We start from the raw sequence: 107,157 nt of genomic DNA on the forward strand, positions 1-107,157 counted from the left end.
GCATCAGGAATGGTTTTCTGATAAATCCACGGGTAGCACCGACTAATTGCATGGATCGTATCAAAAATCGCTGAGAAAAGAGGGCTAACCTTATCGTGTTGTTGATCAGCATGACCACAGTGATAATTAGAATTAAAATGAATCCCCCCATTACCAAACTGACTTTTAGGAGATTTTTATTGATTGACTCGACTAAGTCGGTCATGTAGGAAACTTCAAAAACCCCGGGAATCGCTTCCAAATCTTTAGCTATTGTTTCAAGTTGTTCGGAAGTTTGAAATTCTTCCGCCACAGCTATCACATAGCTGTCTCTGAGTGGATTGTCTTCCAGGAATTTAGTAAAATCCTCCCCTGTGCTTTCGACAAATGTCGCTGCTGCTTCTTCATCGGAGACGAATCTCAGACCAATAGTGTCAGTAGTGGTAAGGATAAAAGGTCTGGCAGATATGTTTTTTTGAATCTCTTTCAGTTGTTCTTCAGAAAGACCTTTGTCCAGAAACACCTGGATTTCGATGTTTTCCCGGATCATTTTGGTCAAAGTCCTAGCTTGGATCAATATCACCCCAAAAAGTCCTACTATGAACAGGGACAGGGTAGTACTGAAAAGGACACTGCCAAATTTGAAATGACCGAGTGTTTTTTTCTTGCGTGAAGGGTTAGCCATAGTTGGTTAATTCAGGTCAAAAATAGGAAAGCCAAGTGGATTTAACCAATCGATATGCCAGAAAGGACTGGGATGATTTTTTCACTCGTAATTGCCCAAACTTTGTCGGTTCCTTTTGGCCTGACTAAAGCCAGGCCAGTAAAGTTTCCAAACGCAGGAAGAAGAAGGCGGGAATCTGAAAGAAGAAAACAAGGAATTCTTACCGATTGCCGAGCCTTGCCCAACAGTCGGATCCCGGGATGAATATGACCACAGATATTTAGCGATCCATCTGGTACCACTTCCATAGGTTCATGGGAAAGCGCAAAACTTCCAAGTATCAAGGGTTCCTTGTGAACCCTTAAAACAGACTGCTCATAGGCCTTTGGAGTAAGCACATCGTGATTTCCTTTTACCAAGTGAAATTCAGTCGTCTTAAATTGCACCAAAAATTGATTTAAATATTCCCATGAATCATTCCATTCTGAGTGAAAAAGGTCTCCCAGAAAATAAGTGTGACTGGGTTGAAATTTTTCATGGAGATATTTCAATTGGAGTAAATCAGCATTATGGATGGGTTCGGGAATCGGAATTCCGGACTTTCTGAAATGTGCCGCTTTTCCAAAATGTAAATCTGCGACCAAAAGGGTATTTAATTGCTTGATCCAAAGTGCCTTTTCTTTCAATAACAGGACAGAAATCCCATCAAATTCAATGGAAACATCTTTGTTCCGATCTGTTAAATTTCCTGCCTCTTCCATAACAATTCCAAATCTATTCGTATTTATGGACATCGAAACTTAAAATTTATGAAAATAGGACAGTTTGCTTCGGTATTCATCTTGGTATTCTTGGGACTAGTATGGAATGCCAAAGCCCAAGGTGAAAATGCGATTCTTGGGTTATGGTACAACACTGAAAAAACCGCTCAAGTTGAAATCATGAAAAGCGGTTCCCAGTTTATCGGCAAAATCACTTGGTTAAAAGATCCAAATCCAGAGGGTAAGCAGGCTTTGGATAAAGAAAATTCCGATCCGAAATTAAGAAGCAGACCACTGATGGGTTTGGCGATTTTGGATGGTTTAAAATATTCGGGAGGTATGTGGAAAGGTGGTGAAATCTACGATCCCAAAAATGGTAAAACCTATTCCTGTGAAGTGAAGCTTAAATCAGATAAAATTCTCGAAGTCAAAGGGTATATCGGATTTTCCTTTGTCGGAAGGACTGTAGAATGGACGAGAATAAAATAATCAAGGCGGGTTTTGCCCGCCCTGAATATTTATTGTTCTAGATAAAAGGATTTGAGAAAGTAGGTTAGCTGCTCAAATTCGATCAAAAAGGCATCATGTCCAGCTGTCGAATTGATTTCTTTATAGGTGCCTCTTTTTACTTTTTGACTTATAAATTGGGCTTCTCCGGGAAGGAAAAGCAAATCAGAATCCACACCTATCGTCAATACTTTGGCTTCTATCGAGGCGAGTACTGACTCTAGACTTCCTCTGCCTCTACCTAAATCATGGCTGTCCATTGCCTTGGAAAGTGTCCAATAGGATAGCGCATTAAAACGTTTGGCAAGTTTTTGACCTTGATACCGCAAATAGGATGCAGCCCTAAACCCATCCAGTTTTTCTTCTTTTTCACTTTGCTTGATTTGAAGATCAGCCGGATGTCGATAAGTAAGCATCGCGATGGCACGGGCTGTTTCCAGCCCTTTTGAACCAGCCTGCTCGTGACATTCACCCCAAGTGCAATCTGATTCAATAGCCATTCGTTGAGTTTCATTAAATCCAATTACCCAAGGTGATGTTTTCGCAGTGGAAGCCAAAATCACTGCGTTTTCCAATTTTTGACCCAAAGTCACAGCCCACTCCAAGGCTACCTGTCCCCCTAGTGATCCTCCAATCAAAGTTTGGATTTTTTCGATTCCCAGATGAATTCTGAGTTTTTCCAAACTTGCCCCTAAATCCCGAGTGGTTACTTGTGGGAAATCATAGAAATAGGGAGTATTGGTATTCGGATTTTCACTGAATGGATTGGTAGATCCATAGCAGCTTCCCAGGAGATTTGCACATATAATGAAGTGGTCAGCCGGATCGAAAAATTTATCCTCTCCGATTAATCCATTCCACCATTCTGCTGCTTTAGAATCTCCAGTTAGGGCATGAATTACCCAGATTACATTGGATTTTTTTTCATTCAACTGACCATAAGTCGTGTAGGTTAGGTCGAAGTTCGGCAGGACTTCGCCTGATTCCAGAAGCAATGGTTCGATCGAATGGAAAACTTCTTGGGTCATGGTAAAATCAGCGTATTGACTTGTCAAATTCATTGGGTATTCATTCAGATTTTATCGAATGCTTGCTGCAAATCAGCTTTAATGTCCTCGATATGTTCAATGCCTAAACTGATCCTGAGTAGGGTAGGAGTCACTCCGGCAGCTTTTTGCTCCTCATCGGATAATTGCTGATGCGTAGTGGCAGCAGGTTGAATGATCAAGGTCTTCGCATCGCCAACGTTTGCGAGGTGTGATATCAGTTGCAGCGAATTGATGAATGCTGAGGTTTGTTCCTTGCTACCTTTGATCTCAAAACTCAATACTCCACCAAAACCATTTTTGAGATATTTTTTTCCTAAAGCATGGTATGGGGAAGAGGCCAATCCCGGATAATTTACTTTCGAGACCTGAGGATGTGCTTCCAGCCATTTGGCGATTTCCAGCGCATTTTCGACGGTTCGTTGTACTCTCAGCGAGAGCGTTTCAATTCCTTGGAGCAAAAGAAAAGAATTGAAGGGGCTGATTGCCGGACCAAAGTCACGTAAGCCTTCCACTCTTGCCCGGATAGCAAATGCGATATTAGGAAGTCCGAGTGGATTATTATCACCAAATACTTGCCAGAAATTCAGTCCGTGGTAGCCTTCAGAAGGTTCGGAAAACTGCGGATATTTGCCATTTCCCCAATTGAAATTACCTGCATCCACGATAATACCCCCAATGGAAGTGCCATGTCCTCCAATCCACTTTGTCGCAGAAGAGGTCACAATATTGGCCCCATGATCGATTGGTCTGCACAAGTATCCACCTGCACCAAACGTGTTGTCGACGACGAGTGGGATATCATGCTTTTTTGCCAAAGCAGCTATTGCTTCAAAATCAGGGATGTTGAACTCTGGATTCCCGATCGTTTCGAGGTAAATAGCTTTGGTCTTAGAGTCGATTAGCTTTTCGAAAGCTTCAGGTGAATCGCCTTTAGCGAAGCGAGCGTCTATTCCAATTCGCTTAAAAGCAACTTTGAATTGGTTGTAGGTTCCCCCATAAAGGAAAGAAGTAGACACAAAATTATCTCCTGCTTCCATGATGTTGTTTAAAGCCAAAAACTGAGCAGCCTGGCCTGAAGAAGTAGCCACAGCAGCGACACCACCTTCCAAAGCGGCTAATCGTTTTTCAAAAACATCCGTAGTCGGATTCATAATCCGGGTATAGATGTTTCCAAATTCTTTTAGCCCAAACAGATTAGCACCATGTTCTGCACTGTTGAAAACATAGGAGGTAGTTTGGTAAATGGGAACTGCTCGAGAATTGGTGGCAGAATCAGGTGCCTGTCCTGCATGGAGCTGAAGTGTTTCGAATCGATAGTTAGCTGACATTGAATTGATAGGTTAAAGGGTTAAAAAAAAGGATTTGAATTATGTTTAAGCACAAGGTTAACGAGACCAAGCATGGATTTGCCTGAATAGCTTACAAAGTCCTAGGCTATAAAGTTGGAAGTTTGACTTAGAGTCAGAGCAAAAGGAAAAAGGAAGTACTTGATTCATATTGCGAAGAATTTATAGTTCCGAAAGAGAATAGCTCAGTCGGCAGGAATTGGCACCTTTCCGCCATGGGGGGATGGTTGCCAGAGGGTCACAGAGCCTGTCTCTCGCCTCTTCTGTATAAATCCTCACACTGGAAAAAGTGAAAGGATGTGCAAATAAAAACCCGGAAACTGAGAAATCAAAATGGAATCAGTTTCCGGGGGAAATATTAATTAAAGTTCAGAATCTTCATAACGGAAAAGCGGATGAATTGCATTGAAATCAGGTTTGATTGTAATCAGTTCATTGACCAAGCCATTGGATAGTCCATAAACCCATCCATGAATCTCTGGAGCATTTCTTTGCTTCCATGCTTTCTGAATGATTGAGGTTTTGATCAAATCCTGACACTGCTCCAACACATTGAATTCGACCAATTTATTCACTTTCGCAACATGAGTGGTCTCTTTATCCACTTCATCTTGATGAGTCTTATAGACCTCCTTGATATTTCGAAGCCATTTATTTATCAAACCATAGCTTTTACTACTGACTGCTGCATCTACTCCTCCACAGCCATAATGTCCACAGACAATCACATGTTCAACTTTTAGGTATTCAACGGCGTATTGAAGCACAGAAAGCATATTCAGATCAGTATGCACCACCATGTTTGCAATATTTCGATGGACAAAGATTTCTCCTGGATCGGTACCGGTTATTTCATTGGCGGGTACTCGGCTGTCAGAGCATCCTATCCAAAGAAATTTAGGCTTTTGCTGATGGGCTAAGCGATCGAAGTACTTTTTGTCAAATGAAAATTTTTCCTCTGACCAAGCCTTATTCTGAAGTAAAAGTCGTTCGTAATCGTTCATGCGTTTTCCTTTAGATTATAATCAAATCCCTCTATTTTTATTTTGATGTTTTTATCATGAGCCGATTCAATGAATGCGTTGAGTACATCTCTGATATCCTGATCAATAAATTTAGCCTTTATTCCATTGATGATAACAAAACTATTTTCGGGTATCATCGCCAAATTATTTTTTAAAGGAGCCTTGTTTAGGAAGGAAACATCCTTGTTGAGTTTGACTAAATAATTACCGTTTCTTTCCGTTACAGTAATTGCTTGTTTGAAGTTAGTTTTAATTACAAAAAACATCCCGACCACCATTCCTATTCCTATTCCAGTCAATAAGTCAGTGAATAAAATCGCGATAATAGTCGCGACAAAAGGCAGAAATTGATTCAATCCCTTTTCCCATTCATGGACGAAAATGGAAGGTTTGGCAAGTTTATATCCTACAATGAACAACACAGCTGCCAAGCAGCTTAATGGAATTTTATTTAACAACACAGGGATTGCCACTACCAAAACTGCCAGTAGGATACCATGAAAAATAGCGGATAATTTTGTTTTGGCGCCTGAAGTAATATTCGCCGAGGTCCTGACAATAACGGCCGTCACCGGAAGTCCACCAATTAATCCGGACACCGTATTTCCTATACCCTGAGCCACTAATTCCCTGCTGGGGGGGCTGATTCGCTTTTGCGGGTCCATCTTGTCACCGGCTTCCAAACTCAGCAAGCTTTCGATACTTCCAATAATGGCGATAGTTGCTGCCACAACCCAAAAACTACTTGTGCCTATTAATCCAAAATCAGGTAGCGTGAACAGAGAACCCAATTCACCGACACCATTTAAAACAGGTATTGTGACAAGATGCTCATCATCCAAAATCCACTCAGGTTTGAAAGCGAAATAAAGTTCATTGATCAAAATCCCGGAGACAACCGCCCAAAGTGCCGGAGGAACAGCGCTGAGAACCTTGTTTTTCTTGATTTTGTGATGTTCAAAGCCAATGAGAATAATCATGGCAATAAGTATAATCGGAATTGCGCCCGGACTGAAATATTGAAGAGCAAGCCATATCTCTGAAAAAGTGTTCTGATTATCAGTTTGTTGAAAGGCCATTGCGCCCATTAGGTCTTTGTCGTACCCAATAGCATGGGGAATTTGCTTCAGAATCAAGATTAATCCGATAGCTGAGAGCATTCCTTTGATTACAGAATGGGGGAAATAATAGCCCAAAACTCCAGCTTTTAAAAATCCCAATCCAACCTGAAATAAGCCCGCTACAACCACAGCGGCTAGAAAAAGTGGAAATGTACCGAGTGAGCTAATAGAATCTAAAACAATCACTGTAAGACCCGCAGCCGGCCCACTCACACTGACATGCGATCCTGAAAGTGCGCCAACAATAATTCCACCAACGATTCCGGCAATTAATCCGGACATAGGAGGGGCTCCACTGGCTATCGCAATACCAAGACAAAGCGGTAAGGCCACAAAAAAGACAACCAAACTTGATTTCAGATCATATTTTAAATTTTTGCCAAAAAGTTCGTTCATATTTTTTTATTCGGGTGAATTCCGTTCAAGAAAAGACATTCTTTTCAAATGTAAAATTAATGCAACGAATCTTTGGAAAAATTCAATGAACGGAAAAAATATATTAACTCAACAAACTTAAAAATCTTTGGTCAATCAATTGGAAATCATAGCTTTCCAGAGTAGCATCCATTTTAGATTTAATTTCATCTAAACAAAGATTTCCAATACTTCCCTCATGGGTGTGGTTTAGCTGGTTCTGGTTTGGCGCAAAATGATCCGCTTCGATTTCCAGTCCAACCTGCTTATAGGCATCACGAAATGGGACCCCTTTTAGTACTAAATCATTGACCACTTCTACAGAAAACACATGCTTGTAAAAAGGGTCTTGGAGGATATTCTGACGTACTTTGATCGATTTTAGCATGAAAGTAGTCATAGCAAGGCAGGACTTCAATTTTTCGATTCCCGGGAAAATTTCCTCTTTGAGCAATTGCAGATCACGATGGTATCCTGTGCTCATATTGGTCAGCAGATAGCTGACTGTTGTAGATAGACCCTGAATCTGATTTGTTTTTGAGCGGATCAATTCAAATACATCCGGATTTTTTTTGTGTGGCATAATGCTACTGCCGGTAGTCAAATCATCCGGAAATGAAACAAACGCGAAATGTTGATTCATAAAGAGGCATACATCAGTCGCCAATCTATTCAGTGTCGCCGCAATTCCTGACATTGCAAAAGCCAATGTACGTTCGGTTTTACCTCGGCTGTTTTGTGCATTGATGACATTGTGATGCATATCTGCAAACCCCAACAATTCTGTGGTCATTGTTCTGTCCAAAGGAAAACTGGAGCCGTACCCGGCAGCGGATCCCAAGGGGTTTTTGTTACTCAAATCAAAGGCAACTTTCAGCAAGCCTAGATCTTCTGTCAATCCTTCGGCAAAAGATCCGAACCACAAGCCAAAGGAGGACGGCATCGCCAATTGGGTGTGCGTGTAGCCTGGCATGAGGTCATTTTTATGTTTGGCTGAAAGCTCCACAAGCAAGTCAAAAAGGGTCTGGGATTCTTCCACAATTTCACGGATTGCAGCACGATAGTACAATTTCAGATCGACCAATACCTGGTCATTTCGACTTCTACCACTGTGAAGTTTTTTTCCGACTTCCCCATAACGCGCTGTAAGCAAAAATTCAACTTGAGAATGTACATCCTCAACACCGGGAGAAATACTGAATTTACCCTGCTCGATTTCGAAGTAGATTTCCTTCAATCCTTTTTGCAATATTTCGTTTTCCTCAACCGTCAAAAGTCCGATTTTTGTCAGCATGTGCGCATGAGCCATAGAACCCAAGACATCAAAAGGAGCTAAAATGATGTCAAATTCCGGATCTCTGCCGATGGTGAATTGTTCTACTTCCTGTTTGCTGCCGGTGGCTTTTTGCCAGAGTTTCATGGGATGGTTCTTTAGCTGAGTTCAGCGTATTTATTGATAATTGAGATGTAGCCTTGAATTCCTTTTCTGATTTCTTCAATAAAAATGAATTCGTCGGCAGAATGAGAGCGTGCCGAATCACCCGGACCAATCTTGACAGAAGGCCAGGGAATTAAGGCCTGATCAGATAGGGTAGGACTACCAAAATTTTCAAGTTCCAGTTTATCCGAAACTCGATACATCAGGTGTCCTTCAGGGAGATGCGAAGACTGCAATCGCATAGACCGAGGGGTAAGTTCGGCTTTTAACTTGGATTTTAACTCTTCGAAAGCTTCCTCAAGGGTATATGCGTCCGTTACACGTACATCTAAGGTGAATTCACAAAGGTCAGGAATTACATTATGTTGCTGTCCTGCTTTGATCACGGTGGCGGTTACTTTGGTCCTGCCCAAAAATGAGCTGGATTTGAAGAATTGAAAGTTTCGGATTTCGTCCAAATCCTCCATTGCCAGATAGATCGCATTGATGCCTTCTTCTCTAGCCGCATGACCCGCTTTGCCCTGAATTTTCGCATCGATTACCAACAGTCCTTTTTCCGCGACAGCTAGTCGCATTTGGGTAGGCTCACCGACGATGGCCAATTCCGCCTCAGGAAGTATGGAGATCAGAGAAGAAATTCCATTTGAGCCCGAAATCTCCTCCTCTGCAGAAGCGATGATCAGCAGGTTAAATGGTAAGGACTTGCCTATAAAATGACAAAAGCAAGCAATCAAACTTACTAATGGACCTCCCGCATCATTACTCCCCAAGCCGAACAGTTTTCCTTCTTCAACAATCGCCTTGAATGGGTCTTTGGTATAACCCGAATTCGGCTTTACAGTATCGTGGTGTGAGTTTAGCCAAATCGTAGGCAAAACGGGATTGTAATCATTCGCAAAAGCCCAAATGTTATTTCCTTGCCGATTGACTTCAATTCCTTTTTGATTCAAAAAAGTCTCAATACGATCCGCTGTTTTATTTTCTTCTTTTGAAAAAGAAGGAGTCTCGATCAAGTCCTTGAGTAATTGGATAGCATCCTCAAAAAGTACAGCAATGTTTTCCATCAGTAAAGATCGTAACGATTTCGCTCTATGGTTGTACCGGATAATTTTCCTTTTGCCGCGAGAAGTAAGTTTTCCGCTTTCCCTATCCAGACATTATTTACCCCTTTTTCCAGTGCGGCAAAGGCATTGTCCAGTTTGGGAATCATACCCGAATGAATCACATTTTCCTTGCGAAGCTCCGCATAAATATCTTCGTTGATCAATGGAATAATGGACATGTCGTTTTTTTCATCTACCAAAACCCCATTTTTGTTAAAACAGAAATACAGATTGACCTGATGCTCTTCCGCTAAGCTAGTTGCTAAAGCAGAAGCGATAGAATCTGCGTTAGTATTGAGTAATTGACCCTTTTTGTCATGTGTGATCGCATTGACCACAGGATGTAAACCAGCGGAAAGCAGGGTTTTGATCAACTCGGTATTTACTTCCTGGATGTCACCGACAAATCCATAGTCAATTCCCTTTACAGGTCGCTTGATAGATCTGATTAAGTTTCCGTCAGCGCCGGTCATACCGATGGCATTGACTTTCAGGGCCTGAAGCTTAGCCACCATATTTTTATTGATCAATCCCGCATAGACCATGGTCACAATGTCAAGTGTGTCCTTATCTGTAATCCGACGACCATCAACCATCTCGGGCATGACTCCCATAGATTCTCCAAAGCGGGAGGCCATGATTCCACCTCCATGAATGAGAATTTTATGTCCCGGAAATTTTGCGAAAAGTGCTAAAAACTCATCCAACTTCTCAGGGAAGTCGATGACGTTTCCGCCGATTTTGATGATTGATATCTTCATAGGTTTGGATGCTTAAACAGGATTATCCAAGGAGTTTCCCGATTACAGCTTGAGCTGCATAAATTCTGTTTTCTGCCTGCTTCTGCACCAAAGAACGTGCCCCATCGAGGATTTCATCAGAAAGTTCCAGGTTTCTTCTGACCGGCAGGCAGTGCATTACTTTGGCTTCTTTTGCTTTTTTTAAATGCTTTTCGGTAAGCATCCACGAATGATCCGTTGAAAGAATTTTACCATAATCATTGAAGGATGACCAGTTTTTAACATACACAAAATCAGCATCTTCAAGAGCTTTACTTTGATTATATTCTAGGCTTGCACCTTTTGTAAAAGCTTCATCCAATTCATATCCTTCCGGATGAGTAATCGTCAAGTCATGGCCCATTCCCAATGTCCATTCTGAAAAACTGTTTGCAACCGCGTGAGGGATAGCTTTGATATGGGGTGCCCAAGTTAACACCACCTTTGGCTTTCTTTTTCCTTCGGCAAATTCCTGAATAGTGATCTGATCGGCCAAACTTTGAAGCGGATGACGAACAGCAGACTCTAAGCTGACAACAGGTTTTCCACTATATTTTACGAATTGACCAAACACAAAATCATTCACATCTTCTTCTCGATTTGTCAAAGATGGAAATGCACGAATCGCCAAAATATCGAAGTATGAACCCAATACACCAGCAGCATCCTTGATGTGCTCAACAGTTCCTTTGTTCATGATGGCGCCTTCTTTCATCTCTAAGGCCCAACCTTCTTTGTCCATATTCAGGACGATCGCTTCCATTCCCAGATTTTGCGCTGCGATTTGAGTGGAAACTCGCGTCCGAAGGGAGGGATTTAAAAAAATACAACCGACACGCTTCCCCTGACCTTTTGCGAGATCCAATCTCGGATTGGCTTTGTAGACCAGCGCAAGATCAATCAATTCCTGACCCAATTCCTTGGACTCAAACTTTATAAAATGCTTCATTTAATGCGGAGCTAGGGTATTAAAAAACTCAGTTACTCAATATTTCTTTCAAAGCGACTAAGAACGAATTTAATTGATTCCAATCTACAGACAAAGGAGGGAGTAATCGAATCGTTTGCTTTTTGGCTGCAGAACCAGTGAAAATGTGATATTTCTTCACCAATTCAGTGCGGACAGGGCCAGCGTCTCTGTCCAAATCTATTCCGATCATCAGACCTTTTCCTCTGACATCGGTGATGCCAGGAATTTGCTTTAATTCTTCGATTAACTTTTCGCCAAGGTCTAAAGCTTTGGACTGAAGTTTTTCAGCTTCCAAAACCTCCAATACAGCCAATCCAGCTGCACAAGCTAGATGATTTCCTCCAAAAGTGGTTCCGAGTAAACCATAGCTTGCCTTAAACTCCGGAGAAATCAAAAGTCCACCAATAGGAAAGCCATTTCCCATTCCCTTAGCCATAGTGATCAGATCCGGCATGACGCCCTCTACCCACTGATGGGCAAAAAAGCGACCTGTTCTTCCATAACCGGATTGAACTTCATCCAAGATCAGCTTGGCTGTATACTTTTTTGCCAATGCCGAAATTCCCAGGAGAAATTCAACGGAAGGAACTTGGATACCACCGACTCCCTGAATTCCTTCGATAAGTATACCTGCAATAGTGTTGGTCTTCAAAGTTTCTTCCACAGCATCCAAATCTCCCCAAGGCAAGATGTGGAAATCTTCACGTGCATTGCAGGGAGCAATGATTTTGGGATTGTCGGTCAAAGCAACTGCTCCGGAAGTTCTTCCATGAAATGAACCTGTAAATGCAATGAATCCTGATTTTCCGGTTTCAAAAGATGCCATTTTGATGGCATTTTCATTGGCTTCGGCGCCAGAATTACAAAGAAATAGCTGATAGGAGTGCAGGCAAGATAGGTGGCCCAGCTTATCGGCAAATTCTTTTTGAATAGGAATCTGAATGGAATTGGAATAGAAGGCGATTTGATCCAATTGATCTTTGATGCGCTTCACATAGTGGGGATGGGTATGACCGATAGAAATCACTGCGTGACCTCCATACAAATCCAAATATTCCTGTCCCTGATCATCCCAAAGTTTAGATCCTTCAGCTTTCACCAAAGTAACTGGAATCAGGGGGTATACGTCGAATAAATTCATTTTTAAAGTACGATTTACGAAATACGATTTACGAGGTCTAAATGCTCCTCGATCCTCAATTTCAAATGTTGAACTTCGAATTGCAAAAATCGAAGTTGAATGTTTTATCTAAAGTCTTGTGTCTAATGTCAAGTGTCTTGCATTTAAAATGCAATAGACTTCAAATTCAATCCTGTCCTTTCATCCAGCCCAAAAGCCAAATTCAAATTCTGAACAGCCTGTCCTGATGCACCTTTCAGCAGATTATCAATTGCAGAATAGATGACCAATTGTCCGGCTTCTTTTTGGATATGGAGGATGCATTTATTCGTGTTCACTGCTTGCTTCAAATCAATATCCGGTGTGGACACATGAGTAAATGCCGCATTTTTATAGAACTCATGATAGGCTTTTACAGCTTCCTCTTCAGTTCCTTCAAAAGGAAAATAGGCTGTGACCCAGATTCCACGGGAGAAATTGCCTCTGTAGGGGACAAACAGTAAATCTGAACTGAAGTCAGGATTAATTTGCCTGAATGTCTGCTTAATTTCATTGAGGTGCTGATGCGTAAAAAGCTTGTACACGGACATGTTACCACTTCGGTAGCTGAAGTGTGATGTTTCGCCAAGCTTTTTCCCGGCACCGGTGCTACCCGTGATTCCTGTGATCTGAACAACATCCTTCACCCAGCCTTTTGCAATTGCTGGTGCTAAGGCCAATTGAATTCCAGTGGCAAAGCAACCCGGATTAGCGATACGTTTTGCAGATTTGATTTTTACAGCATTCACTTCAGGAAGGCCATAGACAAAACCCTCAGATTCATTTCTGAAGTCTGTCGAAAGATCAATAATGACAGTATCAGGACTAAAAGCATGAGCTTCCAAAAATCCTTTGGTTTCGCCATGTGGCAAACCCAAAAAAACTGCATCTATTCCTTCATTTGGAACTTGATCTGAGAAAACCAGATCACAATCTCCGATCAAATCGGGATGAACTTCCGCTACTTTTTTGCCTTTTTGGCTATTGGAATGCACACAGACAAGCTCACAGGCAGGATGGTGGACCAGAATCCGGAGTAATTCTCCTCCGGTGTATCCCGCTGCACCGATGACTGCTGTTCTGATTTTAGTCATGGCTGTTTACTTTGTGGAAGATGGAAGTTTGGTTTCCCAAAATACGGGTAAAGCCTTTTACATCTTCACCGGTGTACCCCTTGTTCATTTCACCATAGCTTCCAAACTTCGACGACATCAAATCGTGATCTGATTTGATTCCCAGTAAGGTAAATCGGTAAGGCTGAAGCAAAACACGAACATCTCCGGTAACATATTTTTGGGTGTCTTCGAGGAAAGCTTCCAGATTTCGCATCACCGGATCCAAATAATGTCCTTCATGCAGGTGATTACCATAGAATTCAGACAACTGGTTCTTCCAGAACATCTGCCATTTGGTGAGCGTATGCTTTTCCAGAAGTTGATGTCCCTTGATGATGATAATTGGTGCAGCAGCTTCAAAACCCACACGACCTTTGATTCCAATGATCGTATCGCCGACATGAATGTCACGTCCAATCCCATAAGGTGCCGCCATAGCCTGCACTTTTTGAATTGCATCTACAGGGTTTTCGAAGACCACTCCGTCGACTCCTTTCAATTCTCCTTTAACAAAAGTCAATTTTATTTCTTTTGGGGAGGTTTCAGTGACTTGTGTAGGCCAAGCCTCTTCCGGAAGAAACTCAGAAGAAGTCAAGGTTTCCTTACCACCGACTGATGTTCCCCAAATTCCTTTATTAATGGAATATGCAGCCTTTTCAAAATTCATGGAAACACCATGTTTTTTCAGGTATTCGATTTCTTCCTGACGGGAAAGTTTCAGATCACGAATGGGGGTGATGATTTCGATATCCGGAACAATCGTCTGGAAAATCATATCAAATCTCACCTGATCATTTCCGGCACCGGTAGAACCATGCGCCACTGCTTTTGCACCGATAGACTTGGCATATTCTGCCAAGGATTTTGCCTGAAGAATTCGCTCTGCGGAAACAGAAAGTGGATAGGTTGCATTTTTTAAGACATTACCGAAAACCAAAAACTTGATCACTTCCTGATAATAGGTATCCAATACTTCCAGAATATGGAAAGATGCTACACCTAGCGTTTTTGCCCTTGCCTCGATGGTTGCTAACTCTTCTTTGGAAAAGCCACCTGTATTTACAATGACGGCATGAACTTCATAGCCCAAATCCTTGGTGAGGTGAAGTGCGCAAAATGTGGTATCCAAGCCTCCACTGTAGGCTAAAACAACTTTCTTCATTTTAATATTAAATAGGTTTGTTCACTTAGGAAATGAATTAAAGGAAAATGCTTAGTGCCGAATCTTTGGTCTTATTCAGTTTGAGCATGACATATTTTTTGAGTCTGACCCAACGGTCAAATAGTTTGAGTTCTTTTTTGAAATCATCTCGCAATGCCAAGTCTTCAGTGTGATTTCGTTTGGCATTTGGATCATACAGCATGGCTGTGCAAAGGCAGTTTTGACGATTTTTGGACATCAAAATTTCATAATTCACACAGCTTCTGCACCCTTTCCAGAATTCCTCGTCATCCGTTAGATCAGAATAAGATACAGGAATATAGCCTAATTCGGAATTGATTTTCATCACAGCTGCACCGGTTGTTAAACCGAAAATTTTAGATTCCGGGTATTTTTTACGACTGAGCTTGAATATTTCCCGCTTAATCTTTCTTGCTAATCCATACTTTCTAAACTCGGGAGATACAATCAAACCGGAGTTGGCCACGAATTTACCATGCCCCCAAGCTTCGATGTAACAGAATCCCGCCCAAGTTCCGTCAGCTGTCAAGGCAATCACTGCCTTACCTTCTTCCATTTTTGTTTCGAGGTAAGCAGGGCTTCTTTTAGCGATTCCTGTTCCACGGGCTTTGGCGGAATTTTCCATCTCGTCTGCTATGGTGACGGAATAAGCCTTGTGGGAAGAATCGGCTACGATGATTTTGAAAGAAATTTCTTCCATAATGGACTGCATGAGTTAACTCCATCAAACGATGAAGTGTGAAGATTAAGATGAGAAGTCAAGGATTATTCGGAGTATGTTTTCCACGTAGGAAAACAGAAAATATTACAGGGTCAAACCCTATAGGTAAACCTATTCCTCCTTGATGGAGCAAAAAATGGCATAGCAATAGTCAATACTTCCACTTTGGTGGGAGTAGTGAAAACAGGCGCTATGTAAGATTGGTTAATCATGCTCTTGAAGCTGCAAATGTTATACCTCAAATAATAGATTACAAGAAAATCATATAAAAATTTGATTTAATTGAGATAATATCTTGCATTCAATACTTCTACATGTTTTAAAACTCTCCAAAACCCTTAACCCAAATAAAATTCGGCGGAAATACTAAAGTGTTTTAAAGGAGGGGATCAGAATATATTAGACTTCCAACTATCGCTTTTTAAGTTCTAATGCTATACTGCCAATTCTTACCAATAACTCCCAAATGCTATCCTGCCATTTCTTTCAATGCCCTAACCAATTGATCCAGTTCAACTGTGGAAGTGTAAATATTTGGGGAAACCCGAACACCCCTGACACCGGATCCATCTATCGGCGCAGTGAAGATTTTGTACTTTTCCATCAGGATTTTCCCCATTTCAGCAGGAGTAATTTTTTCTACCCATACATTACCTATTCCGCAGGATCGCTCGGGATTTATTGGTGTATTGACTTGGATTCCGGGATGATTTCTGACTTGGTCTGACCAATATTTTTGCAAAAACCGCAGTCGATCCTCTTTTCTCTTTAAACCAATTTTATTCTGAAATTCTATAGCGTTGATCACGGAGAGGTCAGTGGCGGCTGGATGGGTTCCGATATGGTTGAGATATCCAATAGTTTTGAGATTCAAATCAAATGGAGCCAAAAGTGGCTGGATCTTGCTGATTTTGTCTTTTTTCACATATAGCATCCCTGCTCCGAGTGGCACGCTCAGCCATTTGTGAAGACTGCTGCCGTAGTAGTCGCAATCCAAGTCATGCATATTAAATGCGAAATGCCCCACTGCATGGGCCCCATCCAGCATGATTTCGACGCCTCGTTCATGCGCCATATCGGCAATTTTTCTGACTGGCAAAATTTGTCCTGTGATATTCACAATATGCGGAACCATGATCAATCTGGTTTTTGAACTTATGGCCCTGCGGTAGACATCAACTATTTCCTCATCATTTTCAGGATGTATGGGAATATCTACTTTGACAGTTTTGATTCCCCATCTTTTGGAAGCCATCTCAAACATGGTCTGCATGCTCCCATAATCCTGATTTGCAAAAACCGCTTCATCACCAGCTTTCCAGGGATATCCTGAGATGATCAAGTCTAATGATTCTGTCGTATTTCTTGTCAATACCACTTCCTCAGAGAATGCCCCAACGAGTTCGGCAAGCATGGCTGCAGACTTGGCTTTGTTTTCAAACTGGACCCCACGCATGTAAAAGGATGCCTGATAGTTGATCTCCCGAATGTGCTCAATGTATTTCTCCAGCGTTTCCTGAGGTAAAAAGCAGTAATACCCATTCTCCAAATTGATGTAATCCGGTTTGATTCGGTAGCCGGCACGGATTTGATCCCAGATATCAGCTGAAGAGAAGTCTAGCTCGCCCAGAGAAAAAGGAGCCGCCTTTACCGACAATATTGAACTGCTGCCAATACCTAGAGCAGCCAAGGATTTGATGAAGGAACGCTTGTTCATGGTAAGGGGAGGTGGTTAGAAAACATAGGAAAGTAAAAACAGAAGTACCAAAAAAATAGCCATCCATGTAATCCATGGAGCTCGTTTTGGAAATTCAAATTGGCAGATGGGACAGACAGTTGATTTGGAATCAACTTCCATCGCGCAGGAGGGACATTCTTTGGTTTTCACGGATAGGACTTGAACTCTTTGGTACAAAATCAGATTTGTCATTTAAGTAAATAAAAAAAGCTATGAAAATCGAGATTTGGTCTGATGTTGTTTGTCCTTTTTGTTACATCGGTAAAAGAAAGTTGGAAAAGGCAATTGAAAAACTCTCCTTTAAAGACAAGGTTGAGGTCGAGTGGAAAAGTTTTCAGCTCAATCCCGATCAAAAAACAAATCCTTCGATCAATACCTTGGAGCATTTATCGGAATCCAAAGGTTGGTCAATGAAGCAAACCCTTGAGATCACTTCCAATGTGGTCAATATGGCAGCTGCCCAGGGATTGGTGTTTGATTTTGAAAAAGCAGTAGTTGCGAATACCCGAAATGCTCATCGTCTGATTCATTTGGCAAAAGAGTCCGGAAAAGGTGATGCAATGAAGGAGCGTTTGCTGAGCGCTTATTTTTCCGAAGGTAAAAATGTGGATGACTTCGCAACTTTGATTTCTTTGGGTAAGGAAGTTGGCTTGAAGGAAGAAAATATTAAAGCAATGCTTGAGACAGATCAGTTTGATGAAGCTGTAGATCAAGATATTTATGAATCAAGACAAATCGGAGTAAAAGGTGTTCCATTTTTTGTTCTTGACGGAAAATTCGGAATCTCAGGTGCTCAGCCTGACGAAGTATTTGATCAGACTTTGGAAAAAGCCTGGGCGGAATTTGCCAAAAGCAATCCCATCTTTGATATGGCTGGCAATTCCGAAGGGGAAAGCTGTGATGTGGATGGAGAAAATTGTCTCTGAAGTATAACGCTCACAGATTTCTCGGATTTTCACAGATGAACTCATTTAATCATCTGTGTTTATCAGTGTCATCTGTGAGCTAAATTCTTTCACCAAACTCCTCGTGTTTTCATTTTTAGGGTATAGACCGCATCCATAGCGGTTATGAAGAGTGTTTTGCGATCCAAAGCACCAAAAGCCACATTAGCAGTCCAATTGGCAGGAACGGGAATATGCGCTACCTGGGTACCATTTCGGTCAAAAACAGTGACCCCTTTACCGGTGAGATAGACATTTCCTTTTTCATCTATGGTCATTCCATCAGAACCCATTTCGCAGAAAAGTGTCTTGTTGGTCAAATAGCCATCTTCCATCACATCGTATTTCCAGGTCTTTTTTGCACCGATATCTGCTATGTACAGATGCTTGCCATCGGGAGTTCCTACGATGCCATTTGGCTGGGTAAGATCCTCTGTTACTCTGAAAAGTTCTGATCTATCGGCAGAAAGAAAATACACATGCTGGCCATCCTGATCCATTTCTTTGGATCTGATCCCTTCCCAATAGGGTCTTGCATAAAGGGGGTCTGTGAAATACAATCCACCTTTGGGACGTACCCAAACATCGTTGGGTCCATTCAGTTTTTTTCCCTTAAAGGAAGGGACGATCACTGTTTCCTCCCCGGTATTTTGGTCAATGGCCCATAATTCATTTTTAAGATCCGCGGCCGCGATGAGTGTTCCGTCAAGTTGAAAATATAGACCATTTGCTCGCCCGGTTCCTTCTTTGAAAAGCGTCACTTTATTGCTTCCCGCAGACCATTTGTAAATTTTGTCATTGGGTTGGTCTGTGAAAAAGATATCCCCCATTCGGTTGACTGCAGGACCCTCTGTAAAGCTAAATCCATCTTTGACTTTGACCAATTCCGCTCCTTTTGCGACAATTCCACGTTTATCCTCTATTTGGGCAAAAACTGAGAGAGAACCTACAAGAAAGGCCGATAAGACTATTGCATTTTTAAAATTCATACGCATTGATTATTGGAGTTAATTACGTTGCATGACTACTACTAGCTTTTTCAATTCTGGACTGTAGGCCATTCGGGATATATTTTGATGAGTTGAAGATTCTACTTTTCCCAGAAATTCCCACTCAGAATGATTTGATTTCTTTCGATAAATATTATTTCCACTAGCCATCAGAAGGTAATTACTGTCTAGCCAAATGAAATCCAACGAACCTGCTAAGCCAAATCCCAAAACATCAGATTTACCGCTTTCGATATCATAAGTCCGAATGGGTAGTGCAAGACCCTGGTCAGTTTCCTTAGGGGATTTCATTGATAAATATCCGATTTGGGAGGTTTTAGGTCTCCGTTTCACAGCACGCCCGATATGATTGTCAATTTCCAAAAGATCACCTTTTCCTCTGGCATAGGAAAGCTTGTTTGGTTCGCCAAGGATAAACATTGCCGCCTTGTTATCATACCAGTCGTAATATCCGACGGGAGCAATATCATCATATAATAATTCTGGCTCACCAAAGTTGGTTGGGTATAACCACAGCCTTTGCTTACCATCCGGCTCCACGACTACTGCTGAAACATACAACCCGCAGTCTGTTAAAGTGGGCGAGAATTCACTTCGATCGGAAGTCTTGCTCAGATTGGTAAATTTTTCTGAGGTAAAATTGTAAACTATGATATCATGATTTCCATTTTCATCGGCAGCCGAAAAAACCAATTGGTACTCGTTGATAAAATTGGGCTGATTGTCATACTCAGGTCGGTTGGTAAGTGGCTTTGCTGTTTCGGTCAGGACGTTAAACTTTCGTCCCTTTCCCTTTGTGTCCATTACCCAAATGTCAAAACCTCCCTGAGCCTGAGTGATTTGAGTTTGAAAAACAAGCAAAAGTGAAAGTGTGATGAGAAATTTAATCATGAATGTGAGTTCTAAGCCAACCAAATTACAAAATGCAGGTTAGATTGACGTGAGTAAATTACATCTATATACCAATTCTTTGTTTGACGATCTTCGTCAGCAGCAGGATGAACTTGCTGACCGAGCAATCTCCGCCTTGATCCAAAACCCGGATTGGGTCAAAACCATCAACTCGTGGGAAAGAATTCCTGATAAATTATCACAGGATTTTTCAAAAGAGGTCACTGATTTTTTTGAGTTTTACAGAAGAACAGACTCATCTGCGGTAAAGGCTATTCTAGAACGAGGCCAACAATTTTTTGAAAAAAACGGAGATTTGTACACAGCCATGCTTGGTTTTTATTCCTTGCCTTATTGTTATGCTTTCGCCGATGGGGCAGAGGTTTTGGTTAGATCCAAGCGAATCATTGATGCTATTGGAGAGCGACTTGGGGAGACCGGATACTTTGTGATGGAAATTTTTCGACCCGGAGCATTTATATCGGACGACAGGGCCTATTTGGTTTGCGCCAAGGTTCGGCTGATTCATGCTTTTAGCAGGTATTTTATCAAGCATTATGCAAAAGATTGGCAGTCCACTTACGGCATGCCAGTTAATCAGGAGGATATGATCGGGACGAATATTGCTTTTAGCCAAATCGTGCTCAGAGGACTCTTTAAGTTGGGAATATCGATAGATGAGGCTGAGCATCAAGCAGTGTTAGCTTATTGGAAATGGATCGGGGAGTTGATCGGAATTGAGGTAAACTATTGGCCTGAAACCTCCAAAGAGGCTTTTGAGCTGGATAAATTGATTCGATCAAGAAATATCCGAGCCTCAGCGGCTGGTCAAAAATTAATCGGTGCCTTGCTCAGTTATTACCGGAAAGCAGTTCCTGATGCTGCCTTGGCATCACAAGTTGAAGGAATTGTTTCCTTTTTCTTAGGTAAAGAAGCCTCAAAAGCACTTAATCTTAAATCAGAAATATCTATTCAAGGTGATCTACTCGGATTGTTCTTCAAATTGAATGGATTAAAGAATTTCGGAGCGAAAAAAAGCTATACTACCCTCAAAAGAGCACTCGATCAACAGCAAATCCAGCAGTTTGGAAAACTGATGACCATCCAACTTCCTGTCATTTCCCGTTCGTAATCGGACACAATTTTGTACGCTAATCAGGCAGTCATTTTAAACTAGGGCGGTAGCTGGCGCTTTTGAGCCACATTTGCATGCTGGCACCTTTTTCGTACTTTGAGAGCCATGAAGCAATTCATCCCATATCTTAATCGATTCCCGCTGGAGTTGGTCTTTTGGATCGGAAGCATAATCGCCATTCTGATGCTCGACCCTCACTCCGGAAGTCACCTGAGTCTTTGTCCGCTCAGTCAGCTCGGAATCGATTGGTGTCCGGGTTGTGGATTAGGAAGGTCCATGAGTCTCTTGGCGCATGGAGAATTTGAGGCCTCCTTGTCTATGCATCCGCTCGGTATACTTGCCTACGGGGTGATCTTTCACCGAATTTGGAATCTTGTAAAAAACCTTAAAACAACACACAATTATGGCAAATGTATTGAGACACCTTCCTGAACTGGAAGGAATGGAACTGGGGTACATCCAGGGTTTGATGAAAAACATGGATGAGGACCAAGCGTCCCTCTTCGCCCAAGTCTACCGGGCACGAAGAAAAGACGCGCAGATGATTTTAATTCTGACCTTGATCGGTTTCTTTGGATTTGCCGGTTTGCATCGGTTTATCCTTGGTCAAATTGGGCTTGGTATACTGTACATCCTGACACTTGGCTTGTGTTTTATCGGTACAATTGTCGACTTGGTCAACTATAAAAGTTTAGCCTATGAATACAATGTGAAAATGGCTCATGAAACTTTGGCCATGATTTCCAATCACTTCCCAACCATGGGTAATTCATCTGTCTAATCTCCTTCAACTCTTAACTTTATTAGCCTCGGGTATCCGGGGCTTTTTTATTTGCAGGTATTGAGCCGATTTACCAATCCTCAGATTTGGCTGAGGGGATAATCCTTGTTTCAAATTCCTCAAATTCAGCTTTACCTTTTTCCGACAGAATCAAATGATATTTTTGGAGCAATTCACCTGCGCTTTTCAACTCCTCAAAAGAAGCTTGGGAAATATGAAACGAAAGTTCGATCAGATTTTCAGCTTTGGGTGAAAATGGTGGAGCTATTGCTGAAGAAAAATAAAATGGCCACATGGTTTTTGCGCAGCTAATTCCCCAAAAGTCAATGGGGTATAGGGATGAATAACTAGTTAAGCGCTCATTTATTTCTTCAAAAAACCGCTCGGTTTCAGCTAATCTGATACGTGAGCCTGCACGCGATTTACCTTTGGTTTTGAGATGTTTAATCTGGGATTTTCCCTGTTTTTGTCTGACCATATAAGCTCTGAAAACCTTGTGGTCAATGAGCTGACCTTGATGAAAATATCCTGTGACGGCCTGTCCTGCCCGGATCAAAACCAATGAAAAATGTGTGTCCGGATTTTCGGCTATTTCAGCATCTTGAGAACATTCAACTGTCCAAGGCAGATAGATTTTTGCCAACCAATCCTGTCCTTCTTCAATCAAGATTTGGTGCTTTTCTTTAAGGTATGAAAAAATGAATTTCCGGTTTGAAGATTCAGCGATCAGCGCTTCAACAATTTTTTGGCTGATGATCCGAGCTTGTGGAATATTCATTTCTGTGGAAAAACTATTGGCTATATTTGCACAAATAAAGAGAAAATCATGCAGGAAAATATTCAAAAAGTTTTTGACCGGATGTGTGATCCCAAAGAATCCGAAGCTTATTTTTTTGCTGACAAGCTTGGGGGTTTGGCAGATGAAGAGGCAAAAGATAAACTTTTAGAATTGGTAAAAGGGGATAATTGGGAACTCGCCTACCTGTCTTGTAGAGCGCTATCCAAGACCAAGTTTCAGGAGGAAGCCTTAGATGTGATTTTCGAAACAATTTTTGACAAAAAGAACAAATCCGTGCAAGGAGCTTTTGTTCAGATTTTAGAGGATTTTGATCTGAGTGACCGATTTGTAGACGTCTTTAAAGTTTTCCTTTTTGGAAACTACAAAGCCTCAACACTTGCAAAAGTTTACCTCGATGAGGTTGAATTCGATATTACTCCCCGGACTATCCGCAAAGCTGAAAAGCATTGGAATCACTACCTGCACAATCCTGAGGATGAGGGAAGTGTCGAGGTGAAAAAGTCAGAAGTCGAGCCTATGTTACAGGAAATGAGGGAATTATTTTCCTGATCAATACAACAAATCCATTTTTCCTCAGTTTAATAAAGCATGAGGAAGCTGGAAGTAATTGAGTTACATCATCAGTTTTTTAACGATTTTGGATTTGAATTTCACTCAAGTAATTTGTTGTACCTTAAAAACTTTCCCCAAGGTCAGCAAGTAGTCTTTGTCCACTTTACAGAATACCCTGATGTCAGCTACCTGGAATATAACCTTGGCATTAGGATTCATGCTGTTGAGGAAATTATCCATCGATTTTTACCTACTCTCAGCGATTACTCGGATCGATCTATTACGCTGATTCAAACTCCCGACAAAATCGGAAAAACAATACCAAAGCGATTTGTCATTGAAAACGACAGTCAATTGGCAGAAGCGATCATGGCTGCGGAAAAGTTTTTCGTCATGCATGGATTTTATTGGCTGGACGAGATGATTCAGCCTGAAAATCTGGAAATAGCTTTTGCGGAGCGAAAAGAAAAGGCTTTCAAGACTCAAAACTTTGTTTACAATTCCTTTAGAGGAGTAACCCTAGCCAAAATCTACAATCCGGAAAACTATCCGGTTTTAAGGCAAATTTATCTTGAGAATATCAAGCAAAAAGAAATGACGCCGTTTACCATTGCTTCTTTTCTTCAGCTTTTGGATTACTTGGATAAGCTTGAGGTCTGATTTGAATGGAAAACCTAGAAAATCCGAGTCCTTAGCTTTTCCAATATTCGTTCCTTGCTTCTTATTTTTAAATAGAATTACCCGGATATTTCAATTCTATCACTTCTTTTTGACTCCTCTCACTGCCTCAGCACTGATCGGGTCTTCAGGCCATTCATGCTTTGGATACCTTCTTTTGAGTTCTTTTTTTACTTCGAAATATCCATTTACCCAAAAACTCTTTAGATCCTGAGTCACCTGAACAGGTTTATATCCTGGGGATAGTAACTCTATCAAAACAGAGATTTTTCCGGCATTTACCTTTGGCGTTTCCAATAACCCAAATAATTCCTGAAGCCGAACCGAAAGAAGGGGAGTTTCTCCTTCGGACTTATATTCTATGGAAATTTGACTTCCTGAAGGCACATTTAATCGGCTTGGCGCCAATTGATTTAAAAGTTGTTGCTGTTCAAAAGTAAGACTGTGAAGTAGGATATGACCGATATTCAGTTTCTTTAGATCCTCGTTTTTAGTCACATGATCCAAGTACGGATCTAGCCAATCTTTGGCATTGATGCACAGGTATTCTGAGGTCCAAGAAGGCCATTCCTGTTCCGGATTCCAGCTTTTTAATGATTGTATTCGAAAAATCAATTGCTCTACTTCTTCATTAAAATCTAATAGCATTTCTCCGTCTCCTGCGATAGCTTCCAAAATTGCTGCCTTCGCCAATGACTTTTCAATTTTCTGCAGGGGACGGGTACCTAAAATAATTGCGCCGATCCGAACCTCCAAGTGAGCGATCAGGCCTCCTTTTTTCCGGTCCCAAGTCAACACTTCTTTTGTTTTAAGCATCGGTGCCAAATCCTTGGGATTTAAGGGTGCCGCAAGCCATATTTTCCCCATTCCTTCACGTGCGTCGACATGGGCAACTGCCAGCCAAGATTCATGCGCCAAATCATCCCGGTGCCCTATTTGAGCAATTTTCCCGTTGGAAAGCTGAAATTGAGCATTGTTGCCAGGGCGTGCAGCAGCAATTCGCTCCGGATATGCGTAAGCCAAAAGCAAACCTGTCTGCCAAGGATCTACGGGACTATTTTCAGGTTGAATACCAAACATTCTTCGATATTGTCCGGCTACTTTTTCGATTTTCTTGATTCGAGCCATATTTACCCCACGGCTTCTAAATCTCCGAAGTGCTTCAATTCTCAAATTCAAATCCACCCCCGAATCCTGTGGAAGCGGATCTCGTTCTTCCAAAACTGCTGCGATATCAGTAGCCAATCCAAGTTGATTTAAGCGCTTCGCAAAAATCAGCATGTGTGCAATCCGTGGATGACAGGGCACTTGATGGATTTCCTTTCCATGCTCGGTGAGGTTTCCATCCAAAATTGCATCCAAAGCCTCCAGGGTTTTTTCAGCCAAAGCCAATGTTCCGGCAGGAGGTGGTGTAAGCCAAGTCATGGATCGGATTTCCTGTTTTCCCCATGCCTTCATATCCATCACTAAAGCTGTCAAATCTGCTTCCATCAATTCCGGAACCCGATATTCGGGCAGTTGTGACTGGGTGCTTTTTGTCCAAAGCCGGTAAGAATGACCGGCAGTCAAACGCCCTGCACGACCACTTCGCTGGTCAGCCGAATCCTTGGAGATACGGTGTAAAACCAACCTGGAAAGTCCCGAGCGTGCATCAAATCGATTGGATTTTGCAAAACCTGAATCCACCACAACTTTGATCCCTTCGATCGTCAGTGAGGTTTCGGCGATGTCAGTGGAAAGAACAATTTTTCGCTTTCCCGAAGGGTGTGGGAGAATAGCCTGATTTTGCTCTGAAGGAGAAAGTTGACCGTAAAGCGGTAAAACCACTGCATTAGGGATCGCTCGACGGAGAATTTCTTCCGCTTTTTTGATTTCTCCCTGACCGGGAAGGAATACCAGAAAATCACCTTCATGCTTTTTGGTCAAAGGGATAATTTGTCGGGCAGCATCTTCTCCGATAGCATATTCATCCACTTCAGAAAGGTAATTAACTTCCACCGGGTACTGCCGGCCTTGACTTTGAATCACTTTTGCCCCCAACAAGCCGGAAAGCTGCTCGGCATCGATCGTCGCCGACATGAGCAAAATCCGAAGATCAGGCCTGAGAACCTGCTGGATCTCACGACACAATGCCAAAGCAACTTCTGAATGGAGATTTCGCTCATGAAACTCATCAAATATTACCAATCCTACATTTTCCAAAGCATTGTCGCTGTGCATCATTCGGGTCAAAATCCCCTCGGTGATGACTTCAAGCCGTGTTTGCTCCGAGATGGCGGATTCAAATCTAATCCGATAGCCGACTGTTTTTCCCAAATCCTCTCCCAACATGCCTGACATCCGCTGCGCGATGCTTTTGGTCGCCAAGCGGCGGGGCTCAAGCATGATAATCTTTTTGCCTTTCAACCAAGGTTCATCCAAGAGTATCAAAGGCAAAAGAGTACTCTTTCCTGCTCCCGGAGGTGCTTGGATGATTAAGGAATTTTGTGTGGAAAGGTGATTTTTGACCTGAGGTATGATTTCTGCAACAGGAAGGTCAAAGGAAAAAGGGTTGAACTCGGACATAGGATGCGAATTTAAGCCATCCTAGATTAGTTTTTGGTTGACTTTTAAAAAGACAACAAAAAAACCAATCTAATTTTATTTTTTTCTTTTCATTATTCTCTAATGATCATCTTCCAGATTCAGGATTATTTTTTATTGACAATATGTGTCAAATAGACTGGATACTTTTTCCTTCTGCTTACATTTAGTGATTATTCCAAAGTAACTATGGCTAAATCAGAACAAATCGAACAGCAAAAAATCCTACGGGTTTTCAAATTGATCAATCTGCTACAAGGAAACATAGGAAAGCCGGTTCATCGCTTGGCGGAGCTATTGGAAACCAACGAGCGAACCATTTATCGATATTTCAAATTGCTGGAGGCCTTGGGATTCGTTGTAATCAAAGAATTCAACAAATATAAAATCAACGAAAGACCGGAATATTTACCGGCAACCTCGACTTTTGGAAGTTTTTCCCAGGAAGAAAATCTTTGGCTCAAGGGTTTGATCGAAAGTCAGGGTAAGGCAAACCTTCTACGTGATTCGCTTCTGCAAAAGCTTCAGCTAAAGTCGGAAGTAAAGCAGGGGACAGAGCAACTTTTTAAGGCAAACCTCGGCCGGTTTGTGGATCTCATTGGGGAGGGGATTTCGGGCAAAAAGCAAATTTGGTTGAAGGATTATTATTCTCTGAGCAGTGATACCGTATCAGACAGGCTGGTCGAACCTGTGGGCTTTTCTACCGATTATGAAAATATTCATGCGTATGAAATTGAAAGCAAGAGCATGAAAGTGTTTAAAATTGAACGGATTGGAGAGGTTGTTCTTAGTTTGGATAGTTCGAAAAATGAAAATAAGCATGAACTTCCCGGTCAGGCACTTTTTGGCTACACCGGAAAAAGTAAGTTTAGGGTAAAATTGAGGCTTAGTAAGAAGGCGTATCAATTAATGCTCGAGGAATATCCCAATGCGCTTCCCTTTATGTCCATCAAAAACCGAAACCAATATTTTTTTGAAGGGGTAATTCCTCAACTTCCCGGTTTGGCGCGATTTATTTTGGGACTGCCGGGAGAAGTCAAGCTGGAAGAAGGAGAGGAGATGAAGACGTATTTGAAGGAGCAGATAGGCAAGGGAGTGTTTTGACAGGCAACAGTCCGATATCCAAAATCTCAAGAGATCAAGAATATTAATTCATAGAGGTTGTCTCATAACTGCTGTTTGTTACAATGAGTCTTAAATTATCAATAAACATACAAAAAGGAAATGACAGGATTTTTGAAGCCCAAGGCCATAAAAATCTTGATCTACGATTGAATTTTAGCGGCCTAGACAAAACATTGATCGGAAGGGCGCGGAGGGAGGATTTGCCAGCGAGCCAGCGTTCGGCCTCGTGCGGTGGGAGCTTTGGCAAATCTTGACCTTTTGGTTCTTTTGGGTTAAGCCAAAAGAACGAAGAAAAAGAATAACCTAACCTAAACTTAGAACCAGAATTAACTGGTTAATGGCGACAAATCACACTTCATGAAATTGGAATATAATTTTGAATAATTAGTAAAAATAAAATTTAACACAATTTGTCATCGGTAGCGAAGTCGATATGTGGCTTTATTCGCTGGAAATGGCCTTCGGATACTGTCACACTGACCCTTTGATTCCGCTCAAGGTGAATGGAGTCGAAGGGTCAGGCTGACACTTTCAGTCCTTTTGAGACAACCTCATTTCTTTCTTAAATCCAATGTCTTTTGTCTTGAATCTTATGACTTGTTTCCTGCATCAAAAGTCTAAATACTATTTATCCCCATAGAGTTCTTTGCTGACTTCTTCATATTTGTCACCGACTGCCCATTTGGGTCGCTGGTTCCAATTGGCTACTTTTTGTGCAGAGAGAATATAGGATTTCCAATAGATCTTTGCATAATCCATGTCAAAGCTGTCTACTTCATCTGCGGCTTTGTGATAATATTGTTGAATTTCATCATCAAATGCAGTGAATCCTAATGTGAAGCTTGGCGCAGGAATACCTTTTCTGGCAAAATTCACATTGTCTGAACGGTCATATAGGCCCTGTTCCGGAGAAGGATCTGCCTTTGCCGTCAAGCCAAACTCAGCAACAGCTTCCTCAATCATAAAATCTGCGCTAGTTCTACCCAAACCAATCACTGTGATGATGGACGTATCGTTATAACCGGCATTGTCAATATTCAAATTGTAAACGATTTGGTTCAACGGAATCAATGGATTGTTGGCAAAGTAGCCACTACCCAAAAGTCCTTTTTCCTCAGCCGTCCAAAGTGCAAATATGACAGATCGTTTTGGAGGATTCTGTACGAAGTATTTGGCGGCATTAATCACTGCAACAGTGCCAACAGCATTGTCTCTTGCGCCATTATAAATCGAATCTCCTTTGGCATCAGGAGCGCCTACGCCCACGTGATCGTAATGCGCTGAGAGCATGATGAATTCATTTTTCAAAACCGGATCAGTACCTTCAATCCAAGCCAGGACATTTTTACCGTCTATGTCTACGTTAACTTTACCTTGAATCGCAAAAACAGCATTTTTCAGTTTATCACCTGTCATTTGGTTTTTTGCATCCTCAATCCAAACGTAGGGCAAATCACTTGCGGAACCTTGATCGACGCTCATTTGGGGCCGGTTAAGGAATCCGGAAACCAATTGCCATGGAACTGAGGGTACATTGAACCGCTCGATTAGGGCAACAGCTCCGGCTTCTTTTGCACGTAGGGTTTTGGATCTTCCTTCGGAAAAAAGTTGGTTTGGACTCAGCTTATTTGGGGCACCGGCATTGGTGATTGCGATTTTTCCTTTCAAATCCTTCCCTGCAAAATCCTCATCCATCCCAAATCCCACATCTACCAGTTCGTAAGTGCCTGAGAAGGATTTTCCATCTAAAACCAGCATGTTTTGGCCTTGAGTGAATTCCTTATCTCCGATTTTCAGGGATCCTGATTTTGGAGGGGAGGAAAGCCGAAAGGGGATGTTTTGGTAAAATCCATCCGCACCTGGAAGGGGAGTAGCTCCTGCTTTTTTGAGCAGATCTGCAATAAAGGTATAAGCCAACTTCATCTCAGGTCTGGCAGGGTCTCTTCCCATCAGTTCATCTGAAGCCAAGTAAGTGAACTCTTCGATGGCTGCCTTTGAATCAAATTTCTTTTCGATGTCTTGCTTTTGGGCAAAAGAAAATGAGCCAATGGCAAGCAGTAAGCTCATGGTAATGGTTAATCTCTTCATAGGGTAATTAAATAATGGGGGAAAATAGCGCAAATTCTCGATTTCAATTCGAAGCCTGTAGAATTTCATTCGGTTTCCACGCCAATTCTTGCATGATTGTTCGGAAATGTACAGGAATAGGGCAGGAGACTGAAATTTTTTCACCTGTCATGGGATTGTTTACAGACAACTTCCATGCATGAAGCAAAAGATTAGTAAGTCCGAATTGCTTTTCAAAAAAAATATTCTGCTTGTTATCGCCATGCTTTTTGTCACCAACAATGTAATGACGAATATGGGCCAAATGCCTTCGAATCTGATGGGTGCGTCCTGTCATTAGATCCACCTCGAGAAGACTGTATCTGCTTGTAGGATAGCGACCGGTGGAATTGAATGGAATTTCCGATTCAGCGATGACCTTGTATTTAGTTTGGGCCTCCTGAAGTTTTCCGGATCGCTCACTCGTCAGTGGATGATCGATCAGATTTTCTTTTTCTACAGGAATGCCGCGGACTATTGCGAGGTAAGTTTTTTCCACTTTTCGATCGCTGAATTGTGCTTTCATTAAAGGAAGAATTGCCTCATTTTTTGCAAAAAGTAAGGTTCCACTCGTCGCCCGATCCAACCGATGTACAGGAGCTACCCAAGAACCGATCTGATCCCGAAGTTGAATTAAGGCGTTTTCATCCTCTCCAAAAGCCTGACGTGTCCGGTGAACCAGCAATCCGGCAGGTTTGTCAATGATGATTAAGTGTTCGTCTTCGAAGAGGATGTCTAGCATAAGGATTTTTAACCACGGAGTACGCGGAGGAAAATTGAGCGGGCGCAAAGAAAGTTTGATTTACAGTTTAAAACCAACAAAAGCTTTAGCTTTCTCTGTGACCTCAAAAAGGCTCATTTCGGTTTTTAGGATTGAAGTTCAATTTAAGGTTTGCCAACGAACTCTTTTTTTCTCCGTGCTCTCCGTGGTAAATTTTTTAAAATATCGTTCCGCTTCCGATACATTCTTCTCTTTGGTACCAAGCCACAAACTGTCCGGAAGCAATTCCTTTTTGGGCATTTTCAAAGATCACATACAATCCATTTTCCCGCATAATCAGAGTCGCTTTGGAAAGCGGCTGACGATATCGGATGCGTGCCAAATATTCGGCTGATTCTCCTGGCTGTAGTGCCAAATCTTCTCTGATCCAATGGATCTCCTCATTTTTCACAAAGAGTCCAAATCGGTTTAACCCGGGATGATCCTCACCTAAACCTGTGAAAATGACATTCTCTTTGGTATCGGTAGAAATTACAAAAAGTGGCTTACCTGTGCCGCCTACTTGGAGTCCTTTGCGCTGACCCACGGTGAAATAATGTGCGCCATTGTGCTCACCCAAGATTTTTCCCTGATCAGCTGTGAAATGTATCGGTAAGGAAATCGCTTTCAAAATGTCATCATCCCAATCTTCAGGAGCAATTCCCACAGGCATTTGCAGCTTTTGAAAGACCTCCAGATTTTCTGGAATCTGAATGATTTTACCTTTTTTAGGTTTGAGTTGCTGCTGAAGGAATTCAGGCAGGCGTACTTTACCGATGAAGCAAAGTCCTTGTGAATCTTTCTTTTCAGCAGTGATTAAATCTGCTTCTTTGGCGATTTTTCGTACATCGGGTTTTTGCAAATGGCCGATGGGGAAAAGCGCCTTGGAAAGTTGCTCTTGGGAAAGTTGGCAAAGAAAATAGCTTTGATCTTTGTTTGGATCGGCTCCGGCCAAAAGCTGGTAAACGGGCTTTCCATCCACTTCAATTTCGCCTTTTTGGCAATAATGTCCCGTAGCCACAAAGTCCGCTTTGAGCTTTTGGGCAGCTTTTAAGAAAATATCGAATTTGATTTCCCGGTTGCAGAGGATGTCCGGATTTGGTGTGCGTCCGGCTTCGTATTCCGCAAACATGTAATCCACAATCCGCTCCCGGTATTCTTCACTGAGATCGATGGCTTGGAAGGGGATTCCGAGTTTTTCGGCCACTAGCATCGCATCGGTGGAGTCTTCCATCCATGGGCACTCGTTGGAGATGGTGACGGATTCATCGTGCCAGTTTTTCATAAACATGCCGATGACTTCGTAGCCCTGATCGAGTAATAATTTGGCAGCCACGCTGCTGTCGACACCGCCCGAAAGGCCTACGACGACTCTAGGTTTTGTTTTCATAGGTAAGAATTAATGGATTCAAGGTCCATTAGGTTACGGAGATGAAACGTCGATTTGATTTCAATAAGTTCGTGAAGATAAATTAAAAGAGTTGTAAGGTTGCAAAGTGCTAAAGTTGTAAAGTTGGATCCTAACTTTGCCACCTTGCAACTTTCAAACTTTACAACCAAATGTCCCTCGAAAAACGAATAGCTAACGGAGACTTTGTCCCCGAACTTCAATTCCAAACTGCCCGAAGTGGTGGACCTGGAGGACAAAACGTCAATAAGGTTGAGACGAAAGTTCAGTTGAGTTTCGATGTCAACAAGTCATTGGTCCTGAGCGAGGAAGAAAAATTGACTTTGCTTCAAAAAGCGAAAAACAAGATCGATCAGGAAGGGAATTTGAACCTTTCCTGTCAGGAAAAGCGCTCTCAAATTCAGAACAAAGAGCTGGTGATCAAGAAATTTTATGATCTGCTAAAAACAGCTTTTCACAAAAAGAAAATCCGAAAAGCAACGAGACCAAGCAAAGGTGCTATTGAAGATCGCTTAAAATCAAAGAAGGTTCAGGCGGAAAAGAAGGCAAATCGGAAGTGGAAAGAGTAAATCAAAGTAGCAAGTATCTGGTAGCAGGTATCAAGATATTGGAAGTAAGATGCTTGCGACAAGAGTTTTGGAGCTAAGAAGTATAAAGTCAAAAAGTTTAACTGCCGGAGGTAGGCTTAAAAATTAAGATCTAAAAACTTTTCCAAAGTTTGAAACTTTGGAAAAGTTAAAGTCAGAAGTCCAAGATTATTTTTTTGAGGATTTAGATTTTTTCCAAGTCATAAAGAACAGTGTAAAGCCAGAAGCAATCGTGGCCAATCCAAACAGGGAAAATGCCCTCAACAGGAGGTTGTTGAAATTGTCCCGACCAGCGTAATCCATCGTGTGAAACATCCAAAGCGTGTCAAACCAACGCCAGTTTCTATGCCTGACGCGTTCAAAATTTCCGCTTTTGGCATCAATGTAAGCTGTAAGATTCTCGGGATGCTCAAAGTTAACCGCCCAAGCCGGTAGGGGACGACCCCGATATTCGTGGTGCGAACCAGTCTCCGTCAGGTATTCAGCTGATTTGATTCCAAAGTCACCTTTGATATAGATTTTGGCGATCTCCTTGGCTTCTTCTTCGGTGATTTCACCTTTGGAAGCCCCAGTTTGTGCATGAAACAGTTGCTCGCCATTTACCCAATAGTAGGGTTGGTGTTTGACAAAACGGAGCTCCAGGCTGGCAATCTCTAAGGTAGAATCCAAACTTGCGGGATCGACCAAATTGGCAGCAGTCATATGCATCATGTGATCCTGGTGAAAATGATCCCCGTGAATCTCGTCGATGTCTGTCCAAGAAAAATAAAGTCCTGAGATCGTCCAGAACAGAAATTGTATCCCGATGAAAACACCTAAAAAGCGGTGGATTCTTCGGGCGTAGAATTGGTTGTTCTTTCGCATCTTACTTGTTGATTACTTCAAAACTCACTTTTGTCTTATCCCAAGCCATGCTTATTTCTGCTGTATTCGCAGATTTTTCGGTGACAGTGTAAGTAAGTGATTCAACTGTTTCTGTAAGGATCTCCGGCGTTACCGTCATGCGGATGATATCTTCGGCTGGATTGTAATCGTCTGCAAGGTGCATGTCCCAAACTTTATTAAGAATGAGTGTCCATTCGGTTTCCCCGGGAATGGTGAAGAAGCCGTATTTCCCTGCCGGGATTTCTTTTCCTCCGATCAATACATTTTTATCAAACTTTATACTTGTGGCTTTATGCGCTCCGGTGGACCAAACTTCTCCAAACCCAACCAGTCCACCGAAAATTTGCCTTCCCCGGACACTTGGAGAGGAATAGTCGATGTGGATGTGATTACCTCCCACCATCGCCATGGCTTCAGTTTTTGGGCTTTTGGAGGCAGTGGGTGCAGTTGCTGTTTGGTGCTGACTGTGATCTTCTGCTGTTAGGGTTTCAGATTCCGTTTTGGGAGAACAAGAAATTGCAACTAAAAGGAAAATGGCTGAGATAATGGGTGAATACTTCATAGTGCTGTGTGATGGTGGGTGATAGGTTATTTGTTATTGGGTTATTTGTAAAGGTTATTTTAACCTTCCTACTTTGTACCTGGTACTTAGTACTTCGTACATTCAATCTGTTTCAAAATACAAATGGTAATGCTTGCTGCATCCGGGGTTAAAGCCCGATTTACAACTTGGACAGGTATTGTTTGAGGCCATGTAATCTTTAATACTTAATTCGGTACCGCAAACGCCACAAAGAATTGCTTTTTGGTCAAATTCTGCCTTTGGCCAGACTTTATGCTCATGGTCTGCTTCCTCTTCATGGCAAGAAAAGCAGGGGTAATATTTGTCGCAACATTTGAATTTGATGGCTATGATGTCCAATTCGGAATGCCAATGCACACAGCGGGTTTGATTGTCCACAGGTTTTCCGAAAACATTTACTCCGCGGATTTGTGAGACTTTCAGTGGTTCCAATACTTTCTCTTGAGCAAAAGAACCTGCTGTGAAAAGCAGAATAAGTCCAAGTGTAAATAGTACATTTTTTCTCATTGGATTGATTGGTATATGTTCATCCGCAATAATTCAGCTAAATTCTAATCAATGGATTTGAGGATCAAAGCGGCGCAATTCCCCCTTTTTAAGAGGGGTAGGGGGATTTAATTCTACAAAAATATGGATTTGTGCAGCATTCCGAATTTTCAAATAATTCAGAAGACGGGTCCTAAATAAGGCCCGCCTCCCAAATTGATTTAATTCAAAGCCAAAGTTTCCTCTACTCGACCGCAAGTCAACATCGAACTTCCAAACAATGGATTTTTGATGTTTTCATTAGCGCTCAGCCACATGCCTCCTTTGTTTCCCTTGTACATCGGGCAATACTGATGGTAAAGTGTACGGTCAACTCCGGCGATTTTCAGAAACTCCTTCATGGTAACACTAAGTGACTGAAAACTTTCACGCTGGGCAGCAATGTCTCCAGCTGCCAATTTTTCGGCAAATCCGATAGCTTCTACCTGTAGTCTTTCTAATTCTTCGGGGTCATTTGCCTGAGATGACGCGATATCATATGCTTTAAGATCGGAAACTAAAGCAACACTTTTGATTGAAGCAGTTGCTTGATCATCGGCGACCAAAGCATCTTTTACGGCTAAATACCCTTCAATAATTGCTGTTGTGGACTTTGAACTTTTCACTGCCATAGCTTTGGCGGTAGTCGCGTCACTCGAAGCGTGGGCTTCTGCATGAGTTTCTTTTGAGGTGGATTTTTCTCCGCAGGAAAACACTGCGAATGAAATCAGAGATGCGAATAAGAGGGTCTTTTTCATGTGTTTATAATTTGTTTTTAAGTGGCCACATGGAATCTCGCATGGTGAATAATCATCCCAGTGTGTGACACCGAAGGTTCATGCCTGCCTGTAGCAGACAGGCTTGATTTCATTTGAAATTAATTTGATTTGTGATAAGTGTTTGATTTTTATTCTTTCAAGATTCGGTCTGTAGGGAAATAGACCTGCCAGGTTTTTGAAAACCTGGCAGGTCTGGTAAAATCTCAATGATTATGTGAAACGGGAGGAGAAGTTGGATTCCCAGCTAGATTCATCACCGGCTGACCTTTGAGGTAGGTTTGTTTTACTTCTCCGCAGCTCAGCATGGATGCGCCGAAATAGGGATTGGTGATTTCCTTTTGCTCTGAAAGCCAATAGGCGCCCTGATCTCCAAATGCCATCGGGCAATAATCCTTGTACACCACAGCTTTGTTCAACCCGAATGTTTCTGTCACCTCCAGCATGTGAAAGGAAAGCATTGAGAAATGCTTTCGGGCTTCCTCTAGGTCTTTGGTATTAGCCATCTTCGTTTTGGCATCTTTTAATCCTGAAAGCATCCCCATCCAAAGGTCATGGGCCTCGCCCTTTACTAGATTCATATTTACTTTACCCAAATTTTGATCTAAAGTGCTCAGGGATTTTTGGGCTTCTGAAAGGTTGTCTTTAACCAGATTATTTTTCACCAGAAAGTAGGCATCTGCTACCGATGTAATTTGATCCCTGAACTCCTGCGAGACCTCCAAAGATTTGGTCTTTGGTCTGTTCATCATGCTGAATTGTCCTGAAAGCTGAGCGGCAGCATCGATGGCAAAAACACCGTTAGTTACGATTTCCTCCCCAGCCTGCAAGCCTGCTTCAATGATGTAATTATCACCCATTCTAGGGCCTAAGGTTACTTCACGCATTTCAAAGGAAGGCATCTCCGCATCCGGTACTTTGACATAGATTACCGATCGTTTTCCCGACCACAAAACCGCTGTTCTCGGAACGGATATTCCGGAAGCTGCTGACTTTGCGTTGGTCCTGATTCGTGCAGTGACAAACATTTCAGGCTTCAGTTTCTGGCCTGAATTTGTGATTTCAGCCCGTACAGATGCTGCTCGAGTATTCGGATTGATTAATCGGTCGATGAACGTGATTTTAGCCTTAAACTCATCTCCGGGAAAACCTGCGACAGAAAAATTGATTTCGTTACCAAAATTCAGAAATTGTAAATCCGATTCGTAAGCGTCCAATAGCACCCAAAGCTTATTCAGATTGACCACATTAAATAGCACGGTTCCTGTGCTGACATAATCCCCCACAGCTACATTGCGCTGTACAACCACACCGGATTGATCTGCAAGAATGTCAATTTGTTCGGTGACTTTTCCGGATTGCTCAATCGCATTGATTTGACTTTCGGTCAGCTTCCAGAATTTGAGTTTTTCTTTGGCCGCCTGATAAAGTTCGGGAAAATCGTTTTTGCTTTTAACAGCTTCAAGAAGTTCACGTTGCGCAGAAAGCAATTCGGGGGAATAGAGTGTCGCCAAGCGTTGACCGGCTTTGACTTCCTCTCCGGTAAAGCTTACAAACAAGCGTTCGATTCTTCCGGGATATTTTGCAGTTACTGATGCATTTTCCCGCTCGTCCGGTTGGATTTTCCCCGTGAGAAAGAGTTCACCGGAAGCATTCACCCCAGCAATTTTTGTGGTGTGGATTTGGGCCATAGCCACAGCCTCCGGAGTCATTTCGTAGGCCATTGGATTGGAAGATGAACTGGAAGAGGTGGAAACAGGGATAAGATCCATCCCGCAAAGCGGGCAGTCTCCCGGTTCGCTCAACTTAACCTGCGGATGCATGGAACAAGTCCAAAGTTGATTGCTTAAACTTTCCAACCCATGGTCATGTCCATCGGTTGCTTCCAATTGGGAAGGACTTGGCTTGATCAACCAGCCGAATAGTACCCCTATCACCAAAGTGAGGGTAATTAGCGCGAATTTATTTTCGAATATCTTTTTCATTTTAAAGTCTTATTGAAGTTCAACATCAGATGAAGCAAGCATTTCAAGCATAGCTAGGCTTTGGTATTGCTGATTGATTGCATTGACGCGTTTCAGTTGGTAATCCAGCAGAAGCTGCTGGGCACGAAGTACTTCTGTAAAATCCCTTCCGCTATTGCTGTAGGCTGTCAGCAGGAGATTGATAGTTTGGTCGACAAGTTTCACCTGTTCCGTGTATAGTCGGATTTTTCGTTCGGCATCTTCCCAATCCCGAAAAGCATTGGCCCACTCCATGGTGAGCAGATTTTCTGTTTTTTGGCGGGTCAGGGAAGTCGCTTCTTTGAGGTATTCGGCTTCTTTGATTTTGGCGTTTGTTTTCTTCCGGTAGATAGGCAAGGTTATAGTCACCATCGGCATGACCATATTATCTCCACCCATCATCATTCCGTCCTCCAACCTTGGTTTGAATGGCATGTAATTGACTCCTGCACCAAGCATGGGCCGTCCGTCCAATTTTGCCATTCGCGCCTGTTGATCATATGCAGCCATTTCCGAGTCGTACATTGCTAGCATCGGGTTACTGGCTTTTATATTTTCCAGAACTTCAAGCTTTCCGTTATCCAAATTAGCAGGTGAAAGGGTGGTTGACACAAGGATTTCTTCCCGGTTTTCCCGGTTGAGAAGCTGATTAAACTTGATCTGCAAAGGCTCCATATTGGCTTCCAACTGGGATAGATTGCTTTCCAACTCTTTCATTTCAATGCGAATCTGCAAGACATCACTCATACCCGAACCTGTGCCTGAAGAACCCATTCCACTGCTCATGGAACTTGCGGAGGTGGGCATTTGAGAAGTGGTTGCGTCCATTGAATTCATGGAAGAAGCTCCGGCAGAGCTGCTGCTTGAAGTGCTGGCGGTTTGATTGCTAGAAGTTGGTGCTGCACCTCCGGTAGTCGGTGCCGCAGCTTGATACTTAATCAATGCAAGACGTTCGTATTTCTTCAGGTATTCCAGATTCTCTTTGCTGATCCGAATTTCCTCATTAAGTCGGTGAAGCTCGTACCAGGTGGATTTGATTTGGAAAAACAACTGATTCTTTTCCTCTAAAAAGAGCTGATATTGAGCGAGTGCCATGTAATTGGCCTCTTCTTTTTGTGCGGAAAGCATTCCAAACCAGGGGAACATCTGCATCAGCTGAATGTCTGCCTGCTGATTTCCCATAAATCGCTCCATAGGACGTAGGAAAAACCCTACCCGCAATTCGGGATCAGGCAGGGCAACTTGTCCGCTTCGCTCCATAGATGCCATATACCGTGAATAAGAGGCTTTTAATCCTGGGTTATTCTGGGCAGCTTGGATGAGATAGTCATCGAGGGATTGAGCCTTTGCCTGATAGGTAAACAGTGAGAAGCAAAGAGGAAGTACTAAATAGAATATTTGAAATTTGAGATTTGAGATTTGAAATTTCAAGTCAGAAAGCTGAAGTGAGAAGGTTGAATTTTTTAATTTTTCCCACAGATTTTCACGGATGCTCACAGATTTTTCCCTCGCCGTGGTTTGGGCCTGCCTGTCCCGTAGGTAGGTCTTCGCAAACCACCCTTTTAAAAGAGTTATTGAAGATATTAACTGCGGCATGATCAATAACCAAACTCCGAAATCTGAAATCCGAAATCCGAAATCTTTTAATTTTTTCATAACCTTATGCGTTTGATTCCTCAGTGAAGACTTCGGAATTGTGTTTTAATTTCCGTTCTGCCCACCAGCAATAGAGGGTAGGCACGATAAATACTGTGGTAATCTCCAATACCATTCCTCCCAAAGAAGGAATCGCCATCGGAATCATAATATCCGATCCTCTTCCGGTGGAAGTGAAGATCGGAACCAAGGCAAGCATAGTGGTAGCAGTAGTCATCATACAGGGCAAAACTCTCCGTTTTCCTGCTTCCAATACCGAGTCACGGATTTCCTGAACAGTGCTCGGCTTGTTCTCTTTAAAGCTTTGATCCAAATAGGAAGCCACTACAACTCCATCATCGGTGGCAATTCCAAACAAGGCGATGAATCCCACCCAAACTGCTACGCTGAGATTGTAGACTTTCATCTGGAAAAGATCCCGAAGATTGGCCCCGAAAAAGGAGAAATTCATAAACCAATCCTGTCCATAGAACCAGATCATCAGAAATCCTCCTGAGAAGGCCATTGCGATTCCAGTGAATACAAACAATGTGGTAGATACCGCTCTGAACTGGAAATAAAGTATCAGAAATATCAGGATCAAACTCAGTGGAACGACTAAAGAAAGTCTTGCCTCTGCGCGGATTTGATTTTCGTAGGAACCTGAAAAGGCAAAGCGAACGCCACTTGGGATTTTGAGCTCTCCGGAGTCAATTTTTTCCTGTAAGTATCGTTGGGCGTCTTCCACCACAGTCACTTCAGCAAAGCCCGGCATTTTGTCCAAAAGCACATAACCAACCAGGAAGCTGTTTTCACCGCGAATCATATCAGGTCCGGGACGATAACTCACTTTGACCAATTGCCCCAATGGAATGTAACTTCCGACAGGAGTTGGGATCTGAAGGTTTTCAATGGCATAAGGATCGTCTCTAAACTCCCGTGCGTAGCGAACACGAATCGGGAAGCGCTCCCGGCCTTCGACAGTGGTACTGAGTTTCATTCCTCCAATAGCAGTCTCGATAAAGTCCTGAACATCTTTTACATTGAGTCCGTAGCGAGAAATTTGCTCCCGGTCAATGTCCAATTCGAGGTAGGGTTTACCAACAATTCGATCGGCGAAAACTGCTTCTTTTTTGACCGAAGGAACTTCTTTGAGGTACTTTTCTAGCTGTAAACCAAAGCTTTCAATGGTCTGTAGATCAGGGCCATATACTTTGATTCCCATCGGTGCACGCATACCTGTTTGAAGCATGACGAGACGCGTTTCAATCGGTTGGAGTTTGGGAGAGGAGGTGACACCAGGCAAATTGATCACGCTGACGATCTCATTCCAGATATCATCCGGAGTTTTGATATGGGACCGCCATTGACGGAAATATTCCCCATCCGGATCTTCCACCAAGTCTTTAACCCGAATCTGATTGGGAGTCATGGTTTCGGGATCAAACAAGGAACCGTCCTTCAATTCGTATTTTCCATCCTTGTTGACTTTGAATCGAATTCGACTTCCATTGATGTCGGTGGCGTATTCGGTTTTGTAATTGATGGTATTTTCAAACATGGAAATCGGTGCAGGATCGATGGCAGTTTCTGCGCGACCCGCTTTCCCCACAACCATATCCACTTCAGGAATTGCTGTCACCATCATATCCAGTTTTTGCAAAACCTCCTTGTTTTCCTGAATGCCGGAATGCGGCATTGTAGTCGGCATCAGGAGGAATGAGCCTTCATTGAGCGAAGGCATAAACTCCTTACCTAAACCCGGAAAGGTATGGGTCATTCCTGACCATAATCCAGTGGTTCGGATATTGACTCCAATCAGATCGAAGCTTTTTGGAATTATCCCAAAAACTCGGTTAAAACCTAACCAGACGCTAATTCCTAGTAGGATTACGACTATGGGGAAAAGCATGAACTTCATTTTATTGGCCAGACACCAGTTGAGAATTCGGGGATAAATCCGGATAAATCCGGCAAATCCCCCCAAAACCAAGGTCAAGAGCAAAGCAATAAAAATGAAATTGGTCAAGGTGCTTACCGACACACCTAAAGGCATCCATTCCTTTGTCAAAAGCAGGGTAACTGCCAACAGCGTAACGGCAATGATCAGAAAGCTTTTTCGCTTTTCTACTTTTTCAGGAAAATGAAATGCTGCAGTATGCACCAAGCCATATCCAAATAGCAACCATCCAGCCCAAGACCATACGGTCAAGGCGATGATTGGGCCGATAATCAGCAGACCATAATTCAGGTAGCGACCAATTTGTCCTTTTTGCTTTTTGATGGAAAAAATCCAGTGTGAAAAAGCAGGCATGATCAGCAAGGTGAAAATCACCGCTGAGATCAATGCAAATGTCTTGGTATAAGCCAAGGGACCAAAAAGTTTTCCTTCCGCTGCCTGGAGAGTGAAAACCGGCAAGAAACTGACAATGGTCGTACTGACAGCAGTGATGATCGCACCGGAAACTTCCGATGTGGCCTGATAGACCGTTTTGAGTTTGGTTTGACCCGAAGGAGCTGTTTCCAGATGGCGGAGAATATTTTCATTCAAAATAATCCCCAAATCCACCATGGTTCCGATGGCAATCGCGATGCCCGATAGTGCAACGATATTGGCATCTACACCGAAGTATTTCATAAAAATGAAACACATCAGCACCGCCATGGGAAGCAAAGCCGAAATCAATAAGGAGGCCCTCAGATTGTATACCATGACGATGATCACCAGAATTGTAATCAAAATCTGAAGGCTGATCGCTTCATACAGTGTACCTAAAGTCTCATAAATCAGGCCTGTGCGATCGTAGAAGGGTACGATCGTAACCTTTGAAACTGTCCCGTCTGCCAGGGTTTTGGTAGGGAGTCCTTGGGAAATTTTCTCGATTTCTGCTTTTACGCCTTCGATCACTTTCAAGGGATTGTCTCCGTAACGTGCGATGACCACTCCGCCCACGGCCTCAGCACCGGACTTGTCCAAAATACCGGACATATTTCGGGTCTGTGGGCCAATGTTAACCCGGGCAACATCCTGAATTCGGATCGGGACGTTGTCAGTCACTTTGACTACGGCTTTATCCAAATCTGAGAGTTCTTCGACATAGCCCAACCCGCGGATGAAATAATCGACTTTGTTGACCTCGATGGTGTTGGCAGAGACGTCCAAGTTGGACTTACGGACGGCTTCCATTACATCCATCAGCGTGACGCCATTGGCTTTTAGGGCCCCCGGATCCACGTCAACTTGGTATTCTTTGACATATCCGCCTACGGAAGCGACTTCGGAAACTCCCTCCACAGCTGTGAGGGAATAGCGAACATAGTAGTCTTGGATCGTTCGAAGCTCATGAAGATCCCATCCGCCCACGGGATTTCCATCCGGATCACGGCCTTCGAGGGTGTACCAATAGACCTGCCCTAAAGCTGTGGCATCAGGCCCAAGTTTGGGTTGAACTCCTTCCGGAAGTAGTCCAGCCGATAGTGAATTCAGCTTTTCGAGTACCCGGGATCTGCTCCAGTAAAACTCAATGTCTTCTTCGAAAATGATGTAGATACTGGAAAATCCAAAGGCGGAACTGGATCGGACACTTTTTACTCCGGGAAGTCCCAATAGGGAAGTGGTGAGTGGATAGGTGATTTGGTCTTCCACATCCTGAGGAGATCGCCCCATCCATTCGGTGAAGACGATTTGTTGGTTTTCCCCGATATCCGGGATGGCGTCCACAGGAACAGGATCCCGCGGAAGAAAACTGACAGACCAATTGAAAGGTGCGGTAACGATTCCCCAGCCGATAATAAGCAGGAGGAAAAGTACTGTAACCAGTTTATTTTCAAGGAAATACTTGACGATTTTGTTTAGCATAAATCACAAAGGTTAAATGCAGAAAATGAATCTAAAGCCGATTTGGCTTAAGTCAAACGCATGCAGGAAAACAGCCCTGCCAACCTTGGATTTAAATCAGAAATTGCTCAAAAAGGACGTGGAAGTCCTGAATAAGTGGGGGGGAGGTATATAGTGCAAAAGTAGGTTGCTCAGTCTCAACAGAATCCAAACCAAAAATAAAAACCTGGGCCAAGGCCACGGCAAAGACCACATTGAAAGAATAATGATTCTTTTCTAGCTGAACATCCTCGTCCACCTGAAGGTGTTCGGTGATATTCTCGCAGCAGGACTGGGTCGATTTTTCTGACTTGGAATCACTTTCCTCATGATCCATATCCATGGCCATTCCGCAATCCAGATGCTTCGGCGAAAAACCAAAGTCACTTTTCATCGCATGGCCCATGCAAAAATGGGTCGTCTTCGCCATCCCAATGGAGGAGAATAGAACCAAAAAGGCTAAGGATATGGAGAAAATGGTTTTCACAGAATCAAAAGTAAGTAAAATTAATTTAAGTGTTCCGTATTAAGGCAAATCATATTATGACTTAATGATCAAGATCTTACCAGTAAGAAACAAGAACTGGAAAGCAAATATGGGTTAAGCTTTGATGAAATTGATCCGCAGTAATCAGTGCCAAAATTAAGAAATTGATAACTTTTATGAATAGACGTAAAGATTTCAATTCAGTTTTCAAATTTATGTGAAAAAAGGGAGGCAAAGTGAGTGGCGAGACCCAAAAAGAGATACTAGATGTAAGATTCAAGACAAAAACCACAACTAAGACAAAGGAGAACCTATTTTAAATCAACGGAAATATGGCTTTCTCAAAAGTCAAAGCTTAAAAAAATTGATTAGCCACAATTAGCCACCATTCTAATGATGAATTTGTAGAGTAGCTGATAATTGTCGAAAGACCAAGTCCCAGCCCCCAGCTTGATTCATCGGACCTCAAAACTCATTTTCTATGGATTTTCGGGTGTAAAAAGCAGATTTACAGATTAAAAATTAGTAAAAAAATACCTATGCCAGGTAAGCAATAACTTATACACTTTTAATACTTTAAACCTTTACAATTCAACCCTAAATCCCAACCACCATGTTTAACAGAAGAGATTTTATCAAAGGACTAGGCCTCACCTCAGTAGGATGGATAGGCTTCGGAGATTCGGTTTTTGCCAACATTCAAAAAGAAGTAAAGCTTCAGAATTTACCTTCAGTGTTTTCCCCAATTCGAATCAGGGGACGGGTATTGACAAATGGTCAGGGTCTTCGCGGCGTTGCGGTTTCTGACGGAAGGATGGTAGCCCAAACCAATTCTTCCGGGGAATTCGAATTGATCTCAGGAACTGATCGTGAGTTTGTATTTGTATCGCTTCCTTCAGGCTATGAAATCCAAAAACAGGCAAATGGATCAGCTTCCTTCTTTCAAAGGATCGATCACAGCAAGTCTGAACAAAATCTCAGTTTTGAATTGAAGAAATCTGTCAATTCGGATGAAAATCATCACTTTTTGGTGCTGGCAGATACACAAATTCAAAATGAGTACGAAGCAAATCAACTGCTCACCGTGGCTGCTCCCGATGTGCAGAAAACCATTGCTTCGCTTGATGACCCCAATATATTCGGAATTGGCTGTGGAGATTTGGTTTTTGACAAGCTGGAACTTTTCAAAGAATACAATCAGTCGATTCAAATGTATAATATCCCATTTTTTCAGGTGGTGGGTAATCATGACATGGACTTTGGCGGTCGGTCCGATACGACCACCACAGGCACATTTAAAGGTCATTTTGGACCGACTTATTATTCCTGGAATCGGGGAGAGGTTCATTATGTTGTCTTGGATGATGTGTTTTATCTGGGCACAGGTACCAAATACATCGGACACATTCCGGAGGAGCAGTTGGCCTGGCTGGAGCAAGACTTGAAACTGGTGGAAAAAGGAAAAACCGTCGTCGTATCACTGCATATTCCAAGTTACACGGGTGCGGTAACGCGCTACCCTGATCGGGATACGCTTGGTGGGACGGTTAGCAACAGGGAGCATCTGTATCGCATGCTGGAAGGCTACAATGCTCACTTGATGTCAGGACATACCCATTTTAATGACAACATGATCAGCCGCCATGTCTATGAGCATTGTCATGGGACGGTTTGCGGTGCCTGGTGGTCTGGTCCGATCTGCTTTGACGGCACGCCAAGCGGCTATGCGATCTATGAAGCCAATGGCTCCGAATTGCAGTGGAAATACAAAGGAACCGGCTTGGATATCAACGAGCAATTCCGGGTTTATCAGACAGGATATCACAAAGACTTCCAAGAGGAAATGTCACTCAATTGTTGGAATTACGATTCTGCATGGGAGATTAGCTGGTTTGAGAATGGAATTAAAAAAGGTGCACCTGAGAAGCGACTGGCACTTGACCCATGGAGTGTGGAACTGCACACCGGCCCAACTCTTCCCACCCGTCGCACTTGGGTGGAACCACAGCTGAACGATCACATGTTCTTTTTTAAACCTGAGTCAAAAGAGAATTTGGTGGTTGAGGCCAAGGATCGATTTGGGAATGTGTATTCGAAGAGGGTGTAAAATACCTGGGTCAAATTAATAATCTTTTGTCCCTAAATTGTAACTGAATCAAATGCAATGATAATGAGCTCTCTCTTGCGGTGTCTCGGAGGAGAGCGTTTTATTATTTTAAAGATCTCTCAAAATTATACTGGTTAATTCAATCAAAGGACAGGGATTTTTTTTTAACTCTTCGGATTGAAACCTCTGGGAATGATCTCAAAATTTCCAGTTTAAGGAGTATTCTGTGAAGGAGAAAAGGTCCATCTTACCACTTAGTCTATCCAAATAACTTCTTTTATTCGCCTTTTCTGGTAGAAATAAGGCAAATCCCCCTCCGTTATTTCTCCAAAAACTTAAAATCCTTCTCCAAACTGGCTTGAGAACTTCCTCCAACGAATACTTTGAAATCCCCATGCTCTACAATCCATTTGCCATCGTTATTATAGAAACCGATGGATTTCTCAGTGATTTGAAAGCTGAGTGTTTTACTTTCTCCGGCTTTTAATTCCACCTGCTGAAAGTCCTTTAATTCCCTGACAGGTCTTACCACACTTGCAAACAGATCCCGGATATAAAGTTGAACGGTCTCTTTGCCGGTCACACTTCCTGTATTTTTCAAATCAATGGATACCGTGATGCTTCCGTCTTTCGCAAATCCATCCGAACTCAATTTCAGATTTGAATAGTCAAAACTGGCATAGCTTAAGCCATATCCAAAAGGATACATGGGCTCATTTGGCGAATCCATATAGTGTGACCAAAACACCAAATCTGAGCCGGGATTGGTCGGTCTGCCGGTTGCCTTGTAATTGTAATAAACAGGAATCTGTCCTACATTTTTCGGGAAACTCATCGGTAGTTTGCCGCTTGGGTTGTAATCTCCATAAAGAACCTGAGCCAGCGCATTTCCGCTTTGAGTTCCCAAATGCCAGCCTACCAAAATGCCAGGAATTTTTTCAACAGCCCAATCGATGATCAGTGGTCGACCATTCATCAGTACGAGTACGATATTTGGATTCACCTTGTATACTTCCTCAAGCAGTTCCTGTTGCAAGCCGGGAAGACCCAATTCGGTTCGACTTCTGCCCTCACCGGATTGGAAGCCATGTTCTCCAAGAACCATCACTACCACATCCGCATTTCTTGCAGCATTTTTAGCCGCTTCAAAACCGGATCTGTCAGTGGTGTTAATTTTGGTTTCAAAGGCAAATCCCGGAGTGCCTTCAGTGAATTTTACCCCTTCCACATATTCGAGCGAATTTCCCGGAAATGCATTCATTCCCTCCAGAACAGACACCGCAGAATTAGGTTCTCCTAAAGCCCTCCAACTTCCAAGCGGGCTATCTTTGTCTCCTGCCAATTGCCCGATCAGTGCGATTTTCATCCCCGATTTTCTGAGTGGAAGGAGCTGTTTTTCATTTTTCAACAGCACCACGGATTTTTTGGCCATGTCAAGTACAGCATCCTGAAAATCTTGTCTACCCGTTACTGTTTTTTCACGATCCTCATCGCAGTATTTATAGGGATCATCAAATAATCCCAATTCGTATTTCACGGTCAAAATCCTTCTAACCGCATCGTCGATTACGGATTCTTTCACCTTGCCGGATTGGACCAGCGCTGTGAGATGCTCCACATACAAGCGGGATTCCATGTCCATATCCGAACCAGCGTTGGCCGCCAACTCGGCCGCTTGCATCCCGTCTTTTGCGAAACCATGTGGAATCATTTCCCCGATAGAACCCCAGTCAGAAACCATAAAACCCTTGAAGCCCCATTTTTCTTTCAGTATTTCACGCTGTAGGAAAGAACTTCCTGTGGCAGGAATTCCATTTAAAAGGTTAAATGAGTTCATGAAGGTCTTGACATCAGCCTCCAAGGCCGCTTCGAAGGGAGGGAGGATATCATTGTAAAGTGTGGATGTGCCTACATCGACCGAATTGTAATCCCTGCCTGATTCGGAAAAACCGTATCCGGCAAAGTGTTTGGCTGTAGCGGCAATGGTATTTACAGCTTTCAGATCATCCCCCTGAAAACCTTTCACTCGGGCGTAAGCAATCCTACTCCCTAAAAAAGGATCCTCACCGGCACCCTCCATCACACGTCCCCAGCGGGCATCCCTTGAAATATCCACCATGGGGGCGAAAGTCCAATTAATCCCCGCAGCGGCCGCCTCTTCCGCCGCTACTTCTGCTGATTTGCGGATTGCTTCCAAATCCCAGCTCGCTGCCTCTGCCAATGGAATTGGACTGATTGTTTTGTATCCATGGACTACGTCATATCCAATGATTAACGGGATTCCAAGGCGGGTGTCTTCGACCGCTATTTTCTGGACAGCCCGGACGTTTTCGACTCCCGTTACATTCAGCATGGAGCCAACTAATCCCTTCCGAAGTTGCGCATACTTGACAGCAGCATCGCCTTCTTGGGGTACAGGTCCAGTCACTTCCCAAAAGCCATTGTATTGATTCATTTGGCCAACTTTTTCATCCAAGGTCATCAGACGAAGAATAGAATCGACTTTTGAATCAAAGGTTGGATTGAGGGAGGATTTGATGGATTGGGAATGTGCGGACCCTATAAATAGGATTACCAAAAGAATTGCTGGACCGAAATTTTTCATGCGTTTCTTGTTTTTTGTAAAGGATTAATCTGCCTGCCAAAGGGAAATGAAGGAAAATCATTCCTTTGTTTTCGGGCTTCTTTGAAATCTTTTATACATCACTAAAGAACTGATTTTAATCAAATTAAACCGACTTGAGGATCGATTTTACCTGTTCAAGTTAAGCTAAATAAGAGTACAAACAACAGGGATAACTTAGCCTGGCGTTTGATATAAATCATGTTTTGAATCTTTTTTTGTTTTGGGAAGTTGGCTTTGAAATCCCACCGTAGGTTCGTCGCGGTCAACAGATCAAAATCTTCGGGCATTGCTGAGCCTCAAAGGTTGTCGACCAAAAGCTTTAGCTTTTCTCTGTGCTCTCAAAAAGTATTGAAAGGGAATGGGGGTTTGAAGATTAAAAGGAGCTCAAAACTTGAACTCCTTTGTCTTTTTTTCTTTGTGGTGAAAACCTTTCAGGTAGAGGAAAAAAGCAGTCTGAAGACTGCATTATAGAGGGTCCAAGTCGAAAGACTTGAACCATCTGCGCTTTAGCTTTTCTCTGCGTTCTCAAAAATGATTGATGGGGAATAGAGGTTTAAAAATTAAAAGGAGCCCAAATCCTGAACTCCTTTCTCTCCTTTTTCTCTGTGGTGAAAAAAAGAAAAAAAGCAGTCTGAAGACTGCATCATGGAAGGTCCAAGTCGAAAGACTTGAACCATTCGCCTCGCTGTCACCAAGCTATCCCGTAATCATCTCCGTAATTACTGGCGGCGCCCCACAATGTGCCGTGCTTCCAATCCATCCAAATGGCGGTAATTGGGCCTGAGGTTTTGGTCCAGAAGTCCATCACATAGCCGCGCTTCAGCAGATCTTTGCGAACCCAGTCGGGGGTATCATTGCGCAAAGTAATCGCTCCCGGCTTGATCTCATGATCTCCGAAGCTGCTCTGCATCTGATAGGAATTGAAGTTTGGGGCTTCGGCTGCTTCCTGCACATTCATATCAAATTCGACTACATTGAGGAAAAACTGAAGGAGGTTTTGGTCTTGAGAATCTCCGCCCTGCACGGCAAAAGCTAACATCGGTTTGCCATCTTTCATGGCTAAACTAGGTGTCAGGGTTACCCTTGGTCGTTTTCCGGGTTCGGGAAGGTTGTAAGGATTCAGATTTTCATCCAGAACAAAACTTTGCATCCGTTGCGAAAGTCCCACACCGGAATTTCCGGCGATCACCGCAGGAATCCATCCCCCGCTTGGAGTTACTGAAACCACCCAACCTTCTGCATCTGCAGCCTCTACTGAGGTAGTTCCACTTTGGAAGTCTGCAAGGAATTTTTCATCCACCAGCGAATTGATTTCGGATGGGTCCAGCAGGGCCATTGCCTTTTGATTCTTTTTCAATAAATCCATATAAGGGTTCGTACCTCCCTGAAAAGGGTAGGGATCTCCGGGGCCAAGCTTCGGATCATTGACTTGTCCGATCAGCTTTGCACGTTCCCTTGCATATTCTTTGGAGAGTAAACCTTTCATCGGTGACTTGACAAAAGCCGGATCGCCGTAATAAAAATCACGGTCTGCAAAAGCTAAGCTCATCGCTTGATAGACGGTGTTGATGTAGTTGGCGGAGTTATACCCCATTGACTTGAGGTCAAAGTTTTCCAGGATGTTCAGTGATTGAAGCAAAGCAGGTCCTTGTGTCCATTCCTGCAGTTTGTAGACATCGATGCCCCGGTAATTTACGTGAAGAGGTTCCTCAATTTTTACTTTCCAATTGGCAAGGTCGGCTTCTGTGAACAGTCCGCCCTGCTCTCTGGTACCACGAACGATTTCTTTGGCGATGTCTCCTTTATAAAATCGGTCATAGGCAGCGTAGATGGCTTCCTTTCTGGTTTTTCCTGCTTTTAGCGCGGACTTTTCAGCTTCGACCATTTTGGATAAAGTCTGGTACAAATCCTCCTGAACGAAGATTTCTCCCGCTTCGGGTGCTTCTCGTTTTTCTCCCGGATGGGTAAGGAAAACTTTTTTGGAATATGGCCATTCCTTGATTTGTGCTTTTCCTTTTTCAATATTATCTGCGGTCTGAGCTTCGATCGGATAGCCTTTGGCTAAGTCCATAGCCGGACGGAGGATTTGCTCCAAACTCATCGTGCCATATTCAGCCAGCATGGTCATGATGCCACCCGGCGTGCCGGGAGTCGTTGCGGCCAAAGGGCCATATTGCGGAGGATAATCCATGCCTTGAGACTTGTAGAATTCCACTGTGGCACCTGTCGGGGCATACCCAAGTGCATTGATGGCAATTACTTTTTTTGTGTTGGGATTGTATATTAAAGCCTGAGTTTCTCCGCCCCACGAGAGGACATCCCACATGGTGGAAGTGGCCGCTATCATGGCACAGGCTGCATCGACGGCATTTCCTCCTTGCTGGAAAATCGCTGCTCCTGCAGTGGCCGCAAGTGGTTTTCCGGTGATGGCAACCCAGTTTTTACCATGAAGAATGGGCCGCTGGTTGGGTGTAGTGCCAGCCCCAAGTCCGGGAAGACCCTGGGAGAAGGTGGTGTGGGTGAGAAGGAGGAGGGCTAGTAGTAAAAGGTTTTTCATATTGGTTTGGGTGACTGATTTCGGATTTCGGAAGTCGGATTTCGGAAGTCGGATGTCAGATGTTGGATTACCGATGCTTAATGTGATTTAATCTTTTGGGTTCAACAATATCATTTTTTTCATAATGTATCTAGTTAAATTACAGGAAGGAGATTGGATTTGGGCTTCATCAGTCATCGGTCATAGGACATCAAACCTCTAGAGAAATGAAAATGAGCCATAACTTTGCACCCCCCTCAATCCCCCTCATCCAACAGCTGATTCATGATAGGAACAAAACCCGGGAATCTGGAATTATAATTTGTGAAGAGTTGGAAAATGGATCCATTCTTTTTCAAATCCATCTCATTTTCTTCCACAAAGGCTTGCATTTCGGCAGCCTTTTCTCCGAAAATTTTAAATAGTTCTTTCCGCTTTTTTGGAACTTCAAAGAGATCTTTTCCTTTCAGGTAGTAATACACATTTCGCTTAATGATCTGATCGTTTCGATTCCCTACCATCAAGGCGGTATTGTAGTTGGATTCTTTGAAAATTGCTTTGGTTCTTCGCATCAAAGGTAAATCTCCTTCTACCAATACCTCGAAAAAACCGGAAATGGGCACATTGTCTTCTTTGAAATCCATGCCGTTGACAAAGTATCGGGGCACTTTGTAGCTGCTGTCCATCCAGACTATATTCTGAATTCTGAGTCCGGCCATGGTGGAAACCAGATTGTTTTCCGGCTCCATCAATTCGAATGTATTGGAATTGATGTTGTATCGAACTCGAAATCCTTCCAAGACAGTTTGATCTCGGTAGAGAAGGATAGAGGCCACATTCCATTTGTTGTCGAGGTAGAAATTTCCCTCCAGTTTTTTGGGTTCGGGAGCAATTCCATAAATCGTATTTCCGATGAAGTTTGGTCGCTCCACCAGCAGTCGGCTGACATTGGTGGCACGAATGGTTTTTTGCAAGGCAGCACCCGTGCCTTCACTTCCAAATCTGACCAAGTAGATGTTTCCAAGGTTTAGGTCACCTTTGAGTTGAATTACTTGCTCATAGGTATTATAACCGGGCAGGGTGATGGCGAGATTATACTTTTGAGAAAGGATATTTTCTATCAGAAAATTTCCTGCTCCGTTGCTCAAGTCACCATAGACTGTGTTTCGAAGTGTGACTGATGCTCCTTCTATATATTCCCTCGTGTCAAAATCCATGACCCTTCCACTGAGGTTGAAATTTTGACTAAAACCCAAAAATGGAAGAAAAATGGTCAAGCAAAGGAAATAGATTTTTCGTGGTTCGATCATTTCTCAAATTACATTGAATGATAAAGTAATATAGTCCAAACTTAGAATTGATGCTAAATGATTTGAGTTTGGCTGGTTTGAATTTTTAACAGAAGGTTAAGGATTGGCTTTGTATTGTTTAACACCGTATATTTGAAAGGGTCGGTTATGTTTAGACCTTATTTATTTCTTTAAATCACCAATAATTTGAGTTTTATTAATTTCAATTTTGAGCCTTCACTACAGGAAGGTCTCGATGCCATGGGTTTTGATCGCCCAACTCCAATTCAGGAAATGGCAATTCCGGTAATCATGCAAGGCAAAGATTTGATTGCCTGCGCTCAAACCGGCACAGGAAAAACCGCAGCGTTTGTACTTCCTATTCTCAACAAAATATCCAAGTCAGGTTCAAATAAACTGAATACCTTGATTTTGGCACCTACCCGTGAACTTGCGATTCAGATTGATCAGCAGATTCAGGGTTTTTCTTACTTTTTAGGAGTGAGTTCGGTACCAATCTATGGTGGAGGCGATGGGATTGTGTGGGAACAACAAAAGAAGGCTCTGGAGACCGGAGCAGAAATCGTGGTGGCTACACCGGGTCGCTTGATAGCATTGCTGGCAGGTGGGAAAATGGACCTAAGCACATTAGAGCATTTGGTCTTGGACGAAGCTGATCGAATGATGGATATGGGTTTTTCGGATGATATCCTTAAGATCGTGAACTACCTGCCTCAGAAACGCCAAACAGTTCTTTTCTCGGCTACCATGCCGCCAAAGATCAGACAGTTCAGTATGAAATTTCTGCAGAATCCTGAGGAAATTTCGCTCTCAATAGGGAAAACTGCCGAAGGGGTGACACAATCGATGTACTCTGTTTACGATGGCCAAAAGGAAGAATTGGTACGTCATATTCTTTCTCAGAAGGCTTACGAAGCGGTAATCATTTTCGCCTCGACCAAAGACAAAGTGAAAGCATTGTACAAAGTGCTCAAAAAGCAATTTGACATTGAGGCTTTTCACTCTGACCTGGAGCAGGTGGAAAGAGAAAAGATCATGTCCAATTTTAAAAATAAGGCGGTAAAGATCCTGATTGGAACAGATATCATATCGCGTGGTATCGATGTAGTGGGCATCGAGTTGGTCATCAACTTTGATACCCCGAGTGATCCGGAGGATTATGTCCACCGAGTAGGCAGGACTGCACGAGCAGACAAAGAAGGCGAGGCAATCACGTTTGTCAATCCAAAAGATCAGCACAAATTCGTACGGATAGAAAGTCTGATCGGAATGGAAATCACTAGAAATCCACTTCCTGAAGGTTTTGAAAAAGGACCGGAATACCTTGGGGAAAAAGCTAAATCTTCGGGCTATTCATCAGATCCTTCTTTCAAATCAAAAAGCAAAAAGAAGAAAAGTCCGGGAAATAAACCTGCGGGTGAAAAAAGAAATTCAGAATCAGGTTTCAAGCACAGGGCAGATTTTAAAAATGCTCCGCCAGCTCATAAACAAGAAGCACCGAAACAAGAAGCTAAAAAAACTGAGCCCTCGGATACTCCAAAATCGGAAACGCCGAGTAAGTACGGACAGCGAAAAAATGTGATTGACTCCTGATTTTCAAGGGATTGTTTTGGTTTTTATGAAGTACTTCAGGTAACTTGAAGTACTTTTCATTTTTAACCAAAGCGCTATGCAAACCATCAAATTCAGATCAAGGGGCCCCTATGTCTCTTATCTTCAGGAACTACTCGGGAAATTAGGCTATCAAATTTCTGCCACCGGTTACTTTGGCAATCTTACGGATGCAGCAGTAAGGGATTTCCAGAAAAAAAATAATTTAGTAGAAGACGGCGAAGTCGGTATCAAATCTTGGACAGTTTTGATTGACAAAACCAGACCAGCCCAAACCCTCAGTGACAAATTTTTGGGTGAACAAGACTTAAGAGATTTTGCTCAAAAGCACAATCTTGAGCTTGCAGCAGTAAAGGCAGTAAATGAAGTAGAAAGTAGTGGCAAAGGCTTTTTCGTAGACGGCCGGCCAAAGATCCTTTTTGAAGGACATATCTTTTGGAGACAGCTTCAGGAAAGAGGCCTCAACCCGAGTACCCTATCCAATGCTTCGAATGAGGATGTGCTCTATTCCAGATGGACCAAGTCGCACTATCTAGGTGGTACAAGAGAATATGATCGGCTGGAAAAGGCTTCCAAGCTTTTGCCTGATCCCAAAGTAAAAGAGGCTGCATTGGCCTCTTCGTCTTGGGGCAGTTATCAGATTATGGGATTTCATGCCAAAAAGTTGGGATACGATTCAATACAAACTTTCGTTGACCAAATGTACATTCACGAACGAAATCAACTGGAAGCCTTCGGCAGATATATTGCTGCATTCGGTTGCATCAACCACTTACGTTCAAAGAATTGGGCTGCTTTTGCCAAATGCTACAACGGGCCAGGCTATGCTCAAAATAAATACGATATAAAAATGGCTCAAGCCTATCAAAAACACTTAAACCATCAATGAACTTAAAGGAACTTAATCAGCTATTTCAGAGAGATTTAGAGAAGCTTGGAAATGAGTTAAAGTCTTATTCAAAGGAAGAAAATCTCTGGATAGTTGATAAAGGAATTGCTAATTCAGCAGGCAATCTCACGCTCCATATTTTTGGAAATTTAAGGCATTTCATCGGATTAGATTTTGGAGGAATTGCCTATTTAAGAAATAGAGAGCGTGAATTTGGTGTAAAAGGTGAAACGCGGGAGTCTTTATTGGAGGAATTGGAAGAGGTTAAAAAAATCGTTTCAAATTCAATTCTTGGACTAAATCCCAGTCGTCTCGGAGACAAATCTCTGCATGATTTCTTTGGTCATGGGATGTCCATAGGTTTCTTTCTGATTCACCTATATGGGCATTTTAATTACCATTTAGGACAAATTAATTACCACCGAAGATTACTGGATTGATTTATTAAAAAGTTTGTTAAAACTGATTCGATCCAGTTCGAATTTTTATAGAAAATTCACTTTCTGTACTATTTTTATATGATGGGTCCCTTAACGACAAATATTCTTCTTTTTTATGGCATACTCTTTTTTATCAATGTGCCTGCCTATTTTCTTGGGCTAAGATTTGAAGGGAATGAACATAAAAGGCGCCTTTGGTTTGAACCACCGGGTTTTGTTATACCAATTGTTTGGGTCTTTCTTTTCCTATTGCTTGCAATTTTACGCTATAAACTGGTTCAGATTGAAGCTGATTACCTTGCTAAAATGACCATCGGACTGGCTGTTGTTTGTGCTAGCTATGCCTATTATACCCTGGGATTGGAAAAGCTCACGGGAATCTCCGCCTTGAAATTTGGACTCATTGGGAATGTAGTTGTTATTTTGGTCGCACTTTGGGTGGGAGTGACTGTAGCCGAACTTTCTTCCAACCTTTCTTACCTGGTTTTCCCTATTGTAGCTTGGACTTTTTTTGCAACGATGATTATTTTGGGTCAGCTCCGGTTGGCAAAAAATTAAATCTGTTCCGTTTTTTTATCAAAAAGAAAAATAAGTAATCCTAGGGCAAGTATGCCTAATCCCGCAAAGCTTTCCATCGGTCTATCCCAGAAAAGGTAAATCATCACCCCACTACTGAAGATGATGTAACTATATTGAAGCCAAGGTTTAAAAGGGCTCTTGAACCCAATTTCCTTTTTTATTCTGAGTGAAGAATATACAGTAATTGTTCCCATCAGCTGTAGGACAAATCCAGCATAAAGCATAATCTGCTCAAAAGATCCGGACAAAAAGAGTATTAAACTGATTCCTGTATTAAGCAGAATTGAGCGCACAGGTATTCCATTGGTGTTTACTTTGGCCAATGGTTTCCAAAGTTTGAAGTCCTTTGCCATTGCATAGGTGATACGAGGACCTATCCAAGCATATCCCGAAATGGTAGCGATCAGTTGAATCCCAATAAAGAAGCTTACCCAAAGCGCCCCTGTTGCCCCGAATAAATTACCAAAAGCAATATCTGCTACCTCTACCTTTCCAATCAGCTGTGCAATTGAAGCATGTCTCAAAAAGACCATCTGGAGTAGGAGGTAGAATACCATAACTGAGAAAGTGGCCCAAATCAGGGCTTTGGGCAGGTTTTTTTCCGGATGATCCACTTCCTCGATTATATATGCAGCTGAATTCCATCCCGTGTAGGCATAGAATACATAGATCAGCGAAACGGCGAATCCTGGCATAATCACTTCTTTTTGCCAGGAAGAGGAAAAATCAAATGATGAGACTTCGGCAGAAGAAGAATATCCGAAGCCCAAGATTATCAAAAGGATGACAAAAGCAATTTTGATCAAGGTAAGAACATCCTGAAAATGGGCCGACCGGCTCACTGAAAAAATGTGAGCAACTGGTACAGCTAACAAAAAGAACAAACCAGGGTAAATCGTATTGCCTAAAATGGGGCTCAAATAACCATTCATTGCCATGGCAGCAATGGCTATTGGGGCAGAGAAGCCAACAGTTAGAGAAACCCAAGCATATAAATAGCCAACTGCGGGATGAATGGCTTCTGAAAGGAAAATGTAATCCCCGCCAGTTTTCCGGAAGTGAGTACCCAGTTCTGCATAGGTAAAGGCACCGACGAGAGCCATCACTCCGCCCAAAGTCCAAAGCAAAAGTATGGACCAGGTATTTTGAACTTCTAGCAGCTGGAAACCCAAGCTAGTGAAGACACCTGTACCAATCATACTGGAGATTACCAGTCCGGCAGCGGTTTTCCATGAAATCTTGGAGGTGGCGTAGCTCAAAGGCTTAATTTTTCAGAGTTTTGGGAGTTATTCCAAAAATGGAGCAACATTATTTTTTTTCCTTCAACCAAGTAAAAAAGGGTTATATGCTTATTGATGAGGAATTTTTGAACTTCCTTTTCCTCAACTTTCTGAAAAGTGTAATAATTCGTGAGAAGTAATTCTAATTTCTCGTCGACATCTTGGACAAATTTATTAGCTATTCGTAAAGACCATTTCTTTTCCAAATACTCTAAAATTTGGATGTATTCTTCTGAAGCATTATATGTCCATACAAACTCCACTATTGGAAAAGATGAGGAAATTTTAACTTTAGTTCATCTTTCATTTCTTTATGGGTTTTTGTTCTTCCATTTTCCCAGTCGTCTAAACCTCTATTTATTCCTTCTCTTTCTTGCTCAGAAACTTGAAATATGATTTCATTGCTTTCGTTTGCAGCTTTCAACTCAAATAAATAATTTAAGAGTGATTGATTTTCAAGGTTTATGATCCAATCAATTAAATCCTTTTTTTCTCCTGCTGGGATCATGGCTGTCAGTATTTTAAATGAAAGTTAAAAATTATTCCTCGTATTGAAGAAAGTTAATAACAAAAAAGCACCCCGAAAATTCAGGATGCTTTTAGTCGAAATACTTACGTGGATATGCCTAAAGGTTGCTCTGACAATTTCCAACAATCAATCGAAAATCGAATGGAAGACCGAAGACGGGAGACCGAAGTAGCCTAGATCTATTTTTAGACCCGTTCTATATTCAAGTATCATCTACAGGTGAAGTAACTTATGAATACTTAAAGTAAGTTCAAAGTCAACATTGATCAATATCCAATTGAATCCTTTGGACTATTGAAATACTTAATAAACAACGGATGTTGATTATAACTTCGGTCCTCGGTCTTCTGTCTTCCAGCTTTTCCCACTACTTCTTCACCGTCTCAAAGATATCAATCGGTGTGGCTTTTACTTTCTCTTCAAAAGCTTTCCAGTCACCGTTCATGAATTTATTGACTTCGGCGATCGCTTCTTCTGCAGATTCTTTAGCCTGCGAATAAAGTCGTTCTTCTGTGGCGCCAGGAGCTCCAAAGCTGGAGTTTGCATAGCTTCGTGGTATGAACTGTCGGGTCATCGTAGTAGGGTAGAGGTTTCGTACGATGCCCTGACCTTCTCTCGTTGGACCGTTGAATGCCTCTCTGGTCTTGTCCAGTTTCTTTTTGATGTCCTTCGTCGCCTCAGCCAATGCTTTCGCCTCAGGTGTATTGATATCCTTTATCATTGCATTGACCTTATCGATTGTCTTTTGAGCGTCGTTCAATTTGGTATTGGCTGCTGTGACTTCAGTAGAAAGGGCTTCATTTTTCTTTAAAAAAGCATCCTTAGCCTGCAAATCAGCCATCTGAACATTGATTCTTGGATCCATATTTACCTTGATCGAAGTCTCAGAAGAATCTGTGCCATAGATAAACACGGCTCTGTATATCCCAGGAATCACACTGCCTCCACTTGGCTCAAAGAATCCGGCACGACGTCCGCCGCCTTGTCCTCCGCCCCCAAATCCGCCTGTCATTTCGGCTGTGGACTTGCGGTCAAGATTCCAGATGATTCGGTTAACTCCTTTTTCAGGAAGCGTTTTGAGTGTTCTGATCTGCTCGCCTGAAGCATTGTAAATCTTTACAGTGACCGAGTCCAGCTTTTCCTTTTGGTCATTAATGAGAAAGCTCATTCTGCCGCCGAATTCTCTATTTTCTCCTGCATATTTTCCATCTGCCATAAAACGCTCCCCATGTGCCCGCTGAATTACAGCTTGATAGGCTTCAGGCGAAGGGAAGGCAGTAATTTTGGCATTCGGTGCCGCTCCGTTGTTTTTTGCAAAAGCCCGCAAAGGTCTTATGTCATCCAAAATGTAAATCGCTCGCCCGAAGGTACCGATGACCAAATCAGCTTCTCTTTCCTGAATCGTCATGTCATAAGTAGACACCGCTTTTGGATAGCCATGTTCCCACTTATTCCAAGTTTTGGCTTTGTCAAAAGAGACATAAAGTCCAAACTCAGTCCCCAAGAACACCAAGTTTGGCTCTTCGGTATCTTGCTTGATTGATAAGGTATAACCCCACACTTTGCTGTCATCCGCAATTCGAGTGAAAGTCTTGCCGTAATCTGCGCTATGATAGGCGTAGGCAGCGAAGTCATTGTTTCGGTAGTTGTTGGCTACTACCCAAACTTCACCTGCATTGTACTTGGAGGCTTGAACCTGAGGAATCCAGGATGCTTTTGGCAAACCGGTAAGCTTAGCGGCTACATTAGTCCATGTCTTTCCACCATCCTGCGTTACCTGCAAGTTGCCGTCATCTGTTCCTACCCAGATGACGTTTTTGTCCACCGGACTTGGAGCAATTGCAATAATTGTCGTGTGGTTTTCTGCGCCTGTGATGTCAAAAGTCAATCCACCGGTAAACTGCTGTCGCTGCTTTGTAGAATCATTGGTGGTCAAATCAGGAGAAATAATTTCCCAAGTTTCCCCTGAATCTGTAGACTTATGCAAAAACTGAGAAGCATAATAAACGGTATTCACATCATGTGGATCCTGTGCGATAGCCGCATTCCAGTTATATCTCAAGAATACATCTTTATCCGGATGCGTTGGTCTAATGGTTCTATTGTGTCCAGTCAGCTTGTCAAATCTCGAAACGTTACCACCCTGAGACATGGTATAGCCATATCGGGAATCAGCAGGATGAGAAACCACATCGAAACCATCACCAAAGGAGATCTCCTGCCAGTAGGTATTTCGGATGCCATCGACTCTCCAAAGATAGGCCGGGCCTGTCCATGAACCGTTATCCTGCATTCCTCCATATACATTGTATGGGATTTCATTATCCACATTGATGTGGTAAAACTGACCTACCGAAATTCCTTCAGCGAAGTACCAGGTTTTACCCATGTCACGGGAGATATTCAATCCCCCATCATTTCCATTGATCAAAAGGGAAGGGTCATTGGGATTGATATACCATGCGTGATGGTCGGGATGTACGCCTTCATAGGAGAGTAGTTCACGGAAGCTTTTCCCTCCATCCTCAGAGATTCCTACCCGGGAGTAAAGTGTGTAAAGTCTGTTTTCATTTTTCGGATCTGCATAGATTTCGAAATAATAAAATGGTCGATCTCCAATTTCACCTTTGTCGTTGACCATGGAAAATTTTTCTCCCCCATTTTCTGAGACATAGAGTGCATTTTTGGACGATTCAATCAGTGCGTAAACTTTGCTGCTGTTTGCTTTTGAAATTGCAAGGCCCATTCTTCCCAGTTTACCTTTTGGAAGTCCATTGTCTTCTGCATTAAGCTTCTTCCAATTGTCCCCACCATCATGGGTTACATAAAGGCCAGAGGATTCTCCTCCTGATTCAAAAAACCATGGGTAGCGTCTGTGCTGCCACATGTTGACAAAGATCTTATTGGGATTATTTGGGTCCATGATCATTTCACCCACACCGGTTTTGGTGTCGATGTAAAGGATTTTTTTCCATGTTTTTCCGCCGTCTGTCGTTTTATATACGCCACGGTCCTCCTGTTCTCCCCAGGGAGAACCGATCGCTCCAACAAATACAGTGTTTGGATCATCAGGATGTACGATGATTCGATGAATTGCTCTAGTTTTCTCCAAGCCCATCATCTGCCAAGTTTTTCCCGCATCCATGGATCGATAGACTCCATATCCCATGTTGAGCGAGTTTCTAGGGTTTCCTTCGCCGGTACCTACCCAAATAATATTCGGGTTTTTCTGATAGATGGAAATCGCACCGATGGAGTGGACTTTCTCATTGTCAAAAATCGGGTTCCAGGTGATTCCCCCAGAGGTGGATTTCCAGAGTCCGCCAGAGGCTGAACCCGCATACATAATGTTGGGATTGTCATGGATGGCATCGATGGCAGTAATTCTGCCACTCATTGCTCCCGGTCCAATACTCCTGGCTTTCATGGACTTAAATAAGTCCATGTTGACTTGCTGTGCTTCTATGCTGAAGCTGAACAAGACCGCCAAAATCAAGAGATAGATTTTTTTCATTTGATTAAGTAGGTTTCTTTTACTTCGTTAATTAAAATAAAAACAAGGACTCGGAATCGGTTTTTTATTCCAATGGGAGAGAGTGAGGCAGAAATATTGCCGAATCGATTTTTTACGGCTGGTTTGGGGTTTGAACGAGATTTCTTTTTCTTTAGAAAAAAATTACTCAATATGATTAAAAGTATAATGAAGCCTTTTATAGGGCTTTTTCTTTTTGTGGGGGCCCTGGGGGCCAATGCTCAAAACGGTCGATTTCAACAAGCCGTCCAGTACACCATGGATGTGAATATGGATGTCCAAAGCAATCAGTTTACTGGTAAGCAGGTGCTCAAATACACCAATAACTCGCCTGATACACTGAATAGAGTGTTTTATCATTTGTATTTCAATGCGTTTCAACCCGGCTCCATGATGGATGTCCGATCCAGAACCATAGCAGATCCAGATAGACGTGTAGCATCCCGAATTGCCAAACTAAAGCCAAACGAAATTGGCTACCTCCATGCCAAAACTTTGACAATGAACGGAAAAGCCCTGAAGTTCAAAGAGGTGGAAACGATCCTTGAGGTGGATTTGGAGGAAGCGATTCTACCTCATTCTACCGTGACTTTTGAAATGGAATTTGAAGGTCAAGTACCCATACAAATCAGAAGATCAGGCAGAGACAGTGAGGAAGGCGTGCGCTATTCCATGGCCCAATGGTATCCAAAAATGGCAAACTATGACGAGCAGGGCTGGCATGCAAATCCATACATAGGACGTGAGTTTTATGGCATTTGGGGTGATTTTGATGTGAAAATCACGATTGACAAAAGTTATGTTTTGGGTGGGACAGGTTACTTGCAGAATCCCAATGAAATTGGCCATGGATATGAAGACGAGGGAGTTAAGGTTCCCACTCCTTCAGGAAAGAACCTCACTTGGCACTTCAAAGCTCCTATTGTTCATGATTTTATGTGGGGAGCTGATCCCAAATACAAACACGACAAAGTGCTGATGGAAAATGGAATCACGGTACACCATTTTTATATACCAGGTGCAAAAACAACGGAAAATTGGGAAAAGCTGAAAGAGTACACTCCAAAAGCCATCGATTACCTTTCTAAGAATTTCGGGCAATATCCATACAAGCAATTCTCGGTAGTACAGGGAGGAGATGGAGGAATGGAATATGCGATGTCCACTTTGATTACAGGAGAAAGACCATTGCAAAGTTTGGTTGGAGTGATGGTTCATGAATTAGCTCATAGCTGGTTTCATGGTGTTTTAGCGACCAACGAATCGCTTTATCCTTGGATGGATGAGGGATTTACCAGCTACGCCACCGATCTGACGATGTCCAATATTTTCCAAACCTCATCCAATCCAAACAGAGGCTCATACAACGGATATTTTAGACTGGCAAAATCAGGCCTTGAAGAACCCTTATCTACGCATGCGGACCACTATCATACCAACTCAGCTTATGGTGCTGCTGCCTATTCCAAAGGAGCAGTATTCTTGTCCCAATTGGGTTATGTGATCGGAGATGAAGTTAGAAACCGGGCGATGTTACGGTATTTCGAAACTTGGAAATTCCGTCATCCCAACGTGAATGATTTGGTAAGAATTATGGAAAAAGAAAGCGGGTTGGAGTTGGATTGGTATAAAGAATACTTTGTAAACTCGACAAAGACCATCGATTATGGAGTCAAAGAAGTAAAAGGAAGTGGTGGCAATACCGAAATCACACTCGAACGAATAGGATTGATGCCGATGCCTGTGGACCTTGTCGTAACTTACAAGGATGGAACTTCGGAGTTGATTTATCTGCCCTTGGTGATCATGAGAGGGGAGAAAGGCGCTGAGAACGGAATGCCGGTCAGAATTCGGACTGAGGCTTGGCCTTGGACGAATCTGACAAAAACACTGGTATTGACAAAAGATTTCAAAACCATTAAGTCAGTGGAAATCGATCCGAGTAAACGGATGGCTGACCTACAGCCTGAAAACAATAAAGTGGAGTTTTAGGCTCCACTTTATTAGTTATCCGTACAAAAAAAGGTGGCATTAATGCCACCTTTTATTTTTTGGATCAACCGGCGTTCTTCTTATTCTGAACTTCAGTACGAATTTCCTGGGCCAGGTTTTTTAGGTCCTGCATTCCTTTTCTTACTCTAGTTCCGGCTGCTTGATTGCCCTTCTCATAGAATTTCTCGAAATCACCTTCTAGGTCCATTACAAGATTTTTTACTTCACTAAATCTGCTCATAGTAAAAGTTTAATTTTAAGGTTGATGATAAGTTTATTACGATTCAATATAGGTCAAATACTTACTAATTCAATCCAGAGGGCATTTTTTTTACTTTTTTTTTTTATTCGACAATCGATAGTGCCAATTCTGAATTTTTATAGAACCCACTAGTGAGCTTGTCTTTTACAGATGCGAATGCCCGGATGGTTTCCTCGACGTCCGCTATCGTATGAACTGCTGTAGGGATTAATCTCAAGATAATCATTCCTTTAGGTATGACTGGGTAAATGACCACTGAACAGAAAATACCGTAATTTTCTCTCAAATCCCGAGATAGTGCTGCCGCTTCTCCAACAGTTCCATTGAGTACAACAGGGGTAACCGGAGAATCTGATCTTCCAGTGCTGAATCCATTATCATGGAGCCCTTTTCTCAAGGCATGAACGATTTTCCAAAGGTCATCCTTCAATTCCGGCTTAGACCTCAAAAGCTCAAGACGCTTAAGCGCCCCTTCTACAAGCAGCATCGGGAGCGATTTTGCGAAAATCTGCGAGCGCATATTGTATCTCAAATAAAGAATCACATTTGCATCTCCCGCGATAAAGGCACCTATTGATGCCATAGATTTTGCAAAAGTGGAGAAGTATAAATCAATTTCTTCTTGTACTCCTTGCTCTTCACCTGTTCCAGCACCGGTTTTACCCATTGTGCCAAAGCCATGCGCGTCATCTACCAAAAGTCTGAAATCAAATTTTTTCTTCAATTCAACGATTTCTTTCAGCTTACCTTGATCTCCTGTCATGCCAAATACACCTTCGGTGATGACCAAGATTCCGCCTCCGGTTTCTGCTGCCAGTTTGGTAGCGCGCTCCAGTTGCTTTTCGCAGTTTTCTATGTCGTTGTGAGGAAATACATAGCGCTTGCCCAAGTGCATTCTCAAGGCATCTATAATGCATGCGTGACATTCGGAATCATAGACTACCACATCTTTTCGATCCAAAATAGAATCGATCACCGACATAATTCCCTGATATCCGTAATTCAACAAGTAGGATTTCTCTTTGCCAACAAACTCCGCCAACTCGTCCTCAAGCTGCTCATGCAGGCTGGTTTGACCCGACATCATTCGAGCTCCCATAGGATAAGCGGCTCCCCATTTCGCAGCAGCCTCAGCATCAGCTTTGCGTACTTCCGGGTGATTAGCCAAACCGAGGTAATTATTTAGGCTCCATGTTAGCACCTCTTTTCCCTGAAATCTCATACGAGGCGCAATTTCGCCTTCAAGTTTCGGGAATGAGAAATAGCCGTCTGCAAACTCAGAGTGTTTGCCCAAAGGGCCCATGTTCGTTTTTAATTTTGCAAATAGATCCAAAGTAATATTGAATTTAGAGTTTCCTGAATTAATGAATTTTCATTAAAAGTGTTCAAAAATAATCTTTTACCCGTTGCAAAGCAAAAATCCGCCCGTAAGCACTTGTATTCTTCATAAATCGAATATTTCCAAGCCAGTACAAAGTTGGATGATTATAAACGATCTGCCTAGAGCAGACTCGTCTGTCTGTCGGTAAAGTTCATTAAAGAGCGGTAATATGGCCTTTAAAAATCAATTACAAACACATAAAAGCTCGGATTTATTTCCTTATTTCGCTTCGCGCCAATTGCCCAACCCAAATAATTCGTATTAGAGAACAATGCCAAAAATCAAAAAACTTTTAGTCGCAAATCGTGGTGAAATAGCACTTCGAATCATGCGTACAGCTCAGGAAATGGGAATCGCCACCGTAGCGGTTTTCTCAGAAGCCGATCGACTATCTCCGCATGTTAAATTTGCCGATGAGGCAGTTTGTCTTGGCCCCCCACCATCCAATCAGTCTTATTTATTGGGAGAAAAGATAATTCAAGTTTGTATAGAACTTGGAGTGGATGCCATTCATCCGGGGTATGGATTTCTTTCGGAAAATGCCGCTTTTGCCAAAAAAGTATCCGAGTCAGGTTTGATATTTGTCGGTCCTTCACCCGAATCAATAGAGGTCATGGGCTCAAAGCTTGCAGCTAAGCAGGCGGTTTCAAAATATGATATCCCCCTTGTCCCGGGAACAGAAGAAGCCATATCTGATATCCCAATTGCAAAGACAAGAGCAGCTGAAATAGGATATCCTATATTAATAAAAGCCTCCGCCGGTGGAGGAGGCAAAGGAATGCGGATTGTTGAATCTGAGTCAGAATTTGAGGAGCAAATGAACCGGGCTGTTTCTGAAGCGCAATCTGCATTTGGTGATGGAGCGGTATTTATCGAAAAATTCATCACTTCTCCTCGTCATATTGAGATTCAGGTTTTAGGGGATCAGCATGGAAATACGGTTTATCTTTTTGAACGGGAATGCTCAATTCAACGTCGACATCAGAAAGTAATCGAAGAAGCACCATCAGCCGTGGTGTCGCCAGCAATGCGAAAAGCTATGGGTGAGGCCGCAGTAGGCGTTGCAAAAGCCTGCAATTATTATGGGGCCGGCACAGTGGAATTTATCGTCGATGATAAATTGAATTTTTACTTTTTGGAAATGAACACCCGCCTTCAAGTAGAGCACCCGGTGACTGAAATGATCACGGGAAAAGATCTTGTTCGTGAGCAAATTTTAATAGCGGAGGGCAATCCCCTTTCTTTTGCCCAGGAAGACCTTAAGATTCATGGTCATGCTGTAGAAATTCGCGTTTACGCCGAAGATCCCAAAAACAATTTTCTGCCTGATATCGGAACTCTTGTCACCTACAGAAGACCTCAAGGCCCCGGAATCCGTGTGGATGATGGCTTTGAGGAAGGAATGGAAATTCCCATCTATTATGATCCGATGATTGCCAAGCTGATCACACATGGAGAAAACCGTCAGGATGCGATTGATCGCATGATACGTGCAATCAATGACTACCGGATTACAGGAATTCAAACTACCCTGGACTTTTGCAGATTTGCTTTGGAGCACGAAGCTTTCGTTTCAGGTAATTTCGACACCAAGTTTGTAGAAAACTACTTTCGGCCTGAAAAATTGGAACCTGTTTTCTCAGAAGAAGAAAAGGAGTTGCTGGCAGCTTTGGCAGTGGAGTTTTTCGAAAAAGAAGAAAACCGTGTCAATCCTTCCAAGCCCATCAAGTCACTTCCCAGCACTAATTGGAAAAACCGACTGGTCTGATGGCAGAAATTTTACCGCTTAAGGCCTGGAGATATAATGAGAAGCTCGCTCAAAATTTGGAAGACTTAACTGCCCCGCTTTTTGATGTGGTGTCGACCAAGCAAAGAGAAGTGCTCTACGGAAATCCCCTCAACAGTATCCATCTCTCTGTACCACAAGGAGAAAATCCCAGCGAAAATGCTCAAAAGATTCTCCTGAGGTGGAAATCAGAAGGTGTTCTTGATCAGGATTCATTACCCGGAATCTATATTTACTACCAATATTTCCGTCTTCCGGGAGATCATGAGGAGCGCTGTAGAAAGGGATTCATCGCGCAGATAAAAGCCTACGATTGGGAGGAAAATCAGATTCTGCGCCATGAGAGCACGATTGTTTCTGCTGTGAATGACCGAATCGATTTACTTCGCGCTACAGAGATCCAGTCCAGTCCCACGCATGGCTTATATGAGGATGAAGGCACAGAATTAGAATTTCATATGGATGCAGCCATCGCATCGCCCCTTTATGAATTGGAAGATTACCAAGGAGTCCGGGAAGTCTTGGGTGTGATTCACGATGCAAAAGTGATTTCGAGATTTTTAGCTGTTTTAGCTGATAAAAAAGTAATTCTCGCAGATGGACATCATCGCTTGGAAGGTGCAATTGAATATAAGAAATTACAGCAAAATGCTTTTCCTGAGGCCAAATGGAAAGGCTCTGATTATCATTTGATGTACTTGACCAATGTACACGGCAATCACCTGAAGATCCTTCCGACGCATCGGCTTTTTTATGGCTTGGATCTTTCGGAAGCTGAACTTTTAGATCGAATCGGCCTATGGTTTGACATCCGCCCATTTGGTGATGCGGATGAATTGGTCAATTACACGTTCCAAAGGAAATGGTCATTCGGATTGATTCTTTCGGAAGAAGCCTATGTAATCAAGTTTAAGCCTGATCGATTCGAAGAAGTTCGTCCTGAATTGCCGGAGTCATTGAGAAATCTTGATTTGGTAATTTTACACCACATCTTGTTTGAAAAGATTTTGGGATTGAATGGAGAGCAGCAGCGAAAGTCAGATCAATTGGCGTTTGAGCGGAATTTCTCAAGGTGTGTTCGTGAAGTTCGCTACGGGAAAGCAAGTTTTGCAATCATCACCCGGGAAATCGAATTGGAGCAAGTATTGGAAGTGTGCAAATCCGGAGCAGTGATGCCTCAAAAATCCACCTATTTTTATCCAAAAGCACTCGGGGGATTGCTTTTTGGAAGTATTAAGCAGGAAGAATTTGATTATGACTATGGAGCCTTTTTTGACCAAACTACACGATAAACGAATCATTTTGGCTTCCAATTCTCCCCGACGACAGGAGCTGTTGAAAGCCTTGGGAGTTGATTTTGAGGTGAAGGTTCATCCTGTGGATGAGACAGTCCCTACGGATTTACCAGCCGAGTATGCAGCAGCATATTTGTCAAAACTTAAGGCCGATAGCTTTCCGGTTCCCTTGGGAGAAAATGAAATCCTGATTACCGCGGATACCATTGTGATCGTGAAAGGCCGGATTTTGGGTAAGCCAAATTCGGAATTGGAGGCCTTTGAAATGATCAAAAGTCTATCGGGTGCCACGCATACGGTGATGACAGCGGTTACCTTCAAGGATTCCAAAAGACAGATTACCGTCGAAGATGAGGCAAAGGTTTCCTTTCGCTTTTTAGAAGAAGATGAAATCTGGTATTACATCCGAAACTTTAAGCCATTTGACAAAGCAGGTGCTTATGGGATACAGGAATGGATCGGATTTGTAGGTGTGACTTCAATCGAAGGATCGTACTTCACCGTGATGGGCTTTCCTCAACATTTGGTCTATCAACAGCTGAAGAAGTGGTGAAAATACAGTACCTCACAGATGACACAGATCGACACAGATCCTAAGAAACCCATCTATGGACATCTGTGCTATCTATGAGTACTTTTGGTCTATCAACAGCTGAAGAAGTGGTGAAAAATCTGTACCGCACAGATAACGCGGATAGACACTGATCCTAAGAAACCAATCTGTGGACATCCGTGCTATCTGTGAGTACGTTTGATCTTTCATCAGCTGAAGAAGTGGTGAAAAATCTGTACCGCACAGATAACACAGATACGCACAGATCCTAAGAAACCCATCTATGGACATCCTTGCTATCTGTGAGCACTTTTGGTCTATCAACAGCTGAAGAAGTGGTGAAAATACTGTACGCACAGATAACACAGATACGCACAGATCCTAAGAAACCCATCTGTGGACATCCGTGCTATCTGTGAGCACTTTAGAATTCAGATTGAATTATCTTTGGCAAATTCGATGGCTTAGCATGATCTTCCTTCAAAAAATAGCGCTCCCAACTGGAAATCCCCGGCAATTCCCCTTCAGCATTCCCGCTTTTAAGGGTTTGGAAACCATGGATTTCAAAAGTCCGATTACGGTTTTTGTTGGGGAAAATGGTTCGGGAAAATCCACTTTACTCAAGGCTTTGGCCATGAAAATCAACCTTCCTGCGATCGGAAGCACAGATTTGGAGCAGGATGATACCTTAACTGGATTTAGGGATTTCAGTGAAGGTATCATTACCAGGTGGGAGCGGACCAAAACGTATCGGGGATTCTTTTTCCGTGCGGAGGATTACTTCGGCTTTGTGAAAAGGCTCCGATCCATCGATCAGGAACTGAAAGGGGACATTGTAGACTTTGAAAAAAATCTCAGCGGCTACGGTCTCAAAGTGGCTGTTGGTGCAATTCAGGGGCAAAAGGAAGCACTGCAACGTAAATACGGGGATTTGACTCAGGTATCACATGGAGAAGGTTTTATCAAAGTTCTCCAAAGTCGCATCCAACCGGAAGGTATTTACCTGATTGACGAACCTGAAGCCGCGCTTTCTCCGCAGCGTCAGTTGGCTCTTTTTTCCATGATTAAAAATCTGGCTGTAAATGAAAACTGTCAGTTTATCATAGCAACGCATTCTCCCATACTGATGAGTCTGCCGGAAGCTCAAATCATGCAGTTTGATGATACAGTACATGAAGTAAAAGTGGAAGAAACGGAGCACTTCACAATCATGAAAAATTTCCTCAACAATCCAGGAGCGTTTCTTCGATACCTCTAGCCTACAAGCAGATTTTTACCTACAATTGGCTCGACCAAAGCTCCATTTACAGCATCAGGATTAGCTTTTAACCAATCGAGTGGTTCTAAAAGCAATTCATCGGATAAGTCAAAGGTCCCAAAATGCATCGGGATGAAGTGCTTTCCACCCATCTCCTGAAAAACCTTGGCTGCATCCATCGGACTGATGTGGGCCGGATGCATAAACCACTCTGGCTTATAGGCCCCAACTCCCATCAGGGCATAGTCAGGGGAACCCATTGTTTCTGAGATCAATTTAAAATGAGGTCCATAACCAGAATCACTCATAAAGTAGATGGTACGCTCCCCGCTCTCGATATAGTAACCTCCCCATAGTCGCTGATTGGTATCCAACAAACCTCTTCGTGACCAGTGCCTCGTTGGAAGGAAGGTAATTCTAAGGGACTCTTTTATGTCATAGGTTTGAAACCAGCCTGCTTCCTGAATCTTATTTTTGGGCATCCAAGATTGTATTAAGGATCTCATATTCATTCCGGTCAGGATTTGAGCCTGCGGCAAAAGTTTTCCCAGTAATTTCAGCGTTGCTTCATCACAATGATCCCGATGGTCATGTGAAAGTAAAATATAATTCACATCGCGAAGTTGATCTGGATCGATAGGGAGGGCTGAATTACGCTTCAGCACCCAGTTGTCCAGCCATACCGGATCTGTAAGAATGGTTACTCCTCCGATGTAAATAAGATAGCTCGCATGACCAAGCCAAATCAATTCATCTCGCCCATTGGGATGAAATGTTCCGATGTGATTTACCTCAAGCCGTCTTTTATCGGTTTTTTTAGCTTCTTCCTGAGGATTCTTATCCAATTTCCACTTGAGGACAGCAGCCAAACTTGCCTCAAAGGGATGATATAAATTTTGGAAAGTTCCATCGCTGAGTCGGGGAGTGCCTTTCCAGCCATCGGGAGCTTTATCGTAAGGCAGCTTGGGATTCGAAGTGTGGGTCAAGGTAGGAGGTCCGTTTAAATCCAAGTTGGACAGAATAATTCCCGCAGGAATCACGGCAGCCAAACTGGTAAGAAAAGTTCTTCGTTTCATTGCAACTGATTTCAAAATACGAACTCCATAGAAAGCTAAAAAGTTGCTTTGGTACAGATCAAGCCTAAAATCAAAAGCCGATCATGAAATAATTCCGACCGGCTTTTGGATGAAGCTGATTGTTATCTTCAAGTCAATAGACCCGCTTTCTTAACAATAAGCTTCTTTAACGATAAAATTACTAATGAAACGCTTGAATTCAGGAATCTTCGGTCATCGGTCATCGGTCTTACGTCCCGTTGATCAAATTAATAAGGCTGATTGGCATCATTACGGAGGATCACAAATTACAAATTCCCTCTTAATTCCTGTTCCCGCTCAATCGCTTCAAAAAGCGCTTTGAAGTTGCCTTTACCAAAAGATTTAGCGCCCTTTCTTTGGATGATTTCAAAGAATAAGGTTGGACGATCCTGAACTGGCTTAGTGAAAATCTGGAGCAAATAACCTTCATCATCGCGGTCAACCAAGATGTTGAGATCCTTGAGTGGTTGGAGGTCTTCATCGATTTTTCCCACCCGATCCAAAAGATCATCATAGTAGGAGGAAGGGACTTCAAGAAATTCTACACCCCTGCGTCTTAACTCGCTTACTGTATGACAGATATCATCTGTAGCGATGGCCATGTGCTGAACGCCCGGTCCACCGTAGAATTCCAGGTATTCTTCAATTTGGGATTTCTTTTTGCCCGCCGCAGGTTCGTTGATCGGGAATTTGATGTAGCCATTTCCATTGGAAACCACCTTGGACATTAGGGCAGAATATTCTGTAGAAATATCCTTGTCATCAAAAGTTAACAGGAGTTTGAAGCCCATGACGTTCTCATAGAATTCCACCCAGCGATTCATTTGTCCAAGTTCCACATTTCCCACACAGTGGTCGATGTATTTCAGACCGATTCCTGTGGGTTGATAGGTGCTTTTTCTGGGACGATAGCCTGGAAGAAAGACGCCCGTGTAATTTTTCCGTTCGACAAACGTATGAATGGTTTCACCATAAGAAAAAATTGAAGCCACTTTTACCTCTCCAAACTGATCTTTGATCACTTCAGGAGCTGAAGCAGATTCTGCACCTCTGGAAGTGGTTTCCAACCACGACTTCTCTGCATCGTCTACCCATAGTGCGAGAACTTTCACTCCATCACCATGTCGCTGGATATGCTGGGCAATGGGGTGATTTGGGCCAAGTGGCGAGGTTAGGACAAGTCTGATTTTATCCTGCTTTAAAACGTAGGATGCTCTGTCGCGAACACCTGTCTCCGGACCTGCATAGGCAATCAATTCAAATCCAAAAGCATATTGATAGAAAAGCGCGCTTTGCTTGGCATTACCAACATAAAGCTCTACGTAGTCGGTACCGTTGAGGGGAAGAAAGTCTTGGTTCATGCGTGGGTTAAATTTGGGTTGTGAATTCTTATTCAAAGGTAGAAACAAAGCCAAATAATATTTGGTTTGGCGTGAATCTTTTTTCGAATAATCGCTGACAGATGCCACGGATAAAGGGATGCTACATTTTTAGCTAAAGATCTGTGCTGATCTGAGAAATCTGTGAGCATTAAATTAACTTATATGACTTTGTTTCTCACAGATGCCACGGATAGTCACAGATAAAAGGTTGCTTCATTTTTAGCAAAAGATCTGTGCTGATCTGAGAAATCTGTGAGCATTAAATTAACTTTTGCGACTTTCTTTCTTATAGATACCATGGATAGTCACAGATAAAAGGTTGCTTCATTTTTAGCAAAAGATCTGTGCTGATCTGAGAAATCTGTGAGCCAAGCCCTCACTCCTGCGGATTCTGATTTCTCCACAGGGTGATCCAAGCCATGATCAAAAAGGTCAATGCCCAGGTCCCCAAAACCGTATCCATCGCCAACCAAAGCAGAAAAAAGTAATAAGGTATGGCCAAAACGAAACCGATCAGGAATTTCCAGGTAGCGCTGAACACCTCGTCTTCCACGCTTTTTCTTTTCCATAACCAAAGCCAAAAGAGCGGCAGATTAAAAATCTTCATCAGCTTATTATTCAAACTCCCAACAGTTGGGATAGGATTCAGGACTTTTCCTGTCTCCAAAAAGGTATGAACCTCAACTTTGGAGGTTAGATCCACCTCATTTTCTATTAAGCGTTGAAGTGTATGGGCATAGTTTTCATCCGGAATATCTACAATCAAAGACTTCAAGGCGTTTTCCACACTTTTAGTCAGTTTTCCTGAATGAGAGGAAGGCATATCTACCGGTATGGTTTTTCCGAAAGTGATTCTGACTGTACTTCCAGATCGCATGTGTGCGCTAAACTGTAATCCTACAGGCAATATCACAGGTTCAAGTTCAGGGTATTTTTCCTTCAGACCAAAAGCCATTCGGGTAAATCCTTTGCTCAATGGTCTCAGATTTCTTACCAGACTGTGACTTCCTTCTGCAAAGACCACGACTGTTCCATTTTTGCGCAGCACCTCAAAAGTCTGATCAAAAGTCTGGTGATTGTGCTGAATTGTTGAAAATCCATCCCGTACCCTGTACACAGGAAGCATCCGGATGAAATGCAGCAGTTTGGATACTATTGGATTGGTGAATACAGCAGCTCGGGTCAGAAACCAGGGATTGAGCCGGGTGTGAGTGGCTAGGAGCAAAGGGTCAATCAATGCATTTTGATGATTAGCTACCAAGATAACAGGACGATTTTTGGGGAGATTTTCTTTGCCCTCAACGATAATTTTATTGAAATATCCATGAAGGGATACTTTTACCAATAATCTTAAAATCGCATTAATCAGATCTTTCATTCGCGTAATTTCCAAAGGCTGGCGATAGTCATGCCAGATATGAGATGCCAGATGCCCCACAGGGCAGTGATGATTGCCATGCCTCCCAGGCCCTCAAAGTAAGTAAAAATCAATACCAGCCCCAATCCGGAATTTTGAATTCCTGTCTCAATTGTCAGCGTTTTAATATCTGCAATGGGTAGGCCACCGAGCTTTCCTGTCAGAAAACCAGCGCTTAAGGCAATGAAATTATGAGCGAGTACCCAAACGAAAATCATTCCGATATACTGGATGAAAATGTTAAAATTTCCGGCGAATGCCAGACCCACAAAAGCTGCAAAAATCAAAATACTCAGCGGCTTGAGGATTTTGGCGGCTTTGTCGGCGAATTTGGGGAATCTCTTATGAGTGAAAATTCCCAAAATGAGCGGCAGGCCCAGAATAATACCGACAGTAAAAAAGACATCAGAAATATTCAAACTTATCTCCCGAAGCAGGAGGGAAGTGGGCTCGTAAAATCCCGCCCAAAGCGCAAAGTTCAATGGGGTACTGAAAATGGATAAAATGGAAGAAAAGCCGGTCAGACTTACCGAAAGTGCGGTATTGCCTTTTGCGAGGCTGGTCAAAAAATTAGACACATTTCCCCCGGGGCATGCCGCGACCAAAAACATTCCCAAAGCCACACTTGGGGGTGGCTTGATTATGGAAATCAGAACCCAGGTCAAAAACGGTAAAAGTAAAAACTGGGAAAAAATCCCCATAAAAAACCCTTTGGGATTTTTCAGGAGGTATCTGAAATCCTCCCATCTCAGGTCCAAGGCTACGCCGTACATGATCAAGGCTAGCGCAAGATTGAGCAAGAGCAAATCGCCCTGTGAGAAGTTTAGGCGAATGGAATCAAGCGGGTTGGTGGAGCTCATTACCCGAAAATCACGGGAATAGTTGATAATTCAAAATTTTAAAAATCAAGAGAAGCTTTAAATAGTGCTTAAAACAAATTTATTGAATAGCCCATGAACGGATATCAGAGCTATTCAATCCTTGTTTGAGTAAGTGAAGCCTTAGAACTCCCACCGCGTAAAGACCCCGAAATTATCTTTTGTAATCCGATTTGGACCATATTGATCCCAATTGGCTCCGAGGCCAAATCCCAGTGGCCCCTTTTTTACTCCTGCTCTTAGGTAAAGAAAACTCCGATTGTGACTATTCTCTGCCAAACTTTGATTGTAGACAAACTGCACGCGGCTATACCAAGACCAAGTCTCGTTGATTGGTGGCTTGTATTCATATAGACCGAAAAGTTTTAAATCCTGTGCTTCATTGATCAAATAGTTGAGTACTGTGATGGCCAGAATTTTCCGATTGGCAAAGCTATGCTCCATCCCAACTAATGGGCTAAAACCAACAACAGAATTCGCTTCACCACCGGCTGCTAAGGCAAAACCCTTCTTACCGATATTGTAGTTTATCTGAAACGGAATGACCACGGAGTTTCCCATTTTGTTGTTTTTGTCCCAATTTTCGGAGAAAACCGAAATAGCAAGCAGGTCAAACTTACTGGTAGGGGTAAACTTCTTTTTGACGATCAACTGAAAGTTGAGCTGCTCATGCCCGAAAAAAAGTTCCAGAGGTATTGGAGGAGACATGGGTGTAGTTTGTGCTTTTGCTGTTCCCAAAAACATCATTAAAAAAGGAATAAGAACAATTGAGGCGGATAAAACTTGGTTTTTTTGTAGAGCGATCATGATTTTAAACTTTTTCAAGTCCAAAATTAGACCCAGTAGATTTACTGATTCTTGCGCTACAGCAATACCTTGAAGTGTTTTAGCTCAAAGTTCGGCTTTGATTCTGCTGAGCGTGTAGGAAGTAATGCCGAGGTATGAGGCCACAAGTCTGCTTGGAATTCGGTTCAGGATTCCGGGCTGATGGGTGAGTAGCCATTTTAGTCTTTCCAGGGCTGATTTTTCCTGAAAATCATAAATCCGCTTTTGTGAGGTGATGTAAGCTTGCTCCAGCATGTTTCTGTAGACCAAATTGACTGCGGGGACTGTCTCAACAAGGTTAAAAAAGTCAACTTTGGAGATTTTCATCACTTCGGATTTTTCGACAGCCTGAATGTTTTCGATGGCGGGCTTACTTTCAATTAGGCTAGTTAGACTCGTCCCAAATTTGTTTTCAAACGCAAAATAACGGGTAAATTCCTGGCCTTCGGGTCCTAAATGGTACATCCGCAATAATCCACTAAGCACAAAGAGGTTAAAGGTGCACACTTCTCCTTCCCTTAGGAGTAATTCGTTTCGCTTGACTTTTTTTAAAACAAAGAAATCCTTAAACTCCGAAAATTCCTCGGGTGACAGGTGAGTTTTAGATTGAAAATAGCTCAAAAGCTGCTCGTGGGGAGTCATTTCAATTTTTTGGGTTTATTCAACAGCTGAAGTTAAATCCTGTAAATGGGATTGCAACTAGGAGTAGTCATTTGCTATCTAATCTTCTTAAATTTCAGCAAGACTTAACACCATGCTAGCCAATCTCCAGGTAATTCCACGGCTTCCAGCCATCAATTTAGAAGAAACTCAATCTTACTTTGAAAATGCTTTGGGTTTTACCCTTATCAGTCGCTATCCTGAATATTTGATTATGAAAAGCGGAAGTACGGAACTTCATTTTTTTGAATTTAAAGAGTTGGATCCGCTCAACAATTATTCGATGATTTACATTCGTGTGGCTGAGGGGATCGAACAGCTATACCAAGATTTAGAAAGATCAGGAGCGATGATGCATCCCAACGGAAAATTGGAGGTGAAACTCTGGGGTGTTAAAGAATTTGCAATTTTAGATCCCAATCATACCTTACTGACTTTTGGTCAATTGATTTAAAGAATAAAAAACTTCACCAAACCTGTATCATAAGTTCCAATCAATACGTAAGACAAGAAATACATATGAAAAAGGCTCCACTCTTACTTCTGTTTTTCTTGATCATCCTAGCTTCTTGTTCTGAAGATCCACAACCCCTGCAGGCCTGCAATACCGATAATGTCTTAGTGGATTTGCCTTGGTTAGCTGAATTAGTTACGGAGCTAAACAAGTCCGATTTTGGTAGAAAATATTCTTACATATCAACAGGGATTTATATGGGACAAACTATTTTTTCACTTCAAAATTGCTGTCCTTTTTGCAATAGTGTCACTCCCATCTTTGATTGCTCCGGAAATAATCTTGGTTTCCTAGGTTCTCAAGGAATTGAAAGTGATGAAATTACCAATTGGAAAGTGATCTGGAAATCAACCGAAAGTACTTGTTTTCCTAAAGACTAAATTTTGATTCAAAAAAAGAAACATGAGTTTAGTTTCTGGTTACCTTCCCGATACCATTGATTTCTTCCTTGATCACGTTGGGATTGCCGGTATAGCTGACCGCGCCAATTCCATCCACAATCAGTGAGAGGTCACCTTCACAATGAACTGCCACTCGGCCGATTCCGGAGGTTTTGAGGTTCATGGTCTGGGCAATCAAATCTGATGCGTCCACATTGCCCATCCCGTCATTGGTTAGATTTATCTCATCTGCTTTGCCTGTTAGGTTGATGTTTCCCAACATGGCAAAATCAGCATCAATTTTTCTGGCAATCAGCTCAAGTTTAAGATTGCCCATGCCATCTCCTTTGATTTTAATATCATTTACAATAAATGGGGTCTCGGTTTTTATGTTGCCTACCCCTTCAAAAGCAAAATTCTCCAGATCGCCCAAGGTCAAATAGACATCGAGGGAGGAGTTTTTCTTGAAGAACTTCTCATTTACTTTTTCAAAGTCCAATTCCAACCAATCCCCATTTCGATTCACTTTTAATTTTTGCACCAGAGCTTCATCACCTTCAATCCTAAGTGCCGGTTTATCGCCTTGAGAAAGGTAAAGATTGAAGATGCCGCTAACCTTTAATTTGGATGCGCCCTCTATTTCCCGCTCATCACTGACATGATTTTCAGATTTGCTGTTGAAATTGCCTGTGCAGGATTGGAAGCTTACTGCCAATAGGAGTAGAAGAATTGATAAGTTGGTTTTCATAGCTTGTGGGATTGGATTATATAAAATAGTAACCGGGATTCTTTGATTCGAATTTAGCGATCTTCTGTGCAAAAGCCGAATACTTGATCTCAGTGATTTATTTCGAAAAAAACTGCCTGGAATGAGCAGTAAAAAATGTGGTTTGGATAAAAAAGAAAATTCCCGTTCAGATTAGATCCGAACGGGAATTTGATGATACAAAAAAACAGAATCGCTTAAGCGACCTTTACATTAATTGCATTCATTCCTTTTTTGCCTCGCTCTGTGTCAAAGGTAACTTTGTCGCCTTCGCGGATAGTGTCTATAAGACCACTTACGTGTACAAAAATTTCCTCTCCTGAGGCATTGTCAACGATGAAACCAAATCCCTTGGTTTCGTTGAAGAATTTTACTGTTCCGGTATTCATTTGGAAAATTTAATATGTTGATATGGCTACTTTGCCGATTCAAAACTAACTGGATTAAAAGTAAAAATTTGATTTTCAGTGATTTTTCTTTTAAAAAGTTAACAAAAAAGTTAAAAAAGTCTGTTTTTGGGCTCAATGGACTACAACCTCCCAATAAATCGCCTATAAAAAGACCCTGAAAAGGGATGAAGTTGTTCAATTCGGGTGTGAAAACCGATACTCACTTTCTCTAATTTCAGTTTTAGACTTAAAAAAAAGAATTGATTTCAATTTCGTAGCTGAAAGTATATTTCAATTCTTTCAGGGAATAGTGTTGGCTTTCATTGAGCATAAGGAAATCTCCCGGGATGTCATTTTTTGTTTTGCGTGATTATCCCTTCTGCATTCAAAGATTTAGCGGAAGAGTTTTTGTCTATACCCAATTCCTGAATCTAAGGATTGGTAAAAAATGACTTTAGTCATAAATGGCTTAAAATCGGTCAGATTCAAGGCTTTTACTTTCATTTTTGCGTTAGCTAAGTTGAGGAATGATGAATTTCTGATTTCCCTTTTAACTTCCTAACTCCACCAAATACTATGAGAACACTTGAAAATAAAGTCGCTATTATCACAGGAGCAGCATCAGGAATTGGCAAAGCAGCCGCTATCCTTTTTGCAAAAGAAGGTGCAAAAGTCGTCGTCTCCGACATTCAGGAAGAACTTGGAAAAGCCCTTGTTAGTGAAATTAAGGTAAGCGGAGGGGAAGCTGTTTTTTTTAAGGCAGACACCTCCATACCGGCTGAAAATGAAGCCCTGGTAAAAGCTGCAATTAAGCATTTTGGTAAATTGGATATTGCAGTGAATAATGCCGGAATCGGTGGTCCATTGGGAATGACTGCAGAATATCCCTTGGATGGATGGCAAAAAGTCATCGATATTAACCTTAGCGGGGTATTCTATGGGATGCATTTTCAAATTCCTGCACTGGAGAAAAACGGAGGAGGAGTGATCGTAAATATCGCCTCGATTCTGGGAATGGCAGGTACGCGTTTCTCTCCTGCTTATGTGGCTGCCAAGCATGGCGTGGTAGGTCTGACTAAGGCTACCGCACTTGAATATGCCCCAAAAAACATCCGGGTAAACTCGATTGGTCCCGGTTATATTTTGACCCCACTTTTGACCAATGCATTGGATGAGGCGACCCTGAAGCAGATTGAGATGCTGCATCCTATCGGACGCTTGGGTACTTCAGAAGAAGTTGCAGAACTGATTCTCTGGCTCGCATCTCCTAAATCTTCTTTTGTGACAGGTTCTTATTATCCGGTGGATGGAGGTTATTTAGCTCAGTAAAAATCCAAAAACATCTTTGGGGTTTCTAAAACCCCGAAGGTGTTCCTTTGATCAACACGGATTTTTCAGTTTTACATTTTTTAGATAGCTCATCCGACAGAAGTTCCGGCTTACCGAACTACCAAGCCGAGGCGATTCAAATCTTATGAAATTGGGAAGCCTGTTAAAATAGTATTTGGCAAGGGGCGCATTTGGAGATATTTTTAGCTTCATTTTCTGATCAAACACAAAAACCGCCCAACCGTGAAGCAAATCATTACCTGTTCCCTTCCAATTCTCATTTTTTTGACCATCCTGGGCTGTAATTCACCTAAATCAGGCATTTCAAATAAAGATGTCCGACACAGCCAAAAATTGATTGGGCTTGAATTCGAAAATGAAAGAATCGAAATGATGCATGATTATCTGGTAGAAAATAAAGCCGGATATGACAGCCTACGCAACTATTCGCTTACCTATGAGACTTTTCCGGCTATTCTTTTTGACCCACATCCTTTCGGTTATCAATTTCCTGAAAAACAAGCGAATCCAGAATTTCTAATTCCCGATGATGTCTGTGTGCCTGATGATCTTCAGGAAATAGCTTTTTTCACCATTCCTCAACTGGCATCGCTCATAAAGCACAAGAAAATCACTTCTGAAGCACTCACACAACTTTATATTGATCGAATCAAACGCTACGATGGACAGCTCCAAAGTGTGATCACACTGACAGAGGAATTAGCTATGAAGCAAGCAAGGCAGGCCGATCAGGAAATTGCCTCGGGTAATTACAAGGGGATTTTGCACGGGATTCCTTATGGAGTGAAGGACTTGATGGCGGTGGAAGGTTTCCCGACGACTTGGGGATCGAAGCCCTATCAGGATCAAATACTGGAAGGTACCGCTGCTGTGGTGAAAAAATTGGAAGATCAAGGCGCTGTTTTGATTGCAAAACTCGTTTCCGGCGCCCTCGCCAGAGGGGATGTTTGGTTTGGAGGAAAAACAAAAAACCCTTGGGACCTCAGCCAAGGTGCAAGTGGCTCTTCGGCAGGATCAGGTGCTGCGACTTCAGCGGGATTGGTGGCTTTTGCAATTGGTACTGAAACTTTAGGTTCAATAACTTCCCCAGCTTCCAGAACTGGGATCACCGGTTTGAGACCAACTTACGGCCGAATCAGCCGGCAGGGTGTGATGAGCCTTAGCTGGTCCATGGACAAAATTGGTCCGCTGTGTCGATCAGCGCAGGATTGTGAAATTGTATTTAGTGCGCTTTATGGAAAAGATCCCCAAGATCCAAGCACGAATGATGCTCCCTTCAATCAAGTCAAAAAAGCTCCTTCCGAATTGAAAGTTGCCTATCTTAAAAAAGATATTGAAGGCGATACCACAATTTCCAAAGCAAATATATTGGCGGCTTTGGAGGTCTTCAAATCCATGGGAGTGGAGCCAACAGCCATCGAATTGCCGACTAGCTTTCCCTATGATGGGTTCGATATTATTCTCAGGGCTGAGGCAGGAGCTTTCTTTGACGAACTGGTGCGATCCGGGGAAGTAGATCTGATGGTGGAGCAGGGACCTTCCTCCCGTGCCAATTCCCTCAGACAGTCTCGCTTTATTCCTGCTGTTGAATACCTGCAAGCCAATCGACACCGCAAGCAATTGATCGAAGAGATTCATGCGCTTTTCAAGGATTATGATGTAATCATCGCTCCGTCTAATAGGGGAAGACAATTACTGATCACCAACCTGACCGGTCATCCTGCCATCAGTGTCCCAAATGGGTTTGACAGCAAAGGTCGTCCTACCAGCTTTACTATGATCGGCAATCTCTATGATGAAGGAAGTATTCTAGCGCTGGCAAAAGCTTTCCAACTGGCTACAGACTTTGATGAGAAGCATCCTCCGTTGTTTGTGAAATGATTCAGGGATTAGTTGAACTCTTGTGGACAGCCCTATCGCTATGACAAGTAATCCTCAGAGTGTGGTGATCAACGAATCGAGTCATAATTCCTGACTGTGGTTCAAAAATAGATTTTTCTTTGTCCATCTTACTGATAAACAAGTCTGTGCATTTAGTAACAAATTTACCTGCTTTTTTACTTTCTTTTGCTCAACCAAAAAATCGGGATTCCGAAAAGAAGGGCAAGTACTCCGAGAATGAGAGCATCTAATCCAGCACCTAAAAAAATCCAAGCTGAGAATCCTAATCCCAAGAAAGTATAGAGGATGGATCCGAAAGTCCACTTAAAGCCCAACTGACGCGTAAAGGAAAAATATCCGTAAGCCAGGACTGCTCCGAAATAAAAGGCCAATGAAGTAGTAGTCGTCAATAAAACCATGAACTCATAGAGCCCGCTAAAGCCTTTGCTTATATTAAAGAGCAATAGAATACTAATAAAAACACTGGAAACGATCACTCCGACACTCGGTGCACCGGTTGGGTTTTTGTAAGCCAAAGCCTTTGGTAGCAATCCATCTTTGGCCATGGAGTAGGGGATCTGACCTTGAAGTAATATCCATCCATTCAATGCACCAAAACTGGCTAAGCAAGCACCTGCAGCTACAAAGTATCCGGTATTTATCCCAAAAATCAGATTTGCTGCATCACTGAAGGGGGCCTGACTTTGGGCGACTTCAGTAGGTGACAGTACCCCAAAAAGTGAAAAAGAACTGAACAGGTAAAGAAAGATCACCAAGCTCACTCCAATTTTGGTACCCTTTGAGATGGTCTTTTCCGGATCCTTGATATTTCCCGCCGGAATAGTCGCTGCCTCTATTCCCATGAAAGCATAGAAACAAAGTACCGAAGAGCTGGTGATAGCCTGAAAGGATGATTCTTCAGAAGTGTTGAATGGAATAAAATTATCCAAGTCGATAAAAAATAAGCCACCAAAAGCAACCAAAAGGATGGGCAAAATTTTTAAAGCCGTTGTTACTACCTGAAGATTTCCAGAAGATCGGATGGAAAGGCTGTTGAGAATAGACAGTCCCCAAATCGCTGAAAGAGCTACGGTGACCGAAAACCAACTTGACTGGCTGACTTCCGGAAAGAAAACTCCAAAATAGCCTGAAAAAGTCAAGGCAATCGCAGCATTGGTGCTCCATATTGAAAGCCAAAATCCCCAAGCCACAATGAACCCCGCAAGCTCTCCAAAAGCAGCTTTGGTATAGGCGTAGGAGCCACCTGTTTCGGGAATTACTTTACTTAAAGCACTCATAAGATGTGCTAAAACCCAAGCGCCAATGGCAGCAATCACCCATCCCAAAAGGCTAATTCCTCCAAATTTTGCCAGTGTTGACGGAAGTGTGAAAATTCCCGAGCCTATCATTCCGCCGGCTACAAGGGATATTACCGTGATCAAACCCAGGCTTCGTGTATTTTGTAGGCTATTCAAAAGAAGGATTTGATTGAAAAGAGTAATTTAGCTGAACCTCAAGATATAAAGATATTTGAAATCAAGCATGATTCCGCCGACACACCGAAGTGTGCTTATAAGTCACCTGGCAGGCAGGCCTTTGAAAAAAAAATATAACCAATGACACCATTCTCCATCAATCCGGATATTACTCTTGCCGAAACACTTCCAGCTTCCTTTTATCGCTCTCAGGAAGTTTTTGACTTGCTGATCGAAAAAGTCTTCGCCCAAACCTGGCAATTTGCAGGAGATACCACCAAAGTTGCACTGTCTCAACAGATTCATCCTTTTAGTTTTCTTGAATTTGGACTGGAAGAACCCATGCTCCTGACAAATTCAGATGGGCAGCTTTCCTGCCTATCCAACGTATGCACCCACCGTGGAAATATCCTATGTCACTCACTCGGAAAGTCACGTCAGATTACCTGCGCCTATCATGGCAGAAGATTCAATCTGCAGGGAGAATTCCAGCACATGCCTCAATTTAAGGAAGCTTTGAATTTCCCCAGAAAAGCCGATGACCTCACCTGCTTCCCATTGCTTCAGTGGGGACCTTGGCTATTTACTGCTTTGACTGAGCATATGGATTTTCAGGCTATACTGGATGCGATGAACCGCAAAGTGGGCTTTTTGCCTTTGCATGACTTCAAAGAAGACAAAAGCCGTAACAAAGACTATCTCGTCAATACACATTGGGCCTTGTATTGTGACAATTACCTGGAGGGATTTCATATTCCATTTGTTCATGACAGTCTGAATGCCGTGCTGGATTATTCCCAATACGAAACGGTACTCTATCCAAATGCCAATTTGCAAATTGGACATTCTTCAGGAGGGGAACATATTTTTGATTTCCCTGCTGATCATGAAGACTACGGCAAGCAAATCAGCGCTTATTATTTTTGGATTTTCCCCAACATGATGTTTAATTTTTATCCCTGGGGTTGTTCGATCAACATTGTCAAACCCATCGCACTCAACCGAACGAAAGTCAGCTTTATCACCTATGTCTATGATGAAAGTAAACTGGATACCGGAGCAGGTGCAGCCTTGGACAAGGTCGAGCGGGAGGATGAGTTTGTAGTAGAGGGAGTGTTCAAAGGGATGAATTCAAGGGTATACCAGACAGGTCGATTTTCTCCCCAAATGGAAAAAGGAGTGCATCATTTTCATAGCTTGCTGGCCCAATACATCAACTAATCATTCCATGAATCTAACGCATCGAGTTAAAGCTTTTCAAGAACTTACAGTAAACGAGCTTTACGAACTGTTAAAGCTTAGGTCTGAGGTATTTGTGGTGGAGCAGAATTGTGTGTTTCAGGACATGGACGATAAGGATCAGAAATGTCACCATGTGATGCTCTATTTAGATGGAACTCTAGTAGGGTATAGTAGGCTAGTTCCTGCCGGTGTTTCCTACAAGGAAATGGCGATAGGTAGAGTGATTACCGCGGCTTCTGTCAGAGGAAAGGGATTGGGAAAAGTGCTGATGGAATTATCTATTGAGCATTGCCGTCAGCTATATGGTCCCGGAGCCATCCGTCTCGGTGCGCAAACCTACGCGCTAGGTTTTTATTCTTCCTTGGGTTTCGTGGCAGAAGGTGAAATCTATGATGAAGACGGAATTGAACACATCGAGATGGTGAGGAGAAATTAGTGATACGAGTTTTACCACAATGGAACCAAAAGATTTTTTCACCACGGAGTTTTTTTTTAGCCACTAAGGGCACTAAGGAGCACAAAGGTTTTTTCACATAATTTTTTTTTTCACAGAGCGCACTGAGAAAAGTAGATTGGGGATTTGGGCTGGAATTGAACTTCATAGATTATCGGCTTGGGATGCTTTTTTCAAGGTCACGGAGGCGTTCGCTTCGCTCTTTGATGGGGGATATTTTACAACATAGAAACATAGGGTCACATAGTTTCCTTTTCTTAACGGTTTTATGCTACGATTTCTATGTGGCTATGTGGTTTTCAAAAAAGGGATTTCTGAGTTTTTTTAGCCACTAAGGGCACGAAGGAGCGCAAAGGATTTTTACCACGAACCTGTCTACCCAGTCAGGTTTTCGCAGAAAAGGACGCTGATTTTCACAGAATATTTCCCACAGAACTGACTTCCGTCAGGCAAGTTGATCACAGAAAAATTCACGGATGGATACATATTCCTAATGCCAATCTCAATTTTCTCCCGCCCTCTGTGGTTAATTTTTTTAGCAGTCTGAAGATTCCACTGTTACTTCAACCTGCTCAACACGAAATCCCTTCCATTTTCATAAAATAATCGGTCAGCAATCCGATCAATAGGCCAGTTCTGTGGAAGAAATAAGCCATTTGCTATGATGGCTTTTTCGAATTCCTTTACAAACTTTTTCTTCAGGAAATCGATCTCTCGGCAACTCGTACACCAGTCAATGGCCTCGATCAAACCGTCAAAATCAGATCCAATACACAGGATTTTGCACAGCATCTTCTCAACACCTGCTACTCCGTCAAAGTCCTTTCCCAATTTCACACAATGCAGGATTTGATTGAGGAAATGGTGGAACTGATGCGGAGCGATATCCGTGGAATTTCCGGTAATTAAATCAGTCAATTCTTCCGCATCGGCACATTGGTAAAGGAGCTTTCCTTTGGCAGCATTGAACAAGCCCAAGGCTTTGTTTTCATCGTTGGACAGGAAATCTGTATCCGTCAGGATTTTTTTTGTACCCAGTCCCCTGAGGGTGATTGATCCCACATTATCTGAAAAGGAGTCCTGATTTAATCTCCAGGCCTTGGTGTAACCCAAAACCCGCTCATCCAATGAGATCCCCAAAAGTCCATCGGAATCATAGATCGCTTTGATGTCTTCGTCAAACAAGTTGATTGTGGTAGCATTGAATCCCGGGGAGGGAAAATTGTTGAATTTGTATTTTGCAGGTTTCCCCACTTTCACCCGGTAGCAATCTCCCTCTTTTCGGGAAGAGTAGATGTAATCGCTGAGGTTTTCCGATTCGGATTGAAACCTGATCCCACAAATTCCTGAGTGGGAGGATACAAGCGGACTTTTGATTCCAAGGCTTTTACGGTGCTCGTAAAGCTGAAATCTGGCATGTGGGCTCATGTGCTTGATGTCTGTGCAGATTTCCTCCTGCTCCAGCAGCGCAACCAACTTTTTCCCGAAATCTGTCAGTCCGCTATGAATTGGCCTCAGATCCTTTTCATCAAAATTGCTCACGCGCATGCCATCCATGGCGTAGGCCTGATTGCAAAATGCCCCATTCATTCGATCGATGTGGGTTAGGTTGGCCATCAGTACTTTGATGTTTCTATTTTGGAGTTTTTTGAGGTTTTTGCGGATATCTTCCAAAATCACTGTACCATTTTTCTCTCCCAGATTGCTACGCAAAGAATGGACTCCTTCAATCGAACAGACAACATGAAGGGTATTTGCTGCAGCCTCATTCCATTGGTTTTTGGCTTGGAGAAAAACAACTTTTCGTCCCGGCTGAAAGGGATCATTCTCAGGCAAGAGATCCAAGTCATTTTCCACAATGGAAAAGGCGTTTTTCTCTTTGAGCAGCTCTTGGTAGCGTTCATGGCTCAACACCTCCCCAAATCGTGTGTGTTGGAATTTTTCCAGAAGTTTCATAAAAGCCTTTTTGCTGCTGAGCGCTTTGACCAAGTCAATGTCCGGAGCAAAAAGCGGCATCACCACCACCTTGTAGCCGGATTCGATCAGCATATCCGGGGAGGATTGGGAACCAAACATTTTGTCAAGTGTCCCCAAAGCAAAAAGCTCCAGCAGTTTAGACAACCCGTCTTTCAGGTCATTCTTGGTGATGGCTTTCCAGGGGCTGGTAGAGTTTCCTTTTTTGGAAAACTGATTTTTCAAAGTCAGGTGCAGATGAGAATCAAAGAAGTGGCTCATGGTAAAATGATTTAGGTAAAAAGGGTAGCGTAGATCGTTGGAATGGAAGTTTTTAGAGTTCTCTTTTTGCGGATTGCGTTCGTTCCAAGCTTGTGGACCCGGGCAGTGTCCGCCAGAGCGGATCGTATTTTCCTTTGGAAAAAGTTTTTGACTCGATGCATGGACTGCAAATAAAAATGTGCAACAAAAGAATCTAATGCGCTAAAAATCAACGCATACGAATTTAGGGATTTTTTTGAAATCGGAAATCTTCGGCTTGATTCTTTTGAGCCGCAAATAAAAAACAAGTCTCCTTAAACTCTTGTGGTAAAATTTTTAACTCATTTACCAACCTAAGCTAAAACCATCAAGAGCACCATCTTTTGAGGAGTAGGGGGCTATCCCGCTTATAAACCTCGCCTAAAATTAAAAAAGGACGGGAATGACAGATTCAATGTCTCGAAATCAGCTGATGTCCATGAATTTTAATTTTTCTATAAATGCCACCAGTTGGGCAGAATTTTTCAATTCCAGTTTCTGCATGATATTTCGGCGATGGGTGTTTATCGTCAGTTCACTTAAAAATAGTTTCTTCGCAATTTCTGCTGAGGTCAATCCTTCCGACACCATGTTGGCAATCTGTTTTTCACGCTTACTGAGAATTTTGACCAGTGACTGAGGATTTGATTGTCTTGTCGGCGCGAGAATCGATGGAGGAAAAGTGGGAATATTTTGCATTGCCTTGTTCAAGGCCTCCAAAAGCGTCTTTTTGCCGATTGTTTTCTGCAAAAAACCGATCGCTCCTTCCCGTTTACAATTTTCTATCACATCTGGATTTGATTCCATAGTCAATAAAATTACTTTACTCGAAGGGCTGATTTTTTGGAGCAATTGGAGCGATTCAATGCCATTGGCGTCAGGAAGAAAATAATCCAACAGAATCAATTCTGGCTGTAATTTCTCTGCGATCCGTATCCCTTCATTTAAGGTTTGTGCATGGATCAATTCCCTGATGAAGGTCTCATTTCCCAGTAATGAATGTATTCCCTGGGCAAACAGCAGATGGTCGTCGATGTGTAAAACTTTGATTTCGATAAAGTTAAGCATGCAATGGGATTAAAATCGTAAGCGTGGTTCCTGTTGGGTTTGATTCCAATTCGAGGGAACCTTTAAGATACCTGATCCGCTCCTGAATATTTTTTAAACCAATACCGGAGTGTGGGGAAGTGGTGTCCATTCCTCTGCCGTTATCTTCTGCAATTAGCTCAATTTTTCCTTCTTGCTCCACAATACTCAACAAAGCTTCCTGGGCCTGAGCATGTTTGACGATATTTTGCAGTAATTCATTGCATATCCGATATAAGATCAACTGCCTCGATTTGGTGATGGGAGAGCTCACTTGGTAGTAAAAGTTGATTTCAATGGGGTATTTCTGGCTTAGAAGCTCAATTTGAAGTTTCAGGACATTTTCCAACCCGTTTTCTTCAAGGTAATGTGGGGTAAGGTTGTGGCTAAGTGATCGGGCTTCCTGAATACTTTGTTCGATCATCTGTTTCAGTTCGGATATCGGTTCTGATGGGTAACTATCCGATAGCATTTCTGTTTTAATGAATAGACTTGCCAGCATTCCCCCGATGCTGTCATGAAGGTCTCTTCCCAGACGTTGTCTTTCATCTTCCTGAACCTGGATAAGCTGCTCAGCTACCTTTTTTTCCTTTTCCAGAATTTCAATGACAAGTCCCTCTTTTTCTTTTTTAAACAAGGATGCCCGCTTCGCAAATGCTGCCGTGATCATTCCTGTTTCTCCCATCAGTCCAAAAGCACTTCCAAAATCCAGCAAATAGTGAGGAATCCCCAATGGTATTAATTTTTGATTTAGCTGGAGCACGATCCCAAACAGGGCCAGGAATGCAATTCCAATCAGGTAATATCCTGCAAGAGGGACTTTTGCCCGCCATTGGATAAATGAATAAACCAAAACCAGGATGCTGGTGATCAGGGATACGATCAGGGTAGTTTGCAGGAAAATAATCTTGAAGGGGATGGATTCCAATATGCCCCAGGGAAGCAGAATAGACAGCAGCAAAATCAATTGAAAAATAATAATCCCCCAGATCCATTTGGCGGTTGATTTTCCGGAGTAAGTGGGTGGAAAGAATTTCACCACCAAAAGAAGAATCAGCACATTGGTTAGGAGATTGAAAAATGGCCGGGCAATGCCTACCCAATCCATTTGATAGGGCCAAATAAACTGAAATGTCAATCCCCAATGGGTAGAAAGCCATAAGGAAATGGACAGCACATAAGCGGCGTAGATGGCTCCACTCCAAGCTTTTAATTCAATCGCAAAGAATACAGCGAAAATAAAAATGATGCTCATCCAGCCAAGGATCCATCCCATGACCATGGTGTCATTGGACTTGCGCTGATAGAATGTCTGGAAGTCAAGCACCTCAGGTTCTATATGGAAAGTTTCGCCGACTTTGTCCAGGAGGAGAAGATATCGCAAGCTGCCGGCAGGAGGGACCACCACGGGAATCACCAGATCCCGATCCAAAAAGGGCCGCTGTCCAAAAGGGAAATTATCCCCCAACTCCATGGAAGCAGTGAAAGCTTCGTTTTCAAAAACACTGATCCTGTTGATGTGGGGATTGTTTGGAACGAAAAGAAATTGACGCGTCGAATCGGAAGGGTTAGTAAAAGTCATCCCAAGCCACCATTGATTGCGGGTAATTCCAGGATTGAATTGGTTTTTATCTTGAATGACTGTATCCGAAATCGCCCATGCCTCCTGAGGCGTATAATTTTCATCCGGGAAGATGCTGAAAAGGGGACTGGGGTCAGCTTTTTGCCCGCATGAAATCAGCCAAAGGCAACTTAAAATCAATAATGAAGACCTGTGCAAGTTCAATAAAGCATCTCGCAAAGTTGGGTTTACCCAACATGTGATTGAAATTCCCAAGAAAGCAAATGTTAATCAAATAGGGTGATAATGCAACTAAGATAAAGATTGCTTGGATTTTAAAAAGAGTGCATCTCAAAAAAATACCAATTTCTAGGTATTGGAAGAGGGGAGGATAAATTCAAGTTTTGTGGGGTGGTTTTTTTATGGAGCAAATCCAATACTAAACCCAAATTATACATCATGCCATAATTAGATATATGAACTTGAATAGAAAATGCACCCAGTTATTTTTTCTACTTTTTCTGATCATCATTATTCCAGGCTGTGACCTGCTGGAAACCCTCAAAAAAAATGAGGAAATATCCTATCTCATCTCCAGTTTTGAGTCTTTGAGTAATCCTGAGGTAACTGGCTCGCTCACAGACGACGGCAAACAGCTCAACAACCTCAGGGTGACCAGGTTCAATGCAAGCGAATCACAGATTACTTTCACCTTAGCTAGCTCTACACTGGTCCCCCTCACTTTTTCCCTACCAGCCAAAAATGGCACCTATGGCATAAAAAAGGACATCTCCTACAATGAGGATGGGATCGCAGTTTACGCGGATGGAACATCTTTTTATGTAAAATCGGGTTCAGGCACAGTAAGTAGCCATTCCGCGACTATTTTGGACCTGACACGGGGCAAAATCACCTTTAAATTAAAAGGCGAAGGAATGATTGGCGGTGATGATCCCCGGTCCATTGATCGTCCCATAAGTTTTGATGTGACCGTAAGCTTCGATAACAGGAATGATCTCGTGGCCACTACTCCGACCAATCCCGGGGGCAGTACAGGCGGTTCGACAGGTGGATCAGGAACTTCCTCCTGCGTTAATTTTATCGATGCCAAAGACTTGGTAAGTTACTGGCCTCAAATCAAATCGGGGAATGCCACCGGAACGGGCAAACGTGCAGCCGGAAATACCATATTCGCAGATTACAAATCCACAGATGTCGCCTTGGTACTGGACGGCACCGCAGCAGGTACGCGCTATGTGGTTCAAATCATGTTTACCCCATCCAATTTGGTGGCCAACAAAACTCTGGAGTTTAGAAATGCCGGTACGGGCACCGGACTTACAAATACCGGTGCGGTAGGGCGTCTTATAGCGTTTAACGGAACCGTAAATGACGATTGGCGAACTAACAGGGATTTTGGCAAAAACAAGTCCATGGGAACACTCAAGATCCTTACCGTGACTCCTCAAATAACCGGAGAATACAGCTTTCAAGCATCAGGTGATGGATATCCCAGCCTCAACAAGCAATTTGTAAACGTCAGCGGAACTTTCTGTATTAATCCTTGATGGCGGGGAAATGGGTTGGACGATTTCTATCTGATGATAAGTTTCCTTCATCAATAGGAATACGGTCTAAGTCCATTTTTTAACAAATCATCTGACTGTAATTCCCCTCCATCAATAGGAACGTGGCTTTAGCCCGTTCCTCATGGAATCTATCAATTTAACAGAGCTCAATCCCTTGATGGGGCAACTCAACCGCTATCCTCCAGTCACCCCAACCGCGCAAATCGGATCATTGGTCATAATGGCCAAAGAAGTGACCAAATACAAAACTATGCCATCCGAATCACTGAAATACTCCGCTTGCATCACCCCAAAATAATCCCGGATTTCTCCCAGTTTTTGCCCTTTCCCCACCTTGTCTTCCAGCGCTACCGCAGGATACCAGCAGCCATCAAGTGTTGCCGTAGTAACCAACATCTTCTCCAAAAAAGCTACCTCATGCCGAACCACAGTACCGGGAAGCACGGCAAAGGATCGGAGCACATTGATCACCGCTGTTTTGTATTGTGCTACTTCAACGTGGTTCCAGCGTCCACATTGACCCAACTCGGCCAAAAAACCCGGAGTTCCAACCTTAGCCGCAGCACCGATGGAGCCATTGTCGGAGACCGAACCCACCACATAGGGGAATCCGAGCAGGGCAGAAGCTTGCCTTGATTGCTCCGCCACTTCCGATCCGCCCAATTCGGAATAAATCACGAAAGGAACCAAGCCCTCATGGATATCACCTCCATGCAAATCCAGAAAGAAATCAGCCGCTTGCTGAAACTGATGGACCTGATACGCGATTCGCTCGCTTACGGAACCCAGCGCTTTGCCCGGAAAAACCCGATTGAGATTCTTTCCATCATAGGGTCCATAGTATTGCATTCGGGCCAAAAATGCGGCAGGATTTACCGGGTGGATAATCAGGATCGTCCCCGAAACTTCCGACGGATCCAATTCATTGGCAAGTTGGATCGCCGTCTCAATGCAGGGATATTCTCCACCATGAACTCCGGCGGTCAAGAGAATTGACTTACCGGGATTTGCACCATGGATAAAAGTAAAGGGCATTTCCACGGGAGTTCCGGACACCCGAATATAGCCTCTGGATTTGGAGTTTGGACTGGTCTCGTCCGGGAGATAGGATTGAATTAAATCGATCATGCTGTTGCTTATTCTTAGGATCGGAAAGTACAAAAGAAATCGGTCTTAACATGAGACGGATGTTCAGCAAAATTCACCTTGGAAAATGACCCTTGACAGCGGATGATGATGCGTCACTTCCAAAGTATATTTTTAATTTTTGGGCAAGATTGCGAAGAATAATAAATTATTTGATTATCCGCAATCCTGCCAGTAAGTTAGATTAGGCTATATAAAGTTGCGGCTAATCGTCCACAGACAACGGTCGACAGTCCACAGCACGTTCAAATGAACTTAAAACAACATTTAATAGGGTTACTGGTAAGAAAGCGGATATATATAATAAATTATTTTCAATCCTCAACTTTTGTACAACTAATTCCATCAAACCATGCCTGATTCGCCAGACCCGATAGAAAAGCGTCTTCAACTCAAGATGGCCGAACGCCTGAAACTGGATCACTTGCCTCGCTGGGTGCATGGGATTGGTCTGGGCGGTACGGCACTGGTTTTTCTGCTGTCTCTTCTGGTATTTGCTCTATTCAGGGAGGTGCCCGTATGGGCCGATTGGGTGCCGGCGGATGAATTTCTCCATCCCGAGTATGCGGAGCGCATGTATCCCGACAGCGTCTTTCGCACCCGGATGAATACCTGGTCCAACCTGGTTTATGTCTGTTTTGGTTTTTATGCCATTGCCTTGGCCATCTACGATTGGAAGCGAAAGCTGCCCCTAACGCGGTGACACCTCACTTTCGCTCCTGTGCAAACCTTTCTTTTTGGACTGTCAGGGATTTATTTGGGATTGGGAAGCGGCTTTTTTCATGCTTCCCTGACCCGATATGGACAGCAGTGCGACGTAGGGGCGATGTATGCCACGCTGATATGCCTGGTTGCCCTCGCCCTTGGGAGTTGGCTGCCGCGAATTCGTGTACCCAAAACCCATCAAATTCTTCCTTCCTGGCCTGTGTTGGCGCTTTTGGTGATTTTTGGTTCCCTGTATTTTACCTATTACAAGTGGGACTATTCCTTTGGCAAGATCTCGGGCTATCTCAGCGGGGTGCTGATTCTCTTTGCGGGAGTCAGTGCGATCACTCCGGGCAAATACCTGCAAATTCGCTGGTTTGTGGGAGGAGTGGTGGCGATCGTGCTGGGTTCCCGAATCCGGGATCTGGACATCGCCGGTGAGTTTTCCGGGCCGGATTCCCTGCTACAGGGTCATGCGGTCTGGCACCTGATTACCTGTTTGATGTATGTGTGCTTGTTTTTATACTTTCGGTCGGAGGAGCGGGAATGAGAGATTGACCTTCGGGTTTGTCGGAGTTTTAATAATTGATTCCTGTTTTTACTAATTCACAGTGGTTTTTTCAAATTCAGTAAAAACAATTCATCCATGATATCAGCAGATTGAAATCCATTTTTAGTCATCTGAACCTGCTTTTTTATGGCTTTAAAAACACAGCCTTGCCACGCTAGTTAATTGGTTATTAATCCTTTAACCAAAATGATCAAATCAATGAAGAATTCAATTAATCAACTTATCAGAGGAGGACTGATGTTAGTCCTAGTAGCATTCATGGCCTCCTGCTCGGAGATAGAAGAGCAAACAGCCCCTATGGCAAGCAGTACCCTTAAGAGTATTCCCGAAGTCCTTAAATCATTGGAAACAGGTGATGAAGGACAAAATACCAATGCCCGAAAAAGTGCAGGCAACACCTATGCTACCTTCAATGCAGCTTTGGGAAAGTCAGGATTAGCTTCTGTGTTTGCAAAAAATGAATTGACTGTTTTTGCTCCAACTGATGCCGCCTTCGCCGAGCTTAATCTCAATCCTGGTAATATCGGTTCGGTAGAAGGACTGACTGATATTCTTCTTTATCATGTGGTAGCTGGTTCTGTCTTTGCAGCGGATTTAACAGAATGTTTTGTGCCTACAGTAAATGGAGCTGCTGTAGAAATCACGCTAATGGGTGGTCCTAAAGTCAATGACGCCAATATTATTTTGGTTGATAAGCAAGCGCGAAATGGTGTGATTCATGGAATCGACAAGGTCTTGTTTCCACCAACTAAGAACATTATGGAATTGGTCAACACCACTCCGGGTTTTAGCATTTTGAAATTTGCGCTTGAGGCAACCGGCTTGGACGCAACAGTTGCTACGACTAATAATCTTACCGTTTTTGCTCCGACAGATGTTGCTTTTGGGGAATTGGTGGTCGAGTTGGGTTTTGCTGATTTGGATGCCTTGGTAGCCGCAGTTGGTTTGGATGGATTGGAGAGTGTCTTGAAATACCATGTTTTTGCAGGTGGCCGCGTGTATTCTTCTGACTTGACCAATACAGACATTACCATGTTCTCGGGTGAGGATGTCACTGTAGATGTATCAGGTCCTAAATTAATCGACGTGAGAGGCAGAGAGTCTATGATCATCGCTACGGATATTCAAGCTACCAATGGTGTGGTGCATGTAATCGATACAGTGATTTTGAATTTCTAATCCTTTGTGATTAAAATGAGTTTCAAAGCTCTTCCTGTACCGGGAGAGCTTTTTTTTTGCTTTAAGAAGAATTGGGAGGTTGTAGGGCAGACATTGAAGAGGGATTAGGTCCTGATTATAAAGAATTTAGAAATCAATTTAGGTAGTTACGAATGGTGCTAACTGTTATTTTTTCTGCTTCCCAATCCGCTTTGGGAACTGAAATCTGCAATTCGCTATCCCACCAATGAGAATTGGGGAAGGTTGTATTGGCCTGAACTGCTTCTCAAAAAGGCTCCATGGCAGACTGGAGTCCGATATAAATCCCTTGAAAAACCACTTATAGGAAACCTGAAATTAGCCTGAAAAAATACAAGCTGGTCATCTTTGTATACAGCGCTTTCTGGCATGGTTACGATTGGTAAAACAGTAAACTTGCTATCAAATCCAACCGGGAATTCTGGATCGACAATAACAAATGAAATTTGCAACCGGATCTTGAAAGTAATACCAATTACTAAGCAAAAAGGGTAGATTTTTAGTAGGTGTTGGATATTTAGATGATTAGTTCTAAGTTTAACTTTTACTAAAAAGGATTTACAAATAGCGTAAGCCTAATCTAATTTGTCAAATTTTACTCTTTATAGATGTTTCAAAAAACAAATATTTTGAAGGGGTATATACTGATCAACGTTTTAACGAGATGAGCTTTCAAGTCCATGAAATTTAAATTTCCCGCGAAATGATTGACAAAAAAATCACTTCACTTATTGGTAAAGCCATCCGGGAAGGGAAATTTCTGAACATTACCTACAAAAACAAGGAAGGGGAGATTACACCTTTTTGGGTCAGCATCCTTGATATAAGCGCAAAAGATGAACTGTGGGTAAACATGTTTAATGTGACAAAGGATGAACCACTCCTAGGCAAAAAAATATTTATTTCATCGATCCAGAGTGCTGAAATCCTAAAATTCTCCCATAGTGAATCTACAGAAAAACTGATCAAAAAGCTGGATGAGGATGAAAGTTTACAGGTCTATGAATTTGACCGGTATGATAACAACATATTGAATTACTTTCTGGAATGCTACAAAGCCAATAAAGATCCCTTCTTGCACAAATCCCATTTGATCCAGAGAGTGGATTTGGAAGAATTGGCAAAGGAAAACCCATATTCCTTAAAGGACGAACAGCTGAAACAGATCATAAAAGAGATCTATCACAACGATTACCGCAAGTATTATGAATACGAGCTTGCGATCAGTGAGTTTTCAATTGATTTACCCACTAAAGGCAAATTTGTGATTGCCTACAGAAAGCTCACCCTTGATCCTGTAAACAAAAAATTACATGTGGGTAGCAAAACACAGTTCAATTCCAATTTCTATATAAAAGACGTAAAGCACTCCTTGGCTTATTACACTGATTTAAATCCGACTGATTTTGAAGCAGTTTACACCAAGGATCAATCGGAAGCCATAGAATTGTTGAGAGGTAATTTCAAAACTGGCGAATTGATCAATACAAGGCCGGAACTAGTTGTTTTAGGATATGCGCAGATAGATATAGCTGGGATTTACGACAACATCCATGCAGAATATAAGAAGGATGAAATTGAAGTTCCGTTGAAGGCTTTCTTTCAAAAACTGTCATTGCTGGATAGGAAAAACCGAAAGGAGCCGCACATCGTGCTGTACGATCAGAACATAAATATTGATCAGATTCAAACTATATATAATGCACTGAAATACCCCATCACCTATGTGCAGGGACCACCGGGAACGGGTAAAACCCAAACTATTTTAAATATCATTGTCAATTGCCTTACGAATGGCAAAACGCTATTGATCTCGTCAAACAACAATGTGCCCATTGACGGGATTAAAGACAAGTTATACTTGGGCAAATACCGAAACAAAGAAATAATGCTTCCAGTACTTCGGCTTGGAAACAATGAGTGCGTAACACAAGCCATCAAGGCAATTAAGGAATGGTTTGCTTTTGAAACCAATGATGTGCCAAAGGAAAAACTGCTGTATAATCTCAAAGAAACGTCAAAAGAGAAAAACCGAAAATTGCTTGAGAAAATTCAAAATCATGAGACTAGAATTGAACAGTCGCAAAACCTCGAGTTTGTAAGCAGTCTGCTGTCAAAAGCCGGCAATCATTTGCTGGAAAAGGAAAAACTTGCCATTGAAGAGAAACTGAGTCAGATACCGGAGACCAAAAATGATGATCTGGACAATTTATATGAAGTCATCAAAGACAATCACCAGCTTTTGCAGTTTTTCTACTATGAATCTCTAAGATACGTAAAACGACTCAGATCCAAGGAATATGCTGATCTAATAGAAATACTCCAGATTGAAGAATCCGAAAAACAAATAAGAGAATTCAATAAATGGATTGCGATTGATGAGAACCTGGAAAAGCTCAGCAAAGTATTTCCCATTATACTTACTACCAATATCTCGAGCCGCAAGCTTGGACGGAAATTTAAGTTTGATTTACTCGTAATAGATGAAGCGGGTCAATGCGATATTTCCACTAGCTTGATTCCTATTTCAAAGTGCCAAAACATGGTTCTTATTGGCGACACAAACCAGTTGAAGCCGATTGTCGTTTTTGAAGAGAGTACTGGCCATCAACTGATGCGGATGTTCGGTATGGACAGTACCTATGATTATCACAATAATTCTATCCTGTCACTATACAAGAGGATAGATAATATTTCCAGGGATATTTTGCTGAGCTATCATTATCGCTGTGGAGAAAAGATTATCAACTATTCAAACATGCGGTTCTATGAAAACAAGCTTAACCTTTCGAAGATTAAAACTAAAGGGGAGCTGAAGCTGATTGATGTGAATAATGTAAATCAACAGAATAGAAATGCCTCAATTGATGAAGCGGCAGAGATCGTAAAATACATTGCAGACCATCAATTAAAGGATGTTTTCATCATCACCCCCTTCCGCAACCAAGAAGCAGTTTTGAATCATTACCTGGGAAGGGCAAAAGCCAATAATGAAATAGACAATTCTGTAAGTTGTGGTACGATTCACAAAATTCAAGGGCAGGAGAACAGAACCATTATCATATCCACCTCCCTATCAAGAAATACTTCTCCCAAAACCTACGACTGGATAAAGAACAACAGCCAGCTAATCAATGTCGGAGTCACAAGGGCCCAGGAAAATTTGATTGTGGTTGCTGATAAACGAGCTATAGATATACTGTCGAGAAAAGATGATGATCTATACGCGCTGGTTGATTATGTTCAAAAAAACGGCACAACTCAGATCCCGCAAAGCACCGCAAACAGGTTTACCATCGGGTTTTCGAATGACTCAAAATTTGAAGATGAATTCTACAAAACGATGAGCCACTATTGCTCCGTCCAGGGTAGCCGATTTGAAAGAAATGTGAAAGTTTTGGATGTCTTGCCGGAAGAAATCGATAATCAAGCGGTCAACAAGAAGGAATTTGATGGGGTGATTTATCTGGGTCGGGTACCAAAGGTTGTCTTTGAAATCAACGGCGCAGAACACTACAGAAGCAGAAAGCGGATTGAATCGGATAAAATAAAAATGGAACTGCTCCGATCCAAAGGAATCAACTTAATTACCATTCCAAATCCCTACGTCAAACATTACGAATTCATCCGGGAATTGATGAATAAGATCAAAGGAGGTGTGTACCAAAAATCATTGTTTGATGGATAGGATCCTATTGTTCTTACTTAAGAAGTGAATGATTTCTATCAAGCCAAAGGATGGACCGTATTGAGGTTTTGGGATTTTGAGGTGAAAGGAGGTTTGGGATTCTGTTTAAATTCTAATTTGAATAATAAACCCCAACATTCTTAATACCTACCTTTTCTGATACGGCCTAATTCTTCCATCCATCCCCGTCAACTACTGACACAAAAACCGCCATCATTACATTTTTAACAGATTGATGGAAATGGGCTGCTATTTTTGACCAATATTCTCAAGGAGTCATGTCTATAATCAAGGAAAGTCTCCTTCAATGAGAAAAATCAAAAATCAATCATTCAAATGAACATTGAAAAAATCGAAACTGCTTTGACCTCAGCCTTGTCACTTTTGTTTAATGAATTGAGCGTAATTGAATCAGAAGACTTAAGAAACGAATTTTTGATAGTAACTGATTTGCTGGAAAATGGAATTAAAGAAATCAATGCTGCTAAATAAAAAAGTCCTATCCGAATGAAGGGTGTGGATTTCAATTTATTCTCTCTTTTGAGGAAGAAAAGGAACTTTGCTTTACTGAGTAGCCTGAAGAGCTAGGAGTGAGGGAGTAAACTCGAAAATTGAGGGTGAAAAACGGTGAAACAAAAGGGATTGTCAACTCCAAAGCCCATAATAGGGGAATTCACAATTGCAATCAGCCCTTCTTCCCCTAAATATTAATCGGATAGGCGCGGTGGCCGACGCAAAAGCGGGCCAGCGTTCGGGTTTGCGCGTGGAAGCTTTTTTGCGTCTTGATTTTTTCGTTCTTTTTCATCAAGGAAAAAGAACATAAAAGAAGAGAACGAGGGATGCTGGCCACTACCATTTCTTTGTTTTTAGACCTCATACCCCTTCACCACCCCCTCCAAAAACTCCCCAATATCCCTGCCGTCAGTGACCTGATCATCGGTCAACTCGAACTCCTCAAACTCATGCCATTCATGATCCACCTCCGGATTGTAAGGCTGAGTGTGTAGCCTGGGCAAGCCCCAATCCTGCGGAACAAAAAACTCCTCCGAAATCAGCTTTTTCTTCAATAGGAGCGTAGCCTCTTCAACCATTATTTCACTGAGATTGGCGAAGACCACACTCCCAAATTTCTTGTAATTATGCGCATCGCGGTAACGGTAGTTTAGGCGAAGGTTTTTTGCCTGACACACCCGTTCCAAAAAATCATCCAGATCAGCTTCACTTGTAAAAGTAGCATGTGCTTCTAAACCAGACTCGAAATACTGAATCAGCCTTAAAAGACTGTGAAAATAGTAATACCACTGCCCTTCATGATTATAGATATAGATAGGTTTGATGCCCTCAGCACTCTCCAGATAAAGCACATCTATTGATCTTGAAGGACGAATATATTCTGTGGTAACGGATACGAACTTGCGCATGACTAGGCCTGGATTTGAATTCAAACATAGCCACAAAGCGATTTTCCGCTAGGGTATCAATTCCCATACCCAGACAAATTCAGTCAGAAAAAATCCTCTTACCCGGCCGAGAGCTTCGCAGAAGCCTGGTAGAGAAATGGAGGAATAGGCTCATTTCAATAATTGACTAATTGATAGTTTTGCGACATTTTTCATGTCGCGATGTCGCGAAAATGATTGGTTACCTTTAAGCCTTAGACGCTTTTACGATCTAAATCCGGATATTCCGGAGCATGTTGACCCCCTTGGGTTCTGATTCCGGAGCATATTGACGCCTCTTTTTAATGGTTTTTGTTCCTTAGTCGCTCATTAAGCACTAAGTGGAAGGTTATTGCCTTTAATTCAGGGTAAAAGAAAACTGTACCAAAGGGCCAAAAAGCAAAAGACACGCCCTGGGACGCTGTTCATATGGGTAGCGTGGCGTGTACTGTTGATACAAAAGTAAGTGTATTACTTATAAACCGCAATTTCTTTTTTGCGCTGGAAATGTGAGTTGATTGAATAGTCCCGGAGAATAGACGGTCAAGGCTCATGGCTGGCCTTTTCAAGATAACCACTAAAAGATCACAGCTAAAGCCCCTCGATGTAGATTACCTGAAAAATCTTTAATTGTCATCCATACATTGGACTCCACACGATTTTCAATTTTAAAAAGGTCGACGATTTGTTTTGACTTTTCTACTTCGACGACCCTTCCTGAAATAATCGAATTGTCTTCCTTTTTTACGGCTACTTTATATCCAATAAGATCGGTTGTATCCACCTCGGCGATTTCCAAGTCTTCCAAAAAAACTGTGCTGACTGGAGGAAAACTCCAACCCGTGTTCAGAGCTTTGATGTCAGCTTTTGATTTTAATTCGTCGTCATATTTAAAGATTTCCATCAATACATAAAGTTGTTCAGGATCTTCATCAGGATAAGGGGTATGGAATCGGACGATCTGTCCAACCTGATTTGGGTAGTTAATTTTCTTCTTATTTGCTGTCATGAGTTATGGGTTTTAAATGGATTAAAATTTCAGCTCTCACATCTTCTATTAATTGAAATCGTTCATTGGTCAGTATTCCAGCAGTAAGATTATTCGGGGATATGCTACTGTTTTCTATAAAATGACAAAGCGTGCTAATTGCTGATTCTGAATAAGAACTTGATCCCCAGGACAAATTCAAAGGCTTGAAAATCAATTGCTGTCCTTGGAATTCCTGAGAAACCAATTCATCCTTAAAATGCTTCTGAATGAGTTCCAATTGATCAATTGAACCCAAGGAAACCCAAACTTCTAAGGTCAGCGGAATAAAACTTTGATAATTCTCATTCATCCATTTCATTAGATCAAATGCAGATTTTAAGGCATCATTTGGAGTTGCATGCCATTCCGGCCAGTTCAGGTTTTCAAAATCATACCTATGAAGAATTCCTTTGAGTTGACTTAAGGAGAGGAAATAGGGCTTGGAAGGATTATCTTCCGGATGCGCCATGACTGACACCAGAAACTCTCCATTGAATCCCGAAAATTCCAGATATTCATTCGCTTCATCAATCTCGGTGATAATCCAATTTTCCGGTGGCGATTGTGGCAGATAGTCTTTGTTCATGGTATGTTTGTTAAAATGGTTGACAAACTGGACTATCTTAAGATAAGTAAAAATTCAAAATGTTTACAATAGTAAACAAAAATATTTTAGAAATATTTTCTAATGGACATCAAACAGGAATTCGGAAAGCGCTTAAATCAGCTTAGGAAAGAAAAAAAAATGTCTCAGGAAACGCTTGCGGAACTATCCGGATTGAACCGACCCTATATCTCCGCTATTGAGCAGGGAAAGCGGAATGTCTCTATTGAAGTGATTGAAAAACTAGCTCAGGCTCTGGAAATCCAAATCAAAGACTTCTTTGAAGATTAAACCCTACATACTGCCCAAAGTAGCCGTAGCCCAATTCTGCGAGGAAAACGGCTTCTACACCACTGCCAAGCGCTCGTATAACATGTCTCAAATCAGATCGAAGGGAACCAAACCGGAACTGCTTCTCAAAAAAGCACTTTGGGAATCCGGTGTCCGATATAAAACTCCCAAAACTCCACTGCTTGGAAAACCCGATATCAGTCTGAAAAAATACAAGCTGGTTATATTTGTAGATGGTGCATTTTGGCATGGTTACGATTGGAAAAATCGAAAACATGCCATCAAATCCAACCGGGAATTTTGGATTGCCAAGATCGAACGAAATATGCAGCGCGATGAGGAAGTCAATCAGTTCTACCGATCCAAAGGCTGGACTGTTTTAAGATTCTGGGATTTTGAGGTGAAAGGGGAGTTGGGAAGGTGTATATATCACGCGCTAAAAAATCTCCAAGATGAGGGTAACTCTCACAATCTTTAAATCCAGAGGAAAATTCTTGACAAATACCGTCAATTTGATTTCCATTTCGAGAAAGTGAAATTTCCGTTTCTTAGTTTTGGTTTTCAAAAAACAAAATCATGGATACGGTTAAAATCAAACTAGCATTATCATCAGCCTTGTCACTTATAGATAATGAAGTGAGCGTAATTGAATCAGAAGACCTGAGAAACGAATTCTTGCTCGTAATCGATTTGCTGGAAAGTGCGATTAAAGAAATCGTTGCTGCTAAATAAAAAAGTCTCATCGGCACGACCGATCTCCTAGCCAGTCATAGTTGGTGAGCGTAGTCTAACAATAATGGCTGGAAATAGAATCTCCAAACAAATTTCAGAGTCCCATCGGGACAGTTCATTTCTTTACCATCCTCTAAAAAAAACCGAGCGAAATATACAGCGCGACCAAGAAGTCAATTCCTTCTTTCAATCCAAAGTCTAAAGGGTGCTGAGGTTCTGGAATTTTGAGGTGATGGGCGAGTTGGGTATTTGTTTGAGAAAAGTAATGAACTTCTTATCCACCTAGATTTAATTCAATTAATTTGATCGAAAAGAATTTGAATTTTTTATCTTGTGTTGTCAATCCCCTGCACGCCTCTGAATACATGCGCATCTTGCAGGGCTTTTTTTTAACTTAAGTTTAATTGAAAAATAAAGGGTTAGATTGAAATCAATGATTGACAGTTATTGACAATTTTTGTAAATCAGAAATTGAGGCAATACGAGAGTGATTATATTTGAAAATATCAGATTAAAAAATCAGTTGACGTTTGTAAGGCGACTTTGATTTAAAAAAATGCTTAATGAAATTATTAGAGAAAATATCAATTGAAGAGGTAAATGGCCAGAAATTCAAGGTCCGTGTGGTTGAGGCTACCGAAAATGGGAAAGCAGCCTTCACCCATTATCTCCACAATCACCAAAACGGAATATCCCAGTTTTACAAAAAGGAAGCTGTTAAGCATGTAAGACATGCAATGGAATACAAATTTCCTGAGTCTGACATCACTTATGAAGTGGCCGAACAAGCACTTCAATACATGTTGTTCGACTACAAAAGTGAAGTTCCATTTCCTGAGCCTAAAGAACCTAAATTCAAATTCATTGATTTGTTTGCAGGAATTGGAGGCTTTAGACTTGCCATGCAAAGTCTTGGCGGAAAATGCGTTTTCACAAGTGAGTGGGATGAACAGGCCAAAAAAACCTATGAGGCCAATTTTGGCGAAGTTCCATTTGGGGACATCACTAAAGAAGAAACCAAGAAGTTTATCCCGGATGGCTTCGATGTGCTTTGTGCCGGGTTTCCTTGCCAGGCTTTTTCTATTGCCGGACGTAGGGGAGGATTTGAGGATACCCGAGGAACACTCTTTTTTGATGTAGCTGAGATTATCAAGCAGAAGCGGCCTAAGGCTTTTTTCCTTGAGAATGTAAAAGGCTTGAGAAATCATGACAAAGGAAGAACCTTAGCGACAATATTGAATGTACTCAGGGAAGATTTAGGATATTTTGTTCCTGATCCTGAAATTATGAATGCAAAGAATTTTGGAGTACCTCAAAATAGAGAACGAATTTTTATTGTAGGTTTTAGAAAGGATTTGGGGATTTCTGAATTTAAATATCCTGAGCCATTTGAAGAAGTTGCCGCATTTGAAGATGTCAAAGAAGAGTCTGTAGTTTCAGTGAAGTATTACCTTTCTACACAATATTTAAAAACCTTAAAGGAACACAAGGCTAGGCATGAAGGGAAAGGCAATGGGTTTGGCTATGAGATAATTCCTGATGATGGAATTGCCAATGCTGTTGTTTGTGGAGGTATGGGAAGAGAGCGTAACTTGGTATATGACGACAGGTTAGAAGACTTTAACCCAATTACCCATATCAGAGGTGAAGTTAATCGACTTGGAATCAGAAAAATGACCCCAAGGGAATGGGCGAGATTACAAGGTTTTCCTGATAAATATGTGATTCCTGTTGCAGATGCCTCAGCCTATAAACAGTTTGGTAATTCTGTAGCTGTGCCTGCGATCAAAGCCACTGCTGAGAGAATTATAAAAGTAATTGTCTAATGCTGAAAGGAAATAAAGGTGAATGGAGCGAATTATATGTTCTAGTTACGCTTCTCGCAGAAGGAAAGCTCTTTCAGTCAGGTGTCAAATTAGAGAAAGATTTCAGTAATGTATATGAAATTGTAAAGGCTTATAAAAGCGAAATTCAATATAAACTGGAGTTTGAAAGAACAAATAAAATCAGCATTTACAAGAAAAATGATCAACAAAATGAGCTGATTGGTGAGTTCTCATTCTCTGATTTTAGTAAAGTTTCAAAATTGCTTTATAATGGTATTTTAAAAGGGAAAGGGAGTTCCTTTGAAATTTCAGAAGTGGAGGATTTTTTAAATGGCTCTCAAATCAATAAATTAAAAGCTGATAATAGTGTAAAGTCTGATATTCAGTTAAAAATTTATGACCATAGATTAGCTAAAGAAACTGATCTTGGTTTTAGTATTAAATCCCTTTTGGGAGGCGATTCTACCTTATTCAATACAGGTGTAGGGAACAATTTTATTTTCTCAACTGAAAATATTTTAGAAGAGACGATCGAAGACTTTAATTCGAGGACTTACAAGCCGGAAGGTGGAATGTCAAAACTTACTTTTCGTCTCATGGAACTAGAAAGTAGGGGATTTGAGATGAAATTTGATAAGGTCCAATCCAATCAGCTTTGGAAAAATCTGAAGATGATTGATGGAGATTTACCTGCAATTATAGGTTGGTCATTGTATTACAGATTCCGGTTTAGAGAGTCCTCTCTCATCAAAATATCAGCATTATTGGAAGAGAGAGACCCCATGAATTTTTATGGTGGTGTGGGTAGCGAGCAAAAGCTTTATGAATATAAACTAAAAAGATTTTTAACAGAAGCTGCTATGGGTATGACTTCTGAAAAGGTCTGGCTCGGTGAATATGATTCCTTCGGAGGTGTCATAATTGCTAAGAGGGATGGCGATATCGTATGCTTCCATATTTATGATTTCAACTTGTTCAGAAACTATTTATTGAATAACACAAAGTTTGAACAACCCTCAACTGGAGAGGATAGTGAATTTCCTGGAAGATCAAGAACATCTGGTAAAAACTATAACTATGGATGGCTTTATAGAGAGGATGAACTTTTAAAAATTAAACTAAATCTACAAGTTCGCTTTAAGTGATTTTTAACTCCAATTGCCACAGAATGGTGCATCGGGGAATGGACACCTTGAGTGTTGGGGACTTGAGAAGGATTGTTTCACTATGATTTGTTTTAATTTACAACTTTAAATACGCTTGATTATGATTACATCAGAACAGCAAAAGCAGTTGATTGAAATCAAAAACCAAATTTTACAAAGCTTTTCAAAATCCGATTGGATTGAATTAGGGTATATACTCGGGAGTTTCGATGTTATTGACTCCCATCCTCGTTTACTTAGAAGTTTGGATTGGCAGGATGATGACTATTCAGGCAATGTGCTACAAGTTTTAAATCAATTGATAAGTATAGATCCTAAAAATCTAGATGAAATAAAAAGATATTTGGGAGACAAAACTTCGGTCCCAGTAGTTTCAGAATTGATTTCCACAGCACATCAGGAGGCTCCAAAAAAAATCATTACTTTTTCCCCACAGGTATTCCAGATTCCTACGAGTTCACAAAATGAAAAGCTTGTTGCCGTAATGTTGCCCTTTAAGCTTCAAAAGACATTTGATGCAATAAAAAATACTTGCGACACCCTTTCTTTGGATTGTTTGAAAGCTGATGATATATGGGTAAGTACTACCTTTATTCAAGATATTTTTGAATTAATTTTTACCTCTAGGGTGGTTGTTGCAGATTTTACCGGGAAAAATCCCAATGTCTTATATGAAGTTGGTATAGCACATACTCTGGGTAAGACGGTGATTCCAATAACTCAATCTATGGGGGATATCCCTTCAGACCTTGGCCACCATAGGGCTTTGTTGTATCATCCAAATGCTCAAGGATTAATTGATCTTTCTACAGAATTGGAGAAAAGACTAAAAACCCTATTCCCAAATCCATTTGATTTACTCTGAATACAACCAAAGAATGGAAAAAATCAAAGTAAAATATAAAAAACATAAGCTTGAGTTTTGGATTCTTCTAATAGGAATTTTGGCTATGAATGTCATTTTCCTTTCTCCAGCATTTCACAAAGGTAGTATTGCTCGAGATTCAGCTGGGCATTTGGGCGATTTTGTTGGAGGATATGTGGGTACATTATTCGCCCTAATTAGTGTTTTGATCCTTGCAAGAACTCTCAAGTCCCAGAAAGATTCAAATGATCTTCAAAAATTTGAAACTCGTTTTTTTGAACTTCTTAGATTCCAAAGAGAGAATGTGGATGAAATGGAATTGGCTAAACGAAAAGGGAGGCGAATATTCGTTTTGATGATTCGGGAGTTTCGGGAGGTTATGAAAATTGTGAAATCAACAGCTAAGGAAACGAATCAAATATTTGAGCCTAAAGATTTAATTTCAATAAGTTACTACGGTTTTTATTATGGAGGTGGACCCCACTCCAAAAGAATGTTAAGATCATCTTTGAGTAAATATGAACAAATTTTTGTTGATCATTTGATAGAAAAGCTAAGTTCCGAAATTCATCAAAAATCGGCAAAAAAAGAACGCAGTTTAAAATACCGTCCTTTTGGAGGACATCTGTCTAGGTTGGGTCATTATTACAGACATCTGTACCAGACAGTAAAATATGTGCATAATTTAAAAATCGACATCGACAAGAAAGAGTACATCCGAACCCTTCGTGCCCAACTTACCGTGCATGAACAAGCAATGTTTTTTCTAAATAGTCTGAATCCAATGGGTAAGGTTTGGTGGGATGAAAATTTCATCAAAGAATATGGTTTAGTGAAAAATATCCCAAAAGGTTTCTTTGATGAAATTGAAGAAATCAATATCACCAGTTTATTTCCATCTAATTATTTCGAATGGCAAGGAATTGAAAATAAAAACTAAATAATCCTATATGAGCCTTACAATTAAAGACCTCGACAAAATCATCGATTCTCTAACTTCTTCTAAAAAAGCCATCGAAGAGTCCATTTCGCATCCTGATTATGTATCCAAAAATTAAAGTCTCAATGAGATAGACGAATTCCTAAATAAAGTTAGGGCGATGAAAAAAGAGCAAAAAAGCTAAATTCAATTATGCTGGAGGACTTTTTAACAAACCTCAAAGATGGATCATCGCAAAAGAAAATCTCCGTTTTTTGCGGGGCGGGGATTTCCTTTGATTCTGGTTTGCCTTTAGCGAAAGAATTGCTCAGGAAAATTTGTTCTGCTCTGGATCTAAAGAAGGAAGAAACGAAATGTCTGCTTAACTCCAACTTGCCTTTTGAATCTTTTATAGAGACTATACACCAGGAGGTAAGTATAGATGGGATTTTGGATGTTTTCGAGTTAGGAGTGCAAAATCCGGTCAAATTGACCCCCGCTAGCCGAAGGAAACTGACCCCTTCTGGCCGGAGCAAATTGACCCCCGCTAGCCGGAGTAAATTGACCCCCTTGGAGGAATATTTTTTGGGAATGGAATAGTGGTGTTTCGA

At 42.2% G+C, this 107,157-nt stretch carries 93 protein-coding genes and 1 riboswitch (1 of these 94 cut by a window edge); of the genes, 38 read left to right on the plus strand and 55 right to left on the minus strand.

Translation table 11 applies throughout. From position 1 onward, the window contains the following. Both Q8M62_RS15455 and pdeM read right to left on the minus strand, forming a co-directional pair. A protein-coding gene (locus Q8M62_RS15455; RefSeq protein WP_304901542.1) for an ABC transporter permease crosses the window boundary here: on the minus strand, positions 1-664 show its 5' portion. It extends 227 nt beyond the left edge of the window; 664 of the gene's 891 nt are visible here — the first part of the coding sequence; it begins with the start codon at positions 662-664; the stop codon falls past the left edge of the window. A 41-nt stretch (positions 665-705) separates the two neighbouring features. Then, positions 706-1,437: a ligase-associated DNA damage response endonuclease PdeM gene (gene pdeM, locus Q8M62_RS15460; protein ID WP_304901541.1), complete on the minus strand. Its 732-nt coding sequence runs from the start codon at positions 1,435-1,437 to the stop codon at positions 706-708. 15 nt (positions 1,438-1,452) lie between these two features. Between pdeM and Q8M62_RS15465 the strand changes: the two genes are divergently transcribed. Further along, positions 1,453-1,893 (plus strand): DUF2147 domain-containing protein, encoded by a 441-nt coding sequence (locus Q8M62_RS15465; RefSeq protein WP_304901540.1) that lies wholly within the window; start codon positions 1,453-1,455, stop codon positions 1,891-1,893. A gap of 29 nt (positions 1,894-1,922) precedes the next feature. On the opposite strand, the gene metX is transcribed toward Q8M62_RS15465, so the two are convergent. The 13 genes from metX to Q8M62_RS15530 form a co-directional block, all read right to left on the minus strand. Next, positions 1,923-2,972 (minus strand): homoserine O-acetyltransferase, encoded by a 1,050-nt coding sequence (gene metX / locus Q8M62_RS15470; protein ID WP_304901539.1) that lies wholly within the window; start codon positions 2,970-2,972, stop codon positions 1,923-1,925. Positions 2,973-2,983: 11 nt separating this feature from the next. After that, on the minus strand, positions 2,984-4,288 hold the full coding sequence (locus tag Q8M62_RS15475; RefSeq protein WP_304901538.1) for an O-acetylhomoserine aminocarboxypropyltransferase/cysteine synthase family protein: 1,305 nt from the start codon (positions 4,286-4,288) through the stop codon (positions 2,984-2,986). Between the two features lie 177 nt (positions 4,289-4,465). Continuing rightward, positions 4,466-4,580: riboswitch (SAM riboswitch) on the minus strand. Between the two features lie 88 nt (positions 4,581-4,668). Next, positions 4,669-5,310: a carbonic anhydrase gene (locus tag Q8M62_RS15480; RefSeq protein WP_304901537.1), complete on the minus strand. Its 642-nt coding sequence runs from the start codon at positions 5,308-5,310 to the stop codon at positions 4,669-4,671. Beyond that, entirely contained in the window at positions 5,307-6,848 is a 1,542-nt protein-coding gene (locus Q8M62_RS15485; protein WP_304901536.1) for a SulP family inorganic anion transporter, read from the minus strand. The genes Q8M62_RS15480 and Q8M62_RS15485 overlap by 4 nt, the downstream gene beginning before the upstream one ends. 103 nt (positions 6,849-6,951) lie before the next feature. After that, positions 6,952-8,286, minus strand: coding sequence for an argininosuccinate lyase (gene argH / locus Q8M62_RS15490; protein WP_304901535.1), 1,335 nt, complete (start codon positions 8,284-8,286; stop codon positions 6,952-6,954). Positions 8,287-8,297: 11 nt separating this feature from the next. After that, positions 8,298-9,368, minus strand: a complete 1,071-nt coding sequence (locus Q8M62_RS15495; RefSeq protein ID WP_304901534.1) for a M20 family metallo-hydrolase — start codon at positions 9,366-9,368, stop codon at positions 8,298-8,300. Beyond that, entirely contained in the window at positions 9,368-10,168 is an 801-nt protein-coding gene (gene argB / locus Q8M62_RS15500) for an acetylglutamate kinase (protein ID WP_304901533.1), read from the minus strand. The genes Q8M62_RS15495 and argB overlap by 1 nt, the downstream gene beginning before the upstream one ends. A gap of 22 nt (positions 10,169-10,190) precedes the next feature. After that, positions 10,191-11,135 (minus strand): acetylornithine carbamoyltransferase, encoded by a 945-nt coding sequence (locus Q8M62_RS15505; RefSeq protein ID WP_304901532.1) that lies wholly within the window; start codon positions 11,133-11,135, stop codon positions 10,191-10,193. Positions 11,136-11,163: 28 nt separating this feature from the next. Next, complete coding sequence (locus Q8M62_RS15510; protein WP_304901531.1) at positions 11,164-12,297, minus strand: aspartate aminotransferase family protein; 1,134 nt, start codon at positions 12,295-12,297, stop codon at positions 11,164-11,166. Positions 12,298-12,440: 143 nt separating this feature from the next. Then, entirely contained in the window at positions 12,441-13,409 is a 969-nt protein-coding gene (gene argC / locus Q8M62_RS15515) for an N-acetyl-gamma-glutamyl-phosphate reductase (RefSeq protein WP_304901530.1), read from the minus strand. Continuing rightward, positions 13,402-14,592 (minus strand): argininosuccinate synthase, encoded by a 1,191-nt coding sequence (locus Q8M62_RS15520; protein WP_304901529.1) that lies wholly within the window; start codon positions 14,590-14,592, stop codon positions 13,402-13,404. The genes argC and Q8M62_RS15520 overlap by 8 nt, the downstream gene beginning before the upstream one ends. 37 nt (positions 14,593-14,629) lie before the next feature. Next, a complete protein-coding gene (locus Q8M62_RS15525; RefSeq protein ID WP_092729896.1) occupies positions 14,630-15,313 on the minus strand; it encodes a GNAT family N-acetyltransferase in 684 nt (227 codons plus the stop codon). Positions 15,314-15,803: 490 nt separating this feature from the next. After that, positions 15,804-17,051, minus strand: a complete 1,248-nt coding sequence (locus Q8M62_RS15530; RefSeq protein WP_304901528.1) for an aminotransferase class V-fold PLP-dependent enzyme — start codon at positions 17,049-17,051, stop codon at positions 15,804-15,806. Between the two features lie 233 nt (positions 17,052-17,284). Here Q8M62_RS15530 and Q8M62_RS15535 point away from each other — a divergent pair, with 233 nt between their 5' ends. After that, complete coding sequence (locus Q8M62_RS15535) at positions 17,285-17,998, plus strand: DsbA family protein (RefSeq protein WP_304901527.1); 714 nt, start codon at positions 17,285-17,287, stop codon at positions 17,996-17,998. A gap of 89 nt (positions 17,999-18,087) precedes the next feature. Here the strand turns inward: Q8M62_RS15535 and Q8M62_RS15540 are convergent, their stop codons facing one another. Both Q8M62_RS15540 and Q8M62_RS15545 read right to left on the minus strand, forming a co-directional pair. Then, a complete protein-coding gene (locus tag Q8M62_RS15540) occupies positions 18,088-19,005 on the minus strand; it encodes an SMP-30/gluconolactonase/LRE family protein (protein ID WP_304901526.1) in 918 nt (305 codons plus the stop codon). An 18-nt stretch (positions 19,006-19,023) separates the two neighbouring features. Next, positions 19,024-19,917, minus strand: coding sequence for a hypothetical protein (locus tag Q8M62_RS15545; protein WP_304901525.1), 894 nt, complete (start codon positions 19,915-19,917; stop codon positions 19,024-19,026). Between the two features lie 49 nt (positions 19,918-19,966). Between Q8M62_RS15545 and Q8M62_RS15550 the strand changes: the two genes are divergently transcribed. The 3 genes from Q8M62_RS15550 to Q8M62_RS15560 all read left to right on the plus strand — a co-directional run bounded on the left by Q8M62_RS15550 (position 19,967) and on the right by Q8M62_RS15560 (position 21,833). Then, positions 19,967-21,049 (plus strand): oxygenase MpaB family protein, encoded by a 1,083-nt coding sequence (locus tag Q8M62_RS15550; RefSeq protein ID WP_305668191.1) that lies wholly within the window; start codon positions 19,967-19,969, stop codon positions 21,047-21,049. A gap of 108 nt (positions 21,050-21,157) precedes the next feature. Next, entirely contained in the window at positions 21,158-21,484 is a 327-nt protein-coding gene (locus Q8M62_RS15555) for a DUF2752 domain-containing protein (protein WP_304901523.1), read from the plus strand. Next, positions 21,456-21,833, plus strand: coding sequence for a TM2 domain-containing protein (locus Q8M62_RS15560; RefSeq protein WP_092729862.1), 378 nt, complete (start codon positions 21,456-21,458; stop codon positions 21,831-21,833). The genes Q8M62_RS15555 and Q8M62_RS15560 overlap by 29 nt, the downstream gene beginning before the upstream one ends. A 70-nt stretch (positions 21,834-21,903) precedes the next feature. On the opposite strand, the gene Q8M62_RS15565 is transcribed toward Q8M62_RS15560, so the two are convergent. Beyond that, positions 21,904-22,611, minus strand: a complete 708-nt coding sequence (locus Q8M62_RS15565) for a hypothetical protein (RefSeq protein WP_304901522.1) — start codon at positions 22,609-22,611, stop codon at positions 21,904-21,906. Positions 22,612-22,659: 48 nt separating this feature from the next. Here Q8M62_RS15565 and Q8M62_RS15570 point away from each other — a divergent pair, with 48 nt between their 5' ends. Together Q8M62_RS15570 and Q8M62_RS15575 are read left to right on the plus strand one after the other, a co-directional pair. Continuing rightward, positions 22,660-23,181 (plus strand): HEAT repeat domain-containing protein, encoded by a 522-nt coding sequence (locus Q8M62_RS15570; protein WP_304901521.1) that lies wholly within the window; start codon positions 22,660-22,662, stop codon positions 23,179-23,181. A gap of 39 nt (positions 23,182-23,220) precedes the next feature. Then, positions 23,221-23,844: a hypothetical protein gene (locus Q8M62_RS15575; RefSeq protein ID WP_304901520.1), complete on the plus strand. Its 624-nt coding sequence runs from the start codon at positions 23,221-23,223 to the stop codon at positions 23,842-23,844. Between the two features lie 99 nt (positions 23,845-23,943). Here Q8M62_RS15575 and hrpB read toward each other — a convergent pair whose 3' ends face one another. Then, positions 23,944-26,427, minus strand: coding sequence for an ATP-dependent helicase HrpB (hrpB, locus tag Q8M62_RS15580; RefSeq protein ID WP_304901519.1), 2,484 nt, complete (start codon positions 26,425-26,427; stop codon positions 23,944-23,946). 207 nt (positions 26,428-26,634) lie between these two features. On the opposite strand from hrpB, the gene Q8M62_RS15585 reads away from it, so the two are divergent. Further along, entirely contained in the window at positions 26,635-27,549 is a 915-nt protein-coding gene (locus tag Q8M62_RS15585; protein WP_305668192.1) for a YafY family protein, read from the plus strand. Between the two features lie 645 nt (positions 27,550-28,194). Here the strand turns inward: Q8M62_RS15585 and Q8M62_RS15590 are convergent. The 3 genes from Q8M62_RS15590 to mnmA form a co-directional block, all read right to left on the minus strand. Then, complete coding sequence (locus Q8M62_RS15590) at positions 28,195-29,658, minus strand: M28 family peptidase (protein ID WP_304898895.1); 1,464 nt, start codon at positions 29,656-29,658, stop codon at positions 28,195-28,197. 43 nt (positions 29,659-29,701) lie between these two features. After that, the gene (locus Q8M62_RS15595; protein ID WP_304898894.1) at positions 29,702-30,418 is read right to left on the minus strand and encodes a pseudouridine synthase; all 717 of its coding nucleotides are present in this window, start codon (positions 30,416-30,418) and stop codon (positions 29,702-29,704) included. Positions 30,419-30,614: 196 nt separating this feature from the next. Continuing rightward, positions 30,615-31,826, minus strand: coding sequence for a tRNA 2-thiouridine(34) synthase MnmA (gene mnmA / locus Q8M62_RS15600; RefSeq protein WP_304898893.1), 1,212 nt, complete (start codon positions 31,824-31,826; stop codon positions 30,615-30,617). A gap of 170 nt (positions 31,827-31,996) precedes the next feature. On the opposite strand from mnmA, the gene arfB reads away from it, so the two are divergent. Beyond that, on the plus strand, positions 31,997-32,413 hold the full coding sequence (gene arfB / locus Q8M62_RS15605; protein WP_304898892.1) for an alternative ribosome rescue aminoacyl-tRNA hydrolase ArfB: 417 nt from the start codon (positions 31,997-31,999) through the stop codon (positions 32,411-32,413). Positions 32,414-32,599: 186 nt separating this feature from the next. On the opposite strand, the gene Q8M62_RS15610 is transcribed toward arfB, so the two are convergent. From Q8M62_RS15610 to Q8M62_RS15645, 8 genes are all read right to left on the minus strand, one after another. Further along, positions 32,600-33,295 (minus strand): PepSY domain-containing protein, encoded by a 696-nt coding sequence (locus tag Q8M62_RS15610; protein ID WP_304898891.1) that lies wholly within the window; start codon positions 33,293-33,295, stop codon positions 32,600-32,602. 1 nt (position 33,296) lies between these two features. Beyond that, on the minus strand, positions 33,297-33,878 hold the full coding sequence (locus Q8M62_RS15615; RefSeq protein ID WP_304898890.1) for a DUF2911 domain-containing protein: 582 nt from the start codon (positions 33,876-33,878) through the stop codon (positions 33,297-33,299). A 102-nt stretch (positions 33,879-33,980) separates the two neighbouring features. Continuing rightward, on the minus strand, positions 33,981-34,406 hold the full coding sequence (locus Q8M62_RS15620) for a CHY zinc finger protein (protein ID WP_304898889.1): 426 nt from the start codon (positions 34,404-34,406) through the stop codon (positions 33,981-33,983). A 200-nt stretch (positions 34,407-34,606) separates the two neighbouring features. Beyond that, positions 34,607-35,182, minus strand: coding sequence for a DUF3347 domain-containing protein (locus Q8M62_RS15625; RefSeq protein ID WP_304898888.1), 576 nt, complete (start codon positions 35,180-35,182; stop codon positions 34,607-34,609). A gap of 224 nt (positions 35,183-35,406) precedes the next feature. Next, the gene (locus Q8M62_RS15630) at positions 35,407-37,185 is read right to left on the minus strand and encodes an efflux RND transporter periplasmic adaptor subunit (protein ID WP_304898887.1); all 1,779 of its coding nucleotides are present in this window, start codon (positions 37,183-37,185) and stop codon (positions 35,407-35,409) included. A 9-nt stretch (positions 37,186-37,194) separates the two neighbouring features. Next, positions 37,195-38,859: a TolC family protein gene (locus Q8M62_RS15635; RefSeq protein WP_304898886.1), complete on the minus strand. Its 1,665-nt coding sequence runs from the start codon at positions 38,857-38,859 to the stop codon at positions 37,195-37,197. Positions 38,860-38,863: 4 nt separating this feature from the next. Continuing rightward, positions 38,864-42,697 carry an efflux RND transporter permease subunit gene (locus tag Q8M62_RS15640; protein WP_305668193.1) on the minus strand — a complete coding sequence of 1,278 codons (3,834 nt, stop codon included), beginning with the start codon at positions 42,695-42,697 and terminating at the stop codon, positions 38,864-38,866. A 91-nt stretch (positions 42,698-42,788) separates the two neighbouring features. Further along, positions 42,789-43,202: a hypothetical protein gene (locus Q8M62_RS15645; protein WP_304900081.1), complete on the minus strand. Its 414-nt coding sequence runs from the start codon at positions 43,200-43,202 to the stop codon at positions 42,789-42,791. 613 nt (positions 43,203-43,815) lie between these two features. Here Q8M62_RS15645 and Q8M62_RS15650 point away from each other — a divergent pair. Next, positions 43,816-45,309 carry a calcineurin-like phosphoesterase family protein gene (locus Q8M62_RS15650; RefSeq protein WP_304900080.1) on the plus strand — a complete coding sequence of 498 codons (1,494 nt, stop codon included), beginning with the start codon at positions 43,816-43,818 and terminating at the stop codon, positions 45,307-45,309. Between the two features lie 319 nt (positions 45,310-45,628). On the opposite strand, the gene bglX is transcribed toward Q8M62_RS15650, so the two are convergent. The 3 genes from bglX to Q8M62_RS15665 all read right to left on the minus strand — a co-directional run bounded on the left by bglX (position 45,629) and on the right by Q8M62_RS15665 (position 51,781). Beyond that, a complete protein-coding gene (gene bglX, locus Q8M62_RS15655; protein WP_304900079.1) occupies positions 45,629-47,914 on the minus strand; it encodes a beta-glucosidase BglX in 2,286 nt (761 codons plus the stop codon). 709 nt (positions 47,915-48,623) lie between these two features. Next, positions 48,624-50,492: a gamma-glutamyltransferase family protein gene (locus Q8M62_RS15660; RefSeq protein WP_304900078.1), complete on the minus strand. Its 1,869-nt coding sequence runs from the start codon at positions 50,490-50,492 to the stop codon at positions 48,624-48,626. A gap of 236 nt (positions 50,493-50,728) precedes the next feature. Then, positions 50,729-51,781, minus strand: coding sequence for a carboxypeptidase-like regulatory domain-containing protein (locus Q8M62_RS15665; protein WP_305668194.1), 1,053 nt, complete (start codon positions 51,779-51,781; stop codon positions 50,729-50,731). Positions 51,782-51,967: 186 nt separating this feature from the next. On the opposite strand from Q8M62_RS15665, the gene Q8M62_RS15670 reads away from it, so the two are divergent. The 4 genes from Q8M62_RS15670 to Q8M62_RS15685 all read left to right on the plus strand — a co-directional run bounded on the left by Q8M62_RS15670 (position 51,968) and on the right by Q8M62_RS15685 (position 55,279). Continuing rightward, positions 51,968-53,374, plus strand: coding sequence for a DEAD/DEAH box helicase (locus tag Q8M62_RS15670; protein ID WP_304900077.1), 1,407 nt, complete (start codon positions 51,968-51,970; stop codon positions 53,372-53,374). Between the two features lie 76 nt (positions 53,375-53,450). Further along, a complete protein-coding gene (locus tag Q8M62_RS15675) occupies positions 53,451-54,281 on the plus strand; it encodes an N-acetylmuramidase family protein (protein ID WP_304900076.1) in 831 nt (276 codons plus the stop codon). Continuing rightward, entirely contained in the window at positions 54,278-54,721 is a 444-nt protein-coding gene (locus tag Q8M62_RS15680) for a DUF1572 family protein (RefSeq protein WP_304900075.1), read from the plus strand. The genes Q8M62_RS15675 and Q8M62_RS15680 overlap by 4 nt, the downstream gene beginning before the upstream one ends. A 78-nt stretch (positions 54,722-54,799) precedes the next feature. After that, a complete protein-coding gene (locus Q8M62_RS15685; protein WP_304900074.1) occupies positions 54,800-55,279 on the plus strand; it encodes a TspO/MBR family protein in 480 nt (159 codons plus the stop codon). Here the strand turns inward: Q8M62_RS15685 and Q8M62_RS15690 are convergent. From Q8M62_RS15690 to Q8M62_RS15700, 4 genes are all read right to left on the minus strand, one after another. Continuing rightward, positions 55,276-56,559 (minus strand): APC family permease, encoded by a 1,284-nt coding sequence (locus tag Q8M62_RS15690; RefSeq protein ID WP_304900073.1) that lies wholly within the window; start codon positions 56,557-56,559, stop codon positions 55,276-55,278. The genes Q8M62_RS15685 and Q8M62_RS15690 overlap by 4 nt on opposite strands. Beyond that, positions 56,556-56,843, minus strand: a complete 288-nt coding sequence (locus Q8M62_RS21585; RefSeq protein WP_370690539.1) for a type II toxin-antitoxin system RelE/ParE family toxin — start codon at positions 56,841-56,843, stop codon at positions 56,556-56,558. The genes Q8M62_RS15690 and Q8M62_RS21585 overlap by 4 nt, the downstream gene beginning before the upstream one ends. Next, positions 56,843-57,088, minus strand: coding sequence for a hypothetical protein (locus Q8M62_RS15695; RefSeq protein WP_304900072.1), 246 nt, complete (start codon positions 57,086-57,088; stop codon positions 56,843-56,845). The genes Q8M62_RS21585 and Q8M62_RS15695 overlap by 1 nt, the downstream gene beginning before the upstream one ends. Positions 57,089-57,476: 388 nt before the next feature. Next, the gene (locus Q8M62_RS15700; RefSeq protein WP_304900071.1) at positions 57,477-60,623 is read right to left on the minus strand and encodes a hypothetical protein; all 3,147 of its coding nucleotides are present in this window, start codon (positions 60,621-60,623) and stop codon (positions 57,477-57,479) included. A 171-nt stretch (positions 60,624-60,794) separates the two neighbouring features. Between Q8M62_RS15700 and Q8M62_RS15705 the strand changes: the two genes are divergently transcribed. Next, positions 60,795-62,633 (plus strand): M1 family metallopeptidase, encoded by a 1,839-nt coding sequence (locus tag Q8M62_RS15705; protein ID WP_304900070.1) that lies wholly within the window; start codon positions 60,795-60,797, stop codon positions 62,631-62,633. Between the two features lie 64 nt (positions 62,634-62,697). Here Q8M62_RS15705 and Q8M62_RS15710 read toward each other — a convergent pair whose 3' ends face one another. Both Q8M62_RS15710 and Q8M62_RS15715 read right to left on the minus strand, forming a co-directional pair. After that, on the minus strand, positions 62,698-62,874 hold the full coding sequence (locus tag Q8M62_RS15710) for a histone H1 (protein ID WP_304900069.1): 177 nt from the start codon (positions 62,872-62,874) through the stop codon (positions 62,698-62,700). A 103-nt stretch (positions 62,875-62,977) separates the two neighbouring features. Continuing rightward, a complete protein-coding gene (locus Q8M62_RS15715; RefSeq protein ID WP_304900068.1) occupies positions 62,978-64,228 on the minus strand; it encodes an aminotransferase class I/II-fold pyridoxal phosphate-dependent enzyme in 1,251 nt (416 codons plus the stop codon). Between the two features lie 319 nt (positions 64,229-64,547). Here Q8M62_RS15715 and Q8M62_RS15720 point away from each other — a divergent pair, with 319 nt between their 5' ends. The 4 genes from Q8M62_RS15720 to Q8M62_RS15735 all read left to right on the plus strand — a co-directional run bounded on the left by Q8M62_RS15720 (position 64,548) and on the right by Q8M62_RS15735 (position 69,168). Next, positions 64,548-66,044 carry an acetyl/propionyl/methylcrotonyl-CoA carboxylase subunit alpha gene (locus Q8M62_RS15720; protein WP_304900067.1) on the plus strand — a complete coding sequence of 499 codons (1,497 nt, stop codon included), beginning with the start codon at positions 64,548-64,550 and terminating at the stop codon, positions 66,042-66,044. Further along, a complete protein-coding gene (locus tag Q8M62_RS15725; protein ID WP_304900066.1) occupies positions 66,044-67,354 on the plus strand; it encodes a DUF1015 domain-containing protein in 1,311 nt (436 codons plus the stop codon). The genes Q8M62_RS15720 and Q8M62_RS15725 overlap by 1 nt, the downstream gene beginning before the upstream one ends. Then, a complete protein-coding gene (locus Q8M62_RS15730) occupies positions 67,323-67,910 on the plus strand; it encodes a Maf family nucleotide pyrophosphatase (protein ID WP_304900065.1) in 588 nt (195 codons plus the stop codon). Before Q8M62_RS15725 ends, Q8M62_RS15730 begins: the two co-directional genes overlap by 32 nt. Positions 67,911-68,379: 469 nt before the next feature. Continuing rightward, positions 68,380-69,168 carry an AAA family ATPase gene (locus Q8M62_RS15735; RefSeq protein WP_304900064.1) on the plus strand — a complete coding sequence of 263 codons (789 nt, stop codon included), beginning with the start codon at positions 68,380-68,382 and terminating at the stop codon, positions 69,166-69,168. On the opposite strand, the gene Q8M62_RS15740 is transcribed toward Q8M62_RS15735, so the two are convergent. The 6 genes from Q8M62_RS15740 to Q8M62_RS15765 form a co-directional block, all read right to left on the minus strand. Beyond that, complete coding sequence (locus Q8M62_RS15740; RefSeq protein ID WP_304900063.1) at positions 69,165-70,244, minus strand: MBL fold metallo-hydrolase; 1,080 nt, start codon at positions 70,242-70,244, stop codon at positions 69,165-69,167. The genes Q8M62_RS15735 and Q8M62_RS15740 overlap by 4 nt on opposite strands. 287 nt (positions 70,245-70,531) lie before the next feature. Beyond that, positions 70,532-71,626 (minus strand): 4-hydroxyphenylpyruvate dioxygenase, encoded by a 1,095-nt coding sequence (gene hppD / locus Q8M62_RS15745; RefSeq protein WP_304900062.1) that lies wholly within the window; start codon positions 71,624-71,626, stop codon positions 70,532-70,534. A 397-nt stretch (positions 71,627-72,023) separates the two neighbouring features. Then, positions 72,024-73,025: a 1-acyl-sn-glycerol-3-phosphate acyltransferase gene (locus Q8M62_RS15750; RefSeq protein ID WP_305668195.1), complete on the minus strand. Its 1,002-nt coding sequence runs from the start codon at positions 73,023-73,025 to the stop codon at positions 72,024-72,026. Continuing rightward, positions 73,022-73,924, minus strand: a complete 903-nt coding sequence (locus tag Q8M62_RS15755; RefSeq protein WP_305352568.1) for a bile acid:sodium symporter family protein — start codon at positions 73,922-73,924, stop codon at positions 73,022-73,024. Before Q8M62_RS15755 ends, Q8M62_RS15750 begins: the two co-directional genes overlap by 4 nt. A gap of 141 nt (positions 73,925-74,065) precedes the next feature. Continuing rightward, positions 74,066-74,749, minus strand: coding sequence for a hypothetical protein (locus tag Q8M62_RS15760; RefSeq protein ID WP_305668196.1), 684 nt, complete (start codon positions 74,747-74,749; stop codon positions 74,066-74,068). An 84-nt stretch (positions 74,750-74,833) separates the two neighbouring features. Beyond that, positions 74,834-75,409 (minus strand): Crp/Fnr family transcriptional regulator, encoded by a 576-nt coding sequence (locus tag Q8M62_RS15765; RefSeq protein ID WP_305668197.1) that lies wholly within the window; start codon positions 75,407-75,409, stop codon positions 74,834-74,836. Positions 75,410-75,521: 112 nt separating this feature from the next. Between Q8M62_RS15765 and Q8M62_RS15770 the strand changes: the two genes are divergently transcribed. Beyond that, positions 75,522-75,881: a VOC family protein gene (locus Q8M62_RS15770; RefSeq protein ID WP_305668198.1), complete on the plus strand. Its 360-nt coding sequence runs from the start codon at positions 75,522-75,524 to the stop codon at positions 75,879-75,881. A gap of 468 nt (positions 75,882-76,349) precedes the next feature. On the opposite strand, the gene Q8M62_RS15775 is transcribed toward Q8M62_RS15770, so the two are convergent. Together Q8M62_RS15775 and Q8M62_RS15780 are read right to left on the minus strand one after the other, a co-directional pair. Continuing rightward, positions 76,350-77,069 (minus strand): head GIN domain-containing protein, encoded by a 720-nt coding sequence (locus tag Q8M62_RS15775; RefSeq protein WP_305668199.1) that lies wholly within the window; start codon positions 77,067-77,069, stop codon positions 76,350-76,352. A 215-nt stretch (positions 77,070-77,284) separates the two neighbouring features. Next, positions 77,285-77,476, minus strand: coding sequence for a cold-shock protein (locus Q8M62_RS15780; RefSeq protein WP_092733904.1), 192 nt, complete (start codon positions 77,474-77,476; stop codon positions 77,285-77,287). A gap of 576 nt (positions 77,477-78,052) precedes the next feature. Between Q8M62_RS15780 and Q8M62_RS15785 the strand changes: the two genes are divergently transcribed. Both Q8M62_RS15785 and Q8M62_RS15790 read left to right on the plus strand, forming a co-directional pair. Continuing rightward, positions 78,053-78,805 (plus strand): SDR family NAD(P)-dependent oxidoreductase, encoded by a 753-nt coding sequence (locus Q8M62_RS15785; RefSeq protein ID WP_305668200.1) that lies wholly within the window; start codon positions 78,053-78,055, stop codon positions 78,803-78,805. A 243-nt stretch (positions 78,806-79,048) separates the two neighbouring features. Then, positions 79,049-80,707: an amidase gene (locus Q8M62_RS15790; protein ID WP_305668201.1), complete on the plus strand. Its 1,659-nt coding sequence runs from the start codon at positions 79,049-79,051 to the stop codon at positions 80,705-80,707. A 176-nt stretch (positions 80,708-80,883) separates the two neighbouring features. Here the strand turns inward: Q8M62_RS15790 and Q8M62_RS15795 are convergent, their stop codons facing one another. Then, positions 80,884-82,182 carry an APC family permease gene (locus tag Q8M62_RS15795; protein WP_305668202.1) on the minus strand — a complete coding sequence of 433 codons (1,299 nt, stop codon included), beginning with the start codon at positions 82,180-82,182 and terminating at the stop codon, positions 80,884-80,886. 141 nt (positions 82,183-82,323) lie between these two features. Between Q8M62_RS15795 and Q8M62_RS15800 the strand changes: the two genes are divergently transcribed. After that, positions 82,324-83,403 carry an SRPBCC family protein gene (locus tag Q8M62_RS15800; RefSeq protein ID WP_305668203.1) on the plus strand — a complete coding sequence of 360 codons (1,080 nt, stop codon included), beginning with the start codon at positions 82,324-82,326 and terminating at the stop codon, positions 83,401-83,403. A 7-nt stretch (positions 83,404-83,410) separates the two neighbouring features. Further along, positions 83,411-83,860, plus strand: a complete 450-nt coding sequence (locus Q8M62_RS15805; RefSeq protein ID WP_305668204.1) for a GNAT family N-acetyltransferase — start codon at positions 83,411-83,413, stop codon at positions 83,858-83,860. Between the two features lie 576 nt (positions 83,861-84,436). On the opposite strand, the gene Q8M62_RS15810 is transcribed toward Q8M62_RS15805, so the two are convergent. The 3 genes from Q8M62_RS15810 to Q8M62_RS15820 all read right to left on the minus strand — a co-directional run bounded on the left by Q8M62_RS15810 (position 84,437) and on the right by Q8M62_RS15820 (position 89,018). Beyond that, positions 84,437-86,113 carry a membrane dipeptidase gene (locus tag Q8M62_RS15810; protein WP_305668205.1) on the minus strand — a complete coding sequence of 559 codons (1,677 nt, stop codon included), beginning with the start codon at positions 86,111-86,113 and terminating at the stop codon, positions 84,437-84,439. A 444-nt stretch (positions 86,114-86,557) separates the two neighbouring features. Further along, entirely contained in the window at positions 86,558-87,199 is a 642-nt protein-coding gene (locus tag Q8M62_RS15815) for a response regulator transcription factor (protein ID WP_305352775.1), read from the minus strand. Beyond that, positions 87,192-89,018 carry a 7TM diverse intracellular signaling domain-containing protein gene (locus tag Q8M62_RS15820; RefSeq protein ID WP_305668206.1) on the minus strand — a complete coding sequence of 609 codons (1,827 nt, stop codon included), beginning with the start codon at positions 89,016-89,018 and terminating at the stop codon, positions 87,192-87,194. The genes Q8M62_RS15815 and Q8M62_RS15820 overlap by 8 nt, the downstream gene beginning before the upstream one ends. Positions 89,019-89,254: 236 nt before the next feature. On the opposite strand from Q8M62_RS15820, the gene Q8M62_RS15825 reads away from it, so the two are divergent. Then, positions 89,255-90,346, plus strand: coding sequence for a hypothetical protein (locus tag Q8M62_RS15825; RefSeq protein ID WP_305668207.1), 1,092 nt, complete (start codon positions 89,255-89,257; stop codon positions 90,344-90,346). A gap of 195 nt (positions 90,347-90,541) precedes the next feature. Here the strand turns inward: Q8M62_RS15825 and Q8M62_RS15830 are convergent, their stop codons facing one another. Further along, on the minus strand, positions 90,542-91,495 hold the full coding sequence (locus Q8M62_RS15830) for a succinylglutamate desuccinylase/aspartoacylase family protein (protein WP_305668208.1): 954 nt from the start codon (positions 91,493-91,495) through the stop codon (positions 90,542-90,544). Positions 91,496-91,865: 370 nt separating this feature from the next. Between Q8M62_RS15830 and Q8M62_RS15835 the strand changes: the two genes are divergently transcribed. The 6 genes from Q8M62_RS15835 (at position 91,866) to Q8M62_RS15855 (ending at position 98,166) form a co-directional block, all read left to right on the plus strand. Further along, positions 91,866-92,216 carry a hypothetical protein gene (locus Q8M62_RS15835; protein WP_305668209.1) on the plus strand — a complete coding sequence of 117 codons (351 nt, stop codon included), beginning with the start codon at positions 91,866-91,868 and terminating at the stop codon, positions 92,214-92,216. An 18-nt stretch (positions 92,217-92,234) separates the two neighbouring features. Continuing rightward, positions 92,235-92,768 (plus strand): hypothetical protein, encoded by a 534-nt coding sequence (locus tag Q8M62_RS15840; RefSeq protein ID WP_305668210.1) that lies wholly within the window; start codon positions 92,235-92,237, stop codon positions 92,766-92,768. 219 nt (positions 92,769-92,987) lie between these two features. Then, complete coding sequence (locus tag Q8M62_RS15845) at positions 92,988-93,968, plus strand: fasciclin domain-containing protein (RefSeq protein ID WP_305668211.1); 981 nt, start codon at positions 92,988-92,990, stop codon at positions 93,966-93,968. Between the two features lie 335 nt (positions 93,969-94,303). Then, positions 94,304-94,372: a hypothetical protein gene (locus Q8M62_RS21590; protein ID WP_371134674.1), complete on the plus strand. Its 69-nt coding sequence runs from the start codon at positions 94,304-94,306 to the stop codon at positions 94,370-94,372. A 317-nt stretch (positions 94,373-94,689) separates the two neighbouring features. Further along, on the plus strand, positions 94,690-97,674 hold the full coding sequence (locus Q8M62_RS15850; protein WP_305668212.1) for an ATP-binding protein: 2,985 nt from the start codon (positions 94,690-94,692) through the stop codon (positions 97,672-97,674). A 336-nt stretch (positions 97,675-98,010) separates the two neighbouring features. Beyond that, positions 98,011-98,166, plus strand: a complete 156-nt coding sequence (locus tag Q8M62_RS15855; RefSeq protein ID WP_305668213.1) for a hypothetical protein — start codon at positions 98,011-98,013, stop codon at positions 98,164-98,166. A gap of 374 nt (positions 98,167-98,540) precedes the next feature. Here Q8M62_RS15855 and Q8M62_RS15860 read toward each other — a convergent pair whose 3' ends face one another. From Q8M62_RS15860 to Q8M62_RS15870, 3 genes are all read right to left on the minus strand, one after another. Further along, positions 98,541-99,095 (minus strand): hypothetical protein, encoded by a 555-nt coding sequence (locus Q8M62_RS15860; protein WP_305668214.1) that lies wholly within the window; start codon positions 99,093-99,095, stop codon positions 98,541-98,543. A gap of 595 nt (positions 99,096-99,690) precedes the next feature. Then, positions 99,691-100,122 (minus strand): hypothetical protein, encoded by a 432-nt coding sequence (locus tag Q8M62_RS15865; protein WP_305668215.1) that lies wholly within the window; start codon positions 100,120-100,122, stop codon positions 99,691-99,693. After that, on the minus strand, positions 100,109-100,729 hold the full coding sequence (locus Q8M62_RS15870) for a hypothetical protein (protein WP_305668216.1): 621 nt from the start codon (positions 100,727-100,729) through the stop codon (positions 100,109-100,111). Before Q8M62_RS15870 ends, Q8M62_RS15865 begins: the two co-directional genes overlap by 14 nt. A gap of 102 nt (positions 100,730-100,831) precedes the next feature. On the opposite strand from Q8M62_RS15870, the gene Q8M62_RS15875 reads away from it, so the two are divergent. From Q8M62_RS15875 to Q8M62_RS15905, 7 genes are all read left to right on the plus strand, one after another. Beyond that, positions 100,832-101,038, plus strand: coding sequence for a helix-turn-helix domain-containing protein (locus tag Q8M62_RS15875; RefSeq protein ID WP_305668217.1), 207 nt, complete (start codon positions 100,832-100,834; stop codon positions 101,036-101,038). Further along, positions 101,028-101,516: a very short patch repair endonuclease gene (locus Q8M62_RS15880; RefSeq protein ID WP_305668218.1), complete on the plus strand. Its 489-nt coding sequence runs from the start codon at positions 101,028-101,030 to the stop codon at positions 101,514-101,516. The genes Q8M62_RS15875 and Q8M62_RS15880 overlap by 11 nt, the downstream gene beginning before the upstream one ends. A gap of 98 nt (positions 101,517-101,614) precedes the next feature. Beyond that, complete coding sequence (locus Q8M62_RS15885; protein WP_305668219.1) at positions 101,615-101,770, plus strand: hypothetical protein; 156 nt, start codon at positions 101,615-101,617, stop codon at positions 101,768-101,770. Between the two features lie 563 nt (positions 101,771-102,333). Continuing rightward, complete coding sequence (locus tag Q8M62_RS15890) at positions 102,334-103,596, plus strand: DNA cytosine methyltransferase (protein WP_305668220.1); 1,263 nt, start codon at positions 102,334-102,336, stop codon at positions 103,594-103,596. Then, the gene (locus Q8M62_RS15895) at positions 103,596-104,741 is read left to right on the plus strand and encodes an HpaII family restriction endonuclease (protein WP_305668221.1); all 1,146 of its coding nucleotides are present in this window, start codon (positions 103,596-103,598) and stop codon (positions 104,739-104,741) included. The genes Q8M62_RS15890 and Q8M62_RS15895 overlap by 1 nt, the downstream gene beginning before the upstream one ends. Positions 104,742-104,862: 121 nt before the next feature. Further along, a complete protein-coding gene (locus Q8M62_RS15900) occupies positions 104,863-105,627 on the plus strand; it encodes a hypothetical protein (RefSeq protein ID WP_305668222.1) in 765 nt (254 codons plus the stop codon). Positions 105,628-105,640: 13 nt separating this feature from the next. Continuing rightward, entirely contained in the window at positions 105,641-106,567 is a 927-nt protein-coding gene (locus Q8M62_RS15905; RefSeq protein ID WP_305668223.1) for a putative phage abortive infection protein, read from the plus strand. The last annotated feature ends 590 nt before the right edge of the window (positions 106,568-107,157 follow it).

Origin of the sequence: Algoriphagus sp., from assembly GCF_030694375.1 — a bacterium.
Taxonomy (GTDB): Bacteria; Bacteroidota; Bacteroidia; order Cytophagales; family Cyclobacteriaceae; genus Algoriphagus.

What these genes read in the sequence shown, in the direction of transcription:
- Q8M62_RS15475 (WP_304901538.1), bottom strand. Translation starts at nt 4,288, where the DNA reads ATGTCAGCTAACTATCGATTCGAAACACTTCAGCTCCATGCAGGACAG.
- Q8M62_RS15575 (WP_304901520.1), top strand. Translation starts at nt 23,221, where the DNA reads ATGAGGAAGCTGGAAGTAATTGAGTTACATCATCAGTTTTTTAACGAT.
- Q8M62_RS15755 (WP_305352568.1), bottom strand. Translation starts at nt 73,924, where the DNA reads ATGAGCTCCACCAACCCGCTTGATTCCATTCGCCTAAACTTCTCACAG.
- Q8M62_RS15685 (WP_304900074.1), top strand. Translation starts at nt 54,800, where the DNA reads ATGATGGGTCCCTTAACGACAAATATTCTTCTTTTTTATGGCATACTC.
- Q8M62_RS15905 (WP_305668223.1), top strand. Translation starts at nt 105,641, where the DNA reads ATGGAAAAAATCAAAGTAAAATATAAAAAACATAAGCTTGAGTTTTGG.
- Q8M62_RS15615 (WP_304898890.1), bottom strand. Translation starts at nt 33,878, where the DNA reads ATGAAGTATTCACCCATTATCTCAGCCATTTTCCTTTTAGTTGCAATT.
- Q8M62_RS15510 (WP_304901531.1), bottom strand. Translation starts at nt 12,297, where the DNA reads ATGAATTTATTCGACGTATACCCCCTGATTCCAGTTACTTTGGTGAAA.
- Q8M62_RS15650 (WP_304900080.1), top strand. Translation starts at nt 43,816, where the DNA reads ATGTTTAACAGAAGAGATTTTATCAAAGGACTAGGCCTCACCTCAGTA.
- hppD (WP_304900062.1), bottom strand. Translation starts at nt 71,626, where the DNA reads ATGAACCAAGACTTTCTTCCCCTCAACGGTACCGACTACGTAGAGCTT.
- Q8M62_RS15810 (WP_305668205.1), bottom strand. Translation starts at nt 86,113, where the DNA reads ATGAGCCACTTCTTTGATTCTCATCTGCACCTGACTTTGAAAAATCAG.
- Q8M62_RS15520 (WP_304901529.1), bottom strand. Translation starts at nt 14,592, where the DNA reads ATGAAGAAAGTTGTTTTAGCCTACAGTGGAGGCTTGGATACCACATTT.
- Q8M62_RS15850 (WP_305668212.1), top strand. Translation starts at nt 94,690, where the DNA reads ATGATTGACAAAAAAATCACTTCACTTATTGGTAAAGCCATCCGGGAA.
- Q8M62_RS15750 (WP_305668195.1), bottom strand. Translation starts at nt 73,025, where the DNA reads ATGAAAGATCTGATTAATGCGATTTTAAGATTATTGGTAAAAGTATCC.
- Q8M62_RS15780 (WP_092733904.1), bottom strand. Translation starts at nt 77,476, where the DNA reads ATGAATACCGGAACAGTAAAATTCTTCAACGAAACCAAGGGATTTGGT.
- Q8M62_RS15845 (WP_305668211.1), top strand. Translation starts at nt 92,988, where the DNA reads ATGAAGAATTCAATTAATCAACTTATCAGAGGAGGACTGATGTTAGTC.
- Q8M62_RS15870 (WP_305668216.1), bottom strand. Translation starts at nt 100,729, where the DNA reads ATGAACAAAGACTATCTGCCACAATCGCCACCGGAAAATTGGATTATC.
- Q8M62_RS15485 (WP_304901536.1), bottom strand. Translation starts at nt 6,848, where the DNA reads ATGAACGAACTTTTTGGCAAAAATTTAAAATATGATCTGAAATCAAGT.
- argC (WP_304901530.1), bottom strand. Translation starts at nt 13,409, where the DNA reads ATGACTAAAATCAGAACAGCAGTCATCGGTGCAGCGGGATACACCGGA.
- argB (WP_304901533.1), bottom strand. Translation starts at nt 10,168, where the DNA reads ATGAAGATATCAATCATCAAAATCGGCGGAAACGTCATCGACTTCCCT.
- argH (WP_304901535.1), bottom strand. Translation starts at nt 8,286, where the DNA reads ATGAAACTCTGGCAAAAAGCCACCGGCAGCAAACAGGAAGTAGAACAA.
- Q8M62_RS15895 (WP_305668221.1), top strand. Translation starts at nt 103,596, where the DNA reads ATGCTGAAAGGAAATAAAGGTGAATGGAGCGAATTATATGTTCTAGTT.
- Q8M62_RS15635 (WP_304898886.1), bottom strand. Translation starts at nt 38,859, where the DNA reads ATGAAAAAATTAAAAGATTTCGGATTTCGGATTTCAGATTTCGGAGTT.
- Q8M62_RS15900 (WP_305668222.1), top strand. Translation starts at nt 104,863, where the DNA reads ATGATTACATCAGAACAGCAAAAGCAGTTGATTGAAATCAAAAACCAA.
- Q8M62_RS15725 (WP_304900066.1), top strand. Translation starts at nt 66,044, where the DNA reads ATGGCAGAAATTTTACCGCTTAAGGCCTGGAGATATAATGAGAAGCTC.
- hrpB (WP_304901519.1), bottom strand. Translation starts at nt 26,427, where the DNA reads ATGTCCGAGTTCAACCCTTTTTCCTTTGACCTTCCTGTTGCAGAAATC.
- Q8M62_RS15495 (WP_304901534.1), bottom strand. Translation starts at nt 9,368, where the DNA reads ATGGAAAACATTGCTGTACTTTTTGAGGATGCTATCCAATTACTCAAG.
- Q8M62_RS15815 (WP_305352775.1), bottom strand. Translation starts at nt 87,199, where the DNA reads ATGCTTAACTTTATCGAAATCAAAGTTTTACACATCGACGACCATCTG.
- Q8M62_RS15680 (WP_304900075.1), top strand. Translation starts at nt 54,278, where the DNA reads ATGAACTTAAAGGAACTTAATCAGCTATTTCAGAGAGATTTAGAGAAG.
- Q8M62_RS15805 (WP_305668204.1), top strand. Translation starts at nt 83,411, where the DNA reads ATGAATCTAACGCATCGAGTTAAAGCTTTTCAAGAACTTACAGTAAAC.
- Q8M62_RS15710 (WP_304900069.1), bottom strand. Translation starts at nt 62,874, where the DNA reads ATGAGCAGATTTAGTGAAGTAAAAAATCTTGTAATGGACCTAGAAGGT.
- Q8M62_RS15735 (WP_304900064.1), top strand. Translation starts at nt 68,380, where the DNA reads ATGATCTTCCTTCAAAAAATAGCGCTCCCAACTGGAAATCCCCGGCAA.
- Q8M62_RS15505 (WP_304901532.1), bottom strand. Translation starts at nt 11,135, where the DNA reads ATGAAGCATTTTATAAAGTTTGAGTCCAAGGAATTGGGTCAGGAATTG.
- Q8M62_RS15835 (WP_305668209.1), top strand. Translation starts at nt 91,866, where the DNA reads ATGCCTGATTCGCCAGACCCGATAGAAAAGCGTCTTCAACTCAAGATG.
- Q8M62_RS15875 (WP_305668217.1), top strand. Translation starts at nt 100,832, where the DNA reads ATGGACATCAAACAGGAATTCGGAAAGCGCTTAAATCAGCTTAGGAAA.
- Q8M62_RS15570 (WP_304901521.1), top strand. Translation starts at nt 22,660, where the DNA reads ATGCAGGAAAATATTCAAAAAGTTTTTGACCGGATGTGTGATCCCAAA.
- Q8M62_RS15535 (WP_304901527.1), top strand. Translation starts at nt 17,285, where the DNA reads ATGAAAATCGAGATTTGGTCTGATGTTGTTTGTCCTTTTTGTTACATC.
- Q8M62_RS15765 (WP_305668197.1), bottom strand. Translation starts at nt 75,409, where the DNA reads ATGACTCCCCACGAGCAGCTTTTGAGCTATTTTCAATCTAAAACTCAC.
- pdeM (WP_304901541.1), bottom strand. Translation starts at nt 1,437, where the DNA reads ATGTCCATAAATACGAATAGATTTGGAATTGTTATGGAAGAGGCAGGA.
- Q8M62_RS15555 (WP_304901523.1), top strand. Translation starts at nt 21,158, where the DNA reads ATGAAGCAATTCATCCCATATCTTAATCGATTCCCGCTGGAGTTGGTC.
- Q8M62_RS15625 (WP_304898888.1), bottom strand. Translation starts at nt 35,182, where the DNA reads ATGAAAAAGACCCTCTTATTCGCATCTCTGATTTCATTCGCAGTGTTT.
- Q8M62_RS15855 (WP_305668213.1), top strand. Translation starts at nt 98,011, where the DNA reads ATGAACATTGAAAAAATCGAAACTGCTTTGACCTCAGCCTTGTCACTT.
- Q8M62_RS15675 (WP_304900076.1), top strand. Translation starts at nt 53,451, where the DNA reads ATGCAAACCATCAAATTCAGATCAAGGGGCCCCTATGTCTCTTATCTT.
- Q8M62_RS15540 (WP_304901526.1), bottom strand. Translation starts at nt 19,005, where the DNA reads ATGAATTTTAAAAATGCAATAGTCTTATCGGCCTTTCTTGTAGGTTCT.
- arfB (WP_304898892.1), top strand. Translation starts at nt 31,997, where the DNA reads ATGTCCCTCGAAAAACGAATAGCTAACGGAGACTTTGTCCCCGAACTT.
- Q8M62_RS15695 (WP_304900072.1), bottom strand. Translation starts at nt 57,088, where the DNA reads ATGATCCCAGCAGGAGAAAAAAAGGATTTAATTGATTGGATCATAAAC.
- Q8M62_RS15595 (WP_304898894.1), bottom strand. Translation starts at nt 30,418, where the DNA reads ATGCTAGACATCCTCTTCGAAGACGAACACTTAATCATCATTGACAAA.
- Q8M62_RS15890 (WP_305668220.1), top strand. Translation starts at nt 102,334, where the DNA reads ATGAAATTATTAGAGAAAATATCAATTGAAGAGGTAAATGGCCAGAAA.
- Q8M62_RS15665 (WP_305668194.1), bottom strand. Translation starts at nt 51,781, where the DNA reads ATGATCGAACCACGAAAAATCTATTTCCTTTGCTTGACCATTTTTCTT.
- Q8M62_RS15860 (WP_305668214.1), bottom strand. Translation starts at nt 99,095, where the DNA reads ATGCGCAAGTTCGTATCCGTTACCACAGAATATATTCGTCCTTCAAGA.
- Q8M62_RS15620 (WP_304898889.1), bottom strand. Translation starts at nt 34,406, where the DNA reads ATGAGAAAAAATGTACTATTTACACTTGGACTTATTCTGCTTTTCACA.
- Q8M62_RS15630 (WP_304898887.1), bottom strand. Translation starts at nt 37,185, where the DNA reads ATGAAAAAGATATTCGAAAATAAATTCGCGCTAATTACCCTCACTTTG.
- Q8M62_RS15740 (WP_304900063.1), bottom strand. Translation starts at nt 70,244, where the DNA reads ATGAAACGAAGAACTTTTCTTACCAGTTTGGCTGCCGTGATTCCTGCG.
- Q8M62_RS15885 (WP_305668219.1), top strand. Translation starts at nt 101,615, where the DNA reads ATGGATACGGTTAAAATCAAACTAGCATTATCATCAGCCTTGTCACTT.
- Q8M62_RS15590 (WP_304898895.1), bottom strand. Translation starts at nt 29,658, where the DNA reads ATGAAGAGATTAACCATTACCATGAGCTTACTGCTTGCCATTGGCTCA.
- Q8M62_RS15610 (WP_304898891.1), bottom strand. Translation starts at nt 33,295, where the DNA reads ATGCGAAAGAACAACCAATTCTACGCCCGAAGAATCCACCGCTTTTTA.
- Q8M62_RS15770 (WP_305668198.1), top strand. Translation starts at nt 75,522, where the DNA reads ATGCTAGCCAATCTCCAGGTAATTCCACGGCTTCCAGCCATCAATTTA.
- Q8M62_RS15525 (WP_092729896.1), bottom strand. Translation starts at nt 15,313, where the DNA reads ATGGAAGAAATTTCTTTCAAAATCATCGTAGCCGATTCTTCCCACAAG.
- Q8M62_RS15545 (WP_304901525.1), bottom strand. Translation starts at nt 19,917, where the DNA reads ATGATTAAATTTCTCATCACACTTTCACTTTTGCTTGTTTTTCAAACT.
- Q8M62_RS15705 (WP_304900070.1), top strand. Translation starts at nt 60,795, where the DNA reads ATGATTAAAAGTATAATGAAGCCTTTTATAGGGCTTTTTCTTTTTGTG.
- mnmA (WP_304898893.1), bottom strand. Translation starts at nt 31,826, where the DNA reads ATGAAAACAAAACCTAGAGTCGTCGTAGGCCTTTCGGGCGGTGTCGAC.
- Q8M62_RS15565 (WP_304901522.1), bottom strand. Translation starts at nt 22,611, where the DNA reads ATGAATATTCCACAAGCTCGGATCATCAGCCAAAAAATTGTTGAAGCG.
- Q8M62_RS15560 (WP_092729862.1), top strand. Translation starts at nt 21,456, where the DNA reads ATGGCAAATGTATTGAGACACCTTCCTGAACTGGAAGGAATGGAACTG.
- Q8M62_RS15465 (WP_304901540.1), top strand. Translation starts at nt 1,453, where the DNA reads ATGAAAATAGGACAGTTTGCTTCGGTATTCATCTTGGTATTCTTGGGA.
- Q8M62_RS15700 (WP_304900071.1), bottom strand. Translation starts at nt 60,623, where the DNA reads ATGAAAAAAATCTATCTCTTGATTTTGGCGGTCTTGTTCAGCTTCAGC.
- Q8M62_RS15775 (WP_305668199.1), bottom strand. Translation starts at nt 77,069, where the DNA reads ATGAAAACCAACTTATCAATTCTTCTACTCCTATTGGCAGTAAGCTTC.
- Q8M62_RS15830 (WP_305668208.1), bottom strand. Translation starts at nt 91,495, where the DNA reads ATGATCGATTTAATTCAATCCTATCTCCCGGACGAGACCAGTCCAAAC.
- Q8M62_RS15760 (WP_305668196.1), bottom strand. Translation starts at nt 74,749, where the DNA reads ATGATCGCTCTACAAAAAAACCAAGTTTTATCCGCCTCAATTGTTCTT.
- Q8M62_RS15730 (WP_304900065.1), top strand. Translation starts at nt 67,323, where the DNA reads ATGGAGCCTTTTTTGACCAAACTACACGATAAACGAATCATTTTGGCT.
- Q8M62_RS15865 (WP_305668215.1), bottom strand. Translation starts at nt 100,122, where the DNA reads ATGACAGCAAATAAGAAGAAAATTAACTACCCAAATCAGGTTGGACAG.
- Q8M62_RS15825 (WP_305668207.1), top strand. Translation starts at nt 89,255, where the DNA reads ATGAACTTGAATAGAAAATGCACCCAGTTATTTTTTCTACTTTTTCTG.
- Q8M62_RS15480 (WP_304901537.1), bottom strand. Translation starts at nt 5,310, where the DNA reads ATGAACGATTACGAACGACTTTTACTTCAGAATAAGGCTTGGTCAGAG.
- Q8M62_RS15660 (WP_304900078.1), bottom strand. Translation starts at nt 50,492, where the DNA reads ATGAAAAACCTTTTACTACTAGCCCTCCTCCTTCTCACCCACACCACC.
- Q8M62_RS15800 (WP_305668203.1), top strand. Translation starts at nt 82,324, where the DNA reads ATGACACCATTCTCCATCAATCCGGATATTACTCTTGCCGAAACACTT.
- Q8M62_RS15785 (WP_305668200.1), top strand. Translation starts at nt 78,053, where the DNA reads ATGAGAACACTTGAAAATAAAGTCGCTATTATCACAGGAGCAGCATCA.
- Q8M62_RS15530 (WP_304901528.1), bottom strand. Translation starts at nt 17,051, where the DNA reads ATGAACAAGCGTTCCTTCATCAAATCCTTGGCTGCTCTAGGTATTGGC.
- Q8M62_RS15585 (WP_305668192.1), top strand. Translation starts at nt 26,635, where the DNA reads ATGGCTAAATCAGAACAAATCGAACAGCAAAAAATCCTACGGGTTTTC.
- bglX (WP_304900079.1), bottom strand. Translation starts at nt 47,914, where the DNA reads ATGAAAAATTTCGGTCCAGCAATTCTTTTGGTAATCCTATTTATAGGG.
- Q8M62_RS15720 (WP_304900067.1), top strand. Translation starts at nt 64,548, where the DNA reads ATGCCAAAAATCAAAAAACTTTTAGTCGCAAATCGTGGTGAAATAGCA.
- Q8M62_RS15640 (WP_305668193.1), bottom strand. Translation starts at nt 42,697, where the DNA reads ATGCTAAACAAAATCGTCAAGTATTTCCTTGAAAATAAACTGGTTACA.
- metX (WP_304901539.1), bottom strand. Translation starts at nt 2,972, where the DNA reads ATGAATTTGACAAGTCAATACGCTGATTTTACCATGACCCAAGAAGTT.